This window comes from Clostridioides sp. GD02404 (assembly GCF_045898275.1).
GTDB classification, from domain to species: domain Bacteria; phylum Bacillota; class Clostridia; order Peptostreptococcales; family Peptostreptococcaceae; genus Clostridioides; species Clostridioides difficile_A.
In genome coordinates this window covers 1-86,013 of the sequence record NZ_JBJOCA010000017.1, presented here as the reverse complement: position 1 = coordinate 86,013, position 86,013 = coordinate 1, and the positions used below count along the sequence as shown (strand labels likewise).

General features: G+C 28.7%; 75 protein-coding genes and 1 other annotated feature. Of the genes, 62 read left to right on the top strand and 13 right to left on the bottom strand.

The annotated features are described in order from the left end of the window. Nucleotides 1-390: 390 nt before the first annotated feature. Nucleotides 391-646, top strand: a binding site (T-box leader). 58 nt (nt 647-704) lie between these two features. The 3 genes from asnA to Q3287_RS11685 all read left to right on the top strand — a co-directional run bounded on the left by asnA (nt 705) and on the right by Q3287_RS11685 (nt 3,568). Next, nucleotides 705-1,706, top strand: a complete 1,002-nt coding sequence (asnA, locus tag Q3287_RS11695) for an aspartate--ammonia ligase (protein ID WP_054277306.1) — start codon at nt 705-707, stop codon at nt 1,704-1,706. Nucleotides 1,707-1,809: 103 nt separating this feature from the next. After that, nucleotides 1,810-2,199: a YkvA family protein gene (locus Q3287_RS11690; protein WP_054277305.1), complete on the top strand. Its 390-nt coding sequence runs from the start codon at nt 1,810-1,812 to the stop codon at nt 2,197-2,199. 160 nt (nt 2,200-2,359) lie between these two features. After that, nucleotides 2,360-3,568: a dicarboxylate/amino acid:cation symporter gene (locus Q3287_RS11685; protein WP_054277304.1), complete on the top strand. Its 1,209-nt coding sequence runs from the start codon at nt 2,360-2,362 to the stop codon at nt 3,566-3,568. Between the two features lie 85 nt (nt 3,569-3,653). On the opposite strand, the gene Q3287_RS11680 is transcribed toward Q3287_RS11685, so the two are convergent. Next, a complete protein-coding gene (locus Q3287_RS11680) occupies nt 3,654-4,730 on the bottom strand; it encodes a pyridoxal phosphate-dependent aminotransferase (RefSeq protein WP_407964124.1) in 1,077 nt (358 codons plus the stop codon). 228 nt (nt 4,731-4,958) lie between these two features. On the opposite strand from Q3287_RS11680, the gene hpt reads away from it, so the two are divergent. From hpt to Q3287_RS11655, 5 genes are all read left to right on the top strand, one after another. Continuing rightward, entirely contained in the window at nt 4,959-5,486 is a 528-nt protein-coding gene (gene hpt / locus Q3287_RS11675; RefSeq protein WP_044213776.1) for a hypoxanthine phosphoribosyltransferase, read from the top strand. An 89-nt stretch (nt 5,487-5,575) separates the two neighbouring features. Then, a complete protein-coding gene (locus Q3287_RS11670) occupies nt 5,576-6,508 on the top strand; it encodes a phosphatase PAP2 family protein (RefSeq protein WP_407964123.1) in 933 nt (310 codons plus the stop codon). A gap of 59 nt (nt 6,509-6,567) precedes the next feature. Next, complete coding sequence (locus Q3287_RS11665) at nt 6,568-7,794, top strand: NAD(P)/FAD-dependent oxidoreductase (RefSeq protein ID WP_074178528.1); 1,227 nt, start codon at nt 6,568-6,570, stop codon at nt 7,792-7,794. A gap of 83 nt (nt 7,795-7,877) precedes the next feature. Then, nucleotides 7,878-8,099, top strand: coding sequence for an alpha/beta-type small acid-soluble spore protein (locus tag Q3287_RS11660; RefSeq protein ID WP_003416009.1), 222 nt, complete (start codon nt 7,878-7,880; stop codon nt 8,097-8,099). Between the two features lie 189 nt (nt 8,100-8,288). Continuing rightward, the gene (locus tag Q3287_RS11655) at nt 8,289-8,459 is read left to right on the top strand and encodes a hypothetical protein (protein WP_003416012.1); all 171 of its coding nucleotides are present in this window, start codon (nt 8,289-8,291) and stop codon (nt 8,457-8,459) included. 92 nt (nt 8,460-8,551) lie between these two features. Here Q3287_RS11655 and Q3287_RS11650 read toward each other — a convergent pair whose 3' ends face one another. Further along, entirely contained in the window at nt 8,552-9,013 is a 462-nt protein-coding gene (locus Q3287_RS11650) for a hypothetical protein (RefSeq protein WP_054271253.1), read from the bottom strand. Nucleotides 9,014-9,204: 191 nt separating this feature from the next. Here Q3287_RS11650 and Q3287_RS11645 point away from each other — a divergent pair, with 191 nt between their 5' ends. From Q3287_RS11645 to Q3287_RS11620, 6 genes are all read left to right on the top strand, one after another. Beyond that, nucleotides 9,205-9,666, top strand: a complete 462-nt coding sequence (locus Q3287_RS11645) for a hypothetical protein (RefSeq protein ID WP_054271252.1) — start codon at nt 9,205-9,207, stop codon at nt 9,664-9,666. A gap of 42 nt (nt 9,667-9,708) precedes the next feature. After that, entirely contained in the window at nt 9,709-11,472 is a 1,764-nt protein-coding gene (locus tag Q3287_RS11640; protein WP_054271251.1) for a GAF domain-containing SpoIIE family protein phosphatase, read from the top strand. Between the two features lie 7 nt (nt 11,473-11,479). Continuing rightward, the gene (locus Q3287_RS11635) at nt 11,480-12,088 is read left to right on the top strand and encodes a flavodoxin family protein (RefSeq protein WP_243192737.1); all 609 of its coding nucleotides are present in this window, start codon (nt 11,480-11,482) and stop codon (nt 12,086-12,088) included. Nucleotides 12,089-12,160: 72 nt separating this feature from the next. Next, nucleotides 12,161-12,730 (top strand): phosphate propanoyltransferase, encoded by a 570-nt coding sequence (pduL, locus tag Q3287_RS11630; protein ID WP_021385571.1) that lies wholly within the window; start codon nt 12,161-12,163, stop codon nt 12,728-12,730. Nucleotides 12,731-13,247: 517 nt separating this feature from the next. Then, on the top strand, nt 13,248-16,787 hold the full coding sequence (nifJ, locus tag Q3287_RS11625; RefSeq protein WP_054271249.1) for a pyruvate:ferredoxin (flavodoxin) oxidoreductase: 3,540 nt from the start codon (nt 13,248-13,250) through the stop codon (nt 16,785-16,787). A gap of 300 nt (nt 16,788-17,087) precedes the next feature. Beyond that, on the top strand, nt 17,088-17,186 hold the full coding sequence (locus Q3287_RS11620) for a hypothetical protein (protein ID WP_407811968.1): 99 nt from the start codon (nt 17,088-17,090) through the stop codon (nt 17,184-17,186). A 239-nt stretch (nt 17,187-17,425) separates the two neighbouring features. Here the strand turns inward: Q3287_RS11620 and Q3287_RS11615 are convergent, their stop codons facing one another. The 6 genes from Q3287_RS11615 to Q3287_RS11590 form a co-directional block, all read right to left on the bottom strand. Further along, nucleotides 17,426-18,286 (bottom strand): CAP domain-containing protein, encoded by an 861-nt coding sequence (locus Q3287_RS11615; protein WP_407964122.1) that lies wholly within the window; start codon nt 18,284-18,286, stop codon nt 17,426-17,428. Nucleotides 18,287-18,694: 408 nt separating this feature from the next. Then, nucleotides 18,695-20,029 (bottom strand): GntP family permease, encoded by a 1,335-nt coding sequence (locus Q3287_RS11610; RefSeq protein ID WP_407964121.1) that lies wholly within the window; start codon nt 20,027-20,029, stop codon nt 18,695-18,697. Nucleotides 20,030-20,092: 63 nt separating this feature from the next. Continuing rightward, nucleotides 20,093-20,869, bottom strand: a complete 777-nt coding sequence (locus Q3287_RS11605; RefSeq protein ID WP_407964120.1) for a 3-hydroxybutyrate dehydrogenase — start codon at nt 20,867-20,869, stop codon at nt 20,093-20,095. Between the two features lie 88 nt (nt 20,870-20,957). Further along, nucleotides 20,958-21,623: a 3-oxoacid CoA-transferase subunit B gene (locus Q3287_RS11600; RefSeq protein WP_407964119.1), complete on the bottom strand. Its 666-nt coding sequence runs from the start codon at nt 21,621-21,623 to the stop codon at nt 20,958-20,960. Next, complete coding sequence (locus Q3287_RS11595; RefSeq protein WP_054271243.1) at nt 21,623-22,279, bottom strand: CoA transferase subunit A; 657 nt, start codon at nt 22,277-22,279, stop codon at nt 21,623-21,625. Before Q3287_RS11595 ends, Q3287_RS11600 begins: the two co-directional genes overlap by 1 nt. Before the next feature lie 8 nt (nt 22,280-22,287). After that, the gene (locus tag Q3287_RS11590; protein WP_407964125.1) at nt 22,288-22,389 is read right to left on the bottom strand and encodes a hypothetical protein; all 102 of its coding nucleotides are present in this window, start codon (nt 22,387-22,389) and stop codon (nt 22,288-22,290) included. Between the two features lie 433 nt (nt 22,390-22,822). On the opposite strand from Q3287_RS11590, the gene Q3287_RS11585 reads away from it, so the two are divergent. Then, nucleotides 22,823-23,377, top strand: coding sequence for a LysR family transcriptional regulator (locus tag Q3287_RS11585; protein WP_407964118.1), 555 nt, complete (start codon nt 22,823-22,825; stop codon nt 23,375-23,377). Nucleotides 23,378-23,388: 11 nt separating this feature from the next. Further along, complete coding sequence (locus Q3287_RS11580) at nt 23,389-23,724, top strand: hypothetical protein (RefSeq protein WP_407964117.1); 336 nt, start codon at nt 23,389-23,391, stop codon at nt 23,722-23,724. Between the two features lie 222 nt (nt 23,725-23,946). Here Q3287_RS11580 and Q3287_RS11575 read toward each other — a convergent pair whose 3' ends face one another. The 3 genes from Q3287_RS11575 to Q3287_RS11565 all read right to left on the bottom strand — a co-directional run bounded on the left by Q3287_RS11575 (nt 23,947) and on the right by Q3287_RS11565 (nt 27,424). After that, nucleotides 23,947-24,759: an ABC transporter permease gene (locus tag Q3287_RS11575; RefSeq protein WP_054277290.1), complete on the bottom strand. Its 813-nt coding sequence runs from the start codon at nt 24,757-24,759 to the stop codon at nt 23,947-23,949. Between the two features lie 2 nt (nt 24,760-24,761). After that, the gene (locus tag Q3287_RS11570) at nt 24,762-25,721 is read right to left on the bottom strand and encodes an ABC transporter permease (protein ID WP_284182177.1); all 960 of its coding nucleotides are present in this window, start codon (nt 25,719-25,721) and stop codon (nt 24,762-24,764) included. 134 nt (nt 25,722-25,855) lie between these two features. Further along, complete coding sequence (locus Q3287_RS11565) at nt 25,856-27,424, bottom strand: ABC transporter substrate-binding protein (protein WP_407964116.1); 1,569 nt, start codon at nt 27,422-27,424, stop codon at nt 25,856-25,858. A 218-nt stretch (nt 27,425-27,642) separates the two neighbouring features. On the opposite strand from Q3287_RS11565, the gene Q3287_RS11560 reads away from it, so the two are divergent. The 5 genes from Q3287_RS11560 (at nt 27,643) to ptsG (ending at nt 35,249) form a co-directional block, all read left to right on the top strand. Next, a complete protein-coding gene (locus Q3287_RS11560; protein ID WP_054271238.1) occupies nt 27,643-28,620 on the top strand; it encodes an ABC transporter ATP-binding protein in 978 nt (325 codons plus the stop codon). Further along, nucleotides 28,621-29,592 carry an ABC transporter ATP-binding protein gene (locus Q3287_RS11555; protein WP_054277287.1) on the top strand — a complete coding sequence of 324 codons (972 nt, stop codon included), beginning with the start codon at nt 28,621-28,623 and terminating at the stop codon, nt 29,590-29,592. A gap of 147 nt (nt 29,593-29,739) precedes the next feature. Continuing rightward, entirely contained in the window at nt 29,740-31,782 is a 2,043-nt protein-coding gene (locus Q3287_RS11550) for a cation:proton antiporter (RefSeq protein WP_407964115.1), read from the top strand. A 264-nt stretch (nt 31,783-32,046) separates the two neighbouring features. Beyond that, entirely contained in the window at nt 32,047-32,889 is an 843-nt protein-coding gene (gene licT / locus Q3287_RS11545; RefSeq protein WP_407964114.1) for a BglG family transcription antiterminator LicT, read from the top strand. Between the two features lie 281 nt (nt 32,890-33,170). Further along, on the top strand, nt 33,171-35,249 hold the full coding sequence (gene ptsG, locus Q3287_RS11540) for a glucose-specific PTS transporter subunit IIBC (protein WP_407964113.1): 2,079 nt from the start codon (nt 33,171-33,173) through the stop codon (nt 35,247-35,249). 109 nt (nt 35,250-35,358) lie between these two features. Here the strand turns inward: ptsG and Q3287_RS11535 are convergent, their stop codons facing one another. Further along, complete coding sequence (locus tag Q3287_RS11535) at nt 35,359-36,228, bottom strand: AraC family transcriptional regulator (protein WP_407811922.1); 870 nt, start codon at nt 36,226-36,228, stop codon at nt 35,359-35,361. 163 nt (nt 36,229-36,391) lie between these two features. Between Q3287_RS11535 and Q3287_RS11530 the strand changes: the two genes are divergently transcribed. The 3 genes from Q3287_RS11530 to Q3287_RS11520 all read left to right on the top strand — a co-directional run bounded on the left by Q3287_RS11530 (nt 36,392) and on the right by Q3287_RS11520 (nt 41,662). Continuing rightward, entirely contained in the window at nt 36,392-37,846 is a 1,455-nt protein-coding gene (locus tag Q3287_RS11530) for a UDP-N-acetylmuramoyl-L-alanyl-D-glutamate--2,6-diaminopimelate ligase (protein WP_407811923.1), read from the top strand. Nucleotides 37,847-38,120: 274 nt separating this feature from the next. Next, on the top strand, nt 38,121-40,400 hold the full coding sequence (locus Q3287_RS11525; RefSeq protein ID WP_407964112.1) for an EAL domain-containing protein: 2,280 nt from the start codon (nt 38,121-38,123) through the stop codon (nt 40,398-40,400). A 224-nt stretch (nt 40,401-40,624) separates the two neighbouring features. Then, the gene (locus tag Q3287_RS11520; RefSeq protein ID WP_407964111.1) at nt 40,625-41,662 is read left to right on the top strand and encodes an N-acetyltransferase family protein; all 1,038 of its coding nucleotides are present in this window, start codon (nt 40,625-40,627) and stop codon (nt 41,660-41,662) included. 270 nt (nt 41,663-41,932) lie between these two features. Here the strand turns inward: Q3287_RS11520 and ychF are convergent, their stop codons facing one another. Continuing rightward, on the bottom strand, nt 41,933-43,030 hold the full coding sequence (gene ychF / locus Q3287_RS11515; RefSeq protein WP_054271231.1) for a redox-regulated ATPase YchF: 1,098 nt from the start codon (nt 43,028-43,030) through the stop codon (nt 41,933-41,935). Between the two features lie 315 nt (nt 43,031-43,345). On the opposite strand from ychF, the gene yfmF reads away from it, so the two are divergent. The 38 genes from yfmF (at nt 43,346) to Q3287_RS11325 (ending at nt 85,931) form a co-directional block, all read left to right on the top strand. Then, the gene (gene yfmF, locus Q3287_RS11510; RefSeq protein ID WP_407964110.1) at nt 43,346-44,611 is read left to right on the top strand and encodes an EF-P 5-aminopentanol modification-associated protein YfmF; all 1,266 of its coding nucleotides are present in this window, start codon (nt 43,346-43,348) and stop codon (nt 44,609-44,611) included. Between the two features lie 14 nt (nt 44,612-44,625). Then, the gene (gene yfmH / locus Q3287_RS11505) at nt 44,626-45,912 is read left to right on the top strand and encodes an EF-P 5-aminopentanol modification-associated protein YfmH (RefSeq protein WP_054277282.1); all 1,287 of its coding nucleotides are present in this window, start codon (nt 44,626-44,628) and stop codon (nt 45,910-45,912) included. A 369-nt stretch (nt 45,913-46,281) separates the two neighbouring features. Next, entirely contained in the window at nt 46,282-47,025 is a 744-nt protein-coding gene (lgt, locus tag Q3287_RS11500) for a prolipoprotein diacylglyceryl transferase (protein ID WP_407964109.1), read from the top strand. Nucleotides 47,026-47,057: 32 nt separating this feature from the next. Further along, a complete protein-coding gene (gene rsmH, locus Q3287_RS11495; RefSeq protein WP_054271227.1) occupies nt 47,058-47,993 on the top strand; it encodes a 16S rRNA (cytosine(1402)-N(4))-methyltransferase RsmH in 936 nt (311 codons plus the stop codon). A 478-nt stretch (nt 47,994-48,471) separates the two neighbouring features. Further along, complete coding sequence (locus Q3287_RS11490) at nt 48,472-48,819, top strand: hypothetical protein (protein ID WP_054271226.1); 348 nt, start codon at nt 48,472-48,474, stop codon at nt 48,817-48,819. 11 nt (nt 48,820-48,830) lie between these two features. Further along, nucleotides 48,831-50,810 carry a stage V sporulation protein D gene (locus tag Q3287_RS11485; RefSeq protein ID WP_054277280.1) on the top strand — a complete coding sequence of 660 codons (1,980 nt, stop codon included), beginning with the start codon at nt 48,831-48,833 and terminating at the stop codon, nt 50,808-50,810. A gap of 167 nt (nt 50,811-50,977) precedes the next feature. Further along, nucleotides 50,978-52,351 (top strand): UDP-N-acetylmuramoyl-tripeptide--D-alanyl-D-alanine ligase, encoded by a 1,374-nt coding sequence (gene murF, locus Q3287_RS11480; protein ID WP_407964108.1) that lies wholly within the window; start codon nt 50,978-50,980, stop codon nt 52,349-52,351. Nucleotides 52,352-52,394: 43 nt separating this feature from the next. After that, nucleotides 52,395-53,360: a phospho-N-acetylmuramoyl-pentapeptide-transferase gene (mraY, locus tag Q3287_RS11475; protein ID WP_021385460.1), complete on the top strand. Its 966-nt coding sequence runs from the start codon at nt 52,395-52,397 to the stop codon at nt 53,358-53,360. A 20-nt stretch (nt 53,361-53,380) separates the two neighbouring features. Next, nucleotides 53,381-54,736, top strand: coding sequence for a UDP-N-acetylmuramoyl-L-alanine--D-glutamate ligase (gene murD / locus Q3287_RS11470; protein WP_284182173.1), 1,356 nt, complete (start codon nt 53,381-53,383; stop codon nt 54,734-54,736). Nucleotides 54,737-54,787: 51 nt separating this feature from the next. Beyond that, on the top strand, nt 54,788-55,918 hold the full coding sequence (gene spoVE / locus Q3287_RS11465; RefSeq protein ID WP_021385452.1) for a stage V sporulation protein E: 1,131 nt from the start codon (nt 54,788-54,790) through the stop codon (nt 55,916-55,918). Nucleotides 55,919-55,935: 17 nt separating this feature from the next. Beyond that, on the top strand, nt 55,936-57,162 hold the full coding sequence (gene murG, locus Q3287_RS11460; protein ID WP_054271222.1) for an undecaprenyldiphospho-muramoylpentapeptide beta-N-acetylglucosaminyltransferase: 1,227 nt from the start codon (nt 55,936-55,938) through the stop codon (nt 57,160-57,162). Nucleotides 57,163-57,431: 269 nt separating this feature from the next. Next, nucleotides 57,432-58,172 carry a cell division protein FtsQ/DivIB gene (locus Q3287_RS11455; protein ID WP_054271221.1) on the top strand — a complete coding sequence of 247 codons (741 nt, stop codon included), beginning with the start codon at nt 57,432-57,434 and terminating at the stop codon, nt 58,170-58,172. A 22-nt stretch (nt 58,173-58,194) separates the two neighbouring features. Next, nucleotides 58,195-58,893: a DUF881 domain-containing protein gene (locus tag Q3287_RS11450; RefSeq protein ID WP_054271220.1), complete on the top strand. Its 699-nt coding sequence runs from the start codon at nt 58,195-58,197 to the stop codon at nt 58,891-58,893. A gap of 4 nt (nt 58,894-58,897) precedes the next feature. Then, a complete protein-coding gene (locus tag Q3287_RS11445; RefSeq protein ID WP_054271219.1) occupies nt 58,898-59,572 on the top strand; it encodes a DUF881 domain-containing protein in 675 nt (224 codons plus the stop codon). A gap of 98 nt (nt 59,573-59,670) precedes the next feature. Next, a complete protein-coding gene (locus Q3287_RS11440; protein WP_054271218.1) occupies nt 59,671-60,024 on the top strand; it encodes a small basic family protein in 354 nt (117 codons plus the stop codon). A gap of 188 nt (nt 60,025-60,212) precedes the next feature. Continuing rightward, on the top strand, nt 60,213-61,370 hold the full coding sequence (gene ftsZ / locus Q3287_RS11435) for a cell division protein FtsZ (RefSeq protein ID WP_054271217.1): 1,158 nt from the start codon (nt 60,213-60,215) through the stop codon (nt 61,368-61,370). A gap of 273 nt (nt 61,371-61,643) precedes the next feature. Next, on the top strand, nt 61,644-62,918 hold the full coding sequence (locus tag Q3287_RS11430) for a sugar ABC transporter substrate-binding protein (protein ID WP_054271216.1): 1,275 nt from the start codon (nt 61,644-61,646) through the stop codon (nt 62,916-62,918). Between the two features lie 318 nt (nt 62,919-63,236). Then, nucleotides 63,237-64,082 (top strand): sigma-E processing peptidase SpoIIGA, encoded by an 846-nt coding sequence (locus Q3287_RS11425; RefSeq protein WP_079740395.1) that lies wholly within the window; start codon nt 63,237-63,239, stop codon nt 64,080-64,082. A gap of 24 nt (nt 64,083-64,106) precedes the next feature. Then, nucleotides 64,107-64,829, top strand: coding sequence for an RNA polymerase sporulation sigma factor SigE (gene sigE / locus Q3287_RS11420; RefSeq protein ID WP_054271215.1), 723 nt, complete (start codon nt 64,107-64,109; stop codon nt 64,827-64,829). 91 nt (nt 64,830-64,920) lie between these two features. Beyond that, nucleotides 64,921-65,694, top strand: a complete 774-nt coding sequence (gene sigG, locus Q3287_RS11415) for an RNA polymerase sporulation sigma factor SigG (RefSeq protein ID WP_054271214.1) — start codon at nt 64,921-64,923, stop codon at nt 65,692-65,694. A 104-nt stretch (nt 65,695-65,798) separates the two neighbouring features. Further along, the gene (locus Q3287_RS11410; protein WP_054271213.1) at nt 65,799-66,062 is read left to right on the top strand and encodes a YlmC/YmxH family sporulation protein; all 264 of its coding nucleotides are present in this window, start codon (nt 65,799-65,801) and stop codon (nt 66,060-66,062) included. Nucleotides 66,063-66,087: 25 nt separating this feature from the next. Then, nucleotides 66,088-66,549 carry a transcriptional regulator NrdR gene (gene nrdR, locus Q3287_RS11405; protein WP_054271212.1) on the top strand — a complete coding sequence of 154 codons (462 nt, stop codon included), beginning with the start codon at nt 66,088-66,090 and terminating at the stop codon, nt 66,547-66,549. Further along, the gene (pgeF, locus tag Q3287_RS11400; RefSeq protein ID WP_407964107.1) at nt 66,546-67,307 is read left to right on the top strand and encodes a peptidoglycan editing factor PgeF; all 762 of its coding nucleotides are present in this window, start codon (nt 66,546-66,548) and stop codon (nt 67,305-67,307) included. The genes nrdR and pgeF overlap by 4 nt, the downstream gene beginning before the upstream one ends. A 14-nt stretch (nt 67,308-67,321) precedes the next feature. Next, entirely contained in the window at nt 67,322-68,014 is a 693-nt protein-coding gene (locus Q3287_RS11395) for a winged helix-turn-helix domain-containing protein (RefSeq protein WP_003416112.1), read from the top strand. 28 nt (nt 68,015-68,042) lie between these two features. Beyond that, nucleotides 68,043-69,332: a HAMP domain-containing sensor histidine kinase gene (locus Q3287_RS11390; protein WP_054271210.1), complete on the top strand. Its 1,290-nt coding sequence runs from the start codon at nt 68,043-68,045 to the stop codon at nt 69,330-69,332. Between the two features lie 54 nt (nt 69,333-69,386). Then, on the top strand, nt 69,387-70,319 hold the full coding sequence (locus Q3287_RS11385) for a YIEGIA family protein (protein ID WP_054271209.1): 933 nt from the start codon (nt 69,387-69,389) through the stop codon (nt 70,317-70,319). A gap of 44 nt (nt 70,320-70,363) precedes the next feature. Beyond that, on the top strand, nt 70,364-71,296 hold the full coding sequence (locus Q3287_RS11380) for a YIEGIA family protein (protein WP_407964106.1): 933 nt from the start codon (nt 70,364-70,366) through the stop codon (nt 71,294-71,296). A gap of 1 nt (nt 71,297) precedes the next feature. After that, on the top strand, nt 71,298-71,498 hold the full coding sequence (locus tag Q3287_RS11375; protein WP_021385530.1) for a capping complex subunit for YIEGIA: 201 nt from the start codon (nt 71,298-71,300) through the stop codon (nt 71,496-71,498). 237 nt (nt 71,499-71,735) lie between these two features. Continuing rightward, a complete protein-coding gene (locus Q3287_RS11370) occupies nt 71,736-73,064 on the top strand; it encodes a DUF512 domain-containing protein (protein WP_054277276.1) in 1,329 nt (442 codons plus the stop codon). Nucleotides 73,065-73,091: 27 nt separating this feature from the next. After that, nucleotides 73,092-74,417: a ribosome biogenesis GTPase Der gene (der, locus tag Q3287_RS11365; protein WP_054271206.1), complete on the top strand. Its 1,326-nt coding sequence runs from the start codon at nt 73,092-73,094 to the stop codon at nt 74,415-74,417. Between the two features lie 33 nt (nt 74,418-74,450). After that, nucleotides 74,451-75,065, top strand: a complete 615-nt coding sequence (gene plsY / locus Q3287_RS11360) for a glycerol-3-phosphate 1-O-acyltransferase PlsY (RefSeq protein WP_021385546.1) — start codon at nt 74,451-74,453, stop codon at nt 75,063-75,065. 30 nt (nt 75,066-75,095) lie between these two features. Then, on the top strand, nt 75,096-76,115 hold the full coding sequence (locus Q3287_RS11355) for an NAD(P)H-dependent glycerol-3-phosphate dehydrogenase (protein WP_407964105.1): 1,020 nt from the start codon (nt 75,096-75,098) through the stop codon (nt 76,113-76,115). Between the two features lie 318 nt (nt 76,116-76,433). Then, nucleotides 76,434-77,909, top strand: a complete 1,476-nt coding sequence (spoIVA, locus tag Q3287_RS11350; protein ID WP_054271204.1) for a stage IV sporulation protein A — start codon at nt 76,434-76,436, stop codon at nt 77,907-77,909. Between the two features lie 152 nt (nt 77,910-78,061). After that, nucleotides 78,062-79,990, top strand: a complete 1,929-nt coding sequence (locus Q3287_RS11345) for a hypothetical protein (RefSeq protein ID WP_407964104.1) — start codon at nt 78,062-78,064, stop codon at nt 79,988-79,990. A gap of 53 nt (nt 79,991-80,043) precedes the next feature. Beyond that, nucleotides 80,044-81,984, top strand: a complete 1,941-nt coding sequence (locus tag Q3287_RS11340; protein WP_407964103.1) for a hypothetical protein — start codon at nt 80,044-80,046, stop codon at nt 81,982-81,984. A 55-nt stretch (nt 81,985-82,039) separates the two neighbouring features. Beyond that, nucleotides 82,040-83,989, top strand: coding sequence for a hypothetical protein (locus tag Q3287_RS11335; protein ID WP_407964102.1), 1,950 nt, complete (start codon nt 82,040-82,042; stop codon nt 83,987-83,989). Between the two features lie 290 nt (nt 83,990-84,279). Continuing rightward, nucleotides 84,280-84,549, top strand: coding sequence for an ACT domain-containing protein (locus tag Q3287_RS11330; RefSeq protein WP_054271200.1), 270 nt, complete (start codon nt 84,280-84,282; stop codon nt 84,547-84,549). A 26-nt stretch (nt 84,550-84,575) separates the two neighbouring features. Further along, nucleotides 84,576-85,931, top strand: a complete 1,356-nt coding sequence (locus Q3287_RS11325) for a PFL family protein (protein ID WP_021385371.1) — start codon at nt 84,576-84,578, stop codon at nt 85,929-85,931. The last annotated feature ends 82 nt before the right edge of the window (nt 85,932-86,013 follow it).

Sequence of the window (86,013 nt, the reverse complement as noted above, 5' to 3'; positions counted from 1 at the left end):
GCTAATAACAGTTTAAAATAAATAACTTATGTAAGAACCGTAGGAACTACGGGGATAGCCTGTGGAGAATTGGTAAGACATACTTTAGTATGCAGAATTCTATGAAGCAGGAACCCTGTGACTTTAGTCATGGGAGGTTCAGGAAGGCTATATATTTGGAAAACAAGGAATAGGATTTGAAAGAATAAATGTAGCATGCCCACAGTCTTTATTAAAAGAATGTATGGATAGATTAAAGGCTACATTTGAAAATTTATAAGTATAGGTAAAAATTTATAGGATGCATAGAAATAAAAAATATTAAACTTGACAAATTTTAACTAATCACTTATCATACTATTATGAATAAATAGAAAACATAAGAGAGTTGAATTTTACTAGATTAAATTCTTAAAGACTTTGAAAGGAAGAGTAGTTATAGAATGTAGTTAAAGCGAGTTGGTGATGGTGTGAGACCAATATGAAGTCTATAATGAAGAACATCCTGGAGTTGCTAACCGAAATTTTAAAATAGTAGGCTTAGTCGGAACCAAACCGTTATCATATTGGGATGTATCGAGTAATATCTGTACATTATGAGCTGGGTTTAAATTTATTTTAAACTAATCAGGGTGGTACCGCGGAAAGACAACCTTTCGTCCCTTTTATATAGGGATGAAAGGTTTTTTTAATGGAAAAATATATAAATATAGGGAGTGAATAATATGAGTACAATAATACCAAAGGATTATAAAAGTAGTTTGAATGTAATTGATACACAAGTAGCTATAAAAAAATTAAAAGATTTTTTTGAAATGAGATTGAGTAATGAACTAAATCTAATAAGAGTTTCTTCTCCATTATTTGTATTGCCTGAAACTGGTGCAAATGATAATTTAAATGGAGAAAAGGCTGTAAGTTTTGATATACCATTTATGAATAAAAATGCAGAAATTGTTCAATCACTTGCAAAATGGAAGAGATTAGCCCTTAAAAAATATGGTTTTGAAGTTGGCAGTGGTTTATATACAGATATGAATGCGATAAGAAAAAATGAAGAGTTAGATAACATACATTCTCTTTATGTAGACCAATGGGATTGGGAATTGGTAATAGATAAAAGTAGTAGAAATGAAAATACTTTAAAAGATGTTGTAAAAAGACTATATGGAGTATTTAAGGATACAGAGATATTTGTATGTAGCATGTATGAAGGAATAAAAGAAATCTTACCAGAAGAAATAACTTTTATAACATCACAAGAGTTAGAAGATATGTATCCAGAATTATCTCCAAAGGAAAGAGAAGATAAAATTGTAAAAGATAAGAAAGCTGTATTTATAACTCAAATAGGAAAGACGCTAACATCAGGAGAAAAACATGATGGAAGAAGCCCTGATTATGATGATTGGGAATTAAATGGAGATATACTATTTTATAACCCTGTTTTAGATTCTGCATTAGAGCTATCTTCAATGGGAATTAGAGTTGATGAAGAATCTCTTGATAGACAACTTAAACTTGCTGGATGTGAAGATAGAAAAGAGTTTGATTATCATAAGATGCTTTTAAATGGTGAACTTCCATATACAATTGGTGGAGGTATTGGTCAGTCAAGAATATGTATGTATTTCTTACAAAAGGCTCATATAGGAGAAGTACAGGTTGGAGTATGGCCACAAGATATGATTAAAAATTGTAGTAGTGCAGGAATTGAATTGTTATAATTTGAATATATACTAGTTGATAAAATTTATATATAATATACTCATCAAATTAATTATATCGGTTATAATGTAGAATAACCTATAATTATAAGAGGTGATAAATATGGAATTTCTAAAAAGAATGGTTAATATAATTTTAGATTTTTTTAAAAAAATTTTAGTGAGATTTAAAAAGGCTAAATTTGGTTTGCTTTTTATATTTGATTTACTTAAACTACCTGATTTTATGACGGATAAAAGAATCAATATAGTCTATAAAGTAAAAGTAGTTTCCGTTTTAATTTTTACTATATCTTACTTTGTATCTGGAGTTGATATAATTCCTGAGATGCTTACTGGAGCATTTGGATTTATAGATGATATTATAGTATTAATTTGGAGCATAGGTATTGTGAATGAAGAAATTAATAGATATAGAAATATCACAAAAAAGGATAAACATTCAAATATAATTGAAAATGTAGAATTTTCTATAAAAGATGAAGAAGAATAACAATTTATATATGTTATTCTTTTTTTTATTAACAAAAAATGGCTAAATTGTTGACGGAGAGGTAAAACTCTATTATCATAATAAGTGGATATCCAATATTTAACTAAGTATTCAATGTACAAGAATGCTTAATTTAAAAAATTATGGAGGGTAAAATATTATGAAGAAGAAAATAGGTTTAGTGCCCAAGCTAATCATCGGTATCATAGTCGGTATTTTAATCGGAAGTTATGCACCAGAAATAATAGTACAAATACTAGTAACAGTTAGTACATTATTCTCAGCATTCTTAAAGTTTGTAATACCATTTATAATTATAGGGTTTGTAACAGCAGGTATAGCAGATTTAGCAACAGGTGCAGGAAAATTATTAGGAATAACTACAGCAATAGCATATGGTTCTACTCTAATTGCAGGATTATTATCATTTGCAGTATCTATGCTAATTTTCCCAAATTTTATTGATGCAAGTGTAGCAGGACAAATTGGAGACCCAGAAGCAGGAATGTTAGCTCCAATCTTTACAATTCCATTAGAGCCTATGGTAGATGTAACAGCAGCAATTGTGTTTGCATTTGTAATGGGACTTGGAATATCAGCTTTAAGAAATCATGGAAAAGGAGAAGTCTTATTTAAATTCTTCCAAGAATTCCAAGAAATTGTAACGAAAACGTTGTCAACAGTAATTATACCTTTATTACCTTTATACATAGCAGGGACTTTCGCAAATATAACTATAGCAGGACAAGTATGGACAATATTAGGTGTATTCTGGAAAGTTTACTTAGTGGTAATACCTTTACATTTTGTATATATGGCATGTCAATTTACCGCAGCAGGAGCATTTTCAGGAAAAAATCCAGTAAGAATGTTAAAAAATCAAGTACCTGGATATTTAACAGCTATAGGTACTCAATCTTCAGCAGCAACTATACCAGTTAATGTTGGTTGTGCAGAAAAAAATGGAGTAAGTAAGCAAATCAGAGAATTTGTTGTGCCTCTTTGTGCAACAATACATTTATCAGGTAGTATGATATCAATAACAGGGTTTACAACAGCAGTTTTAATGATGAATGGTATGCCACATGGAATAGGTGTATTATTCCCTTATATTGCAATGTTAGGTATAGCAATGGTTGCAGCACCAGGGGCACCAGGTGGGGCTATAATGAGTGCACTTCCTTTCTTACCAATGGTTGGAATACCATCAGATGGAGGTCTTGCAAGTTTAATGATAGCTTTATACTTAACTCAAGACAGTTTTGGTACAGCATGTAATGTATCAGGAGATAATGCAATAGCAGCAGTTGTAGATAAAATAAATGATGGAATGAGTAAAAAAGGAAACAAAGAAGAACAAAGTGCTTAGTTTGTTAATAAATAAAAATGAGTTATCTCAAATAGAGATAACTCATTTTTTATACTCATAGAAATTATATAATAAAGTAATTTTTCTATTTGAAAATTGATTTAAGAGATGATATTAATAATTTATTTTCATTAGGTTTTAATATACATACCCTGAAGAAATATTCATCTAGCCCATCAAATGAATAACAATCTCTTATTATTATTTTTTGTGGAATTAGTTTATCACGAAGAGCTTTAGCAGTAAATTCCTTTGTTTTAATTTTACATAATATAAAATTACCTTTAGTATCATATACGTTTAAATTCTTTATGCTTTTAAGTTCCTTAAGTAAATAATCTCTTTCAGTATTCATTAAAGAAATCGTACTTGATATAAAATTCAAATCACTAAACATGATTTCTCCCATTTTGGAAGCGATTATATTTATATTCCATAAATCTAGGTTTTTATTTATTTCATTTTTAACCTTAATGTCAGATATAAGACCGTATCCAAGTCTTATACCAGGTGTCGAAAAAAACTTTGATGTACCCCTTATAACAAATAAATTAGAATAATCATCAACTAACTGAGTACAAGAATATATGTCTGTATCAGTAAATTCTACATAAGTCTCATCAATCATTAAAAAAGAGTCTGTGTTTTTTAAAATTTCTCTTACTTGTATTTTAGTAAATGCAAATCCAGTAGGATTACTAGGGTTGCAGATGATAACCAAATCATAATTTTTAGCGTTAATAGTTTCTATAAGATTTTCTAAATTTATGTTAAAATTATCTTCTTCTTTGGCGAAGTATTTATCTATAGAACAATTAACTTTAGATAGCTCTTTTTCATACTCTGAATATGCAGGGGAAAGTAAAAGAGCTTGTTTAGGGTTGATTGTATGTATGAATGATGAGATTAATTCTGTAGCTCCACTGCCAAGGACTATATTATCTATAGAACATTTGCAGTAACTTGATATAGAAGTTTTTAAGTCTATGTAATCAGGGTCAGGATACATAGATACCATATCTATATTGTTTACAATGTATTGTTTGGCTAAACTTGATGTACCAAAAGGATTTATATTTGAACTAAAATCCATAAATTCTTCTTTTGAAAAGCCATACTTACTAGATAAACTATATAAATTAGCTCCATGATTTGTGCTCATAAAAGTACCTCCAAAAATAAAATTATATAATTGATAAAAATAACTGATTAATATATGTACATATAGATTATAATACAAAGGAATGTTTATTCCAAATTTTTAAGATAAAAAGCAAAAAAGTATGGATAAGCTGTTACTTTACGTTTAAAAATGATGAAAAATATTTTAATTGATATTTTGGTATGCTATAATATATAGGTTAATAGATGGAAAGCGGGAGGGTACAAGATGTACAAAATTACAGGAAAAATGTTGACAGAAGAACAAATAAAAGAAAAAGTTTATGAATTAGGAAAAAAAATAGAAGAAGATTTTAAAGGTGAAGATTTACTAGTAGTAGGTATCCTTAAAGGAGCTAGTGTATTTGTTTCAGATTTAATAAGATGTATAGACTTAGATGTAAATATAGATTTTATGAGCGTTACAAGCTATGGCAGTTCAACAGAATCTTCTGGAACAGTTAAAATATTAAAAGATTTAGATGTAGACATTGAAGGAAAAAATGTATTAATTGTGGAGGATATAATAGACTCTGGATTGACATTAAGTAACCTAGTCGCAGCTTTGAAGACTAGAAGCCCAAAATGCCTAAAGCTATGTACTTTACTTGATAAACCTCAAAGAAGAAAAGCTAATATACCTGTAGACTATGTGGGATTTGTTATTGAAGATAAATTTATTGTTGGATATGGAATAGATTATGCTGAGAAGTATAGAAATTTACCTTATATAGGTATAGTTGAGGATGTAGAATAAGACTTAAATGTGAATTAAAAGCACTAATCTCTAAGGGATTTAGTGCTTTTTAATTAAGTATATAAAATATTAGTAAAGGAGACCTCTATATGGATATTCAATTAAGTATATTATTATTTTTCCAAAATTTAAGAAATCCAATTTTGAACTTTATATTTCTTGTATTCACAATAAGTACAGAAGCACCACTATTAATATTAATTACAACAATCATTTACTGGTGTATAAATAAAAAATGTGGGCAGAAAATATTGTTTGCTATAATTGGAAATTTTGTTGTGAATTTAGGAATCAAAGAATTTGTAAAAGCTCCTAGACCAATAGGAATAAAAGGTCTTGAGTCACTGAGAGTTTCTACTGCTGGTGGTTACTCTTTTCCAAGTGCTCATACTCAAACTGCAACTACATTTTGGGTTAGTATTATGACTATATTTAAAAAGAGATACATTCATTTAATAGGTGCATTAATGGTATTAGGTGTTGGTTTATCTAGACTATATTTGGCAGTTCATTGGCCTATAGATGTAATAGCTGGGTGGACCTTAGGTATGTTTTTTACAGTTATATTTGTAAAAATATTTGACTATATTGACGATAGTAAAAATTATATTTTTCTTGTGGTTTTACTTATACCATTTGTTATAATAGCTATATTTTTAAATAGCCCTGACTATTTTGAAAAATTTGGTATCATAGTAGGGTTTATATTTGGATATATAGTTGAAGATAAATTTGTTAGATTTAATACAGACAATAATAACAAAAAAATTAATTTTAGTAGTAAAAATAAAAATAGTAAAAATATAATATTTTCAAGAATATATAGGTTTTTGGTTGGGATAGTAACAATAGGCATGTTATATATGGGGATTAAAGTATTTATTTCAATGTTAATTGTTACTTTAAATCTAAGTGATTCTAATATGAGTATAATTTTTATGAACTTTATTAAGAATACTGTAGTTGTTTTTTATGGTGTGGCAGGAGCTCCTGCATTATTTAAACTTTTGAAGCTAAATTAAGCTAAACTACTTTATTAATAGTTTAACTTAAAAAATTAAGGGAAGAAAAGAGTGATTATTTGAAGAAGGTAGTAGTAATAGGTGGCGGACCAGCAGGGATGATAGCAGCATCAACTGCATGTGAAAGAGGATTTGATGTAACATTGATTGAGAAAAATCATAAATTAGGTAAAAAACTTGCAATAACAGGAAAAGGTAGATGTAATATAACTAATGCTTGTGATATAGAAGAATTAATAGAAAATGTTCCTACAAATGGAAAATTTTTATATAGTGCTTTTTATACTTTTACAAATGATGATGTAATAAGCATGTTTAATAACCTTGGTGTAAAAACTAAAACAGAAAGAGGAAAAAGAGTATTCCCAGAAAGTGATAAAGCATTTGATGTTGTAAAGGCTCTTGAAAAACAACTCAAAAACAAAAAAGTAGATATATTATTAAATTCGAAAGTGGAAAAAATAATATCTAAAAATAATAAAATTGAAAAAGTAGTTTTATCCAATAAAAAAGAAATTAAGTGTGACTCGGTTATAGTAGCAACTGGAGGATTAAGTTATCCACTTACTGGTTCTACTGGTGATGGATATAAATTTGCTGCTTCACAAGGTCACACCATTGTAGATACAAAACCATCTTTAATTGGTATTGAAGTGCAAGAAGGCTTTATAAAAGATTTGGAAAAGTTATCATTAAGAAATGTTGAGATAAAAGTATTTAATAGCAAACAAAAGAAAGTTTACAGTGATTTTGGAGAACTTGAATTTACTAAGTTTGGCTTAGATGGACCTATAATTAAGTCTGCAAGTTGTAGAATGAAAGATACAACTAAAGAAAATTACACTATATTCTTAGATTTAAAACCAGCACTAGATGAAGAAAAGTTGGATAAAAGAGTTCAAAAAGATTTTGCAAAGTATACAAATAAAAAATTTGAAAAAGCATTGGATGATTTACTTCCAAAAAAACTTATACCTATAATAATAGATTTGAGTGAGATTAATCCAGATACAGTTGTTCACCAAATTTCTAGAGAACAGAGAAAACACTTAGTGCATTTACTAAAGAATTTAAAGTTTACTGTAAAAAGATACAGACCTATTGATGAAGCTATAATAACTTCTGGTGGTGTAAAAGTAAATGAGATAAATGCGAGTACAATGGAGTCAAAACTAATAGAAGGTCTATTTTTTGCTGGAGAGATAATAGATATAGATGCATATACAGGAGGATTCAATTTACAAATAGCTTTTTCTACTGGATATTTGGCAGGTTTTAATTGCTAAAAATTACCTGAATTAAAAATGTTTAAAATCACATAATATTATCAGCAACACAAAATAAATTAAACAGAAGGAAGGTAATCAACATGGCAAGTAACAATAACAACAACAGAACAGTAGTACCAGGAGCAAAAGAGGCTTTAAACCAAATGAAATTAGAAATAGCTAACGAACTTGGTATGAGTAATTATCAACAAGTTGATAAAGGAAACCTTACTGCAAGAGAAAATGGTTATGTAGGTGGATACATGACTAAAAAATTAGTTGAAATGGCTGAACAACAAATGGCTGGAAAAAGCAACAGATAGTTAATAAATAATTATTTATAACTATTAGGCTATTAGTTTAGCTAAAGCTATCTCAAATATAGAAAGTAATTTCTAAATTGAGATAGCTTTTTTTTATTAAATTTTACACAGGTGCATTTTTATGTAATAAATTTTAGGAATTTGGATAAAATAATACAAACGAATATGTTACATAAGGAGTGATGTAAAATGAGTAGTGTAAATTTTGAGGATTTAAAAAACAAATTTATTAATAGTGATTTAGATGAAAAAATAAGAATATACACAACAACAGAAGGTTTATCAGTAGAACAATTTAAAGAGCTATTAAAATATTATCCAATACAACATTTATCTAAATTAGAAAAAGCTCTTGGATAATAATCTTTAATTAAAAAATTAAAAAGGCAATTTATTTAATATTAAAATAATTCTTATTAAATAAATTGCCTTTTTATAATAGCTTTATATTATCATACTTTTGATATATAATTATAGATTCTCTCATTTCCAAGCTCAATAGACCCAGTATTAATTAGAGTAACGATTCCTTCTATATCCTTAGGAGTTAAGTATTTATATGGAATCAATAAATTATAACCTGTATCATTTAGTAAGTTTTTTAATTGGATTATTTGAGAGATATTGAAACACTTTACAGTCTTAGTAGATTTTTTTCTAGAGTTAGATAAATTTTCATTTTGTATTTTTATCAAAGTTTCTATATAGTCTATATAAGATAACTTAAAGTCGTATTCCTTAATTATTTTTTCATCAAGTATACTACTAATGAAACCTTGAGATAATATATTATCTGCAAATTTATCTGCCGTTAATTTACCAGATGTTATACCTTTTTGGTATTTTCTAAGTATTTTTTTAGTGTAGCAGTATATTTTATTTCTTGTTTCTAAATCAAGTTGTTCTATTTGCACACAACCACTTCCTTTTAATTGTAAAAATATTTATTTTTAGAAATCTATACTTAGTCTATAAAGTTTAACTAACTTATTTACAATAAATACTAAATTATAAAATATTTGTTATTTTTTATTATTACCAAGTATAAAAAATATTATAATTGTAAAACTTACAAATATATGTAAAATATTTAGGAGTGATGAAAATGTTAAATGGGATAATAAAGCTTTTTTATTCTGAAATTGTAAAAACAAAGATTAATAATTTAGATTCAAGTGGATATTCTTTAAGAGATGAATGTAAAGAAATCAGAAATATAACTTTAAAAATAGACAGTGTATTTTTTAAACTTTTAAAGTTAGTTTTTGGTTCAATATTACTTATGGTAGCTTTTAATTTAAACTTGATTTTGGGCATGGGTGTATTTTTAGTAGGTGTAGTTTATATTTTATATAAAAGAAATATGGAAGAACAAGTAAAAGAGCATATAAATAATGTAAAGAACAATATAGACATATCTAAAATTACTTTTATGGATGAAAAAGGAAGAACAGGTCTAAATGCATTAATTACATTGCTTCTTATAGGATTATTGACAGGATTTAACTGGATATTAGTTGCTAGTTTTGTCGTTGTTTTTGTTTTTACTATGAAGAATGTATGTTAAAATACTAATAAATAGTTTAATATATAGGGGGAGAAATTGAGTATGACTAATGGCAGTTATAAAATGAAGAATTTAGTGGAGATATCCGCTATGGTGACGGAATCTACGGATTTTTTTAATATAAAAGATGACATAATAGAAAAGATGTTAGAGGTTGTTCACCCTACAAAGGCATGTGTAAATCTATTCTATAAAAATGATTCTAAACATGCCTACTTAGTATGTTCACAAACCTTAGAATATGTACCTCAAATTTTTCCAATTAATAGTCTTAAAGGTGCAAAAATTGATTTTGACACATATCCAGAATATATACATGAAGCTGTAAATGAAAAGAAGATAATATATGTAAAAAATGTATTTGAAGATTCTAGAGCTGAAGGTGAACGAGATTTAGCAAAATCTGAAGGTTATATTGGGAGAATAGTTTTTCCTTTTATAATAAACAATTTAGTTGTTGGATTTATGACTTGTTTTTTAAAAGAGGAGGATTATTTAACAGAACAAGATATAGACTTTATATCTTCTGTTGCATCACTTCTGAGTTTATCAATAGAAATAACTAATAAAAATAATAATGTACAAATTTTAATTGACAAGTTAAGAGGTTCGATAAGTGCTATAAATGAAGCCACTAAAAAATTATACCTTAATAAGAGTATAGATGGATTTTTAGAAAATTTAAGTAAACAAGCTTGCAACATTACTAATAGTAAAGAAGCTTTAATAATTATAACTGGCCATGATAATAAAGATAAAATATTTAGCTGTTATAATACTGAGCAAAAAAAGAAAACTAATTTATACCCTATGCTTGACACATTTTTGAAGAAAGAGTCATTAGGAGGATATCTAAATAACTTAAAACCATGTTCAAAAAAAGGAATAAACTTGGAAAGTTATATATATTATAAACTTCAGGATAAGAATGAGACTATAGGATGTATAGTTTGTGCAAATAGCAAAAACTATACTAGTGATGATTTAAATATTCTTAGTATATTATCCAAACAAGTTTCTGTTGGGATGCAATTATATGAGCATAATGAAAAAGAAGTAAAACATAAGGTTCTTGAAAATGAGTTGAATATATTAAATAAACAGCAACAACTTATTATGGACAAAGGAAAAATGGATTGTAATGAAGATAAAGAACTGTATTTTTATCATAAACCAGCGAGAGTAGTAGGAGGAGATTTTTATTATGCCACAAAAGTAGATGATGAACATATAGTCTATATTGTTGCTGATGTAATGGGACATGGAATGGTATCAAATTATGTTGTTGCGATGATAAAAGGTGCTTTTAAAGTCTTATGTAATCAATATAATACACCAAGAGAAATAATGACACATTTAAATAGCATGTTATATGATGAGTTTGATAAAATGGGTGTATTTACAACGTGTTTGATAGGTATTATAGATACTAAAGAAAATATTATTACAATATCTAATGCTGGTCACTATAGCCCTGTATTCGTGAAGAAGAATGGGACAATAGAAAATAATTTGAATTGTAAAAAGGGGATACCTATTGGAATAATGGAAGATGCTACCTATGAAAATAATACTCTTTCAATGGAAAATTATGCAATGGTATGTATGTATACTGACGGAATTTTAGAGATAAAAAATACGTCAAAAGAAGAATATGGTATAAATAGATTAGAAAACTTTCTAAAAGAAAACTTTAGATTAAATCAGCAGTTAATAGTAGAAAATTTAAAATTAGATTTAAAGAATTTCTCATCAAAAGATAATTATGATGATGATATTTTAATAGTTATGTTAAAGGATAGGTAGATTGATTATGGATTTAAATGATAAAAAAGAACTTAAAAGTCCAGAGATTATTATAATAAATGGAAGCCCAAGAAATAATAAAAATTGCAGTTTTATAGCAAATGAAGTGAAGGTTAAGTTAGAAGAGAGTGGATTGAGTAGCAGAATATTTAATATATATGATATGGATATTGAATATTGTACAGCATGTGGATTTTGTGAAAAAACAGGTTTTTGTAAGTTTAATGATGACATGAAACCATTATATAAAATGTTTGATGAGTCAAAAGGAACTATAGTCATAAGCCCTGTGCATTTTGATTCAATCTCAGCTAAATTAAAAACTGTTGTTGATAGAACTCAAGCTATATATGCAAGTAAATATGTGTTAAAGAAGCCTTCAATTGATAGGAATAAGAAGCGTGTTGGTATGTATATTGCAATAGGAGGTAGTAAATCCTATGATTCACAATTTAAAGGTGGACAGATTGTCATGGATTTTTTCTTTAAGAGTATAAATACTAAACTTTTACACAATATATATTTAAATAATACAGACAATATACCCTATATGGATAATCAAGAATTTAAAGATATAATATATAAAAATTTAAAGATATATATTGATTTAATATAATTTGATTTTGTAGGTAATATTATGTATAATTGTATTGCAATAATTTAAAATAATTAAAAGGAGGGAATTTCAATGAAATTACCAATAGCATTATCTAATAAACATGTTCATTTAAGTCAAGCTGATATAGACGTATTATTTGGGGCAGGTCATGAATTAACTAAATTTAAACCCTTATCTCAACCAGGACAATATGCCTGTGAAGAAAAAGTAGATTTAGTAGGCCCAAAAGGAACTTTAAAAGGAGTTAGAGTATTAGGACCAGCTAGAGCTCATACTCAAGTTGAAATATCTTTAGCAGATGGTTTCCCATTAGGAGTAAAAGCACCAATAAAAGAATCTGGTGATATAGCTGGAACTCCAGGTGTTAAATTAGTAGGACCTGCTGGAGAAGTAGAAATGAAAGAAGGAGTTATAGTTGCTTCTAGACATATACATATGAGCAATGAAGACGCTGCTAAATTTGGTGTAGCTGATAAGCAAATAGTAAAAGTTAAAACTTCTGGACCAAGAGCATTAGTATTTGAAAATGTATTAGTAAGAGCTAGTGATAGCTTCAATCTAGAAATGCATGTTGATATGGAAGAAGGAAATGCAGCTGGTGTTAAAAATGGAGAGTTAGTAGAATTAATAGTTGACTAATATTATAAATGAAGTTTATGCTAGTGGATGTTCTATTTGCTAGCATATTTTTTTAAATGTAATAAATTTCTATCTGATAAGTTTAATCTATTAGATTAATTTATAAAATAAAGGGGTATTATGAAAAATATAATAAAAACTTACAAAAATATGATGTAATATGGTAAAATTATATATATAAAAATTTACATATAATAAAGATAAATATTTTGACTTTGTACTAATATATACAAATAGATGAAAAAGTTTGAAAAATCTAACTTAATTTATTATATATTGTATACAAAATTATGAAAAAAACTTAACATATTTAATTTAAAAAAAAATCTACTTAAATATGTAATTAATTTACAATTTTCAAAGGAATTTTATCTAATCTGTAGTATTATATTAGAAGATAGAGTATTTGCGCGACTATATGTGTGTTTATATTTTTGTTGTGTAAATTATATGTAAATATAAAAAATAGACTTGTTATAAACAAGTACAATTGTAGCTATCAAGGAGGATACATATTATGGCTAAGTTTATGAAAACACTTGATGGAAATACAGCTGCAGCTCACGTTGCCTATGCGTTTACAGATGTAGCAGCTATATATCCAATCACACCATCTTCAACTATGGCTGAAGTAGTTGATGAGTGGGCATCACAAGGAAGAAAAAATGTATTTGGACAAGAAGTTAATGTTGTTGAAATGCAGTCAGAAGCAGGAGCAGCAGGAGCATTCCATGGTTCTTTACAAGGAGGAGCTTTAACTTCTACTTTTACAGCATCTCAAGGTTTATTATTAATGATACCAAACATGTATAAAGTTGCAGGTGAGTTATTACCAGGAGTATTCCATGTAAGTGCTCGTGCTTTAGCATCTCAAGCTTTATCAATATTTGGGGATCATCAAGACGTTATGGCTGCTAGACAAACTGGATGTGTATTATTAGCTTCTGGTTCAGTTCAAGAAGTAGCTGATATAGCACCAGTTGCACATTTAGCTGCAATAGAAGGTAGATTACCATTTATACATTTCTTTGATGGATTCAGAACTTCACATGAAATCCAAAAAGTTGAATTATTAGAAAACGAAGATTACGCAAGTTTATTAAATTTTGAAGCAGTTCAAGCATTTAGAGATAATGCATTATCTCCAAATCATCCAGTTACTCGTGGTACTGCTCAAAATCCAGATATATATTTCCAAACTAGAGAAGCTTCTAACAAATACTATCAAAATATAGTAGGTATAGTTGAAAAATACATGGAAAAAATGAGTAATTTAACAGGTAGAAAACATAGTTTATTTGATTATTATGGAGCAGAAGATGCTAAGTATGTATTAATAGCTATGGGTTCTGTAACAGAGACAATAGAAGAAACTATAGATTACTTAAATGCTAAAGGAGAAAAATACGGTTTAGTTAAAGTTCATTTATATAGACCATTCTCAATGAAACATTTCTTAGATGCTATGCCATCTACTGTTGAAAGAATATGTGTACTTGATAGAACTAAAGAGCCAGGTGCAACTGGTGAACCATTATACTTAGATGTACGTGATGTATTCTATGGAAAAGAAAATGCTCCTATGATAATAGGTGGAAGATATGGATTAGGTTCAAAAGACACTACTCCTTCAGATATAAAAACTGTTTTTGATAACTTAGTTTCAGAACAACCTAAGAATGGATTTACAGTAGGTATAGTTGATGATGTAACTAATACTTCTTTAGCTCCTGCTGAGCCAATTAAAATAGCTTCTAAAGGAACTATAAGATGTAAGTTCTGGGGATTAGGTTCTGATGGTACTGTTGGAGCTAATAAACAAGCTATAAAAATAATCGGTGACCACACTGAAAAATATGCTCAAGCTTACTTTGATTACGACTCTAAAAAATCTGGTGGTATAACTATGTCTCACTTAAGATTTGGTGATACTCCAATAAGAGCAACTTATTTAATAGATGAAGCTGACTATATTGCCTGTCATAAACAATCATATGTTTATCAATATGATTTATTAAAAGGTCTTAAAAAAGGTGGTACATTTGTACTTAACACTATATGGGACCAAGCTGGAATTGAAGAAAACTTACCAGCTCATATGAAACAATATATAGCTAAAAATGATATAAAATTCTATACAGTTAATGCTGTTAAACTAGGACAAGAAATAGGTCTTGGAAATAGAATAAACATGATAATGCAATCTGCATTCTTTAAATTAGCTGAAATAATACCAGAAGAAGATGCTGTTAAATACTTAAAAGATTCTATAGTTAAAGCTTATGGTAAAAAAGGTGAAAAAATAGTTAACATGAACTATGCTGCTGTTGATGCAGGAATAAATGCTTTAGTTAAAGTTGAAGTTCCAGCTGCTTGGACAAATGCTGTTGATGCAGATAAAGAAGAAGTAAAAGAGCCAGAATTTATAAGAAATATATTAAGACCAATGACTGCACAAGAAGGAAATAACTTACCAGTAAGTACATTCAATGGTATAGAAGATGGAACATTCCCTTGTGGTACTTCAGCTTACGAAAAACGTGGTATAGCTGTTGATGTTCCTGAATGGATAACAGATAATTGTATCCAATGTAACCAATGTTCTTTTATATGTCCTCATGCATGTATAAGACCAGTATTAGTTACTGAAGAAGAATTAGCTAATGCTCCAAAAGGATTTGAAACTAAAAAAGCATTAGGTAAAGGATTAGAAGGATTAAAATATAGAATTCAAGTTAGTCCACTTGACTGTACAGGATGTGGAAACTGTGCTGACATATGTCCAGCTAAAGAAAAAGCTTTAGTTATGAAGCCAATAGATACTCAACTTGATACAGAGTTAGATAACTGGGCATTTGCAGTAGATACTGAAAAAGTTGCTCCAAAAGTAGATGTTATGCCTGCAAATACTGTTAAAGGAAGTCAATTTAGACAACCATTAATGGAATTCTCAGGAGCATGTGCTGGATGTGGAGAAACTGCTTACATCAAATTAGTTACACAATTATATGGAGATAGAATGATGATAGCTAATGCTACTGGATGTTCTTCTATATGGGGAGCTTCTGCACCATCAACTCCTTATACTTGTAACCATGAAGGTAAAGGTCCATCTTGGGCAAACTCTTTATTTGAAGACAATGCTGAATACGGATTTGGTATGTACACAGCTGTTAAACAAATAAGAGCAAAAATAGTAGATGCTATGACAGAATTAGTTTCTATGGATATCTGTGAAGATGCTAAAGCAGTATTTACAGAATGGTTAGATTCTAGAAATGATGGAGAAGCTTCTAAAGTAGCAAGTGCTAAAGTTGTTGAATTATTAGCAAAACCATCTTGTGATTGTACAGATGCAAAAGCTAAAGAATTAGTAAAAGCTATAGAAGATAGAAAAGATTATCTAGTTAAGAGATCTCAATGGATACTAGGTGGAGATGGTTGGGCATATGACATCGGTTACGGTGGATTAGACCATGTTCTTGCATCTGGTGAAAATGTAAATGTACTTGTATTTGATACAGAAGTATATTCAAATACAGGAGGTCAAGCTTCTAAAGCTACTCCAGCTGCTGCTATGGCTAAGTTTGCTGCAGCAGGTAAGCAATCTAGAAAGAAAGATTTAGGAATGATGGCTATGACTTACGGAAACGTATATGTAGCTCAAGTTGCTATGGGTGCTGATAAAAACCAATTTATCAAAGCTGTTCTAGAAGCTGAAAAACATGATGGACCATCTTTAATAATAGCTTATGCTCCATGTATAAACCACGGATTAAAAGAAGGTATGGGAAGAACTGTAGCTAATGAAGCACAAGCTGTTGCTTGCGGATACTGGCATTTATACAGATTCAATCCAGAAGTAAAAGCTGAAGGTAAAAACCCATTCACTTTAGACTCTAAAGAACCAACTGCAAGCTTCAGAGATTTCATACTTGCACAAGTAAGATACTCTGCTATAGCTAAGCAATTCCCAGAGCAAGCTGAAGGATTATTTACTAAAGCTGAAGCTGATGCTAAAGAAAGATATGAAGGATATAAAAAATTAGCTGAATAATATTAAAATGTTATAAGCTTATGTAAAATATAGATTTGATAAAAAGAGGCTGTCTCAAAATAGAGATAAGCCTCTTTTTTATTGTTGAAATGATAAAAATATATTTGATTTCATACAAAAAAGAGTGCCTCATGAACTAAAAAGTTCATTTGAGACACCTCCTTTTCAATTCTCATATCCCCAATATTTTTCGACCGATGGTCAGATTTTCTTTATTGTATCATGTTTTCGACCAGTGGTCACTTTTTGAGCCTATGTTATAATACAATATGAAGGGGATGAGTATGTAGATAAGAAGGAATTGAAGAAGGTATATTCAAGTGTGAATATACTTTAGAAGTTTCAGAAATAGTTTTATCTGTTTTCACGTTTTTACTTGACCCAGGTATTTTTACTTGAGATAAAGAAGAAAGAAATCGTAAATTAAAAGCATTAAGTTTAATTTTAGAAAGAATTTTAATGGTACCTAAAGGGAGTTTTGATTTTTTTACGAATGATTTTTGAAGTACATATTAGTAAATGATGTACTGTATTTATTTGTATTTAATAGTTTTGAATATAGATACAAAAGAGTATCTCATTTGTGATTTTATTTAATCATTTAGAGATACTCTTTTGATATATGGGAAAAGAGTATTTTATCCTACAAAGATTTGTGTCCAATAAAGTGAACCACCACTTTTTTGTGCTACTCCAACACCTATTTTACTAAAATTTGGATTTAGTATATTTTTTCTGTGACCTTCAGAATTCATCCACGCATTTACAACTTCTTTTGGAGTTTTTTGACCCATAGCTATATTTTCACCAGCTGTTTTATAGCTTATCCCAAACTTTTTCAACATATCGAATGGAGAACCATAAGTTGGAGAATTGTGTGAAAAATAATTGTTATCAATCATATCTTGAGACTTCTTAGTAGCAACATTTGATACAGAAGAATCAAGAGTAAGAGGATTTAATCCAGCTTTAGATCTTTCTATATTTACTAAATCAACGACTTCTTTTTGGTAAGCTGAAAAATTTCCATTTGTAGAACCTGAATTATTATTATCTTCAGGCTTATTAGATTCTGAGTTGTTGTTATCCTCAGGTTTATTAGTAGAGCCTGAATTATTATCTTCAGGTTTGTTAGATTCTGAGTTATTATTGTCTTCAGGTTTATCAGTAGAGCCTGAGTTATTATCATCTTCAGGTTTATTAGTAGAGCCTGAGTTATTATTGTCCTCAGGTTTATTAGTGTTATTGCAATTCTTGTCATTATGGTTCTTATCTTTACAAGAATTATCTTTATCAGGTTTAAGCTCTGGTTTTACAGAACAATTTGGTTTTGCTGAAAATTTGTATTTAGTATTGCTGTATACTAAACTTTTGTTACTTAGATTTACATTGTTTTCAAGCGATGAAGCACTTGCAGTAACAGCACTAGATGCTGTAGCCAAGGTTAACACTCCCAATGCTAACATAGTTTTTAATTTTGTTGGTATATTTTTTTTCATTATAAACACCTCTCAATCTAAAAATTCTAAAAATGTTACTAATTTGTAACCTTTAGTGTAGGGGGTACCCGTGCATTTATACTAACATAAGAATAAGCATTTTTTCACTGTAAAGATATGTAAAAAGAGTATACATGGAATAAACAGGTATATTTAAGAAAGTTTAATGATTTGTCTCATAAAGCTACATAGTATGAAATCACTAGCTTTGAGAAAAATATATTTTTATAATGATTTTATGATGTAAATTTATGGTTACGAAAAAAAAATTTATATAGCTATTGAAATTTATTTAATATACATTTTAATGCAAATAGTAAATTTTCATTATTGAAATCTTTGAAAAATAAGAAAGTCATCTGTTCCAATAGATGACTTTTTATATGGTAAATTATAATATACTTTAGTTTAATACATCAGTAATCCTAACGTAATTACGATAATTTCTGCTATTAATGAACCAACTGCAACTACAATGAAAGTTTCTTTAAATCCGGTTTTATGTGTTAACTTAGATAAACTTAAGAATGTAAGAAAAACACCACTTTGTGGAACTATAGTAAGTATATTTGAAGCTATTGTAGCAACACGATGAATTAATTCTGGATTCAGACCAGTGCTTAAATAATAATTTGCGAAGTTTGGCATTACTATTCCTAATGCACCAGAAGATGAACCTGTTATTGCTGACATTGTTGAAGTTAATACAGTAAGACTTATAAGTGGGCTACCTGGTATTGACATAATAAGTTTGCTGAATACATTAAAACCTGGTGCAGTCATTATTACTGCTCCAAATGCAACAGCAGAAGATGTTGCAAATATAGGTCCAATAGAACCACTAGCTCCTATACTCAATGTCTGTATTTTGGATGATAAAAATTTACGGAATAAAAATGCAGATAAAAGGATTGCAACTATTAAAGCTATGTAAATTACATTTTTTTTCAGAAATTCTGAGCCAAAAGTACTTCCTACTATTGCTATAATTACAAGTGCTAATAGAGGAAAGATGCTTGCAAAAAATCCTGGTAATTCTCTATCTAGAGATTCTTCTTCTGATTTTGAAGTATAAGTTGCATACGTTTCACCCTTTTTAATACTTTTATTCAGAGCGTATTTCATGTAGATAAGACCAAACACAGCACAACCTATACTGCCTGCAATACTTGGTATAATAGCTGCAGTAAGAGAAGTATTTAGATATTGAATAGGAATAACATTTTGAATGGCTGGTGTCCCAGGAATCATAGTCATTGTAATTGTAGCAATTCCAAGCCAAAGAGGAATTTGAATAAGATTCCAAGAAATATCAAGTTTTTTAAATAGAGTTCTTGCAAGTGGAATGACTGCAAACATAACTACAAACAGACTTATACCACCATATGTCAATATAAAGCTTACTATAAATATCGCAACTAAAACTCTATAAGGATGTTTAGAGCCAAACTTGTTTAAGATAAAATCTGCTATAGATACAGTGGCTCCACTTTCCTCCATAAATTTAGCAAGTATTGAGCCTAATAAAAATATTGCAAAATAGCTCATTATATAATTGCCAAGTGCTCCCATGTAATTATTTTTGCCAGCACCTAGCATTGATGTTACAACATCCATTTTATTTAAGAGAACAACTATTAAGGTTGCTATTGGAGCAGCTATAGTTATATGAATTTCTTTAACTGAAAAATATATAATAGCTATTATACCAATAATTATACCAATTGGTGCTATAATACTCATAAACATTCCTCCTTATTAGAGGGACTTGAAGAACAGTTTCTTCAAGCCCTAAATATAAAATAACTACTGTGCAGTATATCCTCCATCTAGTATGCACGCTTGTCCTGTAATTCCTTTAGCTTTATCACTTGCTAAGAACATAGCATAATCTGCAATTTCTTGAACATCTAATAGACGTTTTTGTGGCACAAGTGGATATAAAACTTCTTCTAATACATTTTCTAATGGGATGTTACGAGTTTTTGAAAGGTCATTAAACTGACCTCTAACAAGTGGAGTATCCACATATCCAGGGCATAAAGCATTAACTGTTATACCAGAATCAGCAGCTTCAAGGGCAGCAACCTTTGTTAATCCTATAAGTCCATGTTTTGCTGAGTTATAAGCAGCCTTACCAGCAAATCCTATTACACCATTGATTGAAGCCATATTTATTATACGACCAAATCCTTGTTTTTTCATTATAGGGAATACTTTTTTAGTAGCTATAAAAGGTGCTGTTAGCATTATCTTTATCATAAATTCAAATTTATCAGTTGGGAAATCTTCTATCATAGAAACATGTTGAAGTCCAGCATTGTTTATTAATATATCTAATTTACCGTACTTTTCAACAGTTTTGTCTATAGCGTGGTTAATTTCTTCTTCTTTAGTTACATCACACTTTATATTCATGCAATCATAGCCTTCTTTTTTTAGCTCTGTTGTAACTTTGTCTAAAGCTTCTTGATTTATGTCAGAGAACATTACTTTAGCACCATTTTTTAAGAATGATTCAGCAATTTGTTTACCTATTCCACTTGCAGCTCCTGTTACGAATACAACTTTGTCTTTAACCATTTTCATTTCCTCCAATTTTATTTTATTTTCATATTAATATTTTGAATAATATAAATTTACATCTAATACATTTGTATTTTTAATCACTTTAAACAGCTGATATGTTTCCATTTAATGAGTCTGATAATATTAAAGGTGCTTCAGTAGCAGAAATAACATCATCCAAAGTGAAAGCAGGATTTATTTCTTTAAGTAAAATTCCATCTGGTGTCACTTCCATAACGCCCATTTCGGTAACTATCAAATCTACAGCATTAGTTGCAGTAAGTGGAAGAGTACAATTATTTAATATTTTTGCAGAACCTTTTGAAGTATGTTCCATTGCTACAATGACTTTTTTAGCACCAGTTACTAAATCCATAGCTCCACCCATACCTGGAACCATCTTGCCTGGAATCATATAGTTTGCTATGTTGCCACATTTATCAACTTGAAGTGCACCAAGAACTGTTATATCTACATGACCACCTCTGATTATTCCAAAAGAGGTAGCGCTATCAAAGAAACACCATCCAGGAAGTATCGTAACTGGTTGACCTCCAGCATTTACAATGGTTTCATCACTTAGATTTCCATCTTCAGCTACTCCTAAACCTAGAAAACCATTCTCAGATTGCAAGATAACGTTTACATCATCTGGAATATAATTTGCTACTTTAGTTGGTAGGCCTATACCAAGGTTTACAACAGTTCCATCTTTTAATTCTTTAGAAACTCTATTTGCAATATATTCTTGCATTTCTAATTTATCCATTATAAATTACCTCCTTCAATGATGTAATTCACAAAAATACCTGGTGTAGTAACTTCATTTGGGTTAATATCACCAATTTCAACGATTTCATCTACTTCAACTATTGTAATCTTGGCAGCCGAAGCCATTAAATTATTAAAATTGTTCATAGAACCTTTATAAACTAGATTACCTGCTTTATCAGCCTTTGATGCAAAGAGAAGAGCAATATCTGCATGGATTGGTTTTTCAAGAAGGTATTCTTTATCATCTATGACAATTTTTTGTTTTCCTTCTTCAACAAGAGTACCAATCCCAGTAGGTGTTAATATACCTCCCAAACCATAACCAGCTGCACGTATTTGTTCAGCAAGAGTACCTTGAGGAACCAATTCGACATCTGTTTCATTATTATTCATTTGTCTACCAGTTTCTTTATTTAATCCTATATGAGAAGCAATTATCTTTTTGAATTGCTTATTCACAACCATTTTTCCAACACCTTTGTCAATGAAGCCAGTATCATTACAAATTAGTGTTAAATCTTTTATATTTTTATTACACAAATAATCAATCAAATTTTCTGGTGAACCATTAGCCATGAATCCACCTACCATTATTGTATCTCCATCTTTTACATGAGATAGAGCTTCATTGATGTTAACTATTTTATTCATATTTCCTCCTATCGTGAAACTACCATTGATATTCCTTGGCCACCACTGATACAAAGTGTTGCAAGACCAGTCTCAGCTTTACGTTTTTGTATTTCATAAAGTAGCGTAATGAGTATTCTAGCGACATTTGACTCTATTGGATGTCCTAATGCTATTAACCACTATTAACATTTAATTTTGATGAATCTATTTGAAGTTCATGTCGAATAGCTATCTTTCTTGAATGATAATTAAAAATTTTCTGAATAAAAAAATTATAATAAAGTACTTTTAATACAAGCTTGCTTTTAAGTATTTCAATTATTTTTATCCCTAATGCTTTATGTTTTCCTGTCTCTAATTATAGATTACGGTGAAAAAAGCGTTTTGTCTAAGTCTAATTTTTTATATAGTGTATAAGAAAAATTTATAGGACAGAAATTTCGGTCATGTTTAGAAAAATATTTTGTTAAAATATTAATGAAATTATGTTGATTTTCCTATAGAATATTACTATAAGAAAAAATATAATCTAAACTATATTTTTAAGAAAGGGGGTTTAAAATGGATATAAAACAGTTAAAATATTTTGTTGAGATAGTAAAATCTGGTTTTAATCTATCAATAGCATCTAAGACACTTCACATATCTCAACCAGCGTTAAGTCAAATCATAAAAAATTTTGAAGAGAGTGAAGATGTATACTTATTTGAGAGGTACAAAGGCAGGTTAAATGGCTTAACACCAGCAGGAGAGAGATTTTATGTAAATGCAGAACATATTATAAATGAATACAAAAACATGATGGAAGATTTAAGGGAAGATTCAGTTCAATTTAAAGGTAAAGTTAGAATAGGAATACCACCACTTATACTTGGAATAGCCTTTTCAGATGTAGTTGCACAGTTAGTTGCAAACAATCCAGATATAGAATTTGATATAGTAGAGAAGGGAGCATATGATTTAAGCAGAATGCTTATATTACAAGAATTAGATTATGCGGTATTATTACATCCACATAAAATCGATAAAAGTGTAGTGACTGAACATGTACTTCAAGAAGATGAGCTTACAGCTTTTTTAAATGTAAATCATCCACTTGCTAAAAAAATAAGATAGACTGGAACGATTTGAATGAGCAGTTACTTGCAATATTTAATCCTGCTTTTATGATACATCATAAGCTAATGCAAAAATTTACTGATGAAAATGTTAAGTTAAAAAGATATATCATGTCTGGTTCATGGGATTTTCTATTGTTATCAACTACAAACTCTGATTTTATAACCATTCTACCGTCACCAGTCCACAATTTCTTTGAGAATAGTAAAATTATAGAAAGACCATTTAATCATCCTATTACATGGAAAGTTGTATTATGCAGACCTAAGAAAGAACGTTATAGTCATGTAGATGAACATGTATTTAAATTTATTATAGATTTTTTTAGTAAAAAAAATTCGTGAGAGTGTTATTAAAATAACAATAAAAAGCAAACAAATTTTAAAAAATTACAATAAACTATTAGTTTTTTATTTATATATTTAATAGGCAATAATAGGTTTTATATATCAGAATAAATTAGTATTGAAAATTATAATATACAAAATATATTTTCTAAAAATAAAAAATAAAAACAGTGAGTATCTGTAGATAGTCATTGTTTTTATTTTTCTATATAAAAGTTATTAAGTATTACTAGAAAACTTTTTACTTATTATAGTCAAGCTCATAACTGTTAAAAATATAAGTAGACCTGGAAAGACAGCTAAATATAACTTATCAAAAATATGTCTTTGAGCATCTTGAAGCATATTACCCCACGATGCAAGAGGTAATTGTATTCCAAGACCTAAAAAACTAAGAGCGGATTCAGTTAAGATAGCATTAGCAATATTTAATGAGCCTGCAACTACAATAGTTTCTTTTAAGTTTAAAACTATGTGTCTTAATAGTATATTTCTAGTTTTAATACCTGTAGCTTTAGCAGCTATACAGTATTCATTTTCCTTTATTTTTAATGTTTCTCCACGGACGATTCTTGAGACTTCCATCCAACTTAAAAATCCAATAATTAGTATAATAGTGGAGACTTTAGGTGTCAAATAAGTATTTAACACAATCAAAACTAAGAAGCTAGGGATACTCATAAGCATATCTACTATTCTCATTAAGAATTGGTCCAACTTACCTCCAATATATCCACTAATAACACCTACAGCAGTACCAAATACTATAGAAATAACCATGGATAAAATACCAACACTAAGTGAAATTCTTCCACCATAAAGAGCTCTAGAGAAATAATCTCTCCCAAGTTCATCTGTACCAAAAATATGCTTTAAACTAGGTTCTTGAAGTTTGGAAGTAGTGTCAATTGCATTAGAGTCTATATTTAATATAAAAGAAGCTATGATTAATATGATTATTATACTAAGAGTAATGCATGCAAAAGCAAAGGATTTGTCTTTTTTTAATTCTTTTAGAATATTTGTAAACATAATCAGAAGCCTCCTTTACTAGATTTAATTTTAGGGTCAATTAATAGATATAATATATCAGCTACTAAATTTCCTAAAATTAAAAAGAGTGCTGATAACATAGTTATTGCCATAATTATGGTATAATCTCTTGAAAAAATTGAATCAATCATTAATCTACCCATACCTGGCCAAGAGAAAACTACTTCTGTAACAAATGCACCAGTAACTAATTTTTGTATACTCATACCAAGAATTGTAACTAATGATGTCAGTGAATTTTTCAAGACATGTTTGAAGAGTATGATTTTTTCTGATAATCCTTTTGCTCTTGCTGTAACAACATACTGTTTTTTTAATTGTTCACTTACACTAGCTTCTACATAATTTGTGAAAATAGCTGTATTATATAAACCTAAAGTTATTACAGGTAGAACTAAATGTTTTACTAAATCTCCAAAACTATCATTTCCAATAGTATGCATACCTCCTGATGGAAAAATATTAAACTTAACTGAAAAAATTGAGATGAGTATCATGCCTATCCAAAATGAAGGAATAGAAACACCTATATAATTAAAAATAGATGATATTTTACTAGTTATTGAATTTTTATTTACAGCTAAAAATATTCCGAGAGGTATAGCTACTAATATTGAAAATATTAAAGAAGTTCCCATAAGAATAAATGTATTTCCCATCTTTTCCATAATTTGTTCTGTAACAGGCATATGGTTTATATAAGAAATACCTAGATTTCCACTTAAAGTGTTTTTTAACCAACTTAAGTATCTTATGTATACTGGTTTATCAAGTCCCATGTTAACTCTTATATTTTCAATATCTTGTGCAGACATTAAAGGATTTATATAAGCATCTGCTGGGTCACCAGGAGCTAATTCTAAAAGCCCAAATGATAATATAGATATTAAGATTAACATAGGTATTAAAACTTTTACTCTATTTAATATTAATTTCAACATAAATGAATTCTCCTAATTAAAGGAGATGTCTCGTTTTAGAATAATAAAACAATGCAATGGACACTAAGTTCAAAGTTGCCATATTATTTTTAGACATCTCCCTTTTTAATTAATAATATAAAATTTTACATAAATTATTCTACATATAGTTTAGACCAGTCTTCAAATAATATTGCAGGAGATGGTTTAGCATCTTCTATTCCTTTTAAACTTTTTTGAGCTGCCATTAAATTCTGTTCATAATCTATAGTATAAATAGGTGCATCTTTAGATATATCCTGTTGTATTTGTTTGTATATTTCTTTACGTTTTTCTTTGTCTAATTCAGTAAATCCTTTTTCCCATAAAGTATCTATTTCAGTATTAGAATATTTAGTTTGGTTACAATATTGACCAGTTTCAAACATACCTCTATATGGATTTGGCTCTAATCCCCAAGCATATCCATTTACATACATATCACATTCAGTACCATTGCTAAATAATATATTGAAGAAAGCTTTACTTTCATAAGGAACTATTTCAGCTTCTATACCAATTTTTTTCAACTCTTGTTGAGCTACTAAAGCATAGTTTTTATGTCCAAATCTGCCTGTGTTATAACCTATTTTTAATTTATCAATTTTAACACCACTCTTAGCTAATAGGTCTTTAGCTTTATTTGTATCTTGCTTATATTCTTCAACACCTTCTTCAGTGTAGAAGTCTGCTTCTGGAACTAATATAGATTTAGCAGGTACAGAACCCTCTTTTCCATATGCTGATTCTATCATTTCATTTCTATTCAAAGCATATGATAATGCTTGTCTTACTTCTTTATTAGCCATATTTGCTATATTTTGGTTAAATACAATATAATTTAATCTTTCTTCACTGTAAGTGTAAGTCTGTAAGTTTGAATTTGATTTTGCTTTTTCATATCCTTCAGCAGATGTCTTCATAAGTGAAATTTCACCATTATTTAAAGCTGCTTCTTGAGATGCTTCATTAGGTATTATTTTTAATGCTATAGAGTCTGCTTTAGGTTCTCCACCGAAATAATCTGCATTTTTTTCAAATACTATGCTTTCACCTTTTTTCCATTCTTTAAACTTGAATGCCCCAGAACCAACTGGATTATTGTTTTTTTCTGACTTAGCTATATTTGATTCTCCTTCAAAGATGTGTTTAGGTATTGGAGCTATTTTAGATATACCATACAAGAAAGATTCACTTGCAGTTGGTAAGGTAATCTTAACAGTTAAATCATCAACTTTCTCTACTTTAACTGGTTTTTCGCCTATCAATAAGTATTGTCTTGATGGTGAATTTTGTTTTTCATCTAAAACTGTATTAAATGTGAATAAGACATCTTCAGCAGTTATTGGTTTCCCATCATGCCATTTTAAATCAGATTTTAATTTTATAGTTAATTCTTTACTATCTTTAAAATTTACTTTTTCTGCTAGATAATTTACTAAATTTCCTTTTTCATAAGTATAAAGAGGAGCATAAACTATATTTGACGCAAGAGAATCTTCTTTAACATTTGCAAAAGCTCCATTGATTATGTCAGGGTCACTTGCCATAGGGATTACAACAGTTCCACCAGATTTACTTTCTCCTCCTCCACTAGACTTGTCTTTATCATTAGAACTACAAGCTGTGAATGTAAACATTAATGCCGAAACTAAGATTAATGATGCCAATTTTTTAAATTTCATATTCTTATAAAACCTCCATAAAATAATATTTGACGCATATTTTTCATTTTATAATAAGAATCATTATTAAATCAACACATATAGAAATTAACTATCATACTGTTTTAATTGATAGAAAAAAAGAATAAAATGTAATAAAATGTTGTAATTTAAAATTTTATAAAATACAATCAAAAAGTGTATGTTATTTTAAGCAATTTCACTGAGAGGAGAAAATAATGAATAAAACACTAATTGAGGTTAGAGACTTAAAGGTCTATTTTCATACAGATAAAGGCATTGTAAAGAGTGTAAATGGAGTAAGTTTTAATATAAATGAAGGTGAAACTATTGGAATAGTTGGAGAATCAGGATGTGGTAAATCTGTAACAGCTATGTCTTTGATGAAGCTACTTCCAACATCAAAAATAGAAGGTGGAGAAATAATATTTCAAGGTAAAGACATTTTAAAGATGAATGAAAATGAACTTATGGGAATAAGAGGCAATGAGATATCGATGATTTTTCAAGAGCCAATGACATCTTTAAATCCAGCATTTACTGTGGGAAATCAAATTATTGAAGGAATTATGTTGCATCAAGATTTATCAAAAGAAGAGGCTAAAAAAAAGGTAATAGATATGATAAAGCTAGTAGAAATACCAAGAGCTGAAGAAATATATAATTCATATCCACACGAGTTATCTGGTGGTATGAGACAAAGAATAATGATAGCTATGGCTTTATCCTGTAATCCAAAATTACTTATAGCTGATGAACCAACAACAGCTTTAGATGTTACTATTCAAGCTCAAGTTCTAGATATAATGAAAAATATAAAAGAAAAATTAAACACATCTATAATGATGATTACCCATGATTTGGGGGTAGTTGCAGAAATGTGTGATAAAGTAATAGTAATGTATGCGGGCAAAGTTATAGAAGTAGCAGATGTTGTTGAATTATTTAAAAATCCAAAACACCCTTACACTATTGGACTTTTAAAGTCAAAGCCTATTCTTGGAGAAAACAAAGAAAAAAGATTGTATTCAATTCCAGGACAAGTACCAAACCCAATTGGAATACCAGATTCATGTTACTTTAGTGATAGATGTGAAAAGGTATGTGATAAGTGTAGGACTCAGATACCTCCTTTAATAGAATTGAATAGTGGTCATAGTATTGCATGTTGGTTATATAAACAGGAGGAGATATAAATGAAAAAAGCAGAAAGTTTATTAAAAGTAGAAGAGCTTAAAAAGTACTTTGAAGTTAAATCTGGATTGTTTAATAAGGAAGTCAAATATGTAAAGGCAGTTGATGGAGTCTCTTTTGATTTGAAAAAGGGAGAAACTTTGGCTATAGTTGGAGAATCAGGATGTGGAAAATCAACTGCTGGAAGAACAATTCTTAGATTAATTGAAAAAACTGAAGGAAAAGTTGAATTTAATGGTATAGATATATATAAGTTAGAGAAGGAAGAACTTAGAAGATTAAGACCAAAAATGCAAATGATATTTCAAGACCCATATAGCTCATTAAACCCAAGATTAAATGTAGAGCAAATAATATCTGAGGCAGTTATAGAACATAATTTAGTACCAAAAAATGAAATAAAAGATAATATATTAAATGTTGTAGAGAATTGTGGTCTTTCTAAGTATCATTTAAACAGGAAACCAGGCGAGTTTTCTGGAGGTCAAAGACAGAGAATCGGTATAGCAAGGGCATTAGCATTAAATCCAGAATTTATAGTTTGTGATGAACCTGTTTCTGCATTAGATGTTTCTATTCAATCTCAAATTATAAATTTACTTATGGATTTACAAGATAAATATAAACTTTCATATTTGTTTATATCTCATGATTTAAGTGTAGTAAATCATATTGCACATAGAGTATGTGTCATGTATCTAGGTTCTATAATAGAGATTGCAACGAAAGAAGAACTTTACTTGCATTCTCAACATCCATACACAAAAGCACTTATGAGTGCAGTACCAATACAAGACCCTACAATTAAGAAAAATAGAATTATATTAAAAGGGGATATACCTTCTCCAACAAATCCACCAAGTGGATGTAAGTTTCATACAAGATGCCCTTATTGTAAAGAAGTATGTAAAATAGAAGTTCCAGTTTTAAAAGAAATATCAAAGAATCATTTTGTCGCATGTCATCTAGTATAGATGTTTTCAAAATTAAATCTGAGATATATAATAAGAATAATAGGATAAATTGAAAATTTTTTGATGCTAAAATTATATGCTATTAATATTAAGTTAGTTGATATATAAGTTTAATCTATAATGTAATTATTGAAAAGAGGGGGAGACGTGTCAATTTTAGTAACATTGTTAGGGTTATTGGTTTGCACAACAATTTCAACTGTACTTAGTAAAAAGTGGAACAGTATTCCTCTTGCAATATATCAAATTGTATTAGGAGTTATATTGTCTATTTTGCCATTTAAATTTTCATTTTCATTTAACCCAGAAATATTTGTAATATGTATAATAGCTCCATTATTATTTAGTGAAGGTCAAAATGTATCGAGAAAAGAGCTGTTAGAACTTAGAAAGCCTATTTTACTTCTTGCATTTGGTCTAGTTTTGACAACAGTATTTGCAGGTGGAATCTTTATACATTTTCTTATTCCTGAGATGCCTCTGTCCGTTTCATTTGCTCTAGCAGCAGTAATATCTCCAACTGATTTAGTGGCAGTAAAATCAATCACACAAGGATTAGATTTCCCTAAAAATATGATGAGTATACTTGAAGGTGAATCTCTATTAAATGATGCTGCTGGAGTAGTAGCATTTAAAGTTGCAGTGCTTGCAACAGTTACAGGAGTATTTTCAATAAAAGAAGCAGGGATTCAATTTATAATTACTGCTTTTGGAGGAATAATATTAGGATGCCTTTTAGGATATATAATTATAAAAATAAGACTTAGTTTACATAAGTGGAATCTGGAAGAAATTCCAATGGTAATAGTTATACAAATAATGACTCCACTTTTTGTGTATTTTGTGGCAGAAGAAGTAGGGGTATCTGGAATTCTAGCTGTTGTAATGGCAGGAATAGCTCATGGAATTGAAAAAGAGCATTTACAAAATACAACTACTAAACTAAGAATAATATCAGACAATACATGGTATGTTTTAGAGTATGTATTGAATGGATTTGTATTTACATTGCTTGGTTTTTTATTACCAAGCATATATATAGGTCTTAGCACTAAAAATGAAAATATGGCATTGAAATTGACTTTTATTGCTGTTTTAATTGTACTTATTTTATTTGTAATAAGATTTATATGTGTATATTTATGGCATGATTCTTTTATAAAAACTAAAAAGAATCCATTAAATAATTTCTTTATAGGATTTTTAGGTTTTAAGAATGAAGAAGTTGTAAAAGACAGTATTTCCAGATGTAAATACTCATTAATAGTTGCTACTTGTGGTGTTCATGGTACCTTTACACTAGCAACTGCATTATCCATACCATTTTATTTAGCTAATAAAGATATATTTCCGATGAGAGATACTGTTTTATTTATATCATCAGAAGTTATTCTTATAAGTTTAATATTGGCTACAATTTTATTGCCAAGATTATTAAAAAATAATATACAAGAATCAGAACATTTACTATCTGATAAAGAGGCATATCAATTAATTTTGAAAGAAGCTATTTTAAAACTTAGTAATGAAAAGGCACAAGAAGTACAACCAGTTATACATGATTTAAATGAACAGTTGGTAGACTCTGAAAAGGGAATATTAAATACTCCAGATAACAAACTTATAAGTATTATGATTGCACAAGCAGACCATCAAGGTTTGTTGGCTGTTCAAAACCTATTAGAAGTTGGAAAAATTTCTGATAGAGCTTTTAAATTGTATAGGTTTTATATTACAAAATCAAGAAAATCTATTCAGAAGTCTATATTTAAGATTGCAAGGCTAAAAATAAGTATGTGGATTATAGATAGAAAAGTAAAACTAGAAGTAAAAGAAAAAATTACAAAAATAATATCCGAAAATAAAGAAATAATTAAAGAATTTCACCATGCATATGCACTTTCTACTAAAACTGCTATATCTTTTATAAATGGAAATACTGATGAAAACAACAGACATGAGTCCATAATAGTAATCAGATTTTATAATCGTTACTTGAATTGGCTGACTAGAAAGATTCAAAATGATGATAAGTTTGAAGCAAAAGTAGAATACTACAGGTTAATGGCAATCCAAAGTGAAAGAGATAGTGTTCAACAATTAGTTGAAACTAAACAAATATCAAGAGAAGTCGCTAAGGAGTTATTGGAGAATATTCTTTATGATGAGATGATGATGATAGAATCATAAAAACAATGCGATATAGTGTGTGTTCTTTGATATTAAAATTAATGTTAAAAAATAGGAAATAGTTTTCAATAATTTGCTTGACAGATATATTTATTTATAATAGAATAAAACCATAAATTGAATACAATATTTATTAGCATTAACAAATTGGATTGTTACTGGAAAGCAGGCAATACCTAAGTTAAGATATACAGGTGAATTATATCTTAATTTAGGTGTTTTTTTATGAATAAGTGAATTTGTATTTTGGGAGATATATTGATTATGATTATTCAACAAATTTATAATAATAATGTTGTATTGGTTCTAGATGAAAATATAAAAAAAGAATTGATATTAACAGGATGTGGGATTGGATTTCAGAAAAAGAAAGGTCAAGAAGTAGACAAAAGTAAAATTGAAAGAACCTTTGTTATACAGGATGAAAGTTTTGTAGATAAAATTGGAAAACTGGCAAGCCAGGTTGATGAAAAATTTTTTGAGATTAGCACAGATATAATTGCTTATGCAGAGGGAATCTTGAATACTGAACTTTATGAATATATTTATGTAGCACTTACTGACCATATTGCATTTGCGATTAAAAGGTATAATGAAAATATAACTATAAAGAATGATTTACTACATGAAATAAAAAGAATACATAAAAAAGAATATGAGATTGGTAAATGGGCTGTAGATTATATAAATAAAGAATTTAATGTACAATTTCCACTTGATGAAGCTGGTTTTATAGCCATGCATATAGTAAATTCAAATTATAAAGGAAGTTCAAAGGAATCTCTATTAATTACTAAAATAGTAAAAGACATACTCAATATTATAAGATATTACTATAGAGTTGAATTTAGAGAAGATGATATAAATTATGATAGGCTTCTTACTCATTTGAAGTTCTTTGCAAATCGCTTGGTAAAAAGAGAAGAAATAAATGATGCAAATAATGAAATTATAGATATAATAAAAATAAAGTATGAAAAAGATTATAACTGTGCATATAAAATAAAAACTCATGTAGAAAAGAATTACGATTACTATGTAAGTCAAGATGAATTACTGTATTTAACATTACATATCAAAAGAGTTATATCTGTATTAAACTCATAATAAAAGGGAACTCGATACAAAGTATATAGGTTAAATATATTATTTAAAATTTAATACAAAATAATAATTTTAAAACATTAAGATTGTTACTGATGATGCAGGCAAGACTTAGGTTTATAAAAAAATTATAATAGTTTATTTTTAATTCTGAAATTAGGTTAATATAGGTCTATTTATATTAGCATAAGTTGGATTTTGGAATTAGGTGGACTAATGTAATTTTTTATAAACTTAAGTCTTTTTTATTTAAGAAATATAAAATAATAAGGAGAGAAGAGTATATGAAAAAAATATTTGGTATTTTACAGAAAGTAGGGAAATCTTTAATGCTACCAGTTGCATTACTTCCAGCAGCAGGTATATTACTTGGTATAAGCAATGCTTTAGCAGGAGATGCATTATTAGCTCATTTTCCAGCTCTAGCTAATCCTACATTTCAACTTATAATAAGTATAATGGAAAGTTCAGGTCAAATTATATTTAATAACTTACCACTTATATTTGCAGTTGGTGTAGCTGTAGGTTTGACTGAAGGAGAAGGTGTTGCAGCATTGGCAGCCATAGTAGGTTTTTTAATTCTCAATACATCTATGGGGGTTATGGCAGGTGTTACAGAAGGTATGATAGATAATTCTATGTATGCAAGTATTGTTGGAATACCGACGATTCAAACAGGTGTATTTGGTGGTATCATAATAGGGATAGTGGCTGCTTATCTTTACAAGAAGTTCTATAAAATTGAGTTACCTCAATATTTAGGTTTTTTTGCAGGTAAAAGATTTGTTCCAATTGTTACTTCATTGGCAGCCATAGCAATAGGAATCATATTGTCTTTTGTTTGGCCTCCAATACAAGAGGGATTGCTTAGTTTCTCAAAAAATGTCATAGAGACAAATCAAACACTAGCAGCGTTTATGGAAGGTTCTTTAGAAAGACTATTAATACCTTTTGGTTTACATCACGTTTTTCATAATCCATTTTGGTATCAATTTGGAGAATACATAAATAAAGCTGGTGAACTTGTAATGGGTGACCAAAAGATATTTTTTGCCCAACTTAAAGATGGAGTAACCTTCACATCAGGTACTTTTATGACAGGAGCATTTCCTTTTATGATGTTTGGTCTTCCAGCAGCAGCGCTTGCTATGGTACATGAAGCAAAGCCTGAAAAGAAAAAATTTGTAGCAGGTATAATGGCATCAGCAGCATTGACTTCTTTTTTAACAGGAATAACTGAACCAATAGAGTTTGCATTTTTATTTGTGGCACCAGCATTATTTGCAGTACACTGTTTATTTTCAGGTTTATCATATGCAGTGATGCAATTATTGGGAGTTAAAATTGGTTTTACATTTTCAGGAGGATTAATAGATTTCTTGTTATTTGGTGTACTCCCTAATAGAACTCCATGGTATTTAGCTATTTTAGTAGGTATTGGGTTTGCAGTATTATACTATAGTGTATTTAGATTTATGATAAGAAAGTTCAATTTAAAGACACCAGGAAGAGAAGATGAGTCAGAAACCAATGTAGGTACTGTTGAAATGTCTAAAAATGAATTAGCATCAGAGATTTTAGTTGCCCTAGGGAATAAAGAAAATCTAAAGAGTCTAGATGCTTGTATAACAAGACTTAGATTAGTTGTAAATGATATAGATAAAGTAGATAAAGAAAAGCTAAAATCACTTGGAGCAGCAGGTGTTATGGTTATTGGAAATAATGTTCAAGCTATATTTGGACCTAAATCAGATGCAATAAAGTCTGATATAAAGGATATAATAGAAGGAAAAATAAAAGTTGAAGACAAGAATATTAAAGATACATATAAAAATAAAGTGGAAAAAAACAATACAGAAATCGTCAACATGGAAGATTCTTTATTAGAAGAAGAGGTTTATGCCCTTACAAATGGAGAGTTACTAGACATAGAAGATGTGCCAGACTCTGTATTTTCAAGCAGATTGATGGGTGATGGATTTGCAATTAAATCTGATGATGGATTAATATATTCACCAGTTGATGGAACTATTGGAGTTGTATTTCCAACTAAGCATGCGATAATAATAAAATCTAAGAAAAGTGGAGTAGAAATACTTATACATTTAGGAATAGAAACTGTAAACTTAGAAGGTAATGGATTTGAAGTATTTGTGAATGTAGGAGATGAAGTCAAAGCAGGGGATAAGTTAGTGAAAATGGATTTAGAGTATATTGAGAAAAACGGTCTATCAGTAATAAGCCCTGTAGTATTTACTAATTTAGAGCAAAATCAGAAATTAAGCATTAAAAAAGGAAGAATCATAGCAAAAGAGAAGAATCGTGTAAGCATAGTAAGAGATAATGTTGAAAAGATTGGATAGATATATAATATTTTAATTTATTTTAAAATATTAGCAACCATGAGATATTAGTAAGATGAATAGACTAATATCTCATGTGTTTATTAAGACAACATTTATAACAAATAATTTACTCATCTAAAAGAGTAATATCTAAAGGACTTTTATTGTTTATATAATTTTTAGGAGATACCCCATAGTACTTTTTAAATGCTCTTACAAAACTAGAATAATCGTTGAATCCACATTTACTACAAACTTCGCTCATAAGATTACCATTAATTATTAATGATTTTGCCAAAATTAATCTTTTCTGGACTATATAATTGTGTATGGATGTCCCAGTATAAGACTTAAACTTTCTCATAAGATAATATTTACTTATAAAAAATTCAGATGATATGCTATCTATGGAAAGCTTATTATCTATATTTGAATTTATATAGTTTAATATTTTTTTTATAGTTTCATCATAAAAAACATCTTCTGTTGATTCTGTATTTTCACTTTTTAAGAAAATTCTATTTAAGAATATCATAAGTTGTATAAACAATGTATTTCTCAATAGTTCATTTCCAAATTCATTGTTAGATTCAGAAATACTTATTTGTTCAATAAAAGTCTTAATGGATTGAATATCATGTATATTTAAACGTAATCTATTACATTTATTTTCTGTGGCTATTTTAAAACATTTTTCTAAGTCACTAGTAATATTACTATTTTTTTTCATAAATTCTGGACTAATCCATATTGCAATTCTCTCATAAAATACATCTGAATCTATAACTGGTTTATGGATTTCATTATTACTGATAAAAAGTATATCCCAAGGTTTTAGTTTATAGGGAATTCCTTCAACAAAATAAGTGACATTTCCATCTATAAATATAATTATCTTATTAAAATCATGATTATGGTATTCAAATTTTATATCTTTTTTGTCTCTAATATTAAATATTTTAAAATTATCATTTAAGTACCCAATTTTTTTATCCATAGCTTTTATATGAGACCTTTCTTGAGTTATATTATAAAAAATTATAGAGCATTTTTTGCAATATTTCAAGCATTTTTAACCATTCACATAGTAAAAAATTCTTAATATAATATTATATGTAGTGTAATTTTAGCAGAAAGAGTTTAAAGGGAGGAAAGCATTTATGAAATTAAATGATATTATACAAGGTTTGGATATAGTCAATGTCAAAGGTGAATTAAATATAGATATTAATAATGTACAATATGATTCAAGAAAGGTTACAGAAGGTACATTATTTGTATGCATAAAAGGATTTGTGTCAGATGGTCATAAGTATATAAAAGATGCTATAGAAAAGGGAGCAAAAGCCTTTATTGTTGAAGAAGATGTAGAAATAAAAGGATATACATTTATAAAGGTAAAAGATACAAGAAAAGATATGGCAAAGATAGCTGACAATTTTTTCAATCATCCATCTCAGAAATTTAATGTTATAGGAGTTACAGGTACTAATGGAAAAACTAGTATAACTACTATATTAAATGAGATATTAACTTTAAATAAAAATAAAGTTGGTCTTATAGGAACTATAAAAATTTTTGATGGTGAAAAAGACATTGTTTCTAGTTCAACGACTCCAGAAAGTATAGATTTACAATATCATTTTAATAATATGTTAGATAATGGATGTGATTACTGTGCGATGGAAGTTTCATCACACTCATTGGCATTAAATAGAGTTGATGAGACAGACTTCAAGGTGGGCATATTTACAAATTTAACACCAGACCATTTAGACTTTCATAAAGACTTAGAGGACTATAGAAAAGCCAAAGAAAAGTTGTTTTTTAAGACTACTATGGCAAATATAATAAATATAGATGATGAAGGTGGAAAAAAGATATACGAAAATATAAAAGATTTAAATGTACCTTGTTACACTTATGGTGTTGATACTAAAGCTGATTTTATGGCTAGAGATATAAAATCAGATTCGGATGGAGTATCTTATAGGTTGATAACACCTTCTTATGAAGAAGTTATATTTATACCTGTTCCAGGGATGTTTACAGTATATAATACATTGGCAGTTATAGCTGCTTGCTATGTACTTGGCATACCTAAGCCAGTGTATAAAGAAGGTCTTAGACTTTCTAATGGAGTATCAGGAAGGTTTGAAACAGTTCCAAATGATAAGGGAATCAGTGTAATTGTAGATTATGCTCATACCCCTGATGCACTTGAAAATGTATTGAAAACAACTCAACAATTTGCAGAAGGAAAAATAATTTCTGTGTTTGGATGTGGTGGAGATAGAGATACTGAAAAGAGACCTTTAATGGGAGCTATTGGACAAAAGTATTCTGATTTATGTATTATAACTTCTGATAATCCAAGAACTGAAGAACCAGAAGCAATAATAAAAGATATACTTGAAGGAATTGATAAGAAAAAAGAAAATTATCATGTTGTTTCGGATAGAAAACAAGCTATAGCAGAAGCTATAAGTATGGCAAAGAAAAATGATGTTGTTATAATAACAGGTAAGGGACATGAGACTTATCAAATTATAGGTAAAGTTAAGCATCATTTTGATGATAAAGAAGTTGCAAATGAATGTTTAAGTAAAATGTAATATGAGAATCTAATAAAACAAGACATCTAAAAATGTAATATCAAAATCTATTTTGATATTACATTTTTATTTTGTATATGGAAATTATTGTAAAATAAGTAATACAATAATAGGAGTTCTAATATCTACATTAATTAATTTATTATTGTAATAAAGTTTATAATTTTGTATAATTACAGTAAATATGGAAAAATAAGTATCATTATAAAATGCTTACAGTAATTGACATAAAATAATAATTATATATAGAGATTCTAGAAAGGCAGGAAGCATAATGTTAAGTGATGCAAAAAATAATAGGCATGGTTTGTCCATAATTGCCGTAATAAGTATCTTAGTAATTACAATTTCCTGTTTGATTTATGGTTCAAGGTTGAATAAGACATTAGGTGAAGAAACGAATCAATATCTTTCAGAAATAGCAAATCAAAGCGTCAATGTGTTGAGAAAACAAATTAATGGAGATATAAAGTTATTACAATCAATTTCAATATTTGTTGAAGGAGAGGGGTCTTTTGAAGTAGATAATATCCTTTCGATACTTAAAAGAGAAGCTGTCAATAGCTCATTCAAAAGAATGGGGGTTATTTTACCAAATGGCACAGCATATACTACGGATGGTCATATAGAAGATTTCTCGAAAAGGGATTATTTCTTGAAATCAATGCAGGGAGAAGTGGCCATAACAGGCAAATTAAAAGATGTAATAAAAGATAATGAAAATGTTAATAGCGACATTAATGTATATTCTGTACCAATTTATAAAGGTAATGAGGTTAAAGGGGTCATATTTGCCACACATAACACCAAGTTGTATGAAAAGATTCTTTCTGTGCAAACCTTTAATGGAAGAGGATATTCTTATATAGCTAAGAGTAATGGAGATATTGTTTTAAATCCAAGTAGTAAAAATGCTAACACTAATAAGGAAAATTTATTTACTTATATTGGTAAAAGTGATGCCTTATCAAAGCCTACTCTTAATAACATGAAGTCAAACATAAAAAATTTTAAGTCTGGTTCATTGAGTTATAATATGTCTGGAAGAGGATATTATTTGAGTTATGCACCAATAGGAATCAATGATTGGTATCTTTTTTCTGAAGTACCTAAAACTGCTGTATCTGAGAAGTCATATGCTATTGTAAAGCTTACATTATCAGCATGTGTAGTTTTGATTATAATATTTACTGCATTAACAATTTACATATTGTTTATACAAAAAAAGAGTAAGGAAAAATTAGAAGATTTTGCTTTTAAGGACAACGTTACAGGTATCGGAAATTCAAATAAATTTAATCTTGAGGGTGGCAAATTTTTATCATCTCATGAGAAGAAGAATCTAGTTTTAATTTATTTTGATGTGGATAAGTTTAAGCTAGTAAATGATAGGTTTGGATATGAAGAAGGAGATAGAGTATTAAAAGAAATAGCAGAGATAATTAAGAGTATGTTTAAAGAGCAATCTGTATTTTCAAGAATTTCAAATGATAATTTTGCAATAATATTTGAAAAGAAAAACAATAGAGAATCAGTTATTGGAATATGTGAACTTATACGTAAAAAAATGTCAATGATAAAAACTAGTCTAGGAGTAGAGCTAAATTTAATTCCATCGATAGGAGTATACTTTGTTGAAGAGGGAGAAACAAATATTTCTACCTGTCTTGATAAAGCTATGATTGCAAAAACGACAGTAAAAAGAAAATATTTAAAAGTTTATGAAATTTATGCTGAAAATTTAAAAGAGACTCTCATAGAAGAACGTGATATTGAACAAGAAATGCATGATGCTTTAAAAAATGAACAATTTAAAGTTTATTTACAACCTAAAATTGAATTATCAACTGCTAAAATTGTAGGTGCTGAAGCTCTTGTACGTTGGCAGCATCCTAAAAAAGGATTAATAAGTCCAGGTGTGTTTATTCCTATTTTTGAGAAGAATGGTTTCATAACAGAATTAGATATGTTTGTATTTACTCAAGTTTGTAAAAATTTTAAACGTTGGGAAAATGAAAGTTTTCCTACATTTCCTATATCAATAAATTTATCAAGGGTGCATCTTGAGAACCCAGATTTTATATTTGAGCTTGAAAATATAACAAAAGAATATGGGATTGAACCAGATTTAATTGAAATTGAGCTGACAGAAAGTGCAATTTTTGATAATACAAAAATATTGTTTAAAATAATGCAGGATTTAAAGTCTGTTGGATTCAAAATTTCTATGGATGATTTCGGTTCAGGTTATTCTTCCTTGAATATGCTTAAAGATATGCCAATTGATGTATTAAAATTAGATAGGGAATTTTTTATAACAGTAGGAGATATGAAAAAAAGTCAAATTGTAGTTTCAAGTATTGTTCAAATGGCAAAGCAGCTTGATATAAAAGTTGTTTCAGAAGGAGTCGAGACATTGGAGCAAGCTGAATTTTTAAGAGTTATAGGTTGTGATATGGCTCAAGGCTTTTTATTTGCTAGACCAATGCCAATCGAAAAATATGAAAAACTAATTTTAGATAGATATATTGTAAAAGGAAAAGAAACAAATTAAATAAATTATAAAACATAACATAAAAATTTATAAAAAGTGAACCTTGTTTAATCAATGCTCACTTTTTTTATATAAAAATACACTATTACAAGAATCTAAATTGTTATAGGAATTAGATGATATTTTAAAAGAAATATATGAAATATTCTGATATAAACAGTTTGATAGTATGGTTTATGCAGTTAAGTATATTAAAAGTTATTTGAAAAATCGGGAGGATAAATTTGGATAATATAATAATTAGAGAAATGGAAGCTGATGAAAGAAGGTTTGTGTGGGAACTTGGTAAATCAAGCTTTGGATTGGTTGAAGGCCTGGCATTCAAGAAACCAAAAGATGCTTTTCTTGCTATAGTGGATGGACATATTGTTGGGATGGCTTCTTATAGAATTTTTCATGCAAAAAATAGTCAAAAGATTGGTTACTTAGAAACAGCCTATGTAAAAAAAGGTTATGAGGGTAAAGGAATAGGAAGTAAGCTTTATAAAAAGGTAACTATGTTTTTAAAAGAGCAGGGTTGCAAAACAGTAACTGCCACTGTAAAAGATGATAATGTTGCATCATGGAAGCTTTTTGAAAATAATGGATATAATATTATGAGTTTTACACAGATGTTACAAAATTATGGGCTAATTGGGACTGTACAATTATGGATACACAGCACGCTTTTTATTGCCTCTGGGTTTCATCTATGGAGTACTTCAGCACAAAAAAGCAATTCATCAATTCGACAATTAGGAACTTACATAATTTTGAACTTATTGATATTGTTTCCTATTTTAGTGTTTGATAATAATTTAATTGATTGTAGCGTCATGGTAGGTGCATTTTTTTCTTTGTTGATTATTTCCTTAATTAGTGGAATGTTTGCAACCTTAATTTTACCCGAGAAATGGATATTTACTGTTACACGAGGTGGATTGTTTATATCATTATTGGTGACAGTATTAGGTGGTATATGGCCAATGATAGGTAGATTTTATCCAAAAGACTACAAATCAACTGCTAGCTTTAGACGCAACATGGCTATTGAAGGATTATTTGAATGGTTAGGATTATTGTGTTTTGTTTTATGGATAGCAGTTGTAGGAAAATCAGAATTTAGTGAATACATAGTTTCACTTGGAAAGACTTTGTTGATTTTACATAGTATACCTTTTTATCCATTTGAATGTTTTGGTGGAAGGCGTATTTGGGATTATAGTAAAATACTTTCAGTAGCAACAGTAGTAATTTCTATAGGTGTATTAAATCTATTTTAGAAATATAATTTTATAACCAAGATTTGAGGCTAAAGTCTTATTAAAAAACAAAAAGTAACTTATAAATTTAATTGTTATATGTAATAGATTAGATTTTATCATACAAAAAAGAGAGTTTTTCATTGTGATTATTAGAAATCATTTGGAATAACTCTCTTTTTTGCAAAGAATCTATATAATTATTATAAGATAATAAAAAATTTCATTATTATAACTATAATATCCTAATCATAGTACTTACAATAGCCAAAGTCTACAAAGTTAATAATTTTAAACATTAAATCTAAATAATATAACATCTCCATCTTTAACTATGTATTCCTTACCTTCTAATTTAACTAATCCTTTTTCCTTAGCAGCAGCCATAGTACCATGCTCAACTAAATCATTAAAAGCTATTGTTTCAGCTCTTATAAATCCTCTTTCTATATCAGAATGTATTTTTCCTCCTGCTTGAGGTGCCTTACTTCCAACCTTTATAGTCCATGCTCTAACTTCTTTTGGACCAGCAGTTAAGAATGAAATTAAACCAAGTAAAGCATAAGAAGATTTTATAAGTTTGTCAAGTCCTGATTGTTCAAGACCTAATGTCTCTAAAAATTCTTTCTTTTCTTCAGGAGAATCAAGTTCAGAAATTTCTGCTTCTATTTGTGCACATACAACAACAACTTCAGCATCTTCTGTTTCGGCAAATGCTTTAACTTGTTGAACATACTTATTATTTTCCCCATTATCAGCCAAATCATCTTCTGATACATTTGAAGCGTATATTACAGGTTTAGATGTAAGTAAATCTAATGAATTTACGAATACCTGTTCATCTTCTGTAAATTGCATAGTTCTTACACACTTACTTTCCTCTAAAGTAGACATGATTGATTTTAGTAAATCAAGTTCAGAGCCTAAAGTCTTATCTGCTTTAGCAGCCTTTTGAGTTTTATGGATTCTTCTTTCAAGAATTTCTATATCAGAGAAAATTAATTCTAAGTTTATAGTCTCTATATCACGAAGTGGGTCTACAGAACCATCTACATGTATAACATTTTCATCTTCAAAGCATCTAACAACATGGACTATTGCATCAACTTCTCTTATATGTGATAAAAATTTATTTCCTAAACCTTCTCCCTTAGAAGCACCTCTAACTAAACCAGCTATATCACAAAATTCTATAGCAGTAGGGACTATTTTTTCAGAATTATATAATTCTTGTAGTTTGTTCAATCTTTCATCTGGAACAGATACAACTCCAACATTTGGGTCTATTGTACAAAAAGGGTAATTTGCAGATTCTGCACCTGCTTGAGTTATTGCGTTAAATAGTGTGCTTTTACCTACATTTGGTAAACCAACTATACCTAATTTCATATTAATCGTCCTCTCTCTTATTCTTTTTTATATTCTTTATATAACTTTAAACAATCAATCTATAGGATTGCAAAATTGTTTTAATTATAGACATACATATTGATTATACATCATATATATTAAGCTTGTAAACTAGACTTTAAAGCAGATTGATTTAAATAATATTTGAATTTAATTTAAATAAAAATATTGCTTTTAGAAAATAATAAAAAGGATATAATTAAATAGAAGGTTGTTATATGTTAGTATATATAATTAGAAAATAAATAAATTTCAATTTAAAAATTGATGTTTAAATAAAAATAGGAGGTACATATGGTTAATACTAAGAAAATAATAAATTTAGGTAATAATATTAATCTTACTTTGATAAAAACAGAGAAGTTTAAATCAAATCTTATAAGTTTGTATGTTCAAAGAATCCTTGATGAAAAAGAAACTACAAAAAATGCTCTAATTCCAGCAATAATAGCAAGTGGAAGTGAAAAATATCCTAGTGCAAGAGCAATATCTAATAAGCTAGATGATTTATATGGTTCATCTATGGGAGCTGATGCTGTAAAGCGTGGAGAGAGACAAGTATTGAGTTTCAAAATAATTAATATAAGTGAAAAATATTTAGATGAGAGTATATTTGAAGAAGTGGTGGAATTTTTTAATGAAGTGATAAATAACACTCTTGTTGTAGATGGTGGATTTAAAGAAGAATATTTAAATATTGAAAAAGAAAATTTAAGAGAAAAAATACAATCAGTAATAAATGATAAAAAAGAGTATGCACAAGATAAATGTATTGAAGCTATGTGTAAAGGTGAAAGATACAGTATAAGTGAATTTGGTTATGAAGATGAAATAGATAGTATAACTTCAAAAGATTTATATGAACATTATAAAAATATACTTAAAACATCACCAATAGATATAGTTGTGGAAGGTGATTTTGATGAAGATAAGGTTGTAGATATAATAAGTAAGAATCTAAAATTTGAAAGAGAAGATATTATAGATATACCAAGAGCTGATTTTATAAAAAATGTAGATGAAGTAAAAAATGTAGATGAACAAATGGAAATAACTCAAGGTAAACTTGTTATGGGTTACAGAGCAAATGTTGATTATGCAGATACAGATAAATATTATGCTCTTGTTGTAGGAAGCAATGTATTAGGTGGCGGACCTCATTCTAAATTATTTGTGAATGTAAGAGAAAAAGAAAGCTTATGTTATTATGTATTTTCTTCAATAGAAAAGTATAAAAGTATTATGTTCATATCTTCTGGTATAGAAACTAAAGATTATGATAAAGCTGTGAAGTTGATAAAAGAACAAGTAGAAAGTATAAAAGCAGGAGATATATCTGATGAAGAATTAGAAAATAGCAAACTTGCTTTAGTTAACTCTATGAAATCTATAACAGATAATATAGGTGGGATGTCTGATTTTGCTTTTTCTCAGTCTATGTCAAAGACAAATTCTGAAGTAGAAGACATAATATCTAGTATAGAAAAAGTTACTAAAAAGGATATAGTCGAGGCTATAAAAGGCATAGAGCTTGATACTGTATACTTTTTAAGAAATTAATGGAGGAAATGTCTATGGAAAAAATAGTTAATGATATATTGAGAGAAGAAGTTTATTATGAAAAATTGCAAAATGGGCTAGATGTATACTTTATGCCTAAAAGAGGCTTTACTAAAAAATATGCTATTTTGGCCACTAATTATGGTTCAAATGATTTGGAATTTATACCAATTGGAGAAGATAAAAAAATTAGAGTAAATGAAGGTATAGCACACTTTTTAGAGCATAAGATGTTTGAACAACCTGATGGAGGGGATGCATTTGATAAATTTTCTAAATTAGGAGTAAGTGCAAATGCATTTACTAATTTCACAATGACAGCATACTTATTTTCTGCTACTGAAAATTTTTATGAGAGTTTAGAACATTTAATTGATTATGTCCAAACACCTTATTTTACAGATGAAAATGTTGAAAAAGAAAAAGGTATAATAGCACAAGAAATAAAAATGTACAATGATGACCCTGATTGGAATGTATACTTTAATTGCTTGAAGGCAATGTATGTAAATTATCCTGCTAGAATTGATATAGCAGGTACAGTAGATAGTATATATAAGATAACTAAAGAAGAACTATATAAATGCTACAATACTTTCTATAATCCAGGAAATATGGCTTTATTCGTTATTGGTGATTTGGATGTAGAAAAAGTTGTAGATGTAACTAAAAAAGCAAATAACTATGATGTAGATAAACTTTCTAAGAGTATAGAGAGATTTTATCCAGAAGAACCTAAAAGTGTAAAAGAAAAAGAAGTCATAGAAAAATTCCCTATATCTATGCCTATGTTTAATATAGGTTTTAAGGATAGTAATGTTGGTTTAAAAGGAAAAGAACTTCTACGTAAAGAGATTGTAACTGATATACTTGTAGGTATGTTATTTAAAAAAGGAAGTAAACTTTATGAAGATTTGTATATGCAAGGATTAATAAATGAAAATTTTGGAGCAGGATTTTCATCTCAAGTAGATTATGCTTTTAGTATAATAGCTGGAGATTCTAAGGAACCTAAAAAAGTAAAAGATATAATTATTGAGTATATAGAAAACTCAAAAAAAGAAGGTTTATCTAAAGAAGAATTTGAAAGAACTAAAAAGAAGAAGATTGGTTCATTTATTAAGTACTTTGATTCAATAAATTTTATAGCAAACAGTTTTATATCTTATGTATTTAAGGATATAAATATATTAGATTATCTAGATGTTGTTAAAGACATTACTTTTGATGAAGTAGAAGAAAGATTAAAAGAACACTTTAAAGAAGAGTATTGTGTTATTTCTATTGTAGAACCTAAATAGAGCTTTAATTATAATAAGAATAACTAGATAAATACTAAATTGTGAGTTTGAATACTTATCTTGTTTAAATAAGAAATAAATTTATAAAATATATTTATGTAAATTAAGTTGAAAAATTTAAGAATAGTATATAAAAATGTATAAGAGGTTGGTGCATAAATGTGCCAATCTCTTTGATTTTAAAGAATTTTATAGTAATCATATTGGTATAATATATGTAATATATTATGAGTATTTGTAGAATTAGTTTTAATATTTTTTGTAGAATTAACATTAATATGTTATCATAATTTAGTATAATTACAATTAATTGTAAAGATAAGTATATTGCTTTGGAAATATTTTTAATTAATACGAAGAGGTGGAGTTATGGATAGAGTGGCATTTACACTATTTGGAATAGACATAATGTGGTATGGAATACTTATGGCATGTGGAATGATTCTAGGAACTTTAATTGCAATAAAAGAGTCAAAAAGAGTAGGAATTAAAGAAGATGATGTATTAAATATAGCTATAATAGCAATTCCAGCAGGACTAATCTGTGCAAGAATCTATTATGTAGTATTTAATTGGAGTTATTATGCTCAAAATATATCTCAAGTCTTTAATTTTAGAGGTGGTGGACTTGCTATACATGGAGGTTTAATTGGTGGAATATTAGCTGGATATATATACACTAAAGTTAAAAACATTAACTTCTTAAAAATGTCTGATACAGTTATACTTGGAATGCCTTTAGCACAAGCTATAGGGAGATGGGGAAATTTTATTAATGGAGAAGCACATGGAGGTGTTACTAATTTACCTTGGGGAATAATGGTAGATGGAGTAAAGGTACATCCAACTTTTCTATATGAATCTATATGGGATTTTGGTATATTTATAGTTTTATTGCTGTTTAGAAAAAATAAAAAGTATGAAGGTCAAGTTATAGTTACTTATATAACTTTATATTCAATAGGAAGGTTTTTTATAGAGGGATTAAGAACTGATAGCTTAATGTTAGGACCACTTAGAATGGCACAAGTTATAAGCCTAGTTGGAGTGATTGGTGGTATAATTGCACATATTTATTTATCAAATAAAAATAAAAAAAATATTAGTGAATAATAGTTTAAATAGTGAATTTAAGGGAGGTAACTATGGAATTTCATCATGTATCAGTTCTTTTAAATGAGTGTATAGAAAATTTAAAGATAAAGCCAGATGGAGTGTATGTAGATTGTACTATGGGAGGAGCAGGTCATTCTAGAGAGATAGTAAAAAAACTATCAGATAAGGGATTATTTATAGGCTTTGACCAAGATAAAAATGCTATAAACACAGCAAGAGAGAGATTGAGCGAATATAAAGATAGAGTAAAGTTTGTTCATAGCAACTTTGAAAATATAAAAGAGGAATTAGAAAAAATAGGAGTTTACAAGATTGATGGCGTGTTGGCAGATTTAGGAGTATCATCTCATCAACTTGATGAAGCAGACAGAGGTTTTTCTTATATGCAAGATGCACCACTTGATATGAGGATGGATGTTAGATGTGAGTTTTCTGCATATGATGTTGTAAATACTTATACAGAAGATGAACTTGCTAAGATAATAAAAGATTATGGAGAAGACAACTGGGCTAAACGTATAGCTAAATTTATAGTTGAAGAAAGAGCAAATAAATCAATAGAAACTACAGGTGAATTGGTAGACGTAATTAAAAAAGCTATTCCTAAAAAAGCTAGAATAGATGGACCTCATCCAGCTAAAAGAACTTTTCAGGCTATACGAATAGAAGTAAATAATGAACTTGGAGTAATTACGAAGATGATAAATGATGCTTCTTCTATAATGAATGAAGGTGGAAGAATATGTATAATAACATTTCATTCATTAGAAGATAGAATAGTAAAGAATGCATTTAAATATCTAGCATCAGATTGTATATGTCCACAACATTTACCTATATGTCAGTGTGACAAAGAATCTGAGGTAAAAATAATAACTAGAAAACCAATATTACCTAGTGATGAAGAAATAGAAGTAAATCCACGTTCAAGAAGTGCTAAGTTAAGAGTAGCAGAAAAAATATAACTTATACAATTTAGGATTAAAAAGTAAGTTTATGTAAAGAAGAGCTATTATAAGCAATTAAAAAGTATGATAAATTGTGTAGTATTAGAAGGTAATTGTGAAATAATTGATATTATAAGGCATATTTCTGTTATTGATATAAGTGATTAAGATTGAGATATAAAAATATGGAGATATATAATATAATGAAGAGATTATTAATAAAAAATAGATAAACTAGTTACATATTGTACTTATGGAAAAGATTATCTGAATATAGTATAAGTAATAAAAATAAATAAAAATTAGTAAATAACCTATAGATTCAATATAAGAGTATAAGTGAATTTATAGGTTATTTTGTTGTGTATAGAAAAAAGTACAATTAGATTGTGTATTAGTGTATTAATTTAGCGATGGAATTTTAGAGGAAGAGATATGATTAATAACAAATATAGTATAGAGGAAAATTTAAAATCTATATTATCGGGGTGATAATTTGAAAAAAAATTATAAAATACATAATCTAAATGAATATAAAAATAAGAAAAAGAATAATTATAAAAAGAGAAATAATAAAAAAATAGGGGCTAAATGTATTTTATTGATTGCAACCTTTACAGTAATAATATTGAATCTATGTGGTTATTCAAAAATCTCAGAAATGAAGTATGACATTTATTATTTACAAAAAGATTTAAGAAAAAAAGAGATAGTACTAGAAGAACTAAAGGCAAAAGAAACTGAAAAAACATCGATAAAAGAAATTGAGCTAAAGGCAAAAGAATTGCTCAATATGGACTATCCAAAAGATGGACAAATAAAGTATATAGATGTGGATAACTAGGGGGAATAGATTTGAGAAAAGTAAAGAGGATAAGTAAAAAAAGACTGGTACTCGTTCTTATTCTAGCATGTGCATTGTTTTTTTGCCTTGTTATTAGGACTGGATACCTACAACTTATGAAAGGTAACTGGTTAAGTACAAAAGCATTAGAACAACAAACAAGAGATATACCAATAGAACCTAAAAGAGGAACTATATATGATAGAAATATGAAAGAGTTAGCAGTAAGTGTAACTAAGTATACTGTCTGGTGCAAACCTGTAGAAGTAGAGGATAAAAAGGAAGCAGCACAAAAGGTAGCTGACATTTTAGATGAAGATTATAAAGACATTTACGCTTTAATAAGCAAAAAAAATATGGCTCTTGTAAAAGTCAAAAGATGGATAGATGATGATAAGGCAAGCCAAATAAGAGATGCTAAACTGGGTGGAATATGGGTAGCAGAAGATAATCAAAGATATTATCCATATGGAAACTTTGCACCATATGTACTAGGACATACTTCTTCAGATGCAACAGGTATATCTGGTATAGAGATGCAATATGATAAAAAATTAAAAGGAAAGCCTGGGAAATTGATAGTGAGTACTGATGCTTCAGGAAGAGAAATACCACAAGGAATGGAAAAGTATTATGAACCTGTTCAAGGGAATGGACTTGTTTTATCTATAGACGAGGTAATTCAACACTATACTGAAAAAGCAGTACAAAAAGCTTATGAGATAAATAATGCAAAAAAGGTTACTGCAATAGCTATGAATCCTAAAACTGGTGACATACTTGCTTTAGCGTCAAAACCAGACTACGACCCTAATGATTCGAGAACACCAATATATCCATATTATCAAGAAGAACTTGAAAAATATAATGATAAAGAGAAAATAAAAGGTTATTATCAAATGTGGAGAAATCCAGCAGTAAGTGATACATATGAGCCAGGTTCTACATTTAAACTTATCACATCTTCTAGTGCACTTGAAGAAGGAGTGATTAAAGATGGTGAGAAATTCACATGTACAGGTAGTGTAACTGTTGGAGGAAGAAAGATTAAATGTTGGAGACACTATAGACCTCATGGAACACAGGAGTTTAAACAAGCAGTACAAAACTCTTGTAACCCTGTATTTGTTGAGTTAGGAAGTAGATTGGGTGTTGGAAAAATGTATGATTATATAGAATCTTTTGGTCTTATGGATAAGACTGGTATCGATTTACCAGGAGAAGCTAAAGGAATACTGTATAATGAGAAAAATGTAGGTCCAGTTGAATTGGCTACAATATCGTTTGGTCAATCTATATCAGTGACACCAATACAACTTATAACAGCTATATCATCAATAGCAAATGGTGGAGATTTAATGCAACCAAGAGTTGTAAAATCTTATACTGATAATAAAGGTAATATAACTGAAACAGTAAAGCCAAAAAAAGTAAGAAGTGTTATATCTAAAGAGACATCTAAGAAAATGTTAGAAATTGCAGAGTCAGTTGTAAGTGAAGGTGGAGGAAAGATAGCGTATATACCAGGATACAGACTTGGTGGAAAAACTGGTACAGCTCAAAAAGTTATAGATGGTAAGTATGCACAGGGAAAATATATATGTTCATTTGTTGGAATAGCACCTTGTGATGACCCACAAATTGTAGTTCTTGCTATTGTTGATGAGCCAACAGGAGTGAGTGCATTTGGTAGTACTACAGCAGGGCCAATAGTAAAAGAAATAATGAACGATTCATTAAAATATTTAGGAGTTAAACCTGTATATAAAGAAGAAGAGAAAGCTGAATATGAAAAGAAACAGGTTCAAGTGCCAGATGTAAGAAATCTAAAAATTGGTGATGCTGTGAAGGCTTTAGAAGATGCTAAGTTAAAACCAGATTTAGATACAGATATAGAGCTTCCAGAGAATACAAAGGTAAAAGATATATTCCCAAAACCTGGAGTAAAAGTTAATGAGGATTCAAGTATAACACTATATTTTGAGAAGTAAAAAGTAACAGATAATTAACATATACCCATAAACATCTTCAAAAAAACAGAAATATAGTATATAATTATAAAGTTAAGAGTTATCGTAGGCAATGTATATATAACGGTATACATTGCCTTTTGTTGCTAAGACAATATAACTAAAGGTTTTAAAGGAGGAGTTTGATAATGGAGTGCTTAACAATAAAAGAGTTAGTACTTGCAACTAATGGGAAGTTAATATATGGAGATTATAATGACTGTGTAAGTGATATAGTTATAGATAGCAGGGAAGCAAATGCCCAAAATGCATTTGTAGCCATAGTTGGAGAAAATTTAGATGGGCATACATTTATGAAGTCTGCATATGATAGTGAATGCAAAACTTTTATAAAAAGTGAAAGTAATGGAATAAAATTAGAAAGTTCGGATATAAATTTAATAGAGGTAAAAGATACATCTTTAGCTCTAGGAGATATCTCAAGATATTATAAAGAAAAATTTAATATTCCATTTATAGGTGTTACAGGTAGCGTAGGAAAAACTACGACTAGAGATATGATATATTCTGCTATATCCGCAAAACTAAACATATTAAAAAATGAAAAGAACTTAAATAATCATTTTGGAGTTCCATTGACTTTATTTAATCTAAATAAAGAACATGAGTGTGCTGTAATAGAGATGGGAATGTCTGGATTTAATGAAATAAAATATTTAGTAGATATAGTAAATCCCAAAATTGCAGTAATATCAAACATAGGATTATCACATGTAGAAAAACTAGGTTCACAAGAAGGTATTTTAAAAGCAAAGATGGAAATCACTTCTAATTTTGATGAAACAAATACTTTAATTGTAAATGGAGATGATAAGTTTTTATCTACATTAAGAGAAAAAGAACATGTGTATAAACTAAAAACATTTGGATTCAACAAAAACAATGATATTTATTGTGAAAGTTATACTATGGAAGAAGATAGTCTTACATTTATATGCGTTATAGATGGAAAAAAAGAGGAAATATTTATACCAACAATAGGAGAACATAATATATATAATGCTATGTCTGCAATATTGGTTGGAATGTGTCTAAATATTTCTTTAGATTATATAAAAAAAGGTTTAAAAAATTTTAAAGGGACAAAAATGAGACTAGACATAATAAAGAATGAAAAATTAACAATAATTAATGATTCATATAATGCTAGTCCAGATTCTATGGATGCTGCTTTAAAGATACTTGGAAGATATAAAGGTAGAAGGGTAGCAATACTTGGAGATATATTAGAAATGGGTGAAATTTCAGAGTATGGTCATAGATTAGTAGGAAAATCATCTATGAATAATACTGATGTTATAATAACTATAGGTGAAAATTCAGTGTTTATTGGAGAAGAGGCAAAACAATTAGGATTTGATACAGCCAATATATATCACTTTGAGAATAGAGAAGAAGTACTTAACAAGTTAGATGAATTAGTAAAAACAGGAGACACTATTTTAGTAAAAGGCTCAAGAGGCATGAGATTAGAAAAAATAGTCGAATATCTAAATAAATAAGCTTAAACTAATGAGTTGATTGACAAGGGAGAGGAGTTTTACGATGTTAGGAATAACAGAGCTTACGTACACCGCATTGATTGCGTTTTTAATAGTAATTATAATAGGACCAATATTTATACCAATGCTTAGAAAATTTAAATTTGGTCAGACGGTTAGAGATGATGGACCTCAAACACATCTAGCAAAAAATGGAACACCTACTATGGGTGGAATTATAATGATAGTGGCAATTCTAATAACTGGACTTACAAGAGTAAAAGTTAGTCATGATATGGCAGTAGGTCTTATATGTATTGCAGGTTTTGGTTTTATTGGTTTTTTAGATGACTTTATAAAAATAAAGTTAAAAAGATCACTTGGATTAAAAGCATATCAAAAAATAATCCTTCAAGTTGCATTATCTTTTTATGTTGCTTTTTATCAGTATACATCATCATCAAGTGCTTCACAACTTATGATACCATTTACAGATTTTGTAATAAATGTTGGAATATTATATATACCAATAATGATGTTTATAATCGTAGCAATAGTAAATGCTGTGAATTTAACTGATGGATTAGATGGATTGGCATCAGGAGTAACTTTAATAGTTTCTGTATTTTTTATGCTATTTGCAAGTTCTATTGCTGGAAACACAGAAGTTGCAGTTTTAGCAGCAGCAACTGTTGGAGCATGTTTAGGCTTTTTAGGATTTAATTCATATCCAGCGAGGGTATTTATGGGAGATACGGGTTCAATGGCACTAGGTGGTGCAGTTGTAGCATTTTCAGTTCTAACAAATTCAGTGCTTATAATACCTATAATTGGAGGAATTTACTTTGCAGAAGCTCTATCAGTTTTAATTCAAGTTGGATATTTTAAAGCGACAAGAAAGAGATTCTTTAAGATGGCTCCAATACACCATCATTTTGAACAATGTGGTTGGCCAGAGACAAGGGTTGTATTCGTTTTTTGGATTATCACAGTTGTTTTGGCTTGGATAAGTATAATAGCAGTATTTTAGAGGTCTAGGGGGAATTAAAAATGAACTTAAAAGGAAAAAAAGTTTTATTAGTAGGACTTGCGAAAACTGGCATATCTACAATTAAACATTTAGATAAATTAGGTGCAAGTATAATAGTGAATGATATTAAAGATGAAAATAAATTGAAAAACATACTTGATGAATTGAAATCTATAAATGACATAGAATACATATTAGGACATCATCCAGAGGATGTAGATAACATAGATATGGTAGTAGTATCTCCAGGAGTACCACTAGACCTTCCATTTATCTTGAAATTAAAAAATTCAGGCAAGTATATAATTGGTGAAGTAGAATTAGCTTTTAAATTATCAAATAATCCAACTTTTATAGGGATTACAGGTACAAATGGTAAGACAACTACAACTAGCCTGGTAGGAGAAATTTTTTCGAGAGCAAAAAGAGATACATATGTAGTTGGTAATATAGGAAATCCTGTAATAGATACTATAGAAACTTCAAATGAAGAGTCTGTGCTTGTAACTGAACTAAGCAGTTTTCAACTTGAGAGCATAGATGAATTTAGACCTAAAGTAAGTGCTATATTAAATATTACAGAAGACCATTTAAACAGACATCACACTATGGAAAAATATATAGAAGCAAAAGCAAATATATTTATGAATCAAACTGCTGAGGATTTTTGCATATTAAATTATGATGATGAGATAGTAAAAGGTCTGGCTGACAAATGTAATGCTAAAGTAATTTACTTTTCGAGAACTCAAAAAGTAAATGGAGGAGTATATTTAGAAAATAATGACATAATAATAGATATAGATGATAAAATCAAGTTTCTAAATAAAGATGATGTAAGTTTACCTGGAGGTCATAACTTAGAAAACTGTATGGCAGCTATAGCAATAGCGTATGTCTGTAATGTTGACTTAGAAGTCATAAAGGATGTATTGATGACATTTAAAGGAGTTGAACACAGACAGGAATTTGTAAGAGACTTAAACAATGTAATATATGTAAATGATTCAAAAGGAACTAATCCAGACTCTACTATAAAAGCTGTTCAGTCTTACAATAGACCTATAATACTTATAGCAGGAGGAATGGATAAAGGCAGTAATTTTGATGAACTTTTTGAAACTGCAAAGTCATATGTTAAATCAGTAGTCTTGTTAGGAGAAACTGCATCAAAGATAGAAAATTGTGCCAAAAATAAAGGATTTAATGACATACATATAGTAAAAGATATGGAAGAAGCAGTTAAGACTTCTCATGAGATTTCAAAAAGTGGAGATATAGTGCTTCTTTCACCAGCTTGTGCAAGTTGGGATATGTATGAAAGTTTTGAAGTAAGAGGAAAAGACTTCAAAGATAATGTAAACAATTTAAAATAATCTCTTACCTCTAAACTTACTTAAATGGAAGAATGGAGGTATATTAGTTGGATGCCTAAAGAAAATTTGAAAAAACAAATTGACATAAGGATGAAGACTGAATTTGATGGAGTAGTATTTTATACTACTATGCTTTTAGTATTTGTAGGAATAGTTATGGTGTTTAGTGCAAGTTTTATACAATCTTCATTTAAACACAATGATGCGTACTATTTTCTAAAAAAGAATGTAATATATGCTATACTTGGGTTTATAGTTATGATTATTACATCAAGGATAGATTATAGTTTTTGGAAGAAAAATGCTACAGCAATTGGAGCTATAGCAGTAGTATTATTATTGTTAGTTCTAACCCCTTTAGGGATAGAAGCAAACGGAGCAAAAAGATGGCTAGGAATAGGTGCTTTAACATTTCAGCCTGCAGAAATAGCTAAGTTTGCTACAATAATATTAACTGCAAAATTAATTGAGAAAAATTATGATAAGATAAAATCTTTGACAAAAGGTGTTGTACCACTTCTCGTAGTTCCAGGGATATTTTTTGCGTTGATAATACTTCAGCCAAATCTATCAACAGCAGGTACTGTAATTCTAGTTACATTTGTAATGATATTTGTTGCTGGGATGGATATGAAAATTGTATTTGCTATGATTGGAAGTGGGGCTGCTTTATTTGCTGCATTAGTAATTGCTGAACCTTATAGGCTTAGCCGTGTTACATCGTTTTTAGATCCTTTCCAAGACCCTCTTGGTAAGGGGTATCAGGTAATACAAGGTTTATATGCACTTGGTTCAGGTGGATTGTTTGGTCTAGGCTTAGGAAAGAGTAAACAAAAGTATTTTTATATACCAGAGCCACAAAATGACTTTATATTTGCTATAATAGGAGAAGAGTTAGGATTGATTGGTTGTATAATAGTTATTATGCTATTTGTAGCCTTAGTCTACAGATGTGTAAGAATAGCTTTGAAGACTTCTAATGTATTTGCTTGTATGGTTGTCATAGGTATAGGGGCACAAATTGGAATACAAGCAGCTTTAAATATAGCAGTTGCAACATCATCAATGCCAGCTACAGGTGTAGCACTACCATTTATAAGTTATGGGGGAACCTCGCTCACCATCTTTATGGGAGCTATAGGTATAGTGTTAAACATCTCAAAGCATGTCAAAATTAATTAACAGGAGATGATGATTTGATGAAAGTTTTATTATCAGGCGGTGGAACTGGAGGGCACGTGTATCCAGCTATAGCTATTGCTAACAAAATAAGAGATGAGCATCCAGACGCTGAGATAATTTTTGTTGGGACGGAAAAAGGAATAGAATCAGAAATAGTTCCTAAGTATGGATTTGAATTAAAGACTGTAACAGTACAAGGATTTAAGCGAAAAATAGACTTCGATAATGTAAAAAGAGTTTTTAAGCTTTTTAAAGGTTTAGAACAATCAAGAAAGATTGTTAAGAAATTTAAACCAGATGTAGTTATAGGAACTGGTGGATATGTTAGTGGACCTGTTTTATTTAATGCATCTATGGGAAAAATACCAGCTATAATACATGAGCAAAATTCTTTTCCTGGTGTAACTAATAAGATTCTATCTAAAACAGTTACAAAGGTACTTACAAGTTTTGAAGATTCACATAAAAGATTTCCAGAGACAGCAGAAGATAAATTAGTTTTTACAGGAAATCCAGTTAGAAAAGAAATTTTATTATCAAGAAAAAATATTGCAAGAAAGAATCTTGCAATAAGTGAAGAAAAAAGAATGGTTCTTTGCTATGGTGGTAGTGGAGGCTCAAGAAAAATAAATGATGCAATGAGACTTGTGATAAAGAACATGGTGAATGAAGATATAGCTTTTATATTTGCAACAGGGAAAAGCTATTATGATGAGTTTATGGAAAGTATCAGTGATGTAAATCTTAAGCCATACCAAAAGGTTGTACCTTACTTAGAAGATATGGCAAATGCACTTGCAGCAAGCGATTTAGTTATAGGTAGTGCAGGAGCAATTTCATTAGCTGAAATAACTGCTCTTGGAAAACCATCTATAATAATACCTAAAGCATATACTGCTGAAAATCATCAAGAGTATAATGCTAAAAGTATAGAAAAGCAAGGTGCAGGAATTGCGATTTTAGAAAAAAATCTAACTCCAGAGAGCTTAAATACAGCAGTATTTAAACTTTTAGGAGATAGAGAACTTTTAGTTGATATGGCAAATGCAAGCAAAACTATAGGGAAACCAGAAGCCATAGACCTTATATACGATGAGATAATAAAAGTATATAATTCAACACAAAAGTCCTCATCTAAAAAAACAAAAAAAGAAAAAGTTGCTGAAGAAGTAAAAGAAATAAAAAAAGAAGCAACTCCAAGTATAGAAGGTCAGGCTAAAGTGATAGGAATAAAGAAAAGGTAAATCAATATTTACCCCTAATTTATAATATATTAGATTTTCTAAATTATTATAAATTAGGGGTTTATTTGTATGTACACAAATTTAAAGGTATGAAATGTATATAGTATTTTGTATTTATTTTGATGAAGTATTGATTTATTTATATTTATTTATATTTTATTTAGATGTTTTGTAATAAAATGAAAAAATTTGACTTTAAATATTATAATTTTCTTGTAGGAAAAATAAGCTCTAAAGGTGTATTTATTAACCAAAGGGGTTGATTATATTTGAAAAAGAAAAGGAAGCTAAATACGAATAATGTCATGATAGTTTTAGTCTTTATACTTATGCTATCTTTTGGGATATGTATGATTGTAAAAAGTGATTTATTTGATGTAAAGAAAATAGATGTAATAGGAAATAAGAGAGTGACTAAATCAAATATAATGAAAGAACTAAATATAAATACACATGAAAACATCTTTGCATATAATTTTAAAGATATGAAAAATGAACTTATGAAAAATCCATATATAGAAAATGTAGAAATAAAAAGAAAATTTCCAAATAAAATAATTATAAGTTTAAAAGAAAAAGAAATATTTGCAGTATTAAAGAATGTAGACAATTATTGTTATATAGATAAGAAAGGTAACTTGTTAGAGGAACTTAGAGGTTCTAATGAAAGTAAAAAAGATTTAATAGTAGATGTTGATTATAGTGTTGATGATGATAAAACAATAAAATTTAAAAATTATAAAACTAAAGAGAACGTATTTAAAACTTTAAATTCTTTAAAAGAAGAAGGACTTTATAGAAAAATAAATTATGTAAACTTAAGAAAAGAAAGCAATGTAGATATGCTTACAAGAAGTAATATAAAAATCTTACTTTCTAATGATGATAACTTAGATTATAATATATCTAGGGTAAGTAAAATTCTGATTGACCTGCAAAATAAAAATACAAAAGGAGGGACTATAAATCTCAATTATGGAAAATTAGCTGTGTATAGTCCTGAAGGATAGACAATTGTAAGGAAGTGATATATTGAAAAGAAGATTTATAAATAAAAGCATAGTCATAGGAAGTATTGTATTGGGTGTTCTTGTTAGTTTACAACTTAAAATTATTAATATAGAAAATAGAGGTATGACAACTTTTAAAAGAGGAGAACAACTTACAGAAGAACTCAAATCTCTAAAAAAAGAAAAAGAGGATTTACAGTCAGAAATTAATAGTGTGAAGAAAGATATAGAGACTTATAGAGGTAAAAATGACGAAGGAGAGCAAGATATACTTAAGTCAGAAATAGAAAAATATGAGACATTGGCTGGATATACAGACGTTGAAGGAAAAGGTATAAAAGTTGAGATAAATTCTGCAAAAGACTTGGGAAGTTCTGATAAAAACGATAGTATATTATATAATTATGATTTATTACTATCAATGATAAATAAATTAAATTCAGCACAAGCAAGTGCTATATCTATAAACGGACAGAGAATAGTTTCTAATACATACATGTATTTAAAAGAGGATAAGCTTTACATGAATGACACTGTCATAAAAGAACCAATTATAATAAAGGCAATTGGTGATTCTGATACATTAGCTTCTGCACTTAATATAAAATATGGTATTGTCTGGGAAATAGAAACGTATTATAATGCTAAGGTAAAAGTAAGTAAGGAAGAAAATGTAGAAATAGATGGCCATGGTGATATAAACAAAGTGGAGAGGAAATAATAGTATGAAAAAGAAAATGATTATATTAGGAGCGTTCATATTAGGCATTTTCATATCAACTTATATAAAGTCACTAGACCCAAATAAAGTGTATATAACATTGAGTCAGACTGAAAATATTGAAAGTGAGATAGAAAATACGAAGAAAGAAATAAAACATTTAAAAGAAGTACTTAAAAGTAACAAAAAAACTTTAAATGAATATAAGGAAGCAAAAGAGAATGGAAATGAATCTATCCAAACACTTATGAAAAAAGAGCTTGAGGAAGTTAAAGAATTAAGTGGTTATTCAACTGTTACAGGGCCAGGTATAACTGTCACTATGAAAGATAGTGATAGAGAGTTAAAAGATGGGCAGAATCCAAATGACTTGATTATACATGATATTGATATTTTAAGAGTTTTAAATGATTTAAAAAAAGCTGGTGCGAAAGCAATTTCTATAAATGGAGAAAGAGTACTATCAACTAGTAAGATAAAATGTTCAGGAGCCACTATTACAGTAAATGATACTACATATGGACAACCATTTATAATAAAAGCTATAGGCGATATAGATTTATTGAGTGCTGCTATAAATTCTCCAGAATCATATGCTAAGTCTCTTAAAGAGATATATGGAATCAACATAAAAATACTGGAAAATAATGGTAATAAAGTGGATTTATTCGCAAAATAAAGCGAAAAATATAAAAAAATAAAGAAAAAATAAGAAAATTTAATAAAAAGGATTGTAATATACTTGCGTTTCAAAGTAAAATAAAGAGGTGAGGATTTATGATATGGGTTTTAGGAGGATTAGCATTTGGTGTAGTAGTAGGTTACTACATTCCATTTACATATTCTATGGATTATTCCATATATATGTCAGTAGCTATTCTTGCAATAATGGATTCTATTTTTGGAGCGATAAAATCCAGTTTTGAAGATAACTATGACAATGTAATTTTTGTTACTGGTTTCATAGGGAATGCTATATTAGCTATATTATTGACTTATATAGGAGAAAAATTAGGTGTTTCTCTTTATTATGTTGCTGTATTGGTTTTTGGTATGAGATTATTTAATAATTTATCCATAATTAGACGTTATGTTGTTAGCGATATTATGAATAAAAAACGTAGAAATTAAAGAGCATTTGATATATATGTAAATTATTTTATACTCAAGAGTAATATTTGACAATATAAGTAAGAAAATTAAAAAGGAAAATTTACGTTTTTGTGGAATATGTTACTTAAAGGTTAACAAAATAAAAGAAGAAAATGATATAATTAATACATACGATAACTTTGAATCATGAGAGAAGGGGGTTTATGATGCTAAACTTTGACGTAGAATTAGAAGAATGTGCACAAATTAAAGTAATAGGTGTAGGTGGCGGTGGAAACAATGCTGTCAATAGAATGGTAGAAGCGCAATTAAAAGGCGTTGAATTTATATCAGTAAATACAGATAAACAAGCTTTATATACATCAAAAGCTGAATATAAAGTTCAAATAGGAGAAAAATTAACTAGAGGACTTGGTGCAGGAGCAAATCCAGAAGTAGGAAAAAGGGCTGCTGAGGAGAGTAAAGACGAAATAGTAAAATTGCTTCAAGGAGCCGACATGGTCTTTGTTACAGCTGGAATGGGCGGTGGTACTGGTACAGGAGCTGCTCCAGTAGTTGCAGGCTTAGCAAAAGAAATGGGTATACTTACAGTAGGTGTAGTTACAAAACCTTTTGCATTTGAAGGTAAGATAAGAATGAAGAATGCTGAAGGTGGAATAGCAGAACTTAAGTCAAAAGTTGATACTCTTATAACAATACCAAATGATAGACTTTTACAGATAGTACAAAAAAATACTTCAATGCTAGATGCTTTTGCAGTTGCAGATGATGTATTAAAACAAGGTATACAATCAATTTCTGACCTTATAGCAGTTGAAGGTTTAATAAACTTAGACTTCGCAGACGTTACTACTATAATGAAAGATAAAGGTCTTGCTCATATGGGTATAGGTAGTGCTAGTGGTGAGACTAGAGCAATAGATGCTGCTAGACAAGCTATTCAATCTCCACTTCTAGAAACATCAATACAAGGAGCTAAGGGAGTTCTTCTTAATGTTACTGGTGGACCTAACTTAGGATTATTTGAAGTTAATGAAGCATCTACTTTAGTTATGGAATCCTGTGACCCAGAGGCGAATGTTATATTTGGTGCTTCTATAAAAGAAGATTTAGGTGATGAAATAATGATTACAGTAATCGCAACAGGATTTGAAGGATTACAAAGTGGTGTATTAGACTTAGACACTAAACCTAAGTCAAGCATACGTTCTTCATTGAACACAACAGTAAAACAAGCTGTAAAAGAAATTGAAGAAGAAGTAATTGTTGAAGAAAAAATAGAAGCTCCTAAAAAAGCAAGTATAATTGAAGAAGACGATGATGAGAGCATGGAAATACCTACATTCCTAAGAAGAAGAAGATAATATGGAAATTTATAAAGAAGTCAGTAGACTTCTTTTTATTTTGCCTAATTTAATCTCCTAAAGCATAAAAATACATTTCAATATTTTGAAATGTAAAAGAAGTTTTTTAATAAATGAATAAAAACAACACATATAGAAAAAAATGATAGTTATAAGAGTTAGTATAGTTTTTTATGATTAGACAAGGGTAGTCTTATTTGTTAATATTAAATCTGAATTAAATTGTAAATATTTGAGGAAAAAGACAAATTAAAGTCTGAAAGGGGATTAAGCATGATTAAGCTAAAAAAAATTCTTTCTTTAGTGATGGTAAGTGTTCTATCAGTATCAATTCTTGCTGGGTGTTCAAAAAAAGAAGATTCTAAGGGTAAAGATGGTAAAGAAAAATTAGTTGTGTGGTCTGCACCATTGACAGACCATGATGCAGATGCATGGAAACCAATATTAGAGAAATTTGAAAAGGAAAATAATTGTGAAATTGAATTCCAAATAGTTCCATGGGATAACTATGCAGAAAAATATGCAACTGCAATAAGTGCAGGTGAAGGACCAGACATAGGATACATGTATGCAGAGATGTTTCCTCAATTTATAGAAATGGGTGCAGTTGAAGATTTGACACCTTATCTAGAAAAATCAGGAACTTCAGATAATTACCTATACTTGGATAATGCAAAAATGATGGGTGGTATTTATGGATTACCTATAGAAGCTGCTAATCCAGGAGTACTATACTATAATAAAGATATACTAGAAAAATTAGGAGAGAAACCTCCAAAAACATGGGAAGATTTTAAAAGAATATGTGAAAAAGCAACAAAAGATACTGATGGAGATGGAAAAATCGACCAGTGGGGTCTTGCACAAGGTTGGGGTTCTAAAGTATTTGGAAGCTTAAACTGGAACTGGTATCCTTATTTATGGCAAGCTGGTGGAGATATATATAATGATGATTTAAAATCAGTTAAATTTAATAATGCAGAAGGTTTAAAAGCTGCAAACTTTATAAATGATATGAAAAAATATATACCAGACAATGCTTTATCAAAAGATAGTAATGAAATGGTTGAAAGTGTATTTGGACCAGGAAAAGCTGCATTTACTATAATGTTATCTTCTGCTGCTACAAGTACTTTTGATAAATCGTTTCCAGATTTAAACTGGGGATATGTAACTTCATTAGAAGACAAGACAGTTGGTAGTTTTGCTTCAGTGGATGATTTAACATTAATGTCAGCATGTAAAAATAAAGAACTTGGATTTAAACTTCTTGAGTATATGTTAAGCAAAGAATCAATGGAAGCATTCCATAAAGAAATACCAAGAGCTCCAGTTGCAAAAGGTGAAAAATATCAAGGAGACCCAAGATTTGAAGAAATGGTAACAAAAGATAAAGATATGTATAGACCATTGACTGTTGGGCCTCATGGAGTAGAGATATATGAATACTTATGGAAACAACTTCAAATGATGATAGCTGGAGATATAACTCCAGAACAAGCACTAGATGATTCTGCAAAATATGCAAACGGATTATTAGCACAATAATATAAATTTGAATTTATAGACTATGTAATTTGATTTTATACAAGTAAAAAATTTACTTGATATATTATTAAATTACATAGTCTTTTTTTATAAAAATATACCCCAAAAAGAACTAATAACTTCTACCTAGATATATTAGATTCTACAAAAAAGCTTATTTGTTTGATACTAAAAAAATATCTTTTGGCGACATAAAGTATAAGACATATATCATTGTTACTTTTAAATAGAATTTGTTTTGGATTCGACCATCAAAAGTGACATAAAATTTTGTACATACTATCTTATAATATGTTTAAAGGTTTTAAGGGGGGATACATGGTGTATATTGAGTACTATGTTATAGAAAACCTAGTAATAAATTATATTATTATAAGTTGTACTTCTATTCTCACTAAAAAATACAATCCTAAAAAAAATAAGTTATTGGGGGCTAGTTTAGGAGGTGCCTATTCTGTTGCTTATTTGTATCCATCAATGAACATATTATTCACAGTACCATTCAAAATAATAATTATGAGTATAATAACTTTAATTTCATTTAGAAGTAAGAGTAAAAAAGATTATATTCATGTAGCATTAGTTTTTTATCTAGTAAACATTTTTATTTCTGGAAGCACTTATTTTATAATTTATTTTACAGGAATAAGTCATTTAAAAATATCTTTCTTAATTGCATGTACTTATGTAAGTTGTGAACTATTAAAGTATATTTATAAAGACTTGAAAATGCTTAAATACATCAAGGAACTTACAAAGACTATAAATATAAACTTGTTAGAAAAAAGTTTTTGTTGTAAAGCCTTAGTGGACAGTGGGAATTTATTAAAAGACCCAATAAGTCAAAGTGATGTAATAATAGTTAAGTCAAGTGTGTTAGAAGGGTTTATTCCAGAAAATCTATTAAATATTGACTATGAAGATATAGATATGAAGAAAGCACAAGAGATTATAGGGAGTCTAGATGATAAAACTTCAGGCAGGGTTAGGATAATACCTTATAAACATGCTGGAAGTAATAAGACAAGCATCATAATAGGTTTAAAAGCTGATTATGTAGAAGTAGATGAGCAGAAGATAGGAAATATAATACTTGGTATCTCAAATTTTAATGATAGAGAATATGGAGCAATAATGAATCCAAATATATTGCCTGGATTTTAGGTGAAAATTTAAGGGGGACAAGGAATGTTACGATTGAAAGAAAGAATTATAAGCTTTATTACTATGTTAGGTATTAAATTAAAAATAATAAAGCCAAAAGGAATATATTATATGGGAGGAGCGAATATACTTCCTCCTCCATTAAAACCAGAAGAAGAAATGGAAGTTTTACAAAAACTAGAAACAGATGAAAGTGTAAAATCAATTTTGATAGAAAGAAATCTAAGATTAGTGGTCTACATATCGAGAAAATTTGAAAATACAGGTATAGATGTGGAAGACTTGATTTCTATAGGAACTATAGGTTTGATAAAAGCAGTGAATACTTTTAAACTAAACAAAAATATAAAATTGGCAACTTATGCTTCAAGATGTATAGAAAATGAAATATTAATGTACTTAAGAAAAAATAATAAAAAGAAAACAGAGGTATCATTTGACGAACCTTTAAATATAGATTTGGATGGAAATGAACTCTTGTTATCTGATGTTTTGGGTACAGAAAATGATGAAATATACAAAATAATCGAAGAAGAAATAGATAGAGATTTATTAGTTATGGCACTTGACAGATTAAGTGACAGAGAAAAGCAAATTATGGAATTAAGATTTGGTCTTATAGATAAAGGTATCGAAAAAACACAAAAAGAAGTTGCTGGAATGCTTGGAATATCTCAGTCTTACATATCTAGACTTGAAAAGAAAATAATTTCAAGGTTACAGAAAGAAATGAAAAAATTTGTATAATGCTAAATTAATTCTTCTTAAAAAGTATAAAAAAATTGGAAATGTAAATAATTTCAATAGATGAATACTTTTGAGAGAGGACTGAAAATGTATGCAAATTAATAAGGTTGAAATATGTGGTGTTAATACATCGGAACTTCCAGTTCTTAAAAATAAGCAAATGAAGGAACTTTTATTAAAAATAAAAAGTGGTGACGAAGAAGCTAGACAACAATTTGTAAGAGGGAATTTAAGATTAGTCTTGAGTGTAATAAAAAAGTTTAACAACAGAGGAGAAAACATAGACGATTTATTTCAAATAGGTTGTATTGGTCTTATAAAAGCTATAGATAACTTTGATTTAAGTCAAAATGTAAGGTTTTCAACTTATGCTGTTCCTATGATTATAGGAGAAATCAGAAGATATCTAAGAGACAATAACCCAATTAGAGTGAGTAGGTCATTAAAAGATATAGCATATAAGGCACTACAAGTTAGAGAAAGATTAATTAGAACAAATTCTAAAGAACCTACAGTATCAGAAATAGCAAAAGAATTAGAATTAGAAGTTGAGTCAGTTGTAATGGCACTAGATGCCATACAAGACCCTATATCTCTATTTGACCCAGTATATCAAGATAATGGAGATGCAATATTTGTTATGGACCAAGTTCAAGACAAAAAAGATACTGATGAAAATTGGTTGCAAGAAATATCACTTAAAGAAGCTATTAAAAAATTAAATAGTAGAGAGAAGTTGGTATTAGATTTAAGGTTTTATAAAGGAAGAACACAGATAGAAGTTGCTGATGAAATCGGTATATCTCAAGCACAAGTATCAAGAATTGAAAAAAATGCTTTAAAAAATATGAGAAAGTATGTATAAGTAATCCCTGGACTGTAAACATTATTTTAAATTTAAATGACCTATATAGGTCATTTTTTTTTACTCCAATACATATTTATTTTTAAAGAAAGGGTGAGTATAATATGATTAGAGTTTCTGATATAATGGAAAAAGAAATTATAAATGTAAAAAATGGAAAAAGGATGGGATTTATAATAGACATAGATATGGATATTCATGAGGGAAAGGTAGTCTCATTTACCATCTTTGGAGATGGAAGTAGAAATTTTTTTTCAAGAGGAGGGGATGAAGAAGTTATATTTTGGAATGATATACTTAAAATAGGTTGTGATACAATAATAGTAAATATAGGTTCAGAGTTAAGCTTAGATGAATTTGAGATATAGTAGTTAAAACAAAGGAGGAATATATATGCAATGTCCTTATTGTAATTATAAAGAATCAAAGGTAATAGATTCTAGACATACAGATTTAAAATCTATCAGAAGAAGACGTGAATGTGAATCGTGTAAAAAGAGATTCACTACTTATGAGAAAATAGAAACAACTCCTTTAATGGTTATTAAAAAGGATAATAGTAGAGAGTATTTTGATAGAGAAAAGATAAAGTATGGGTTATTAAAAGCATGTGAAAAAAGACCTGTATCAATAGAAGATATTGAGAGTGTAGTTGTACATATTGAAAATGAAATAAATAAATGTTTTATAGAAGAAATTGAAACCAAAAGAATTGGTGAGATGGTAATGGACAAATTGAAAGACTTAGATGAAGTAGCTTATGTAAGATTTGCTTCTGTTTATAGACAATTTAAAGATATAAATACTTTTGTAAATGAGCTTAAAAGTATACTAATAGAAAAAGGAGACAAATGATGAAAGATTATATAAATATAAAAAATGTACAAGATATTAAAGAGTATGTTGATTTAAATGGTAACTGTAAAGAACTTGACGAAAAGTTAAATTCTATAAATCTAGTTATAACATGTAAGAATATAGATGCAAAAAGTAAAGAAGATATGTTAAAAGTATGTAAAGAATGTGATTTAAAATTTGAAAACCTAACTAGTAATTCTCAAATACATTCAGATATAGTTAACATAGTAAATAAAGATACTATAGGAAAGAGAATAGATGGAGATGCACTTATAACAAACTTAGAGAGAGTACCTCTTTTATTATTTACAGCAGATTGTGTACCTATGTCAATCATAGATGCTAAAAATAAAGCCATAGGACTGGCTCATGCAGGTTGGAGAGGTACTTTTAGTAATATAGGTCATAAAACAATTAAATTAATGTCTGAATGTTATAAAACAGTTCCTGAAGATTTAGTTTGTATAATTGGTCCATCAATTGGACCTTGTTGTTATGAAGTATCTGAGGATTTGGTAGAAAAATTTAACACAATTCTTACAAATAATGATGAAAAGTTCTATATAATAAAAGAAGGAAGTTACTATTTAGATTTATGGAAAATTAATGAATATATGCTGAGATGTAGTGGAGTGAAAAAGGAGAATATAATAAATTTAAATTTATGCACTAGTTGTAGAGCAGATGAATTCCACTCTTATAGAAAACATAATAAGGCATCAGAACGAATAGGAACGGTACTACAGATAAAATAGAGAGGAGCTTTTTAATGAATACTAAAGTGCTTGTTATAGACGATGAAATGCATATAGTTGAGCTATTAAAATTCAATTTGGAGGTGTCAAATTACGAAGTTAGTTATTCATATGATGGATTTGATGGATTTATAAAAGCTAAGGAAATTAAACCAGATTTAATACTTTTAGATTGGATGCTACCAAATATAAGTGGAATAGAAGTTTTGAGAAAAATAAGAAGTGATAAAGATTTAAAAAATATTCCTGTTATAATGCTTACTGCTAAAAATATGGAAAATGACAAGGTCGAAGGACTTGAAATAGGTGCTGATGACTATATAACTAAGCCATTTAGTATAAAGGAGTTGTTAGCTAGAATTAGTTCTGTGTTAAGAAGGTATAACTTGACTAGCTTAGGTGAAGAAAATAATATACTTACGACAGGTAATTTAAAATTAGATTTATCAAAGCATGAGGTCACTAAAGGTTCTGAAAAGATAGAGTTAACACTTAAAGAATTTGAATTGTTAAAATTATTAATTCAAAATAAAGGTAAAGTACTTTCAAGAAATTATCTTTTAGATAAAATATGGGGGTATGAATACTATGGAGAAACTAGAACAGTAGATGTCCATATAAGATATTTAAGAAAAAAAATAGAAGATGAAGATAAGTCAGAAAAGTATATAGAGACTATAAGAGGTGTTGGATATAAAATAGATTAAAAAGGTTATATTTTAGGAGTGTTATCTTGTGGAAGAATTAAATAGCATATATTTTTTTATTGTTATGTTATCAATAGCTATTGTGATATTATCTGTAAGATATACAATAACATTAAGAAAATATTTAAAAGAATTTATATATGTTTCAAAAAAAGTAAGTAATAATGAATACCATGCTAGACTTAACATATCAGCTAAAGGAGAGCTTGGAGAATTAGCCAGAAATTTTAATCATATGATAAAAAATATGGATAAAACATTAGAAGAAGTACAGTATAAACATCTACAGTTAAGGTCTATATTAAAGAGTATATCGCATGGAATTTTAGCTATAGATGTAAATGGAAATATACTTCTTATAAATGATGAAGCAAAAGAAATGATAAAAAGCGAACCAAATCAATTGGTAGAAGGACACAATATTAATGTTGTAATAAAAGAAGAAGAAATATTAAAGCAAATACTTAGATTTATTGGTTCTAAAGATAATGAAACTGCAAATATTACGACTAAAGACGATATAGTATATAAAATAAAAGTAGACCCAGTGTATCTTCAAAACACCAATAATGTAATAATAGGTTCTATAGTAAACATAGAAGATATTACTAAAAAAGTTAAGCTTGAAAATATGAGAAGTGATTTTGTCGCAAATGTAAGTCATGAACTTAAAACACCTCTAACATCTATAAGTGGATTTGTTGAAACACTAAAGTCAAATGAAAACATAGATGTAAATACTAGAAATAGATTCTTGGAAATAATAGAAAGTGAATCAGATAGATTAAAAAGATTGATTGATGATATATTATTATTATCATTCGTAGAAAATAAAGATACCCTTCTTATGGAAAATGTTGTGGTATATGATGTATTTAAAGAAGTATATGAAATAACACAACATTCAGCTAGAGAAAAAAATATAGAAGTCCTATATAAATGTGATGACAAATCAATAAGCATATTATCTAATAGAGATTATATAAAACAAGTATTTTTAAACTTAGTTGATAATGCTATAAAATACACTCAGGATAATGGGATTGTACAAGTTGTAGTTTTAAAAGATGAAGAAAAAATAGTAATTAAGGTTATAGATAATGGTGTAGGTATACCAAAAGAAGATGTAGAACGTATCTTTGAGCGATTCTATAGAGTAGATAAAGCAAGAAGTAGGGACGTAGGAGGAACGGGTTTAGGATTGGCTATAACTAAGCATATAGTTAAATCGCTAAATGGATGTATAAAAGTCAAAAGTGAGCTTGGTATTGGTAGTGAATTTATTGTTACAATACTACAAAAAAATTTCCTTAAATAGAAGGAAATTTTTTTTGTTTTTTGCACAAACTATATAAGAGAAGGAGCTGAGAAAATGGAAGAAAGTTTATTGAATGCAAATTTATTTAGACACTCTTTTATAGTTGCATTAGTTGTAGGAGTATTATGTAGAGGATTAGTTTTAAGAGTTACAGACAAACAGTACCCATCAAGACCACAAGATTATTTAGAACAGATAATAATATCAGGGCTTTCAGCTTCATTAGGTGCGATAGCATTGCCTGCACTTATAGATAAAGAGTTTTCAGCATTGACTTTTTTTGCAGTAGCAATACAACAATTTCAAGGACTTGCAGAACAAGAAAGAATAACATTAAAGAATATCGATAATGAAGAATTAGTTCCAAAAGGAGATGCTTATGTTGAAGAAATAGCCTCTACCTATGAATCTAGAAGTTATATAAGTCTCTTTTCTGCATTAGTATCTTCTATAGTTTATATTGTTTTTGCAAGAAAGTATGACCTTAGCTTTTTTTATTGTACAGTATTAGCTATTGTATCAGGAGCTCTTGTTGGTTTAATTTTTAGAAGGTTTTTAAGAAGAAATAGTATAGCAGACATAGCAGATATAGTTCCTGCAAAAATAAGCTTTGAAGGGCCTATTTTAACAGTAAATGGAGTAATAATAACTAATATAGGTCTAGAAAGTACAAGAGAAAAATATAAAAATGAATGCCTAGCTATAGAGGTTATACCAAGAGACTTAGGTGCATTTGGAATAGTAAATGATGTAGGGCAAAGACAAGCTATAATACATAATCTATTTATTCATATGGGTATAGATAAAGATGTAGATGAGGTTGATATTGTGGCTATATCTAAGACTAATCTAGAAAAAAGTACTGTGGTTATACCATATATGCCAATACTCAAAGATATAGATGTCATGATAGATGTAGTAAAGAGTACACCTATTATAGAAACATCAAAAGGGAAACAGAGTGATTTTTCTAGGAAGACTTTGTAGATTTACATGTAAAATTTTAGAATAAATATTTTAGGAGTGATTTAATGGATAGAGTATTTTTTGTTGCTGTTATTATTGGTATGACATCCAGAATTATAATGTTAAATTTAGACCAAAAACAGTACCCAACACAACCAAACGTTTTGCTATCTCAGCTTATATTAGCATTTGTCGCTTCTTCATTAGGAGCGTTATTAGTTCCAGCTCTTATAAATCGTTCTTATACATCTATAACATTTTTATCTCTAGCAGCAGAACAATTTAGACAAGTAAGAGCTAATAGAAGGAATACATTACAAAACTTAGAGGAAGTTCAACTTGTAAAGAGAGGCGCTGCATTTATAGAAGAGATAGCTAGAACTTATGAAGCAAGAAATTATATGTGTATAGTTACATCCTTTTTAACAATAGGATTGTATTATGTAATACTTGCAGAAACAAAGATAAGTGAAGGCGTAAGTTTGATAATAAGTTCGGTTTGTGGATTAGTATTAGCCTTTATACTAAAAAAACTCCTTACTAGAAAAAGTATTGGAGATATAGCTGATGTAATGCCTGCTGAGATTAGTTTTGTGAATGAGTCGATATTGAAGGTAGGAGATTTAAAAGGGATAACAAATATAGGTCTAAAAAGTGATAGAGAAGTATATATTAATAGAGGTGTAGGAATACAAATAATTCCTAAAAATAAAGATTATGCTAATGCTGGAATATTATTTGATTCAGGTCAAAGACAAGCAATAGTATACAATATATATTCAAGGTTAGGTTTATATGGAGATTATGGAGAACCTTCATTTGTACCATTACCTAGAAGAAATAAGGATGATGAAAGTATAATGATTGCTTATTTACCAATAGATAAGAATGTAGAAAAAGTAATGGAAGCTGTAAAGTCATGTCCAATACTTTCAAGTTCTAAAGGTAAAAACTTATCCCTAAAAAATTATAAAATAGGAAAGAAAGGAAGTGCATAAGATGGGAATGGATATAGGTTTAAACGAATATACCCTAGCTATAGTTACTTTAGATAAGAATATGAAAAATGGTGGAGGTTGCCCAATATTTTATGCAAACGATGAGAAAGACTTACAAAATAAGGCAATGTTGATGTCTAAGTGTGTAGGTGGAATGGTTCATGATATGACAAATGGAACGTTAATCATAGTAAAACATTAAGGTTATAAAATATTTCTAACAACAAATAGTATTCAAATTTTTAAAATACTTAAATTTGAATATTATTTGTTTTAATCTTTTTTATAGCTAGTTACTTATATTGACTATTAGAATTAAAATGTGTTATTATGACATGAAATGCTTAAAAATGCTATTATAAAATATAATAAACTTACAAACTGTATATGAAAATATATTATAATAAGCTTTGATGAATACAAAAGAGTGGTGAAAAAATTGGAAGTAAATGTAAAAAAAATAAATAACATTATAAGTAAGGTTTACAAAGATAGTATTGCAGAAGAAATGGGTATAGAAATAGGAGATTTACTTATATCTGTGAATGAACAGCCAATACATGATATAATAGAGTATAGATTCTTACTAAGTGATGAATATCTAGAAGTAGAAATACAAAAAAAAGATGGCGAAGTCTACATATACGAGATAGAAAAAGACTATGACGAAGATTTGGGTGTTGAATTTACAAATCCAATAATTGACCAAGCTAAAAGTTGTAGAAATAAATGTATGTTTTGTTTTATAGACCAGTTGCCAGAAGGAATGAGAGAAACTCTTTATTTTAAAGATGATGATTCGAGACTATCTTTTTTGCAAGGGAATTTTGTTACACTTACAAATATGAGCGAAGAAGATATAAATAATATCATTAAATATAGAATAAGTCCTATAAATATATCTGTGCATACGACTAACCCAGAATTAAGACAAAAAATGATAAGTAATAAATTTGCAGGAAAATTATATGGTATAATGAAGAGATTGGCAGATGCTCATATAGAAATGAACTGTCAAATTGTTTTATGTCCAGGTATAAATGATGGAAAAGAATTAGAGAGAACAATAAGAGAATTAGCTCAACTTTATCCATACGTAAATAGTGTTGCTATAGTACCAGTTGGAATTACAAAACACAGAGAAAATTTAGCAAACCTAGACATATTTGATAGTGAAGGTGCAAGTAGGACGATAGAACAGATACACAATATGCAAAAAAAATATCTTAATGAAATAGGGACTCGATTTGCCTTTTTATCAGATGAATTTTATATATTATCTAATAGAGAGTTACCTACATATGAAGAATATGAAGGTTTTTTACAGTTTGAAGATGGTGTAGGAATGATACGTAAGTTAAAATCAGAAATCGAAGAATATTTAAATACATTACCAGAAAAAATTCTTAAAAAAGAGAAAAGAGTTTCAATAGCTACTGGTCATTCTGCATATGAATTCATACAGAGTATGGCAGATGCTATGATGGACAAGTTTAAAAATCTTCAGGTAGATGTGTATGAGATAAAAAATAAATTTTTTGGAGAGACAATAACTGTATCAGGTCTTTTAACAGCTAAAGATTTAAGAGAGCAACTTGAAAATAAAGAATTAGGAGAAGCTCTTTATATAACAAGAAGTATGCTAAAAGCAGATGAAGAAATTTTCTTAGATAATATTGAATTAAATCAATTAGAAGAACTTATGAAAATAAAAATTATCCCATGTTTGAATGAAGGAAAAGACTTTGTGGATAAAATTTTAAAATAGAAAACAAAAGATGGAAGGAGAAACAACATGAGTATAAGTAGGCCAGTTGTAGCTGTAGTTGGGAGACCAAACGTTGGTAAGTCTACAATATTTAATAAATTTGCAGGAAAAAGGATATCGATAGTTGAAAATACACCTGGAGTTACAAGGGATAGAATATTTGCTGAAGTAGAGTGGTTAGATAAGTATTTTACATTAGTAGATACAGGAGGAATTGAACCTGATAGCGAAGACATAATATTATCTCAAATGAGAAGTCAAGCTATGCTTGCAATGGACATGTCACATGTAATACTTTTTATAGTTGATGGTAAGGCTGGAATAACAGCAGCTGATAAGGAAATTGCACAGTTACTTAGAAAGACAAAAAAACCAGTAATATTAGTAGTTAATAAGATTGATAGTCAGAGTCAATTTGACAATATATACGATTTTTATGAATTAGGATTTGGAACTCCTTTTGCAGTTTCAGGAGCTAATAGTATGGGATTTGGAGATTTATTAGATGAGATAGTTGAAAATTTTCCAGCAGGATTAGATACAGAGTATGAAGAAGATATAATAAGAGTAGCTATAACAGGTAAACCAAATGCAGGTAAAAGTTCTATACTTAACAAAATACTTGGAGAAGAAAGAGTAATTGTAAGTCCGATTGCGGGTACTACTAGAGATGCAATTGATACTTATTTTGAAAAAAATGGACAGAAATTCCTTTTGATAGATACAGCAGGGCTTAGAAGAAAAAGTAAAATATATGAGACAATAGAAAAATACAGTGTAATAAGAGCCATGAGTGCTGTAGATAGAGCAGATGTAGTATTAATTGTAATAGATGCCTTAGAAGGTGTAACAGAACAAGATACAAAAGTTGCTGGTATAGCACATGATGAAGGTAAAGGATGTATATTTGTAATCAATAAATGGGATTTAATAGAGAAAGATAATAAGACTATGAGTAATTACACAAAAGATATAAAAGAAAAATTCCCATTTATGATGTATGCTCCAATTGTGTTTGTTTCTGCAAAGACTAATCAGAGAATGAATAAGATATTGGATACAGTTGAGTATGTATCAAATGAACATTCTAAGCGAATATCGACTTCAGCATTAAATGAGGTAATTGGAGAAGCAGTAATGTTAAATCAACCACCGTCTGATAAAGGTAGAAGGTTAAAAATTTACTATGGAACTCAAACAGATATTAGACCTCCTAAGATTACATTGTTTATAAATGATAAGGACTTAACTCATTTTTCATATCAAAGGTATCTTGAAAATAAGATAAGAGAAAACTTTGGATTTGAAGGAACTTCCATAAAATTTGAGTATAGACAAAAAAATAAGAAATAAATATTTAAAATATAACTAAAAGGGGGAATTTCAGTGGAGATATTTAGTTATATAATTATCGCTGTTGTTGCATATCTTTTAGGCAATATATCGACTTCATACATAGTTGCAAAGCGAATTGCTGGAGTTGATATAAGGACTCAAGGTTCAGGTAATGCAGGTTCAACAAATGTACTTAGAACACTTGGAAAAAGAGCAGGAGCAATGACATTTTTAGGAGATGTTCTTAAAGGTGTAATGGCTGTGTTAATATCAGAGCTTGCAGCAAGATTAGTTGGTATAGATACTCTTTTAGCTGGATATCTGGCAGTTATATGTGTTGTAGCAGGTCATAATTGGCCAGCAGTTTTAGGGTTTAGAGGAGGTAAAGGTGTTGCAACTTCGTTAGGGGCAATGCTTGCTGTAAATCCAGTAATAACACTAATGTGTCTAGCAGTATTTATATTGGTGGTAGTTATAACAAAGTATGTTTCATTAGGTTCTGTCGTAGGAATCGGATGTTCACCAATATTTATGATTATAGTAAAAAATAAAGCTGGTTTAATAGTAGCTTTGTTTTTAACTGCATCAGTAATATACAATCATAGAGCAAATATAAAGCGATTATTAAATGGGACAGAGAGAAAGATTGGTCAAAAGAAAGAATAGTAAATATATTATACTCAGGTGGTGTTAAACATGGAGAAAGTATGTGTATTAGGTACTGGAAGTTGGGGAAGTGCATTAGCTTTAGGTCTTGCAAAAAAAGGTAACGATGTGAGTATGTGGACTCGAAAAGATGAACAAGCTAAAAAAATAAATAGGACTAAAGAAAATACAGACTATTTACCAGGAGTATTATTTCCAAATAATATAACTATAAGTACTGACATAGACAAAACTATAAAAGATTGTAAAGTGATAATTTTAGCAGTTCCATCACAGGCTGTAAGGAGTACTTGTCAAAAAATAAAACCATTTATAAAAGAGGGACAAGTTATTGTTAATGTGGCAAAAGGTCTTGAAAAAGGTACTGGACTTAGATTATCTCAAGTCTGTGAAGAAGAATTACCACAAAATCCATATGTAATACTATCTGGACCATCTCATGCTGAAGAAGTAGCAAGAGAAATCCCTACTACAGTAGTAGTAGCTTCTGAAGATTTAAAAATAGCACAGATGATACAAGACTTATTTATGAGCCCTAAGCTTAGAGTTTATACGAATCCAGATATAGTTGGAGTAGAACTTGGAGGAGCATTAAAAAATATTATAGCCTTTGGAGCCGGAATATGTGATGGATTAGGATATGGTGATAATGCAAAAGCTGCTCTTATGACAAGAGGTATTAGTGAAATGAGTAGACTTGGAATTGCTATGGGAGCTAATGTGTCTACATTTGCAGGTCTTTCAGGTATAGGAGATTTAATTGTTACTTGTACAAGTATGCATAGTAGAAATAGAAGAGCTGGTATACTTATAGGTCAAGGTATGAGCCTAGAAAATACTTTAAAAGAAGTAAAGATGGTTGTAGAAGGTATAACTGCTACCGAAGTAGCACATGATGTAGCTGAAAAATTGAATATAGACATGCCAATAACTAATGCTATATATTCTGTAATAAACAAAGGTTCAGATCCTAAGGAAGTTGGAATAGAACTAATGATGAGAAGTAAAAAGCATGAAATGGAAGAAGTCGTTTTAGGTGATGAGATATAAGTCATTGTAATACAAAATAAAAAAATAATAAATTTGTTTTAGCCCTCTTTAATATAAAGAGGGCTATTTTAATTTTATATAGCATAGTCTATGTATATACAGTATAATAAATTATTTTATATGCAATTTATAGTTATCATGATTGTCATTATATCTTTTTAATATAATGGATTTTAATAAATTTAATTCACCTTAAAGTTTACCAGTTTCTGTATGTAGGGGAAATTAATATTGCTAGTCTTTATTTTTCTATTTTAAGAATATTAACCCCTAACTCTAAATATAATTTAATAAGATTAGATGTATAGGAGGAATAATATGAATAATAACATATACGAAGATATATCCAAAAGGACTCAGGGGGATATATATATTGGAGTAGTGGGTCCTGTAAGAACAGGAAAATCAACTTTTATAAGAAAATTTATGGAAAAGTTGGTTATACCAAACATAGACAATGAGTTTAAGAAGGATAGAACAAGAGATGAGATACCTCAAAGTGGCTCAGGTAAAACTATAATGACAGTAGAACCAAAATTTGTACCAGCAGATGGCGTAGAAATTAAAATAAAAGACACAGTATCTCTGAAAGTAAGAATGGTAGATTGTGTTGGATACATAGTTGAAGGAGCTTTAGGGCATGAGGAAGGTGGAAAACAAAGATTGGTATCAACTCCTTGGTCACAAGAAGCTATGACATTTGAAAAGGCAGCAGAAATAGGAACTAAAAAAGTTATAAAAGACCATTCTACAATAGGAGTAGTTGTGTTGACAGATGGTTCAGTTACTGGTATTGACAGAAAAAGTTATGTAGAGCCAGAAGAAAGAGTTATACAAGAATTAAAAAGCCTTAAAAAACCATTTGCTGTTGTTTTAAATACACTAAGTCCAAAAAGTGAGGAAACAAGTATGCTTAGAAATGAATTGGAAGAAAAGTATGAAGTTCCAGTTCTTCCAATGAATGTAGTTGAAATGGAAGAAGATGATATAGAGGAAGTTATGGAAGCTGTATTGTATGATTTCCCACTTACAGAAATAAGAATTAATTTACCTAAATGGGTTGAAGGTCTAGAAAGAAATCACTGGATAAAAAGTAGCATAATAACAACATTAAAACAAAGTATTATAGATATAGGAAAAATAAGAGATATAGAAGGAATTATGCAAGGATTTTCTGAGTTAGAGTTTTTGGAGGATACAGGTGTTGATAATGTAGAGTTAGGAGAAGGCGTTATAAATATTGATTTACAGACAAAGCAAGATTTATTCTATAATGTTCTTGAAGAAAAGAGTGGATTTAAAATTGAGGGAGATTATCAATTGCTTAGTCTAATAACTAGATTATCTAAGGTTAAGAATGAGTATGATAAAATAGAAAGTGCTTTAGTAGATGCTAAGATAAAAGGATATGGAGTAGTAGCTCCTTCTCTAGAAGAACTTAGTTTAGAGGAACCAGAAATAATGAAACAAGGAAAACAATATGGTATCAAGCTAAGAGCTAATGCACCATCACTTCATATTATAAAGGCAGATATATCTACAGAAGTTTCTCCAATAGTTGGTAATCAGAATCAAGGTGAAGAGATGATAAAATATCTTATGGAGGTGTTTGAAGAGCAACCAGCAGATTTATGGGAATCAAATATGTTTGGTAAGTCACTTCATGATTTAGTGAAAGAACAATTACAGAGTAAATTGTATACTATGCCAGAAGAGATAAGAGTTAAGATGCAAAAGACTCTACAAAAAATTGTAAATGAAGGAAGCTCTAATATTATAACTATTTTATTATAAGAATATAAGCTACTTATTAAAGTTAAACGATTGTTTACTTTATTAAGTAGCTTTTTATTTATAAAAATTGACAACAAGTGCTAATTATGGAAAAATTATATATATAAGATACATTTTTCAACATTATTATATTAAAATATTAGGAGTAAAAGATGAAGAAGTCTGAAATATTTATTTTTGTAAGCATAATAATACTCTGCTTTGTAATTTCTCCAAACAAGGTGTCTGGACAAGAGGATAATTGTTTTGAAGATTTTGAAAGGTGGGTTCAAGAAAATAAAAATAACAAAGAAGAAATAGTTTATACTCTTCCTTGTGATATGGTAATAGACGAAGAGTTTAGATTTTATATTCCTCATGACAGTAATTTTACAATAGATACCAACAAATGTAAAATACTGATAAAAAATCATGGAAGATTTATTATTGATGATAATGAACTAAATATAATAGGTGAAGGAGGAAAAGAAGGAGTAATACATATAGAAACTGGTGGAAGTATAAGTATCGGTATAAATAACATAATTGCTACTGATGGGACAGCCTTATACGTTGAAGAAGGAGGAGACTTATATATTAAATCATCCTATGAATCTGTTGAAAAAATAAAGGCAAATGGAAAAGATGCAATAGGAATTTATACTGAAAATGATATTAGAATATTAAATAAGGATATTGAAGTGAATGGAGAGAGTGCTATAGGTGTTTATTCTAAAGGTGATGTTGAGATAGAAGAATCTTCAATAAAAGCTTATAGTAGTAGCAAAGAAAATGGATTATTAAGAGCTAATAATAAGGCTGCACAATCAATTGTATCAGAAAGCAAGAAAGTTTATATAATTGATAACTCTAATGAGCTTATACCAGCTATATCTGAAGATTCTGGCTATAATATTATAACATGTTGCCATAGGGGAATTGATGTATTTAGTGAAGAAATAAAAGTAAGTAAAGATGATAAAATAGAAGATATAAAATTTCCGAAAGATATGGTATTAGAAACATCTAGTGGTAATCAACTTGATATAGATGTAGAATGGGATTTTACTGGTTATTATGAAAAGTTAAAAAAAGAAGAAATTTTTAGTATAACAGGAAAGTTTAAAATAGAAACATTAAATAGAGAAAAAATTGTAATAAATGATGATGTTGTTCCTATTTTGGACATATCTGTTGCAGAGAAAAAACCAATAGATAATTTGGAATTAGATTATCAAAACACAAGAGATGGATATGTAGCTGTTTTGTATTTTGATATGCCATACAATGCAAATAAAGTTTTTGTTGAATATTCAGCAGATGGAATCAATTGGACATCTGAGGAACAGGAAGATATTAGAGACCAAGCTATACTTTTTTTTGAAGATTTTAAGCTACGTTGTTTTAGAGTAAGAGTGGAAGGCGGATTAAAAGAAGGTTATTCAAATATGGTTTTTAAACCAGGATTTATAATGGGTGGTGGTGACAATCAAGAGACACCAGATGATGAACGGGGAAATGATGATATTGATGGTGACCGTGGCGGTGGTGGTAGAGATGACCCAGATAGAGAAAATGATGAATTTGATTTAGATGATAATAAGAAAAATGATAATTCCACTGAAGAAATACCTGAAGATTCTAACAATATAACAAATTTCAATAATGAAGAAAAAGATAATATTCACCAAGAGGATGAAAAAAATGATAAGTCTAATGAAGATATTATAGAGAAAGATAAAGAAACTAATAAGACTAATATCAATAACAGAGATAATGATATTAAGAATGATGAATTAACTATTATAGATAAGTATGAGAATAGTTTAATTCAAATATTAAAAAGAGATTATGAAGAAAATCAGGAAAGTAAAAATACGACTGATAGTAAAAAAATATCAAATGAAAAAGAGACTTTTAAATTAGATAAATTTAATAATAGCTCAAACTCTACTTCTAATTCACATAGTAAAACTCAGAATTTTCAAGGTAGGAGTGTTATTTGGGGTGGAATTATAGTATCAGTTATGTCATTTTCAATAGTAGTAGTAAATCCTGGTATCATAAAATATGTAGATAAATTTATAAAACATAAAAAATAGACAGAATCGTTTAAAGCATTTTAAGCTTATTAAAAAATTAATAGGAGAACAATATGAATAAAATAAATAAAATTTTTCTTCTTATAAATTTATTAACTATAATTTTTATAATTTTACCAAGTAAGAGTTTCTCACAAGAAAATAATTGTTTAGAAGATTTTAAAAATTGGGTTGTAAAAAATGAAGATAATAAGAAAGAAATAGTTTATACTCTTCCTTGCGATATGATAGTAGATAATTATTTTGAATTTAGTATTCCATATGGAACTAATATTACAATAGATACAAATAAATATAAGATACTTATAAAAGATAAAGGACATTTTAATATTAATGGAAACAAGCTAAATATAATTGGAGAGGGTGGAAGTGAAGGAGTAATACATGTAGAAAAGGGAGGAAAATTAAATATAGGAATAGATAATATAGTTGCATTAAATGGAACTGCGTTATATGTTGAAAAAGATGCAAATTTGAGTATAGATAAATATTATGAGGAGATTGGAAATATAAAAGCAAATGGAGAAAATGCAATAGGAATTTATTCGGAAAATGATATTAGAGTAGATTATAAAACAATTGAAGCTGATGGAGAAAATGCAATAGGAATTTATTGTAAAGGAGAAGTCGAAATAGAAGATACCTCAATAATTATACATAGTGGTAATAAGAAGCAAAATGTATTATTGGAAAATAAAAAAGTTAAGTCGATTGTATCAGAAGCAAATAAGATTTATATTATTGGAGAACAGAATACAATTACTCCAGATATACCTCAGAATAAGAATTACGAGATAGTAAATTGTAACTATAGAGGGATTAGAGCTTTTGAAAAAGAAATGAACATATCAAAAGAGGATAAAGTAGAAGATATAATATTACCAGATAAAGTACGTTTAAGAACTTCTAGTATGAACTCTATAGATTTAGATGTTGAGTGGGATTTATCAAACTATTATAATGATTTAAATAATAATACAGAGTTTATTATAATAGGTAAATTTAAAGAAGAAGATTTAAATGAGAAGAACATAATTGTAAACAATGATGTTATTCCTGTTTTACATGTCTATATTGTTAATAAAGAACCTATAGATGATTTAGAAGTATCTTTCTTAAATTTTAAAAATGGTTATCTAGCTACATTAGATTATAGTATGCCATATAGTGCTAAAAAAGTATTTGTGGAATATTCAGAGGATGGTGTAAATTGGGTAAGTGAAGAATTAGAGAATATTAGTAATCAGGTTATGCTTGATTTTGGAGATTTCAAGTTACGATGTTTTAGGATAAAGGTAGAAGGTGGATTGAAAGAAGGTTATTCAAATGTGTTTTTAAAGCCTGGATTTGTAATGGGAGGAGGAGGTAATCAAATTACACCAGATGATGAACAAGAAGTCGATGATGATAGTGGAGACCGTGGAGGTGGAGGTAGAGATGACCCAGATAGAGAAGACAATAAGGTTAATTCAGGTGTAAATAATAAAAATAACAATAATACTGATGAGCAAAGACCATTAGATTCAAGTAATGTCATAGAAGATAATGGAGAAGAAAAAAATAATAATCAACAAGATGAAGAAAATAATAAGTCACATGAAAAACATACTGAAATAGATAAAGAAGTACACAAAGAAAAGAGTGAAGAGAATATCAATAATAAAGTTAAAAATAATAATTTAATTGAAAAAAATAAAATTGAAAATAATTTAGAACAAGACCTAAAAGAAGTTTATAAGGAAAATAATGAACTTTCTAAAAATACATATAATGATAAAGTAATTTTAAGTAAGACAGATGGTATTGAAGTAAATAATTCTAATGATAAACTAAAATCTATTTCAAAGCCATATGATAAGACTCAGAGTTCTAAAAGTGAGCTTATAATTGGAGTTGAAATCATAGTTTTAACCATGTTATTTTCAGTAGTAGTAATAAATAGGGATATTATAAAATATATAGATAAAATTATAAGATTAAGAATTAATAAATAAAATACATTAAAGAGACATAATTTTACTTGACAGAATAATCAAATAGGAGAAAAAAATGAATAAAAAAAATAAGATATTTCTTCTTATAACTTTATTAGTAAGTATTTTTATAATTTTACCAAAGAAGAGTTTTTCGCAAGAAGACAATTGTTTGGATGATTTTAAAAACTGGATTGTAAAAAATGAAGATAATAAGAGAGACATAGTTTATACTCTTACATGTGATATGGTAATAGATAATTATTTTGGATTTAGTGTTCCAAATGGAGCTAATGTCACAATAGATACAAACCAATATAAAATACTTATAAAAGATAAAGGTAATTTTAATATTAGTGGTAATAAGTTAAATATAATTGGAGAAGGAGGGAATGAAGGTGTAATACATGTAGAACGGGGAGGAAAATTAAATATAGGAATAGATAATATAGTTGCACTGAATGGAACTGCTTTATATATAGAGAAAGAAGCTGAACTAGTTCTAGCTACATATTATGGAAAGACTGGAAATATACGTGCAAGTGGAGATAATGCAATAGGAATTTATTCAGAAAATGATATTAAAGTAGAATCTAGAATAATTGAGGTTAATGGAAAAGATGCTGTAGGTATTTACTGTAATGGAGAGGTGGAAATAGAGGATACATCAGTAATTGTTAATAAGAATAACCAACAAAATACAATAGAAAATAATACAAAAGGCGAATCAATTGTATCAAAAACTAAGATTGTTTATATCATTGGTGATGGGAATGTAATAATGCCAGACATACCACAAGATGAAGATTATAATATTATAAGATGTAATCTTAGAGGCATTAGTGTATTTGAAGAGGAATTGATATTAACAAAAGATGATAAAATTGAGGATGTAGAACTCTCAAAAGAAGTAAGTCTAAAAACTTCAAGTGGAAAAATTGCAAATATAAATGTAGAGTGGGATTTATCAAATTACTATACTGATTTAAACAAAAATCTAGAGTTTATTATAAGAGGTAAATTTGATGAAAATATTCTAAATGAAAAAAATATAGTATTAAATCAAGATGTTTTTCCAGTTATAAATATCTCTATTAGAAATAAGGAGCCTATAAATAATTTAGTTGTGTATTTTAGAAACCGAGAATATGGTTATACAGCTGCCTTAGATTATGACATGCCATATAATGCAAAAAAGGTATTTGTGGAATATTCTGATGATGGTATAAATTGGATAAGCAGTGAACTAGAGTATATTACAAATCAAGCCACAATTGATTTTGAAGATTTTAAGTTGAGATGTTTTAGAGTAAAAGTGGAAGGTGGATTAAGAGATGGGTATTCAAATATATTTTTAAAACCTGGATTTGTATTAGGAGGGGGGAATAATCAGATTACACCAGATGATGAACAAGAAAATGAAGATGCTGGTGGTGACCGTGGAGGAGGAGGAAGAGATGACCCAGATAGAGAAGAAGATAATAATGGCAATCTAAATAATGACAATAAAGATAATAATAGTAGTAATGATGAAAAAACTCCTAATACTCCAAATGACAACAATATAGAATCTGATTCTAGCAGTACTACAAGTAAGAATCCTCCAAAGGATAACGATGATAATAATATAACTAATGATAAAGAAAAAGACGAGATTTTAAAAAATGAAGATGAGTTAAAAAATGAGGATAAATCTAACAAAAGTTTTATCTTAAAAAATGATAATAAAGGCTTAAAACAAAAAACTGTATTTAGCACTAATAATCAATCATATTTTTATAATGAAGGTTTTTATAATGACAATTTAGATATGAATAATAATCAATCAAAAATAAATAATCAAGTAAATCACAATAATGAAAATAAAGATGAAACTAACTCTAAGTTATCACCTAAAAAATATAGCATTGGGAAAGAGCGTTTCATTTTAATTGGAGTGTTAAGTTTAACTATGTTTTGCTCTATATTGATTGTAAATCCTGGTACAAGAAAAAGTATAATTAGATTCATAAAAATAAAAAAATAATTTTTAGAAAGGTATTGCTTATCAAATTATGAGTTTGTTAAGTAATACCTTTCATTATTATGAAAACTATATATTGTTATCAATAAAATGTACAATACATATAATTTGACTAAATAGTATAAAAATAATAGAATATTGAAAAAAAATTGACAAATGAAGGTATAGGTATTAAAATATATTAAATATATACATAAAAAGTGATTTACTAACAAATAAATGAAATATATGCTAATAAAAAGTTCAATTTGTAAAAATGTAAGATTTATAAAAAAATAAGGGAGGATATTATCATGAGAGCAATTTTAACAGTAATTGGAAAGGACAAACCAGGTATAGTAGCAGGAATCAGTGATGAGTTATTCAAGCAAAATATTAACATAGTAGATATTTCACAAAAGATATTACAAGAGTATTTTACAATGATTATGATAGTTGATTTAGAGAAAGCATTAAACTCTTTTGAGCAAACGGTTGAAGACTTAATAAAAAGAGGAAAAGAATTATCAGTAGATGTAAAAATTCAAAGAGAAGAAATATTTAACTCAATGCATAATCTGTAAAAAACAGTAATAGGGAGGTGATAATAGTGAATGTAGGAAATATACTTGAGACAATCAAAATGATAGATGAAGAACAATTAGATATAAGAACTATAACTATGGGGATTTCTTTATTAGATTGTATAGACCCTGATGGAGATAAGGCTAGAGAGAAAATATATAACAAGATTATGAATTCTGCTAAAGACTTAGTAAAAGTTGGAAAAGAAATAGAGCGTGAATATGGTATTCCAATTGTAAATAAGAGAGTATCAGTAACTCCAATATCTATTATTGCAGGTGCAACAGATGAAAGTGACTATGTAAAGTTTGCACAGACATTAGATAAAGCTGCAGAGGATTTAGGTATAGATTTTATAGGTGGATTCTCAGCATTGGTTCAAAAAGGGTATACAAAGGGTGATAAGATATTAATTAAATCAATTCCAAAAGCCTTGGCAAGTACAAACAAGGTATGTGCTTCAGTAAATGTAGGTTCTACAAGATGTGGTATAAATATGGATGCAGTAAAAGAAATGGGAGAAATTATAAAAGAAACTGCAGAATTAACGAAAGATGCAAAGGGATTTGGTTGCGCAAAACTAGTAGTATTCTGTAACGCAGTTGAAGATAATCCATTTATGGCAGGAGCTTTCCATGGTGTTGGTGAAGCTGATAGGATAATAAATGTCGGTGTAAGTGGTCCTGGGGTTGTTAAAAGAGCCTTAGAAAAGGTAAAAGGAGAGCCATTTGATGTTGTAGCAGAGACAGTTAAGAAGACTGCCTTTAAAATTACAAGAGTTGGACAATTGGTAGCAAAAGAAGCTTCTAGTAGACTGGATGTACCATTTGGAATAATAGACCTATCATTAGCACCTACACCAGCTATTGGAGACTCAGTGGCAAATATATTAGAAGAAATGGGTCTTGAAGTTGTTGGTACTCATGGTACTACAGCAGCGTTGGCTCTTTTAAATGATGCTGTTAAAAAAGGTGGAGTCATGGCTTGCTCACATGTTGGAGGTCTAAGTGGTGCATTTATACCAGTATCAGAAGATGCGGGTATGATTGATGCTGTTATCAAAGGTGCTTTGAGCATAGATAAGCTTGAAGCAATGACTGCTATTTGTTCTGTAGGTCTTGATATGATAGCTGTTCCAGGAAGTACTACAGCAGGTACACTGGGAGCTATGATAGCTGATGAGGCAGCAATAGGTATGATTAATAATAAAACTACAGCAGTTAGAATTATACCAGCTCCAGGATGTGACGTAGGTGATATGGTGGAATTTGGTGGTCTTTTAGGGCGAGCACCAGTAATGCCTATAAATACAAATTCGTCTGAGTTATTTACTCAAAGAGGAGGAAGAATTCCAGCTCCTATACATTCATTTAAAAACTAAGTATGTTTACATATAGTAATATTTAAATAAATATTTAGAAGATTGAATTAAAGATATTCATATATTAAAAAATTATAATTAA

Coding starts and splice junctions, on each gene's coding strand:
- asnA (WP_054277306.1), top strand. CDS start 705: ATGAGTACAATAATACCAAAGGATTATAAAAGTAGTTTGAATGTAATT.
- Q3287_RS11690 (WP_054277305.1), top strand. CDS start 1,810: ATGGAATTTCTAAAAAGAATGGTTAATATAATTTTAGATTTTTTTAAA.
- Q3287_RS11685 (WP_054277304.1), top strand. CDS start 2,360: ATGAAGAAGAAAATAGGTTTAGTGCCCAAGCTAATCATCGGTATCATA.
- Q3287_RS11680 (WP_407964124.1), bottom strand. CDS start 4,730: ATGAGCACAAATCATGGAGCTAATTTATATAGTTTATCTAGTAAGTAT.
- hpt (WP_044213776.1), top strand. CDS start 4,959: ATGTACAAAATTACAGGAAAAATGTTGACAGAAGAACAAATAAAAGAA.
- Q3287_RS11670 (WP_407964123.1), top strand. CDS start 5,576: ATGGATATTCAATTAAGTATATTATTATTTTTCCAAAATTTAAGAAAT.
- Q3287_RS11660 (WP_003416009.1), top strand. CDS start 7,878: ATGGCAAGTAACAATAACAACAACAGAACAGTAGTACCAGGAGCAAAA.
- Q3287_RS11655 (WP_003416012.1), top strand. CDS start 8,289: ATGAGTAGTGTAAATTTTGAGGATTTAAAAAACAAATTTATTAATAGT.
- Q3287_RS11645 (WP_054271252.1), top strand. CDS start 9,205: ATGTTAAATGGGATAATAAAGCTTTTTTATTCTGAAATTGTAAAAACA.
- Q3287_RS11640 (WP_054271251.1), top strand. CDS start 9,709: ATGACTAATGGCAGTTATAAAATGAAGAATTTAGTGGAGATATCCGCT.
- Q3287_RS11635 (WP_243192737.1), top strand. CDS start 11,480: ATGGATTTAAATGATAAAAAAGAACTTAAAAGTCCAGAGATTATTATA.
- pduL (WP_021385571.1), top strand. CDS start 12,161: ATGAAATTACCAATAGCATTATCTAATAAACATGTTCATTTAAGTCAA.
- nifJ (WP_054271249.1), top strand. CDS start 13,248: ATGGCTAAGTTTATGAAAACACTTGATGGAAATACAGCTGCAGCTCAC.
- Q3287_RS11615 (WP_407964122.1), bottom strand. CDS start 18,286: ATGAAAAAAAATATACCAACAAAATTAAAAACTATGTTAGCATTGGGA.
- Q3287_RS11610 (WP_407964121.1), bottom strand. CDS start 20,029: ATGAGTATTATAGCACCAATTGGTATAATTATTGGTATAATAGCTATT.
- Q3287_RS11605 (WP_407964120.1), bottom strand. CDS start 20,869: ATGGTTAAAGACAAAGTTGTATTCGTAACAGGAGCTGCAAGTGGAATA.
- Q3287_RS11600 (WP_407964119.1), bottom strand. CDS start 21,623: ATGGATAAATTAGAAATGCAAGAATATATTGCAAATAGAGTTTCTAAA.
- Q3287_RS11595 (WP_054271243.1), bottom strand. CDS start 22,279: ATGAATAAAATAGTTAACATCAATGAAGCTCTATCTCATGTAAAAGAT.
- Q3287_RS11585 (WP_407964118.1), top strand. CDS start 22,823: ATGGATATAAAACAGTTAAAATATTTTGTTGAGATAGTAAAATCTGGT.
- Q3287_RS11575 (WP_054277290.1), bottom strand. CDS start 24,759: ATGTTTACAAATATTCTAAAAGAATTAAAAAAAGACAAATCCTTTGCT.
- Q3287_RS11570 (WP_284182177.1), bottom strand. CDS start 25,721: ATGTTGAAATTAATATTAAATAGAGTAAAAGTTTTAATACCTATGTTA.
- Q3287_RS11565 (WP_407964116.1), bottom strand. CDS start 27,424: ATGAAATTTAAAAAATTGGCATCATTAATCTTAGTTTCGGCATTAATG.
- Q3287_RS11560 (WP_054271238.1), top strand. CDS start 27,643: ATGAATAAAACACTAATTGAGGTTAGAGACTTAAAGGTCTATTTTCAT.
- Q3287_RS11555 (WP_054277287.1), top strand. CDS start 28,621: ATGAAAAAAGCAGAAAGTTTATTAAAAGTAGAAGAGCTTAAAAAGTAC.
- licT (WP_407964114.1), top strand. CDS start 32,047: ATGATTATTCAACAAATTTATAATAATAATGTTGTATTGGTTCTAGAT.
- ptsG (WP_407964113.1), top strand. CDS start 33,171: ATGAAAAAAATATTTGGTATTTTACAGAAAGTAGGGAAATCTTTAATG.
- Q3287_RS11535 (WP_407811922.1), bottom strand. CDS start 36,228: ATGGATAAAAAAATTGGGTACTTAAATGATAATTTTAAAATATTTAAT.
- Q3287_RS11530 (WP_407811923.1), top strand. CDS start 36,392: ATGAAATTAAATGATATTATACAAGGTTTGGATATAGTCAATGTCAAA.
- Q3287_RS11525 (WP_407964112.1), top strand. CDS start 38,121: ATGTTAAGTGATGCAAAAAATAATAGGCATGGTTTGTCCATAATTGCC.
- ychF (WP_054271231.1), bottom strand. CDS start 43,030: ATGAAATTAGGTATAGTTGGTTTACCAAATGTAGGTAAAAGCACACTA.
- yfmF (WP_407964110.1), top strand. CDS start 43,346: ATGGTTAATACTAAGAAAATAATAAATTTAGGTAATAATATTAATCTT.
- yfmH (WP_054277282.1), top strand. CDS start 44,626: ATGGAAAAAATAGTTAATGATATATTGAGAGAAGAAGTTTATTATGAA.
- lgt (WP_407964109.1), top strand. CDS start 46,282: ATGGATAGAGTGGCATTTACACTATTTGGAATAGACATAATGTGGTAT.
- rsmH (WP_054271227.1), top strand. CDS start 47,058: ATGGAATTTCATCATGTATCAGTTCTTTTAAATGAGTGTATAGAAAAT.
- murF (WP_407964108.1), top strand. CDS start 50,978: ATGGAGTGCTTAACAATAAAAGAGTTAGTACTTGCAACTAATGGGAAG.
- mraY (WP_021385460.1), top strand. CDS start 52,395: ATGTTAGGAATAACAGAGCTTACGTACACCGCATTGATTGCGTTTTTA.
- murD (WP_284182173.1), top strand. CDS start 53,381: ATGAACTTAAAAGGAAAAAAAGTTTTATTAGTAGGACTTGCGAAAACT.
- spoVE (WP_021385452.1), top strand. CDS start 54,788: ATGCCTAAAGAAAATTTGAAAAAACAAATTGACATAAGGATGAAGACT.
- murG (WP_054271222.1), top strand. CDS start 55,936: ATGAAAGTTTTATTATCAGGCGGTGGAACTGGAGGGCACGTGTATCCA.
- Q3287_RS11445 (WP_054271219.1), top strand. CDS start 58,898: ATGAAAAAGAAAATGATTATATTAGGAGCGTTCATATTAGGCATTTTC.
- Q3287_RS11440 (WP_054271218.1), top strand. CDS start 59,671: ATGATATGGGTTTTAGGAGGATTAGCATTTGGTGTAGTAGTAGGTTAC.
- ftsZ (WP_054271217.1), top strand. CDS start 60,213: ATGCTAAACTTTGACGTAGAATTAGAAGAATGTGCACAAATTAAAGTA.
- Q3287_RS11430 (WP_054271216.1), top strand. CDS start 61,644: ATGATTAAGCTAAAAAAAATTCTTTCTTTAGTGATGGTAAGTGTTCTA.
- Q3287_RS11425 (WP_079740395.1), top strand. CDS start 63,237: ATGGTGTATATTGAGTACTATGTTATAGAAAACCTAGTAATAAATTAT.
- sigE (WP_054271215.1), top strand. CDS start 64,107: ATGTTACGATTGAAAGAAAGAATTATAAGCTTTATTACTATGTTAGGT.
- sigG (WP_054271214.1), top strand. CDS start 64,921: ATGCAAATTAATAAGGTTGAAATATGTGGTGTTAATACATCGGAACTT.
- Q3287_RS11410 (WP_054271213.1), top strand. CDS start 65,799: ATGATTAGAGTTTCTGATATAATGGAAAAAGAAATTATAAATGTAAAA.
- nrdR (WP_054271212.1), top strand. CDS start 66,088: ATGCAATGTCCTTATTGTAATTATAAAGAATCAAAGGTAATAGATTCT.
- pgeF (WP_407964107.1), top strand. CDS start 66,546: ATGATGAAAGATTATATAAATATAAAAAATGTACAAGATATTAAAGAG.
- Q3287_RS11395 (WP_003416112.1), top strand. CDS start 67,322: ATGAATACTAAAGTGCTTGTTATAGACGATGAAATGCATATAGTTGAG.
- Q3287_RS11385 (WP_054271209.1), top strand. CDS start 69,387: ATGGAAGAAAGTTTATTGAATGCAAATTTATTTAGACACTCTTTTATA.
- Q3287_RS11380 (WP_407964106.1), top strand. CDS start 70,364: ATGGATAGAGTATTTTTTGTTGCTGTTATTATTGGTATGACATCCAGA.
- Q3287_RS11375 (WP_021385530.1), top strand. CDS start 71,298: ATGGGAATGGATATAGGTTTAAACGAATATACCCTAGCTATAGTTACT.
- der (WP_054271206.1), top strand. CDS start 73,092: ATGAGTATAAGTAGGCCAGTTGTAGCTGTAGTTGGGAGACCAAACGTT.
- Q3287_RS11355 (WP_407964105.1), top strand. CDS start 75,096: ATGGAGAAAGTATGTGTATTAGGTACTGGAAGTTGGGGAAGTGCATTA.
- spoIVA (WP_054271204.1), top strand. CDS start 76,434: ATGAATAATAACATATACGAAGATATATCCAAAAGGACTCAGGGGGAT.
- Q3287_RS11345 (WP_407964104.1), top strand. CDS start 78,062: ATGAAGAAGTCTGAAATATTTATTTTTGTAAGCATAATAATACTCTGC.
- Q3287_RS11340 (WP_407964103.1), top strand. CDS start 80,044: ATGAATAAAATAAATAAAATTTTTCTTCTTATAAATTTATTAACTATA.
- Q3287_RS11335 (WP_407964102.1), top strand. CDS start 82,040: ATGAATAAAAAAAATAAGATATTTCTTCTTATAACTTTATTAGTAAGT.
- Q3287_RS11330 (WP_054271200.1), top strand. CDS start 84,280: ATGAGAGCAATTTTAACAGTAATTGGAAAGGACAAACCAGGTATAGTA.